This window comes from Caballeronia sp. LZ062 (assembly GCF_031450785.1).
Lineage (GTDB): Bacteria > Pseudomonadota > Gammaproteobacteria > Burkholderiales > Burkholderiaceae > Caballeronia.
On sequence record NZ_JARTWB010000002.1, the window covers coordinates 855,340 to 969,747 of the forward strand.

Sequence of the window (114,408 nt, forward strand, 5' to 3'; positions counted from 1 at the left end):
CTGCTGGCGCGCATTTGCGCGCGTCAATGGAAGTGGGGTTGCGCGGGTTCCGCGTCCTCGGGCATCTCGGCGTGAACGATTTCGCCCAATGGATCGGCGTAGAGCGGAACGCCGCAGTCATCGCAAAATTCTGGCTCGAAGCGTCCCGCATGGCGGCGGACGTCGGTGACGCCAGACTTTCTCAGCAACTCCACGATCTCTTCGATCGGACCTTCGGCCCCTTCGAGTTCGGCTTCGTCGTTTAGGCCGGCCTCACCGTTCTCGCGCCCGTATAGGGGCCAAACGACGCCGTAGATGACGTCGTTGCTGCCGCGACGGGTGAATCCAATGCGATATTCATCGATACGGCGCTCGCCGAAGCCCGCGATCACTGCGCGCAATTCCTGCGGCCCGGTGCCGAGCGTGTCGGAGAGATAGCGAACTGCGGTGCGCACGGTGTGTGGACGTACCTGCTCGTCGGCATCTCGACATGCCGAATAGTAGGCGTCCGGCAACAAGCACTCGAATTCGCAGCCGGGGAGAATTGTTGCGAAGCTCGCCCCACCCTGGCTCGCCCACTGTTCCAGGCATTGAGCGCGCTCTATGCGTGTGCCGTTTTCGTCCTCCTGCCAGCGAAAGAATGCCGCGCCTGCCGGGACAATGGCGACCGCGAGCAAGAAGCGCGGGTCGGCAAGGATGGGCGACGTTTCCGGCAAGTCGGCCAGGTTCATGCGCGCGGCGGCGCCGCCCAGAGCCGTCTGCGTCAATTGTTGCGCAAGACGCGCGGTGTCCACGTGATGGCGCGGCAACTGGTCGATGCTGTACAGATAGGGCGCCACCGCGATGCGCGCGCCGGCGGCCAGCACGTGCGCCTGCAACTGTGTGCGGAGGGCGTCGACAGTGTCGCTCTTGAGTGTCCCGGACGGGATCGCGTAGCGCGTCCATGCGAGCACCGGCGCCGCGATCAGGAGCGACTCGTGCGGCACGCCGTCTATGTCGATTCTGAACGACTCGCTGTGCGTCTCCGCCATGTCGGCCAACGCGCCATAAGCGTCGGGGTGATTCTGCTGAAGGTGATCCAGCGCAGCGTCGAGCGTGGTTTGATTGCCGTTGCGCACTAGTTTAGCGATGAGTGTGTCGAGGCGGGCTTCCCAGAAGCGGTCCTCGACGCGGCTGCCCGAGGCGAAAAGCGCGAGAGAGAGACCGACGAGCTTGTCCGCGTCTGGAGGAATACGTTTAGCGGTTCGCGTGCGCATATCAATACAGGTTTATGGGGCAGAGAACCTTTTATTGTAGTCGCTCGGCAGGCTGTTTTTCTCGATGCCCGCGTCGTCTGCTCTGACGGACGGGCCGCCGCGTGCTCCGCCGCGTACCGAAAGCGATAAATGTTCCGTGGCCCCTTGCGGTTGGCGCCGGCATTCACTAGAATCCCGTTCCTTCGCGATTCATTGAACGCGAAGGAAGCGGGAGTGGCGGTCTGGCGGTGAGCTTGGAAAGTATCCCAGGCGCGGTTGACGAGTGAAATGCTTCAAAAACTTGTTGACACTGACCGAAACGACGTACATAATCTCGTTTCTCTGCTGCTGATGCAGCGACGCAAGACGAAGCGGTGCTGAGAGAAGTTCTTGGTGCGGCGAAGCAGGAAGTCTTGGCGGATTGCTCTTTAAAAACTAACAGCCGATAAGTGTGGGCGCTTGATGGCGAGTGCGGTTGTGGTTCTTCGGAATCGCGGCATAAGCAAAAGTATCAAGAGTCTCACACGAAGTATCAGAGGAAGGTTTATCTGTCGAAAGACGGATTAATCATCGTCAGTACGTTGAGTGAGCGACCGGTTTCTAACGGAACCGAAAACAGTAACAGGTATTGAACTGAAGAGTTTGATCCTGGCTCAGATTGAACGCTGGCGGCATGCCTTACACATGCAAGTCGGACGGCAGCGCGGGCTTCGGCCTGGCGGCGAGTGGCGAACGGGTGAGTAATACATCGGAACGTGTCCTGTAGTGGGGGATAGCCCGGCGAAAGCCGGATTAATACCGCATACGATCTACGGAGGAAAGCGGGGGATCTTCGGACCTCGCGCTGTAGGGGCGGCCGATGGCAGATTAGCTAGTTGGTGGGGTAAAGGCCTACCAAGGCGACGATCTGTAGCTGGTCTGAGAGGACGACCAGCCACACTGGGACTGAGACACGGCCCAGACTCCTACGGGAGGCAGCAGTGGGGAATTTTGGACAATGGGGGCAACCCTGATCCAGCAATGCCGCGTGTGTGAAGAAGGCCTTCGGGTTGTAAAGCACTTTTGTCCGGAAAGAAAACTTCGTCCCTAATATGGATGGAGGATGACGGTACCGGAACAATAAGCACCGGCTAACTACGTGCCAGCAGCCGCGGTAATACGTAGGGTGCGAGCGTTAATCGGAATTACTGGGCGTAAAGCGTGCGCAGGCGGTCTGTTAAGACCGATGTGAAATCCCCGGGCTTAACCTGGGAACTGCATTGGTGACTGGCAGGCTTTGAGTGTGGCAGAGGGAGGTAGAATTCCACGTGTAGCAGTGAAATGCGTAGAGATGTGGAGGAATACCGATGGCGAAGGCAGCCTCCTGGGCCAACACTGACGCTCATGCACGAAAGCGTGGGGAGCAAACAGGATTAGATACCCTGGTAGTCCACGCCCTAAACGATGTCAACTAGTTGTTGGGGATTCATTTCCTTAGTAACGTAGCTAACGCGTGAAGTTGACCGCCTGGGGAGTACGGTCGCAAGATTAAAACTCAAAGGAATTGACGGGGACCCGCACAAGCGGTGGATGATGTGGATTAATTCGATGCAACGCGAAAAACCTTACCTACCCTTGACATGGTCGGAAGTCTGCTGAGAGGTGGACGTGCTCGAAAGAGAACCGGCGCACAGGTGCTGCATGGCTGTCGTCAGCTCGTGTCGTGAGATGTTGGGTTAAGTCCCGCAACGAGCGCAACCCTTGTCCTTAGTTGCTACGCAAGAGCACTCTAAGGAGACTGCCGGTGACAAACCGGAGGAAGGTGGGGATGACGTCAAGTCCTCATGGCCCTTATGGGTAGGGCTTCACACGTCATACAATGGTCGGAACAGAGGGTTGCCAAGCCGCGAGGTGGAGCCAATCCCAGAAAACCGATCGTAGTCCGGATCGCAGTCTGCAACTCGACTGCGTGAAGCTGGAATCGCTAGTAATCGCGGATCAGCATGCCGCGGTGAATACGTTCCCGGGTCTTGTACACACCGCCCGTCACACCATGGGAGTGGGTTTCACCAGAAGTAGGTAGCCTAACCGCAAGGAGGGCGCTTACCACGGTGGGATTCATGACTGGGGTGAAGTCGTAACAAGGTAGCCGTATCGGAAGGTGCGGCTGGATCACCTCCTTTCTCGAGCTTCGCACACCAAGTTAAGCGCTCACGCTTATCGGCTGTGGTTTAGAAACAGGCTAAGGGTCTGTAGCTCAGTCGGTTAGAGCACCGTCTTGATAAGGCGGGGGTCGTTGGTTCGAATCCAACCAGACCCACCACCCTAACAAGTGCTGACCGAGCTCATACTCAAGTCAGGCATACGGGGGATTAGCTCAGCTGGGAGAGCACCTGCTTTGCAAGCAGGGGGTCGTCGGTTCGATCCCGTCATCCTCCACCAATCTTCAATGCCTAGCGTTCACGAGCAGTGAATGTTAAGCATTGGCGATTGTAGCCAGTTGATGTCGAAGGCAACGAAGTACGCTTATCGGCTAAACGTTCTTTAACAATCAGGAAGAAGTAGTAAAGAGATTATCTGAAAGCACTTAGAGATGGGTGCGAGTAGGGTAGTCAGGGTAGTGATTGTATCAAGTATGAAAAGTGATCTTAATGATGACTTGGAATACGGCACAACGCGAATACTCAGCCTATGACAGAGGTGTCGCGAGACACACTCGTTATAGGGTCAAGCGAACAAGTGCATGTGGTGGATGCCTTGGCGATCACAGGCGATGAAGGACGCGGTAGCCTGCGAAAAGCTTCGGGGAGCTGGCAAACGAGCATTGATCCGAAGATGTCCGAATGGGGAAACCCGGCCCGTATGGGTCATCCTAGACTGAATACATAGGTCTAGCGAAGCGAACGCGGTGAACTGAAACATCTAAGTAACCGCAGGAAAAGAAATCAACCGAGATTCCCAAAGTAGTGGCGAGCGAAATGGGAAGAGCCTGTACTCTTTATTTGTATTGTTAGCTGAACGCTCTGGAAAGTGCGGCCATAGCAGGTGATAGCCCTGTAAGCGAAAACAGTATGAAAGAACTAGGGGTACGACAAGTAGGGCGGGACACGTGAAATCCTGTCTGAAGATGGGGGGACCATCCTCCAAGGCTAAATACTCGTGATCGACCGATAGTGAACCAGTACCGTGAGGGAAAGGCGAAAAGAACCCCGGGAGGGGAGTGAAATAGATCCTGAAACCGCATGCATACAAACAGTCGGAGCCTCGCAAGGGGTGACGGCGTACCTTTTGTATAATGGGTCAGCGACTTACGTTCAGTAGCGAGCTTAACTGATTAAGGCAGGCGTAGCGAAAGCGAGTCCGAATAGGGCGATCAGTTGCTGGGCGTAGACCCGAAACCAAGTGATCTATCCATGGCCAGGTTGAAGGTGCGGTAACACGTACTGGAGGACCGAACCCACTAACGTTGAAAAGTTAGGGGATGAGCTGTGGATAGGGGTGAAAGGCTAAACAAACTTGGAAATAGCTGGTTCTCTCCGAAAACTATTTAGGTAGTGCCTCGTGTATCACCTTCGGGGGTAGAGCACTGTCATGGTTGTGGGGTCCATTGCGGATTACTACGCCATAGCAAACTCCGAATACCGAAGAGTGCAATCACGGGAGACAGACATCGGGTGCTAACGTCCGGTGTCAAGAGGGAAACAACCCAGACCGCCAGCTAAGGTCCCAAAGATTGGCTAAGTGGGAAACGAAGTGGGAAGGCTAAAACAGTCAGGAGGTTGGCTTAGAAGCAGCCACCCTTTAAAGAAAGCGTAATAGCTCACTGATCGAGTCGTCCTGCGCGGAAGATGTAACGGGGCTCAAGCCAGTCACCGAAGCTGCGGATGCGTGTTTTACACGCATGGTAGGAGAGCGTTCCGTAAGCCTGCGAAGGTGCGTTGAAAAGCGTGCTGGAGGTATCGGAAGTGCGAATGCTGACATGAGTAGCGATAAAGGGGGTGAAAAGCCCCCTCGCCGTAAGCCCAAGGTTTCCTACGCAACGTTCATCGGCGTAGGGTGAGTCGGCCCCTAAGGCGAGGCAGAAATGCGTAGCTGATGGGAAGCAGGTCAATATTCCTGCACCATTGTTAGATGCGATGGGGGGACGGATCGCGGAAGGTTGTCCGGGTGTTGGACGTCCCGGTCGCTGCATTGGAGAAGGTGCTTAGGCAAATCCGGGCACGCAATTCAAGGGTGTGGCGCGAGTGACTTCGGTCACGAAGCAATTGGAAGTGGTTCCAAGAAAAGCCTCTAAGCTTCAGTCTAACGATGACCGTACCGCAAACCGACACAGGTGGGCGAGATGAGTATTCTAAGGCGCTTGAGAGAACTCGGGAGAAGGAACTCGGCAAATTGGTACCGTAACTTCGGGATAAGGTACGCCTCTGTAGCTTGACTGGCCTGCGCCAGAAGGGTGACGAGGTTGCAATAAACTGGTGGCTGCGACTGTTTAATAAAAACACAGCACTCTGCAAACACGAAAGTGGACGTATAGGGTGTGACGCCTGCCCGGTGCCGGAAGATTAAATGATGGGGTGCAAGCTCTTGATTGAAGTCCCGGTAAACGGCGGCCGTAACTATAACGGTCCTAAGGTAGCGAAATTCCTTGTCGGGTAAGTTCCGACCTGCACGAATGGCGTAACGATGGCCACACTGTCTCCTCCCGAGACTCAGCGAAGTTGAAGTGTTTGTGATGATGCAATCTCCCCGCGGCTAGACGGAAAGACCCCATGAACCTTTACTGTAGCTTTGCATTGGACTTTGAACCGATCTGTGTAGGATAGGTGGGAGGCTATGAAACCGGAACGCCAGTTTCGGTGGAGCCGTCCTTGAAATACCACCCTGGTTTGTTTGAGGTTCTAACCTTGGTCCGTGATCCGGATCGGGGACAGTGCATGGTAGGCAGTTTGACTGGGGCGGTCTCCTCCCAAAGCGTAACGGAGGAGTACGAAGGTACGCTAGGTACGGTCGGAAATCGTGCTGATAGTGCAATGGCATAAGCGTGCTTAACTGCGAGACCGACAAGTCGAGCAGGTGCGAAAGCAGGTCATAGTGATCCGGTGGTTCTGTATGGAAGGGCCATCGCTCAACGGATAAAAGGTACTCTGGGGATAACAGGCTGATACCGCCCAAGAGTTCATATCGACGGCGGTGTTTGGCACCTCGATGTCGGCTCATCTCATCCTGGGGCTGTAGCCGGTCCCAAGGGTATGGCTGTTCGCCATTTAAAGAGGTACGTGAGCTGGGTTTAAAACGTCGTGAGACAGTTTGGTCCCTATCTGCCGTGGGCGTTGGATATTTGAAGGGGGCTGCTCCTAGTACGAGAGGACCGGAGTGGACGAACCTCTGGTGTACCGGTTGTCACGCCAGTGGCATCGCCGGGTAGCTATGTTCGGAAGAGATAACCGCTGAAAGCATCTAAGCGGGAAACTCGCCTTAAGATGAGATATCCCCGGGGCTTCGAGCCCCTTGAAGGGTCGTTCCAGACCAGGACGTTGATAGGTCAGGTGTGTAAGTGCAGTAATGCATTGAGCTAACTGATACTAATTGCCCGTAAGGCTTGATCCTATAACCAGTGTGTTTTACATCACCCCATTAGCAGGTGCCACTGGTCGAGTAACAGCGTGTGCGACAATCGCCACCCGAATTCACTACTACTTCTTCCCCGATTGGTCGTCGCGCCCCAAACGCGAGACGACATCCCCTCATGCCTGATGACCATAGCGAGTCGGTCCCACCCCTTCCCATCCCGAACAGGACCGTGAAACGACTCCACGCCGATGATAGTGCGGATTGCCCGTGTGAAAGTAGGTAATCGTCAGGCTCCTCATGCCAAAACAAAAACCCCACCCCAAAAAGGTGGGGTTTTTGCGTTGGGTTCTCGAGAGAAACACTTCTCCACCTCCCTCTCAAGGTCCTGCGGACCGTCCCGCCTCCATTCACGACGCACCCCGAAATTCTCTATAAACGCACAGCAGGCATCAGCAGCTGTTTCGCGATGGCGTGAGCGGATTCTGCATCCGACAGACGGGAATTCATGGGTGCCGTACTTTCACTATCCGACTTTGGAACTGACATCGCGCCTGCCGCAGCAGTCGTGGCAAGGCGAACAGTTCACCCCTTCGCATTCAGGCGTCGTTGCGAGCGGCTATCGAATGCTGGATCTGCCGTTGCCGTCACGGTGCGCCAGCGTCCGGGCACGGCGAACCGCACAATCTTCGTCTCGATCGAGGACGAAGCCGGCGCGATCCACGTGATCGTCTAACCGGGGCTCGTCGTGAAGCAGCGCAAGGTGCTGCTCGGCGCGTCGCTGCTCGGGCGGCTTGCCGCGTCGAGCAGCGACTTTCACTGAGCATCACAGCAACGGCAGCGCCGGATAATGGGCGAGCAACCGTGCGATTGCCATATCGAATGGCGTGCGCTGCCCGATGCCGAGCGCCTCCAGGCGGCCCGAGTCGAGATGGCAATCGCGCGGGCGCGGCGTCGCGTCGGTCGGTTCGCGCTGCGCGACGAGCTTCGCGTCCATCTTCAGCACGCGCGCGATGCGTTCAGCGATATCGAACTTGGTCATCGGCTCGTCGCCGGACCACTGCGTGATGCCGGAAATCGTCGCGCCGCGCGCGTGGTGTTCGAGCATGCCGCGAATCACCACCGCGACGTCCGGTGTGTAAGTCGGATAGCGTGTCGCCCAGGCATCCATCGATGCTGGCGGGCTTGCTGTATCGGCGGATGCGACGATCGCGGGCGTCAAACTCGTCACTGCCGATTCGTTCCAGTCGACGACCGGTCCGTAAAGCAGCGGCAGACGCAGCACGCACGAGCGCGGGTCGGATTCGAGCAGTGCCCGCTCGCCGTCCAGCTTGCTCCGGCCGTAGGCGTTCAGCGGCGCGGGCGTGTCGTCGGGAAAGTAGGGCGCGGACGTGCCGTCGAAAACGTAGTCGGTCGAAATCGACAGCACCCACGCGCCGAGCGCGCGCGCTTGCTCGCCGATGACGCGCACGGCGTCCACATTCAGTGCGCGCGCGAGCGACGGGTCGTTTTCGCAGACGTCCGGCCGACGCTCCGCTGCCGCGATGACGACTGCATCCGGCGCTTCGCGGCGCAGGAACGCGCGCACGGAATCGCGATCGCAGATATCGAGCGGCACGCTGTTCGCATCCCCACGCCGATGCGCCGTACGCACGACGCGCCAGTCCGCTGCCGCTGCGACCCCGGCGAGTTCGGCCGCGACCGCGCGCCCCACAAGACCGGACGCGCCAATCAGCGCGACCGTGAAGCGTTTGGCGCCCGTCATGCCGAAGCGGTGCGCACGACGGTATAGCCAGCTTCGTCGATGGCGTCTTTCAACGCCTGCTCCGTCTGCGCGGATTCCACAGTTACCCGGCCGTGCTCCAGATCGACGCGAACTTGCGCCTGCGGATCGATTTCCTGAATGGAGCGCGTCACGGCCGCGACGCAATGCTGGCAGCTCATGCCCTCAACTTCAAATTCCGTCATGTCGTTTTCCTCTTGAAATGAATGCGAGTATCTACATCGTATACCTTGCCACGATTGGAAGGTGTAGAGTCGGTCGAAAATGGAGAAAACGCGATGAACATTGGGGAAGCGGCGCGCGCGTCGGGCGTCACGGCGAAAATGATCCGCTACTACGAGAGCGTCGGGCTGCTGAGTCCGGTCGGACGAACGTCGTCTGGGTATCGCGTCTATGGGGAGCAAGAAGTACACGCGCTGCGTTTCGTCCGGCAGGCGCGGCGCCTCGGATTTCTCGTGGAAGACATCCGCAAGTTGCTGGCGCTGTGGCATGACCGGACGCGGGCGAGCGCCGAGGTGAAGGCGATTGCGCTGGAACACGTCGCAGAACTCGACCGCCGTATTGCCGAACTGACAGACATGCGCGACACGCTTTCGCACCTGGCAAAGCATTGCCATGGAGACGAGCGTCCGGATTGCCCGATACTGGACAAACTGGCGCAGTGAATGCACCGGAACGGTGCTCAACAAGACGGCGAATCGTTTTATTCTCCAAAATCAACGGCCTAGGTGCTTCTGCTTCCTGCACCATTCCGAAACGGAATGCACGCCATGCGAGCATTTCACTCACGCGGCGCTGATGCTTTCGCTATAATGCGGGTTATCCCTAACGAGGGTTATCCCTGACCCGAGCCGCCAGGGGACAGCACCATTCTCTGGAGAACTTCATGTTTGCAATCCTTCTCGAAAAGCTCAGCATCTGGTTTGAAGCCGCCGAACAACGCCGCCGCGAAGAATATCTCGCGCAATCGTCGGATGTTGTCCAGCTTGAGAAGCGTATCCGTTCGCTCGAAAACAACGGCTACAACATCTGAGGCCTGAGCCTCTGCACATAATCAGCGCCGGATGTTGAACGAAAGCCCCGCAATGCGGGGCTTTGTCGTTACAGCAGGCGTGCTTCGCGCGACGCGGCCGCGCGTCACTCCTACGGATGGCTCGCGAGCCACCGCTTCATAAAGGCGATCTCTTTCTCCTGCGCAGCGATGATCTCCTTCGCCAGTTTGCGCAATTTCGCGTCCTTGCCGTACTTCAACTCGACTTTCGCCATTTCGATCGCGCCTTCATGGTGCGGAGTCATGTGCGCGACGAAATCACGGTCGGCGTTCCCTGTATAGGGAATGCCCGCCATCCCCGCCATCATCGCTTTGTCGGCGGCCTCAAATGCGGCGGTCGACGGCGCGTCCGCTGCCTGCGCAGTGCCGTGCTCCAGTTCCATGCCGGGCATGGAGCCGTGCGAAGCCGCTGAAGTCTGCGCAAAACCGCATACGCTGCACGATACGGTGAAGACAGCGAGAATCGCGCGCAACAGCTTCGATGTTGACTTCATGAGATCTCCGGAAGCAGGTTATGTATTCGAGCGCCTAGCCTAAAGCTTTCCACCGGGTTAAGGTATAGCCGTTTCGTCTACCGAATTGAGCAATCGATGACACGCCGCATCCACAAGACGACGATGACGCGCCTGTGTGCGCGGTGTGCGCGGTGTGCGCTGTGCGCGCTGAGTGCCGTGGCGCTTTGCCACGGCGGCCTCGCTGTTGCCAAGCCCGGCGGGGAACCGCTCGTGCTCGATACGCAGACGGGCATTCACAGCGGCGTGAGCGGAACGGTCTTGCAAACCGGACCGCTCGGCGGTCCTGGCATGGTCCCGATGGCAACGCTGCCCGGACCGCCGCAGCAGGAGCAACAGCCGATCGTGGTTTCGCCCTACGTCGAATACGGCGGCCAGACGGCCACCGCCGCAACGCCCGCAACGCCGACAACGAATAATGGAGGTCCATCGCGCAGGCGGCGGGGCACGCACCCTTGATCCGGCGTGATCAGTCCGCGCGCTGTTCGAGCTTGAACGTTGCGCCTGCATCTTCGCCGAGCGCACCCACGAGATAGGGCAGTGCCTGCTTCAGTTCGCTCGCGAGCTTGTACGGCGGATTCAGGATGAACATGCCGCTGCCGAACAAGCCGAGGCCATCCGCCGGCGGCGTCTTGACCGTGAGCGTCGCGTGCAGCCAGCCGGTCGGCTGAATCGCCTTCAACTGATCGGCGAAACGTTGCGATTCGATCCGCGCGACTTGCGGATACCAGACCGCATACGTTCCTGTTGCGAAACGCCTGAGCGATTCTTCGAGACACTCGATCGTTCGCGCATAGTCACGCTTGTCCTCGTAGGACGGGTCGATCAGCACCAACGCGCGACGCGGCGCCGGAGGAAGAATGGCCTTGATGCCGTCGAATCCGTCGCCGTCGTAGATCATCGCGCGGCGGCCCGCGTCGCGGAAGTTGTGACGCAAAACCTCGATTTCCGTGCTGTGCAGTTCGAAAAGCCGCATGCGATCCTGTTCGCGCAGCGCACGCCACGCAAGATACGGCGAGCCGGGATAGAAGCGCAACGCGCCGTCCGGATTCAGCGCCTTCACTTCATCGACGTAATCGGCAAGAAGCGGCGGCAAGTCCGTACGATCCCACAATCGCGCAATGCCCGATTCGTACTCCGCGTTCTTAGCCGCAAAGCCTTCGGTGAGCGAATACACACCTGCGCCCGAATGCGTGTCGATATACCAGTATGATTTGTCCTTCAATCCGAGATAACGGAGCATCTCAACGACGATAGCGTGCTTCAGCACGTCGGCGTGATTGCCCGCGTGGAAGGCGTGACGGTAACTGAGCATGACAAGTGGCCCGCAAAGGCGATGAAAAGCGAAAGCGATCAATTGTAGCGGAGCATGTGGACGCGGCCATTCCATTCCGCCTCGCCGCGGCGCACTGCTACGTTCGTGCACAATAGCCGCTCCCGGCCGTGCGGAATAGCTGGCCAAACGGCCTAGGCGATTCTTGCGAATGCGCTTTAATCATTCCTATGCCGAACGGCCAGCTTGATGCCCGCATCGACCGCATGGTGTCATTCAGTCATCCGACAGGAGGGTGGTATGTCACAGAACGGTAAGCTCGACGGCAAGACGGCAGTGGTCACGGGCGCGGCAAGCGGTATCGGCCGTGCGATCGCGTTCACTCTTGCAAACGCGGGGGCGGCCGTCGCCATCGCGGACCTTAACCAGGCGGGCGCGGATGCCGTCGCGGAAGAAATCCGCGCAAAAGGCGGCAAGGCTACCGGCATCGCCATGGACGTGACCGATGAAGCGGCGGTGGATCACGGCATCGATCGCGTGGCGAGCGAGTTCGGCGCGATAGACATACTCGTCTCGAATGCCGGTATCCAGATCGTCAATCCGATCGAAAATTACTCCTACGCGGACTGGAAGAAGATGATGGCCATCCACGTCGACGGCGCCTTTCTCACTACGCGCGCGGCGCTCAGGCACATGTACAAGGAGGATCGCGGCGGCGTGGTCGTTTATATGGGATCGGTGCACTCGCACGAAGCGTCGCCGCTGAAGTCGGCTTACGTGACCGCCAAACACGGTTTGCTTGGCCTCGCGCGCGTGCTCGCGAAGGAAGGCGCGAAGCACAACGTGCGCTCGCACGTCGTCTGTCCGGGCTTCGTGCGCACGCCGCTCGTCGACAAGCAGATTCCCGAGCAGGCCAAGGAACTCTGTATCAGCGAAGAAGAGGTGGTGAAGCGCGTCATGCTAGGCGGGACAGTGGACGGCGTATTCACGACGGTCGAGGACGTCGCGCAAACGGTGCTGTTCTTGTCCGCGTTCGAAACGGCGGCTCTGACGGGTCAATCGTTCGTCGTGAGCCACGGCTGGTACATGCAGTAAGGGACGACGCGCATGTCAGAAATTGACGACAACGAAGCGCTGCAGCACGAGCGCAAGCACGAGGAAGCGCCCCCGACGCAGCGGCGCATCAGCTTGCCGCCTTACGAGACCATTGCGCTGATGCTTCAGGGAGGCGGGGCGCTCGGCGCCTATCAGGCAGGCGTCTACGAAGGGTTGCACGAAGCGGATATCCACCCGAACTGGATCGCCGGCATATCGATTGGCGCGTTCAACACAGCGATCATCGCCGGCAATGCGCCGGAACACCGCGTCGAGCGGTTGCGCGAATTCTGGGAAACCATCTGTCAGCCGGCGTTTGGCTTTCCGTTGCCCGCGTTTGTGGAGCGTGCGTTCTTCGACTCCGCCGACGTCATCCGCAAAGCCTTCACCGCGTTGCAGGCGGTCGACGCGCTCGTGGAAGGGCAAAAGGGCTTCTTCGTGCCGCGTTTTCCGCCGCCGTCGCCAGTCGCAGCCGGCTCGCCGCAGACGGCGAGCTATTACGACACCACGCCGCTCAAGGCCACGCTGGAACGCCTCTGCGACTTCGACCGCATCAATTCACGCGAGACGCGCGTGTCGGTCGGTGCGGTGAACGTCGCCACGGGCAACTTCGCCTATTTCGACAACACGCGAACGAGGCTGCGCGCGGAGCACTTCCTTGCGTCGGGCGCGCTGCCGCCCGGTTTCGCCGCAGTCGAGATCGACGGACAGTTCTACTGGGACGGCGGGCTGATGTCGAACACACCGTTGTACGAGGTCGCGCAAGCCACGCCGCGCCGCGACACGCTCGCGTTTCAGGTCGATCTCTGGAGCGCACGCGGGCCGGTGCCGGACAACGTCGTCGACGTGATGGGCCGCGTCAAGGACGTGCAGTATTCGAGCCGCACGCGCCTCGTGACCGACGACATGCAACGTGCACAGCGATACCGCAACGTGCTGAAGCACGTTCTCGACCTCGTGCCAGAAGAGCTTCGCGACACCGACGAATGGTGCCGCCGCGCCGCCGAACTCGCCTGTTCGAAGCGTTACAACATCATCCACCTGATCTATCAGCAGAAGGAATACGAGGGGCAATACAAGGACTATCAGTTCGGCTTCTCCACGATGCGAGAGCATTGGGAAACCGGACTCGCCGATATCCGCCGCACGCTCGCTCACCGCGACTGGCTTGATATGCCGAACGGCAAAAGCGGCTTCGTCACGCACGACATTCACCGCGAGAGGGGCTAGGCCGCGCGCGAGGGCGCGTCCCGGCGCGTTCGTACTAGCCTTTGTATAATCCGAGCGCGTTGCAACGCACTGTCTAACTTCCATCTTCTCGTCCGCGGCCTGATGAATTCGATCGCCATCTGCTTCGTCTGTCTCGGCAACATTTGCCGGTCGCCCAGCGCGGAAGCGGTCATGCGCGAAATGGTCGAGCGGGCGAGACTGGCGGACCGGATCATCATCGATTCGGCGGGCACGGGAGACTGGCACATCGGTCAGCCGCCGGACGAACGCGCCCAGCGGGCGGCGAAAAAGCGCGGATACGACTTGTCGACGCTGCGAGGGCGTCAGGTGGCGGCGGAAGACTTCGCCCGCTTCGATCTGTTCATCGTGATGGACGACGCCAACGCGGCCGCGCTCGCTTCGGTCTGTCCGCCGCAGTACCGCGACAAGATCCGGCTCCTGATGGAATTTGCGTCGCGCGACGACAGCCGCGTAGTCGCCGACCCGTATTTCGGCGGGGACGACGGCTTCGAGCGCGTGCTGGATCAATGCGAAGACGCCTGCGAAGGCCTGCTCAACGCCTTACGCGCGCAGTTGCGGTCGTAGCGACCGGGCGCCCGTCGGACGGCGCAAAGATCGATTAAATCGTTACATATTCCGCCCAGATACTTGACTAAAACTGTGGGATATTTATACTTGATCAAAATCATCGAGTATTAGCGTTAGCCCCCAATTATGAGACTCACCACGAAAGGCCGTTTCGCCGTCACGGCGATGATCGACCTGGCGTTGCGCCAGGAGCAGGGCCCGGTGACGCTGGCAGGCATCAGTCAGCGCCAGCGCATCTCGCTTTCCTATCTCGAACAACTGTTCGGCAAGCTGCGCCGGCACGAGATCGTCGAATCGGTGCGCGGTCCGGGCGGCGGGTACAACCTCGCGCGTCGGGCGGAAAACGTCACGGTGGCGGACATCATCATCGCGGTGGACGAGCCGATCGACGCCACGCAGTGCGGCGGCAAGGGCACGTGCGAAGGCACGAAGCAGCACGACGGCCACTGCATGACGCATGAACTTTGGGCGACGCTCAATCAGAAGATGGTCGAGTACCTCGATTCCGTCTCGCTGAAGGATCTGGTCGACCAGCAGCGCGCCCGCGAAGGCTCGGCAGCGGTGCTGCGCGACCGGCGCGCGGAACCGGCGGGCGTCGAGGCGGCGCGAGTCGTGCCCAAGGGTCCGAATTCCATTTTCAATCTGGCTGGCTGACCGCGCCCGGCCGCCGCAAACCGCAGAACGTACTGCAACGCGGCTAAAGGCGACTCAGCCAAGCGATTTGACCGATTTTCCCGGAGCGACTGATGAACAACGATATCCCCCACCTGCCCATTTACATGGACTACAGCGCGACGACGCCGATCGATCCGCGCGTGGTGGACAAGATGATCCCGTATCTTCGCGAGCAGTTCGGCAATCCGGCCTCGCGTAGCCACCAGTACGGCTGGGACGCGGAGCGTGCGGTCGAGGAAGCGCGCGAGCAGGTCGCCGCGCTGGTGAATGCCGATCCGCGCGAAATCATCTGGACGTCGGGCGCGACGGAATCGGATAACCTGGCCATCAAGGGCGCGGCGCATTTTTATAAGAGCAAGGGCAAGCACATCATCACGGTGAAGACCGAGCACAAAGCTGTGCTCGACACCTGCCGCGAGCTGGAGCGCGAAGGCTACGAAGTCACGTATCTGGACGTGAAGGAAGACGGCCTGATCGACCTCGAAACGTTTAAGGCGGCGATCCGCCCGGACACGATCCTCGTTTCCGTGATGAGCGTGAACAACGAAATCGGCGTGATTCAGGACATCGAGGCGATCGGTGAGATCACGCGCGAGAAGGGCATCATTTTCCACGTCGATGCTGCGCAGGCCACCGGCAAGATTCAGATCGATCTGCAAAAGCTGAAGGTCGATCTCATGTCGTTCTCGGCGCACAAGACGTATGGTCCGAAGGGCATCGGCGCGCTGTATGTCCGCCGCAAGCCGCGCGTGCGCATCGAAGCGCAGATGCACGGCGGCGGCCACGAGCGCGGCATGCGTTCGGGCACGCTCGCGACGCATCAGATCGTCGGCATGGGTGAGGCGTTCCGCATCGCGCGCGAAGAAATGGCGACCGAGAACGAGCGCATTCGTATGCTGCGTGACCGGCTGCTGCACGGCCTGCAGGAAATCGAAGAAGTTTACGTGAACGGCGACATGGAACGCCGCGTGCCGCACAACCTGAACATCAGCTTCAATTTTGTCGAAGGCGAGTCGCTGATCATGGCGGTGAAAGATGTCGCGGTGTCGTCCGGTTCGGCGTGCACGTCGGCGTCGCTGGAGCCGTCGTATGTGCTGCGCGCGCTCGGCCGCAACGACGAACTCGCGCACAGCTCGATCCGCTTCACGGTCGGCCGCTTCACGACCGAGCAGGACGTCGATTACGTCGTCAACCTGCTCAAGAGCAAGATTGCGAAACTGCGCGATCTGTCGCCGCTCTGGGAAATGCACAAGGACGGCATCGACATTTCGAGCATCCAGTGGGCGGCGCACTGAGCGAGCGCACTGCATCCACGCGAAACGAACACACGGAGAGTTTGAATCATGGCTTATAGCGACAAGGTTCTGGACCACTACGAAAACCCGCGTAACGTCGGCTCGTTCGCGAAGGACGACGACGCTGTCGGCACCGGTATGGTCGGCGCGCCCGCATGCGGCGACGTGATGAAGCTGCAGATTCGCGTCGGCGCGGACGGCGTCATCGAGGACGCGAAGTTCAAGACGTACGGCTGCGGTTCGGCCATCGCGTCGAGCTCGCTCGTCACCGAATGGGTGAAGGGCCGCACGCTCGACGAGGCGCTGTCGATCAAGAACACGCAGATCGCCGAAGAACTGGCACTGCCGCCGGTGAAGATTCACTGCTCGATTCTCGCGGAAGACGCGATCAAGGCAGCGGTCGCCGACTACAAGCAGCGTCACGGCGCGGCTGCCCCGCAAGCCGAAGAGGCTCAGGCGAAGCAGCACGCAGCGTAAGCCGGCATCACGCAGGTGGCAGGGAAAGGCCGCAGCGGCGCCGCAGAAACGCGGCAACGCTGCGGGAAGCAGGATTTGAGCGCGAGAGACGCGACGACTATGGCAATCACGTTGACGGAGAAGGCGGCACAACACGTGCAGAAGTATTTGACGCGGCGCGGCAAGGGCGTGGGCCTGCGTCTGGGTGTCCGTACGACCGGCTGCTCGGGTCTGGCCTACAAGCTCGAATATGTCGACGAACTGGCGCCTGAGGACATGGTGTTCGAATCGGCGGGCGTGAAAATCGTCATCGATCCGAAAAGCCTCGCGTATCTGGACGGCACCGAACTCGACTTCGCGCGCGAAGGGCTGAACGAAGGCTTCCGCTTCAACAACCCGAACGCGAAAGACGAATGCGGCTGCGGCGAATCGTTCCGCGTATGACGCGCGAGAGGCCGGCGGTTTCGGCATAAGAGGCGGCGCGGGCCGCCTTTTTCATTCGCGCATCCCGAACTCACTGACAACGCCATGGCAACGCTCACCGACAGCCACTTCGATCTCTTCGGCCTGCCGCCGACTTTCGCGGTCGATCTCGACCGGCTCGACGACGCCTACCGCACCGTGCAGGCGCAAGTGCATCCCGACCGCTTCGCCGCCGCTGGCGACGCGCAGCGCAGACTCGCGATGCAGTGGGCCACGCGCGCCAACGAGGCGTACCAGACGCTGCGCGACCCGTTGAAGCGCGCGCGCTATATGCTCTCGCTGCGCGGCATCGACGTGGGCGCCGAGAACAACACGGCGATGGAGCCGGCGTTTCTCATGCAGCAGATGGAATGGCGAGAAAATATCGAGGATGCGGCTGCCGCGAAGAACGTCGGCGCGCTCGAATCGCTGCTTATCGAATTGCGCGATGAAGAGCGCGTACGCTTTACCAAACTCGAAGCGCTGATCGACAGCAACGCGGATCAGGCGGCGAGCGAAGCCGTGCGTCAACTGATGTTCATCGAGCGCGTCGCGCACGAGATCGGCGCGCAGATCGAGCGGCTGGAAAGCGCCTGACACGAAGGCTCACCCAGCACGCGTAACAAGAAGACACAGGCCGAGCGCGCGCCACACAACCCACAAGACCAACGATGGCTTTACTGCAAATCTCAGAACCCGGCATGGCGCCCGCGCCGCACCAGCGGCGCGTGGCGGTCGGCATCGACCTCGGCACCACGAACTCGCTCGTGGCCGCCGTGCGCAACAGCGTGCCCGAAGCGTTGCCCGACGAGGACGGCCATGTGCTGCTGCCGTCCGTCGTGCGCTATCTGGAGAAGGGCGGCCGGCGTATCGGCCGTATCGCGAAAGAAGAAGCCGCGACGGACCCGCGCAACACGATCGTCTCGGTCAAGCGGTTCATGGGCCGCGGCAAGAGCGAAGTGGAAGGCGCGGAGAACGCGCCGTACGATTTCGTCGATGCGCCCGGCATGGTGCAGATCCGCACCGTCGATGGCGTGAAGAGTCCCGTCGAAGTGTCGGCGGAGATTCTGGCGACGCTGCGTTACCGTGCGGAAGACACGCTCGGCGAAGATCTCGTCGGCGCGGTCATCACCGTGCCCGCCTATTTCGACGAAGCGCAGCGCCAGGCCACCAAGGACGCGGCGAAGCTCGCCGGCCTCAACGTGCTGCGCCTGCTCAACGAGCCGACGGCTGCGGCCATCGCGTACGGCCTCGACAACGCTTCCGAAGGACTGTACGCGGTCTACGATCTCGGCGGCGGCACCTTCGATCTGTCGATTCTGAAGCTCACGAAGGGCGTTTTCGAAGTGCTCGCGGCGGGCGGCGATTCCGCGCTCGGCGGCGACGACTTCGACCACGCGCTGTATCGCCATGTGCTGACGCAAGCCGGCGTTCAGCCGCAAACGCCGGAAGACGTGCGGCTCTTGCTCGATCACGTGCGCACGGCGAAAGAGGCGCTGTCGTCGGCGAACGAAACGCGCGTGCAGGCGAGCCTGTCCTCGGGCGAAGCAATCGACGTTGCCGTGACCGAAGCGCAGTTCGCCGCGCTCGCCGAATCGCTCGTTGCCCGCACGCTCGGGCCGACGAAGAAGGCGCTGCGCGACGCGAAAGTAGCGCCGGCCGATATCAAGGGCGTCGTGCTGGTCGGCGGCGCGACGCGCATGCCTGTGATCCGCCGCGCGGTCGAAGCATTCTTCGGCCAGCCGCCGCTAGTCAATCTCGACCCGGACCAGGTCGTCGCGCTGGGCGCCGCAATTCAGGCGGATCTGCTCGCTGGCAACCGGCGCGGCGAGGGCGACGACTGGCTTTTGCTCGACGTGATTCCGCTGTCGCTCGGCGTCGAAACCATGGGCGGTCTCACCGAGAAGATCATTCCGCGCAATTCCACGATCCCGACCGCCCGCGCTCAGGATTTCACGACCTTCAAGGACGGCCAGACGGCGATGGCGATTCACGTCGTCCAGGGCGAACGGGAGCTCGTCTCCGACTGCCGCTCTCTCGCGCGTTTCGAGCTGCGTGGCATTCCGCCGATGGCGGCGGGCGCGGCGCGCATCCGCGTCACGTATCAGGTGGACGCGGACGGCCTGCTGTCGGTTTTCGCGCGGGAGCAGACGTCGGGCGTGGAGGCGTCGGTGGTCGTGAAGCCATCGTACGGTCTCGCCGATGACGACGTCGCCCGTATGCTCGAAGAGAGCTTCAAGACTGCCGAGACCGACATGCGCGCCCGCGCGCTGCGCGAGGCGCTTGTCGAAGCGCAGCGCCTGATCGAGGCGACGCAGGCCGCGCTCGCCGCCGACGGCGAATTGCTCGACGACGCCGAACGCGCGCAGATCGAAACGCTCATGGCCGAACTGGCGAAGGTGGCGCAAGGGGAGTCGGTCGAGCAGATCGACGACGCGACCAAGGCGCTCGCCGCCGCCACCGACGAATTCGCCGCGCGCCGCATGAACAAGAGCATTCGCCGCGCACTCGCGGGCCGCAAGCTCGACGACGTCTGATCCACTCAAGCATTCACGGAAAACCATGCCTCAAATCGTTGTGCTGCCTCATGTCGAGCTTTGTCCGGACGGCGCCGTGATCGACGCCGATGTCGGCAAGAGCATTTGCGACAATCTGCTCGAACACGGTATCGAAATCGAGCACGCGTGCGAGAAATCGTGCGCGTGCACGACCTGTCACGTCATCGTTCGGGAGGGCTTCAACGCGCTCGAACCATCCAGCGAGGACGAAGACGATCTGCTCGACAAAGCCTGGGGTCTCGAGCCGACATCGCGGTTATCATGTCAGGCGATGATGCCCGCCGAGGACGATCTCGTCGTGGAGATTCCCCGGTACTCCATCAATCACGCCAAAGAAAATCACTGACAGGAGGCTCGCCCATGAAGTGGACAGATACTCAGGAGATCGCGATGGCCCTGACCGACGCGCACCAGGATGTCGATCCGCAATATGTGCGTTTCACGGACCTGCATCGCTGGGTGACCGAACTGGAAGGTTTCGACGACGATCCACAAAATTCCAACGAGAAGATTCTCGAAGCCATTCAGGCGGCGTGGATCGAGGACGCGGACTACTGAGTCTGCCTCATCACTGGTTTGCTGAACAACGGCGGCGCTCGCGAGAGCGCCGCCGTTTTCTTTTATGCGCGCCGCACCGAATCTTGACAGAACTTGACGCGGCGCGCGTTGTTGCACGCCTATCCGCCCCTTAAAATCGCGCCCTCTGCGTGCTGGCAAGCATTGTCAGCCGCCATCCATCACGTCCGGACGCCGCCGCTGCTCCGCCGCTCTCGCGCGTTCATGCTTTGCATTGCCAACGAAATCCACAATGCCTGCGCCGCGGCCGCGCGCGGTCGTGGGTGCCTGCGCGCGTCCACGGGCGTTCATTCGAGGAGAAGTACATGGGGAAACTCGGCCTGTCGCGTCGCGGTTTTCTGAAGGCGGGGGCGCTCGCGGGCGTGTCCGTGTTCATCGCGCCTCTGGGCAGCCGCGCGTTCGCCGCGCTGTTCGAAGAGAAGATCCTGACGCCCGTGCAATGGCATGCGGTGAGCGGCCATCCCAAATTTCGAGTCGACGGCATCGCGAAAGTCACGGGCGCGAAGGTCTTCGCACGGGATATCCGCGCGAAGGACATGCCGCATTGGCCGCAAGAGCAGTCGCATGCGCTGATTTTGCGCACGACGCTCGCGGATCGCGTCTACGAAGGCATCGACCTTTCGATTCTCGACGGCGGGCTCGCGCCCGATCGCGTGGTGACGGCGGACGATCTCGCGCGCGACAAGCTCGCGTTTCCCGCTTTCTACGGCGACGACATGCTGTTGCCCGCCGGCAAGACGCCTGCTTATCTCGGGCAGGCGGTCGCCATGCTGATCTATCACGACTTCGCGCGATTCCGTCTCGCAAAGGACAAGCTCCAGTTCCGCGACGGCGTGATTCGCTATGGCGCGACGACCGGTTTCATCGAGCGTGATCCGTGGGCGTCGTTCCGCTTCGTCCGCGTGGGCGGCAAGACGCCGTTCGACGACGACACCTTCTCCAGCCTGAAGAACTCGCCGCTTTTCCCGCACATGATGAAGAAGCGCGAGCCCGTCTGGGCCGATGCGAACGAACACGGCAAGCTCGACGAGCAGGGCATGTTCCACGCGCAGGCCATCGGGAACGCGCTGGATCATCCGCCGGGAGAATGGCTCGTCGTGGATCGCGAGTACAAGACGCAATCGGTCGATACCGCCGCGCTCGAACCCGACAACGCGAACTGCTGGTACGACGCGGCCACGCAGTCGCTGCACATGGTCGTGCCCACGCAAGGGCCGTATGAAGTCGCGCAAAGTACGCTCGAAATGGCGGCGAAGTCGCGCTTCACGGTGAAGAACCTGTTCCTGCATCCGTGCTACACGGTCGGCTACGGCTCGAAGGATCATTTCAACGTGCCGTTCTACGGTCTTGTCGCGGCGATGTACGGCGAAGGCCGGCCGGTGCGCCTCGCGTTCGACCGCTTCGAACAGTTCCAAAGCTCGCTGAAGCGCCACGCGTTCGACATGCGTTATCGCATGGCGGTCGACAGGAAGACCGGCAAGATTCAGGCGTTCAAGGGCGAGTTCATCGCGAACGGCGGCGGGCGCTGCAACTTTTCGCCGTCGGTGGCGATGGTCGGCGCGACCGCCGCGCAATCCATCTACTACATTCCGCAGACCGATCTGACCGCGGTGGCCATCGCTTCGCGTGCGGTCGATGCCGGCTCCGCCCGCGGTTACGGCACGCTGCAAAGCATGGCGGCGACCGAAATGATGATCGACGACATCGCCGCACAACTCGGCACCGATCCCATCGACCTGCGTCTCGCGAACGTCATGCGCACCGGCATGAAGAACACGCAGGGCGCGATTCCCGCCGGCGCGGTGCGCGCGGAAGAAGTACTGCTTCAGGCGAAGGCGCATCCGCTGTGGGCCGGGCGCGCGCAGCGCAAGGCCGACTACGAAGCCGCGCATCCGGGAATGCGCTACGGCGTCGGCTTCGCGTGCGTGCAGAAAGACTTCGGCACCGGCGCTGAAAGCGCGTTCGCCAAGGTCGAATTCGACGCGGACGGACGCATTGCGCTGTCGCACTCGGGCGCGGAGATCGGCACCGGAGCGTCTACCGCGCAGGCGCTCGTGGTCGCGAAGTGGCTCGGCAAGCCCGCCGCCGAGGTTCACATGGCCGTCACCGACTGGGCGGATCTGCCCGTCGTCACGAGCGGCGATCCGTATCTCATGTCGCAGGCCGAGCAGGATCGGTTGAGCGCGAATCCGCGTTGGTCGCCCGCGTATATGTCGCCCGCCAGCGCGACGAACTCTGCCTACTACTTCTCCCATGCGACGCGCGAAGCGGCGCGCGTGCTGTTCCGCCGCGGCTTGTGGCCCGCCGCGATGGCGATTTGGCAGCAAGGCATCGGCGGCGGGCAGGCGGCGTCGTTCGTCGTGCGAATCGAAGACGCGCGCTGGTCGGACGGCAAACTGTCCGCTGACGGCCTCGAACCCATTGCCTTCGACGTCCTCGCGAAGAAGGCGCACGAACTCGGGCTCGCAACCGGCGCGGTCGTGCACACGTTCAACCGCTGGCAGTGGAGCGAAGCGCAGTTCGACTTCGCCGGCACCGTCGATCAACTTCCGCTCGACGGTTTGTCGCTGCGCTTCGGCAGCAATGCGACGCACAGCGCCGCTAAAAAGACGCCCAACGGCTACACCGTGCTCGATCGCAAGCGCGTGACGATTCCGCCCGTGCAGCGTAACAACGCGATGGTCACGTACTACAGCGCGGTGGGCACGCTCGTCGAACTCGCCGTGAACGAGGCGAGCGGAAAGGTCGAATTGCTCTCGCACCACTCGATCATGGAATGCGGCAACGCAATCGCGCCGCAGCTCGTCTCGGGGCAGTTGCAGGGCGGTCTCGCGATGGGCATCGGGCACGCGCTGCACGAGTATCTGCCGCTTTACGAGGACGGCCCCGGCAACGGCACGTGGAACTTCAACCGCTACCGGCTGCCGCTCGCGAGCGACGTCGCGGTGTGGAAGCAGACCGGCGACGTGCTGCCGCCGCTCAGTGAAACCGATCCGCCGAAGGGCATCGCCGAAGTGGTGATGATTCCGGTGGTCGGCGCCATCGTCAACGCGATCGCGCACGCGATCGATCATCGCTTCACCGATCTGCCGGTGACGCCGCACAACATCCAGGAGGTGCTCGCATGACGGCCATCCCATCCGCCTCGGGCGTCGACATGCGCTCGCTTTCCCTGACGATCAACGGCAACAAGGTCGGCCCCATGCCGGTGCCGTCCGGCTTGCCGATGATCGACTTCCTGCACGAATACGCCGGTCTCACGGGCTCCCGGCTCGGTTGCGGCCAGGGCGTGTGCCATGCGTGTGTCGTGATCGTCGATCACGCGGACGGCACGAGCGAAGAAGTGCGTACGTGCATCAACGGCGCACATTTCTTCGACGGCAAGACGATACGGACCATCGAGGGGCACGCGAAGCGCGACGAACACGGCAACGTGATCGAACTGTCGCCCGTGCAGCAGCAGTTTCTCGACCATTTCAGCTTCCAGTGCGGCTATTGCACGCCGGGCTTCGTAAACGCGACGACCGTGTTGCTGGAGCGGCTCAAGCGCGAGCCGATCGTAAAAGACCAGATCGAAGCGACGATCATGGCCGCGCTCAACGATCACATTTGCCGCTGCACCGGCTACGTGCGCTACTACGAAGCCGTGAAGGACCTCGTGCTCGCCACGCCCGGACTCGTGAAGGACGCCGAATGATGAAATCGATCATGACGCGCTCTTTGCGCCGCTCGTTCCTACGCGTGCTTCCGTTTGCGCTCGCCGCGCTGGCGCTGTCCGCATGCCATAGCGACGGCGATGTCGCGCAAAAGACTGCGGCTTCGCCGGAAGTCGTTGCGCGCGGACGCTATCTCGCGCAGGCCGCGGACTGCGCAGCGTGCCACACGTCCGCGGGCGGCGCGCCGTTCGCGGGCGGCGTGAAGCTCGAATCGCAGTTCGGCACGTTCTATGGCAGCAACATCACGCCCGACGCGAAGTACGGCATCGGCAAGTGGGACGCCGACGCGTTCTACGCCGCGCTCCACGACGGCAAGACGCCGGATCACAAGCTGTATCCCGCGATGCCGTACACGTCGTACCGGCAGATGTCGCGCGAGGACAGCGACGCGATCTATGCCTATTTGATGGCGCAAAAGCCTGCGGCGGTGCCGAACGTCGAGGCGAGTCTGCGGTTCCCGTACAACGTGCGCTTCGCGGTGCGGTTCTGGGACATGCTATTTCTTGACGACGCGCTGCCTGACGCATCAGCCGGACAATCGGCCGACTGGACACGCGGTCGTTATCTTGCCAACGCGCTCGGGCACTGCGCGGAATGCCACACGCCGCGCGGCGCGTTCGGCCAGCTTCAGACTGCGAAGACGCTGCAAGGCGGCGCGCTTGGCCGCATCGGTGCGCCGGACATCACGCCCGCAGCGCTGGCGGCCCGGGGCTGGACGGCCGCCGACTTGCAGACGTACTTCTCGACGGGCGTGGCCCGGCAGGGTTCGGCCTTCGGTGAGATGCATCCGGTCGTGTATCTGAGCACGCAGCACCTGAATCGCGAGGACGCGCGCGCGCTCGCGACGTATCTGCTTGGCGACGCACCGCCGCCACCGGCTCCGCTCGAAGCGCATTCCGCCGACGCGCTGCAACTCGCGGCCGGCCGCAATCTGTATCTGGATTCGTGCGCCGGCTGTCACGGGCGCGAAGGCGAGGGCAAGCCGCACGTCGCGGTGGCGATGCAGGGGAACTCGACGCTGCGCCAGGGCGACGCGCGGAATCTGATCAGATCGATGCTCGACGGCATCGCAGCGCAGCCGTTCGCGGGCGTCGAAAGCATGCAGCCGATGCCGGCTTTCGCCGCGACTTATAGCGACGAGCAGATCGCGCAGTTGGCCAACTACCTGCGTGTGACGTGGGGCGGCCAGCCTGGCGATGTCACCGCCGACAAGGTGAAGTCGCTGCGCTGATGTGCAAAGGCCACGCATTGCGTGGCCTTCGTCTTTTCCGATGCCGTCAAACGCGCATGCCGCGCTCGGCCAGTTGCCGCTGCAACGTCGGCCACATTTTCGACACCGCTTCCTCACCCGCGAGAATCGCCGCGTTGCGCTGGCTGAAGTCGCTGCTGCTCATCGCGTTCAGATTCGGGCGGATGACCGCGTTCGCGTATTTGTCGAGCTCGTAAGCCTTGATCGACTGGCCCATGATCGTGAACGTCTGCATCAGCACGTCGAACGAACTCTGCGTGAGCGCCGTTTCGGGCCGCGCGGAGATGTCGACCGCGATCACGAAGTCCGCGCCCATCTTGTGCGCGAATGCGGCGGGTACGGGGCTCACGAGGCCGCCATCGACATATTCGTGATCGCCGATTCTTACCGGCTCGAAGATCGACGGCACGCTGCACGACGCCCGCACCGCCACGCCGGTGTTGCCGCGCTGGAAGAGAATGGGCTGGCCCGTCTTGAGATCGGTCGCGACGATGCCGAGCGGCTTCGCCATCTTTTCAATCGGCCGGTTATCGAGCGTCTTGTTGAGGAAATTCTGAAGCGCCACGCCCTGCAGGATGCCGCGCGTGCGAAAGGGCATCGCCCAGTCGCTGATGGACGCTTCGTCCATGGTCAGCGCGAGCTTGTTCATCGCGATCCCGTTCATGCCCGACGCATACAGCGCCGCGATGACCGACCCCGCGCTCGTTCCCACCACCAGGTCGACGCGCACGTTGCGCGCTTCGAGCGCCTTGATCACGCCGATATGCGCGAACCCACGCGCCGCGCCGCCGCCGAGCGCGAGGCCGATTCGCGCGGTGCGTGGCGTGTCCGTGGCGGGCGTTGGCGGCGTGGCGGGCGTGTTCCCGACGGGTGCGCCTTTGCCGCCGCTCGTGCCCGTGCTCGTGCAGGCCGCGAGAACGGAAGAAGCCGCCGCGAGCGAGAACGCGCGGCGCGAAATGGAAGGTGACGATGATTTCAAGTGAGACTCCAGCGATGCGGCAAGTGCGCGATTGCGTGCGCGTTTCCGGGTGCATCGAAAACGGCGCGCACATCATAAAACAAAAGGCGCCTGCTCAGGCGTCAGGCGGGCGGCGGGTATAATTTCCGCTCGATACCAGCCGTTGTTTGCCGTATGCGCTCATCACGCAGGCACCGGCAACCGCTTTCGTGCAAGAGCCGCTGGCGCGCCTCGCGCCGCCCGTTCGCCCGTTCGTCTCTCCGCTCCTTCGCTTGGCCGCTTGCTCGCGCCGGGCGAGCGCAATCATCGAGTACATCGAGAACACAGCAATGACCCAAGTCCGTACCCGTTTCGCCCCGAGCCCGACCGGCTTCATCCATCTCGGCAATATCCGCTCCGCGCTTTATCCGTGGGCGTTCGCGCGCAAGATGAAAGGGACCTTCGTGCTGCGCATCGAGGACACGGACGTCGAGCGTTCGACGGAAGCATCGGTCGACGCGATTCTCGAAGGCATGGCATGGCTCGGTCTGGATTTCGACGAAGGCCCGTTCTATCAGATGCAGCGCATGGACCGCTATCGCGAGGTCGTCGGCCAGATGCTGGAGAAGGGTCTCGCGTACCACTGTTACATGTCGACGGAAGAACTCGACGCGCTGCGCGAGCGCCAGCGCGCCGCTGGCGAGAAGCCGCGCTACGACGGCACGTGGCGTCCGGAGCCGGGGAAGGTGCTGCCGCCGATCCCGGAAGGCGTGATGCCGGTCGTGCGTTTCCGCAATCCGCTGACGGGCGTCGTCGCGTGGGACGACGCGGTGAAGGGCAGAATCGAGATCTCGAACGAAGAGCTCGACGATCTCGTGATCGCGCGCCCCGACGGCACGCCGACCTACAACTTCTGCGTCGTCGTCGACGATCTCGACATGAAGATCACGCATGTGATCCGGGGCGATGACCACGTGAACAATACGCCGCGCCAGATCAACATTTTGCGCGCGCTGGGCGGCGAAACGCCGGTGTACGCGCATCTGCCGACGGTGCTCAATGAGCAGGGCGAGAAGATGAGCAAGCGCCACGGCGCAATGGCTGTGATGGGTTATCGCGACGCCGGTTATCTGCCGGAAGCGGTCGTGAATTATCTGGCCCGGCTCGGCTGGTCGCACGGCGATGCGGAGATTTTCTCGCGCGAGCAGTTCATCGAATGGTTCGATCTGGAGCATCTCGGCAAGTCGCCCGCGCAATACGACCACGACAAGCTCAACTGGCTCAACGCGCATTACATCAAAGAAGCGGACAACGCGCGGCTCGCCGAACTCACGCGCCCGTTCCTGCTGCAGGCGGGTATCGACGCCGGGGTAATCGACAACGGCGCACCGCTCGATCAGATCGTCGGGTTGCTGAAGGATCGTGCATCGACGGTGAAGGACATCGCGGACAACGCCGCGATGTTCTACCGCGAGCCAGCCATCGACGCCGACGCCTTCGCGCAACATGTGACGGACGCGGTCCGGCCGGCCATCGCTGAACTGCGCGCGGCGCTCGAACAAGCCGAGTGGACGAAGGAAGGCATCTCGGCGGCGTTCAAGGGCGCGCTGGCTGTGCATAAGCTCAAGATGCCGCAGCTCGCCATGCCGGTGCGCCTGCTCGTCGCGGGCACGACGCATACGCCGTCCATCGACATGGTGCTGATGCTGTTTGGTCGCGAGACGGTGCTGCGTCGGCTGGAGAAGGCAGCAGCCTGAGCTAGTGAGCGCGCACAAGGGAAGAGGTAGATGTCCTTTGCGCGCGCTTTTGGAAAAAGAGAGTAAAAAAGTTCTGCTCTATTCACAGAGGGTATTTACAAGTTCAAAAACGGCCTATAGAATCTCGTTTCTGTTCTGCAAGGGGGTATAGCTCAGCTGGGAGAGCGCTTGCATGGCATGCAAGAGGTCAGCGGTTCGATCCCGCTTACCTCCACCAAAGAACAGATGAAGTGATCGCGAGTTCTTCCTCTGGTTTTGGAAGTCGCAAAAAATACTTCACAAGTTACACGAAGTTGTTTAGAATCTCGGTCTTCGCTGATTTGAAGCAGTAGTTAGCGAAGATGCAGTAAAGACAGATCACAAGTTTCTGTCCCCTTCGTCTAGAGGCCTAGGACATCACCCTTTCACGGTGAGTACAGGGGTTCGAATCCCCTAGGGGACGCCAATACATCGGCGGCTGCTAGTGAATGCGCTGCTGGTTTCATGAGGTGAGTAGAGCCTCGTGAAGTAAGGAAAGAGCTGGAGCGGTAGTTCAGTTGGTTAGAATGCCGGCCTGTCACGCCGGGGGTCGCGGGTTCGAGCCCCGTCCGCTCCGCCAACATCTGCGAGCAGGAAAACTCCGGCTGATCAGCCGGTTTTTTTTCGCCGCAGGATTGCAAGAAGTACGTTGTCCCCTTCGTCTAGAGGCCTAGGACATCACCCTTTCACGGTGAGTACAGGGGTTCGAATCCCCTAGGGGACGCCAGAACATCGGCGGCTGCTAGTAGAAAGCACTGCACATTTCCGCGAGGCCTAGTCCCCGAGGAATCGATGAAAGAGTTGGAGCGGTAGTTCAGTTGGTTAGAATACCGGCCTGTCACGCCGGGGGTCGCGGGTTCGAGTCCCGTCCGCTCCGCCAGCTCGTTGTGAAAAATCCAGCCTTCGGCTGGATTTTTTTTCGCCTTTTTCGCCTCTTTCCGCGTTCGTCGGATTCGCTGCCCTCAGCGGTATCGCATTTTCATTGCCAGCGGGCTCGTGCTGTCTTAGTGTTGAGGCACTGTTCCGTGCCTGCATGCGTGCGATGCTCGACCCGACCGAAGATCTCTCGCTCTACCAACTTCGCCAGGCGACGATGGCCGATTTCGCCTTCGCCGAAGCCCTCACGCACGACAACATGGTGGGCTATTACCGCCGCCACAACCTGGTCTGGCGCGGCGACCTGTTTCTATCGAGCTGGCGGGAATCGGAAAACTTCATCCTGCAGGCGGACGGCGTGCCCATCGGCGTGATGCGCGTGACCGAGGAAGACAACTCGCTGCATATTCGCGATGTACAAATCGCGCCGGGATATCGTGGACGGGGCGCGGGGTCCTTCTTGCTGAATACCGCGCATCGCTGGGCGCGAGCGCGCGGGCTGGCGGAATGTCAGTTGCGCGTGTTCGTCGATAACCCGGCGGCGCGTCTCTATTTGCGGCTCGGATATCGTCCGGCCGGGCCTCGGCTGGCTCAACTCGGCGCCATTCGCCACATGGTCCGGCGCGTCTGACCCGGCGAGCCGGAATTCTCAAACGCCGTCCGCATCGCGCTCATCGCTGGCGTCGCGCGCGAAGAACGCACGCGGACTCTCGCCGAAGGCACGGCGAAACATCGCCGAAAACGCACTCTGGCTCTGATATCCCAGCTCCCGCGCGACCTGTGCGAGCGGCCGGCCTTGGCTCAACAATGGAATCGCGCGTGCCAAAACCGCCTGCTGGCGCCACTGCGAAAAGCTCACGCCGAGTTCGCGTCTGAACAGGCGCGCGATAGTGCGCGTGCTCGCGCCGGCTTCCGACGAGCAGCGTTCCAGATCCGAGTGCGACGGGTCCGCGAGCACCGCGTCACACAGCGCGCGCAGACGCTTTTCGCTCGGCATCGGCACGGAGAGGGGAAGCGGCTGCGAGCGGATGATTTCATCGAGCGCAAGCGTGCCGAGCAGCCGCTCGCGTTCGCGCGTGATAGGCGCTTCGTCGAGCGCGGCGATCACCTCGCGCAACAGCGGCGACACTTCCACCACCCGGCAGGCCCCGAGCCCGACCGGAACCACGCTGGCGTCGACATACAGCGTGCGCAGATACGCGTCCTCCACGATCAACACTTCGTGCGTGACATTCGGCGGCACCCAGATGGCCCGAGAGGGCGGCACCATCCACGTGGAATCGGCGGTTGCGACGCGGAGCACGCCGCGCGACGTGTAGGCGACTTGCGCCCACGGATGCGTATGCAGCGCGATGCGCACGCCATAAGGCACCGGACGCGAGCGCACGCGTATCGGATGGTCGAGCGTCGGCGAGTGCTCGACCGGGATGTCCAGATGTTCGACCTGCTCGTGCTGCGGTCGTGGATCGGCGAACGGGGGCATGGTGGCTCGTTGGGCGGCGCACGTGGCCGCGATCCGCCGATGTTAATCGAAACCGGCCGCCACGCCGCTAACGCGCTTTTTGGGCAGCGATAATGCGCGCATATCGAACAATCACGAGAGGAGCGGTTTCATCGATGCAATATGTCTTCGTGTACGGCACGCTGCGCGCGGGCGAGATCAACGACATCAATGGTGCGGCCGAGCGCAGCGGGATTGCGGCTCCGCAATGGATCGGCGCGGCGCACGTGCGCGGGCGGCTCTTCGACTTCGGCTCGTATCCGGGTCTCGTGCTCGACGAGGCCGGAGCGCCGGTCAAAGGCGATGTGTATCGGATTGAGGACGCGCTCGTCGCCGTGCTGGACGAAATTGAGGAAGTGTATCCGGGCGTCGAGGGGCTATTCCGTGCGCATCGGCTGCACGTGGACGTCGAGTTGGAAGGCGAGGCCACGCATGTCGATTGCCTCGTCTATCCGGTGACGGCGGCCGCAGCGGAGGGTTTGCCGCGCATCGAGGGCGGCGATTGGGTGGTGCATCGCGCAGCGCGCGGGTGAGCCTTCACGCAATGATCGAAGTCACGCCGTCATCGCGAGTGCGTCTATCGCGATGACGGCGCGGCACACCCCGCCAATGGGAGGCGAGTAGCTTCGACCGCTTACTCGGCGGAGTGCTGCATCGACTTGCCGTGCGACTTCTTGTGATGACCCGACTTGTGCGTCGTCGACTGGTCCATCTGCATGTTTTGCATGCTGGATTGCTGCGACTGCAGATTCTGCGCACGCGACTCGATGTCCGCGATCCGGGCGGGATCGGTGCTCATCGTCACACCCTGTTCGCTCTGCGCATAGGCCGATGCCACCGCGCTCAGGGACAACAGAACAGCCAGGGACACTTTCTTCATTGTTACCTCCTAGTAGTAGTTGAACCCGGGAATCGCCTGTCCGATCCGGTAAGAAGACAGTTGCTTTAGAGCAAGAAACGCTCCCGTCGCGACCTGCACGCGTTCCAATGCGACGCGCGCACGCCCGACAAAGCCATCATAGGCTCACATTGGGTCAGCGGTATTTCGGACGACGATCCGGCCCGGCCCCATCAGCCGGAGCGGAATCATACCGGCGCGCCAGCTTACTTGCCAGTCCTGATTATTTTGGTATAGGCCGGTTGCGTCTCAATACAAGTGCAGCCAGCGCCACACGTGAAAACGCGCCAGGCCCACGAGTTCATGCAATGCAAGCTCGCCATTCTCCAGGCTTCGGTAGCGCGGAATCACCGTCAGCCGATTCTCACGCACGTCGGAGACATACGGTTGCGGTTCGTAGCCGAAGGCTTCGAAGGCACGAAGCGAACGCCGCATGTGATAGGCGGATGTGATGACGATCAAGGCATTGTCATGTGCGTTGCCTAAGATGCCGGCCACGTTTCGCGCGTTCTGGTACGTGTCGAGGCTCCTGTTCTCGCGGGTGAGGTCGGCCGGCGCGACGCCCTGACCCAGCACGTACGGCGCGTAGTTGTCCGCTTCGGCCTGTCCGTGGTGTTGCGGATCGCCGCCGCTCAGAATCACGCGGCAGGAGGCGCCGGTGTCGCGGCATTGCCGATACAGCCGCGCCGCCGCGACAATGCGCGGCATTGAATCCCGTTTTGGGACGAGTTCGCCGTGGTGCCGGGCCGTGCCGCCGCCCATCAGCACGATGACGGTTTTCGGCGCAAAGGACGGCGGGATCGTCTGCTCATAGCCGCGCTGCGCGAGCGCAAGGAGCGGTCTCGTGAGCCAGCCGGCTCCGAGGCCCCAGGCGAGCAGAAGGGTGACGATGACAATCGCCGTGCGCAGGCGCTTGCAAAACACAAACAATGCAAAAAAAAGCAGCAATAAAGTAAATAGAACCAATTTAATTGGAGTAACGTATTGGTTTAAGGGCAATTTGCTCCGTCATCGCGTGGTCAGAGCGCATCGGCGGTTGTCGCAGTAAAGCGCGTGATCAACGCGCTCTCCACGGGGGCTTTTAATAGAAAGCAGCACCTAGCGCAAGCGGCGGCCAAACATTCAGGCAGCGAACGCTTAAATCGTTCGCTCGCGCGAAATTCGGCGCGCCGCGTTTAGTCGACGTCGCGGACCGTCTTGCGACCGTCACGAGCGTCGTCATGGCTGCACAGGAAGAAAAAACGAGATGACCACGTATTCCAACGAAGCGGTACTCGAAGCACTTCGCCGGGCGCAGTATCGTCAAGTTCCGTGGGCGAAACGCCCCAACGTTTTCGACCGTCTTCGCGCCCTCGGGCTGCTGGAACTCGCGCGGCAACGCACCGTCGCGCCGGCGCCGGGTTTCCACGCACCGGTCGACATCGCGGTCGTGACCGAACGCGGCAAGCAGGAATTCACGCGGCTCTCACGCGATGAACGCTCCATCGACTGGGATTTGCGTCGCGCTGAACCGTATATTTTCGGTGGCCACGAAGCGGTGCTCGAAGCGAGAATCTGAGCGAATCGGCTGCGGCATCTTTGCGATGCCGCGTAGGAGTGCGGAGTTCGAAAAAAAGCCCGTGTCCGAAGACACGGGCAGACCGGATTCCACTGTTGCCATGCTGTGCTCATGGCACAACGTGTGACTGAGCAAGCCGCGCCGGGTTCCGCGCCAGCGCAGAGTTCATGCGCCAGAATCAGTGATGCGGCGAGCGTTCTTCGCGGTCGTTGTCCGGACGCGCGCGTGCATTGCTTGCGATGTCGCCACGCAGATCGCCCCGCGGCGCGGGCGGCGTCGAGACCCGAGCGCGGGCGGCGTCCGGCGGCGCGGGTGCGGATGTCTTCGCGCTCAGACGCAGATCGGCTGCTGGCGGCTGCGCGTGAGCGACGGACGCCAGGGCGGCGAGAGCCGTCGGAACGCCGCGCGCGAGCAGTGTCGATACCTTCATGAGAGTGTCCTGAGGTCCCGGTGGGACCCTGTTGGGTCACTCATCACGCTAAGCCTCGATCAGTCGAGACGCTGTAAGTAATCGTAAAGAGTTGTATCGCGCGACGAGCGGCGCGATGTCGGCTGGAACGCCGGGAAGGAATGCCAAGAAGACGCCGAAGCCGGATGTGGCCGGCTTCGGCTTCGAGCGCGGTACGCTCAGGCCATTTTGGCCGGTGCGCGCCACGATTCGGGATTGGTCCAGAACGCGCCGCGCAGGCGGTCACGGCTGGGCGGCGCGGGCGGCTTCACGGCGCTCGATCCGATGCGTCCGCGCAACGACACTTCGCGGCCGTTGTTCGAAAGACGCTTCACGATCTCCGCGAGCGTGCCGTCGGCCTGCCATTCGTCGAAACGGCGGCGGCAAGTGGGGGGCGAGGGATAACGGCCCGGCAGCTTCGACCAGCCTTCGCCCGTCGACAACACCCACAGCACGGCGTTGACCACCGACCGCGCTTCGACGCGCGGTCGGCCGCGCCGCTCGCTGCGCGCGGGCTCCGAACAGAACAACGCCTCAACCAGCGCCCACTCGTTATCTCTCAAATCGTCGAACAGCACCATATCTCTCACCTCAGCGAAGCTAACCCCGGTGCGCTGCCCCGCGCCGCGCACTCTGGTCGGAATCCGATGAACGAATACCAAGGAAAGGCCGAAGCGGCTGCGGCAAACCAGTTTCCGATACGTCCGCTGTGACTTCGACCTCTGTGCGCAATGAAATGCGAGAACCGTGCCATGCATGTCGCAAAATCCGGGAAACCCGCATGGCAGTAGGCTGACGCGATGCCAGCATGGCCCGTATAAGACCCGAAACGGATTGATTAAGAAATCGGGACAATCACCAATCCTGTGCAGCAGGCCCATCGGACGTGCGTTACCACCGATATGCTGCACCGCAGCGAAACCGGCATTAGCGCCTATAATTGCGCATGAAAAATCGCAATTAATGAATCGTCGGAATGAACGCTTCTCTGAACGTGACGCTGCGCCAGCTGCGCGTCTTTATCGAGGTGTCGAAGCTGCGCAGCTTCAGCCGCGCCGGCGCCGAGATCGGCCTCACGCAATCGGCCGTGAGCCGGTCTGTGCGTGAGCTGGAGAGCGAGATCGGGTTGAAGCTGATTGACCGGACCACGCGCGAAGTCCAGCTGACCGACGTCGGCATTGATCTGGTCGGCACCGTTTCGCGTCTGCTCGCCGATCTGGACGAAGCGCTGCGCGAAGCACGCGACCTGGGTCAGCAGCGTCGCGGCCGCGTGATCGTCGCGGCGAGCCCGACGATCGCGTGCCGGCTGATGCCGCGCGTCATCGCCTCGTGTTCGCGGCAGTTTCCGCTCGTTGCGCTCAGTCTGCGCGACGACGTGCAGTCGGACGTGCTGCGCAAGGTGAAGTCGGGCGAAGTGGATTTCGGCGTCGTCATCGGCCCGTTCTCCGCCGACGATCTGCACGGCGAACCGGTGATGACCGATTCCTTCTGCCTCGTCGCGCGGCGCGATCATCCGCTCGCGCACGAACGCGCCGCGCCGTGGGAGGCGCTCGCGGGCGAGCGGCTCGTCATGCTCGATCACGCGTCGGGCAGCCGCCCGATTATCGACGCCGTCATGCAGCAGCACGGCGTCGAAGCGCAGGTGGTGCAGGAGCTCGGCCATTCGGCGACCGTGTTCGGGCTCGTCGAGGCGGGCGTCGGCGTCAGCGTGCTGCCGTGGCTCGCGCTGCCGTTGCCGGCGGATTCGTCGCTCGTCGCGCTGCCGCTCGAACCGCGCGCCGAACGCACTGTTGAACTCGTGCGTCGCCGGGATCGCTCGCTCTCGCCGGCGGCGCAGTCGGTCTGGTCGCTGATCGCGGGGCTGCCGCGGCGTGCGGAAGACCTCTAAAACGCGCGCTTTTCGGCGCGTCATCTCGAAAATGCATGCTGCCGCGTTAGACTTCTTCCTTTTGGACGGAGCGGGCGATGAGTGAATCGGAAGGCGCGGTGATCGCTGAATTGAGCGGCTTGACGGCAGCACAGACGCACGAAGGCGGTGCGCCCAACGCCCGCGACGCGGTGCGCGCGTTGCGTCCCTCGCAGATTCGCGAAGTCGCGAACGCCGGCTTCGGCGTGCCGGACGTGCTGCCGTTCTGGTTCGGCGAATCGGACCGGGTGACGCCCGAGTTCATCCGCGATGCGGCGAGCCGCGCGCTCGCCGACGGCGCGACGTTTTACACGCACAACCTCGGCATCGCGCCGTTGCGCGAGGCGCTCGGCCGCTATGTCACCGCGCTGCACGGCGCGACGCCCGCCGCCAACATCGCGGTGACGAGCGCCGGCGTCAACGCGCTGATGCTGGCGGCGCAGCTCGTCGCCGGCGCGGGCGACCGGGTGGTTGCCGTGACGCCGCTGTGGCCGAATCTCGTCGAGATTCCGAAGATTTTAGGTGCGTCGGTCGAGACGGTCTCGCTAACCTACGGCGCCCGTGGGTGGACACTTGACCTGGACCGCCTGCTCGCCGCGCTGACGCCGTCCACGCGCATGTTGATGATCAACTCGCCGAACAACCCGACCGGCTGGACGATGACGCGCGACGAGCAGCGCATCGTCTTGGAACACTGCCGGCGTCACGGTATCTGGATCGTGGCCGACGAAGTCTACGAGCGCCTGTATTACGGCCCGGGCGCGGGCGTCGCGCCGTCGTTCCTGGATCTCGCCGATCGTGACGAGCGCGTGATCGCGGTCAATTCTTTCTCGAAGGCGTGGCTCATGACGGGCTGGCGGCTCGGCTGGCTGGTCGCGCCGGGGCGGCTCATGGACGATCTCGGCAAGCTCGTCGAGTACAACACGTCGTGTGCGCCGTCGTTCGTGCAGCAGGCGGGCATCGTCGCGGTGGAGCAGGGCGAGTCGTTCACGCAAGCGCTCGTGGCGGACCTGCGCGCGAGCCGCGACCATCTGGTGAACGCGCTGCAAACCATCGATGGTGTCGACGTACGCGCGCCCGACGGTGCGATGTATCTGTTTTTCTCGCTGCCGGGCGCGGCGCGCAGCCTCGAGCTGTGCAAGGCGCTCGTGAAAGAGGCGGGCCTCGGGCTCGCGCCGGGCAGCGCGTTCGGCGCGGAAGGCGAAGGCTTCGTGCGCTGGTGCTACGCGTGCGATCCGGCGCGCCTCGATGTCGGCGTCGAACGCTTGCGGCGGTTTCTGTCCACGCGCGGCGCCAAGTAGCGCACCGGGCGGCGCGCGAAGTGAGCCGGGCGGGGGCGTAATGGATCACCTTTACGCCCCGGTTCTTTTTGCGTAATATGGCGCTCAGTCACGCGCTTTCGCCTATGAAAGCGCCACCTCGTCCGGCTGGGATGGCCCGGCGATTCGCTCACCGATCGCCCATTGTCGCCTCTCCCCGGTGCGTGCTCCCAATCAATATGACCGATTACAATCGGGCGAGCGCGTCTTGAAACTCCGCGTCCAGCTTTATCGTGCGGCACCGCTTCGGTGACGTTCGAACTCGCTCAGGCTCGTTTTGAACCGGATCATTGACCATACAGGGTTGACCCAAGCTGCATGAATACCCAAGAGGCGAAAATCGTCCTCGAGACTGCTTTGATCTGCGCGCAGGAACCGCTGCGGGTGAATGACTTGCGCAAGCTCTTCGCCGACGACATTTCGGCCGATACCGTGCGCACGCTGCTCGAAGGACTACAGGCTGATTGGTCGGGGCGCGGCGTCGAGCTCGTGGCGCTCGCCTCAGGGTGGCGCTTTCAGAGCAAGCCCGCCATGCGGACGTATCTCGACCGGCTCAATCCGGAAAAGCCGCCGAAATATTCGCGGGCCGTGCTCGAAACGCTCGCCATTATTGCTTATCGGCAGCCAGTTACGCGGGGCGATATCGAAGAAATTCGCGGCGTCACGGTGAACACGCAGGTGGTGAAGCAACTGGAAGATCGCGGTTGGATCGAAGTAATCGGTCATCGCGACGTTCCTGGCCGGCCCGCGCTGTATGCCACGACGAAGCAGTTTCTCGACGATCTCGGCCTGACCGCGCTCGACGAGTTGCCTGCGCTGGACAACCCGTCGGCGCAGTTCGAAGCGTCGCTGCTCGCGCAGCATTCGATCGATTTTCCGGATGGCGCGGCGGCGCAGACGCCGTCTGCCGAAAGCGCGCAGCGCGAGGCGGAAGTCGTCGCGGATTCTGCTCAGGCTGGCGCAGAAGGCGCCGGTCCGGAGCTTGCGGCCGAAGCCCCTACGCAGGACATGACGCACGTTTCGCCACAGGAAGCAGCGCAGGCCGGAACGCTTCGTGCGAGCGAAGGATCCGAAATCAACGCCTTGGCGCAAGTCCGCCTGATCCCGGCGGTCGATGCATCAGAGACAGAGCAAGCGCCTGCGTTGGCCGACGCAGACGTTGCAGACGAAGCGGGCGCGCCGCCACCGGCGGCTGCCGATTCGCATGAAGAGCACGATCGGGCGGACGCCCGCGCATCGAATGACGTCGATCTTAGCGACGTCGCACCGAACGACGGCGAGCCGAACGACGGCGACCGCGACGAAGAACCGAAGGCGCGCCGCGCCTGACGCAATTGCATGGCCCCTGATTCAACTGGCTCCCGATAAAACATCACGTCGAAGACGAGAGCCGGACCGGTCAGCGGATATTTTTGACGCACCCGCCAGGGTGCGCAATTCGACATTTGAGGTTGTTTTGACACACTCCCACGACAGCGATTCGCCCGAATCCGCGCGCCCCGTGCATGGCGCGGACGCCCATGAGTCGGCCGATGCCGGCGAACGCACGCGCACCGACGACAGCGCCGACGGCGACGATCGTCCGCGTCGCGGCCTGCGCCGCGGGCCGCGCAGTCTGATCGCACGACGCCGTGCTGTCGCCAAGACCAAGGGCGCCGACGGCGCGCCGGCGGAGTCCGGCGCGGAGGCGGAAGCGCCGCCGGAAGGCGCCGTCGCCGCGCAGGTTCGCAAACCTCGCAAGGAGGCAGGCGCAAAGGCGCCGCGTCAGGCCGCAGCCCAGCGCGACGCCGCCGACGCGCAGCAGGGCGCCGCGAAGCAGGACGCCGCTCGACAAGGCGGCCGCAAGCGCGCGCGTCGCGACGAGGGCGAAGTCGCCGTGGAAGCCTCGGGCGACGCCGCAACGCGCGCGCCGCGAGAAGGGGCGCGACGCAAGAATCCCCAGCAAAAGCGTGAACGCCAGGCGGGCAAGCGCACCGATACGGGCCCCGCGACTGTCGAGAGCGCGGCGGCCGCCGCCGTCGACGACGTGTTCGCGTACGTCACGTCGCCTGCTTTCGACGCGGACAACGGCTCGGCGGGCGTGCGCGCGCCGATGCTCCGGCGTGGCCGCAACGCGCCCCAGCAAAAGCGCGTGCTCGAACCGGACGACGACGCGCCGAAGCTCCACAAGGTGCTGGCCGACGCCGGCATGGGCTCGCGCCGCGACATGGAAGAGTTGATCATCGCCGGGCGTGTGTCCGTGAACGGTGAGCCTGCGCATATCGGGCAGCGCATCATGCCGACCGACCAGGTGCGCATCAACGGCAAGCCGCTCAAGCGCAAGCTCGCGAGCAAGCCACCGCGCATCCTGCTGTATCACAAGCCGACTGGCGAGATCGTCAGTCATGCGGACCCCGAAGGGCGACCCTCCGTGTTCGACAAGCTGCCGTCGATGAAGACGGCGAAGTGGCTCGCGGTAGGGCGGCTCGACTTCAACACGGAGGGGTTGCTGCTGCTCACGACCTCCGGCGATCTGGCGAACCGCTTCATGCATCCGCGTTACAGCGTCGAGCGTGAATACGCGGTGCGCGTCGTCGGTCAGTTGTCCGAGGCGATGAAGCAGAAGCTGCTCAAAGGCGTCGAGCTCGACGATGGTCCGGCCAACTTCCTCCGAATTCAGGACGGCGGCGGCGAGGGTACGAACCATTGGTATCACGTCGCGCTGGCAGAAGGCCGCAACCGCGAAGTGCGCCGCATGTTCGAAGCAGCCGGGCTGATGGTCAGCCGGCTGATCCGCACGCGCCATGGTCCGATCGCCTTGCCGCGCGGCCTCAAGCGCGGCCGCTGGGAAGAACTCGAAGACAATCAGGTGCGCAGCCTCATGGCGGCAGTCGGCCTGAAGGCGCCGACGGCCGAAAAGGGTGGCCGCAGCGCGGCGCCGCGCGTCCAGCCTGACCCGATGCAAACGTCGATGGGCTTCATCACGCGCGAGCCGGTTCTCAGTTCGCACTCGCGCATGGCGCAGACGCCGGCGCGCGGCGGCCGGCGCGGCGGCGCGGGCGGGCTTCCGGGCACGTTCGGCGCGAGCGGGCTCGGCGGCATGGGCGGCTTCGGCGGCAACACGGGCAATGCGGGCAACACCGGCGGGACGGGGCGGCGCGGCGGCCGGGAAGTCAACGGCAATCGCATCGGCAATGAACCGAACGGCAATCGTGCGAACGGCGGCCGGTCGGGGCAGCGCAATGCGCGCGGTCAGGCTCCGCAGGCCATGAACGGCCCGGCCAAGCGTCAGCCAAGCGGCAACGGCCCGCGCGGCAATCGTCAGGGCGGCGCGCAGCAAGGCGCGGGGCAAGGCAAGGCCGGCGCCGGTCGCGGCCCGCGCAACCGCACGCGCGGACGCTGAACCGGCGTTGCAGAGCGTTTCGGTCGGCTGCGGCCTCGCCTGCAGCCGACCGCGCAGAGTGCGGCTCGCGCGGCGGCGCCCGTAATAAGCAAAAAAGCATGCGAACAGGCCCGAAACAGGTCCGATCGCGCGCTTTACGTTTGCGTTCATCCCGAAAAATAGCTAAAATCACGGAGTCGCTGGGCACATAGTTTTTTCGCTGCCCGGGTGCGACCTCGGTTGAAAAAGATGGGCGTTGCGCCCATTTTTTTTTGGCTTTTTGGTTCGGCATCTCGGGAGCAGGGGTGCGCCCAGTCAAGGCGCTCGCCCGCAGGTGTTTCGCGGCGCGAGCGCGAAACACCTTGGAGTTACTGTGCAACTGACGGAACTGATTGAAACCACGGTCTCGAGCCTGGGCTACGAGCTTGTCGATCTCGAACGTTCGGGAGGCGGCATGCTGCGTATCTATATCGACCAGCCGGCCGGTATCGCCATCGAAGACTGCGAGAAAGTCACGCGTCAGCTTCAGTATGTGCTCGAAGTCGAAAACGTCGATTACGACCGCCTCGAAGTGTCGTCGCCGGGGCTCGACCGCCCGCTCAAGAAGCTGGCCGACTTCGAGCGCTTCGCCGGCAACGAAGCCGTCATCACACTGAAAAAGCCGCTGGACGGGCGCAAGTCGTTCCGCGGCGTTCTGCACGCCCCCGAGGGCGACAAGATCGGATTGGAATTCGAAGGGAAGGACGGCGCCGCGATGCTCGATTTCACGCTCGCGGACCTCGATAAAGCACGTCTCGTCCCCAAAGTTGACTTTAGGAGCCGCAAACAATGAGTCGCGAAGTTTTGATGCTGGCGGATGCGCTGGCGCGCGAAAAGAACGTCAACAAGGACGTGGTGTACGCAGCTCTGGAGGCTGCGCTTGCTTCGGCAACGAAAAAGCTGTTCGAGGAAGATGTCGATATCCGCGTCGCGATCGACCGTGAAAGCGGCGAGCACGAGACCTTCCGCCGCTGGCGCGTGGTGCCGGACGAGGCCGGCCTCCAGGAGCCGGACCAGGAAATCCTGCTGTTCGAAGCGAAAGAGCAAAAGCCCGACGCGCAGGTGGACGACTACATCGAGGAACCCATTCCATCGATCGAATTCGGCCGCATCGGCGCGCAGGCCGCCAAGCAGGTCATTTTGCAGAAGGTGCGCGACGCCGAGCGCGAGCAGATCCTGAACGACTTCCTCGAGCGCGGCGAAAAGATCATGACCGGCTCGGTGAAGCGCCTGGACAAGGGCAATTTCATCGTCGAATCCGGCCGCGTCGAAGCACTGCTGCGCCGCGACCAGCTGATTCCGAAGGAAAACCTGCGCGTGGGCGACCGCGTGCGCGCGTATATCGCGAAGGTCGACCGCACCGCGCGCGGTCCGCAAATCGAACTGTCGCGCACCGCGCCCGAGTTCCTGATGAAGCTCTTCGAACTCGAAGTGCCGGAAATCGAACAAGGGCTGCTGGAAATCAAGGCGGCCGCGCGCGATCCCGGCGTGCGTGCGAAAATCGGGGTGATCGCCTACGACAAGCGCATCGACCCGATCGGAACGTGCGTAGGCATCCGCGGTTCGCGCGTGCAGGCCGTGCGTAACGAGCTCGGTGGCGAGAACGTCGACATCGTGCTATGGTCGGAAGACCCCGCGCAGTTCGTGATCGGCGCCCTCGCGCCGGCAGCCGTCCAGTCGATCGTCGTCGATGAAGAAAAGCATTCGATGGACGTCGTCGTGGACGAGAGCGAACTCGCGGTCGCCATCGGCCGCAGCGGCCAGAACGTTCGACTCGCCAGCGAGCTTACCGGCTGGCAGATCAATATCATGACGCCGGACGAATCGGCGCTGAAGCAGAACGAAGAGCGCGGCAAGTTGCGCGGTCTGTTCATGGCGCGGCTGGATGTGGACGAGGAAGTCGCCGACATCCTGATCGACGAAGGCTTCACGAGCCTCGAAGAAATCGCCTACGTGCCGCTCAACGAGATGCTCGAAATCGAAGCGTTCGACGAAGACACCGTGCACGAACTGCGCAACCGGTCGCGCGACGCGCTGCTCACGATGGCGATTGCCAACGAGGAGAAGGTCGAAGGCGTGGCGCTGGATCTCAAGAGCCTCGATGGCATGGACAACGAGCTTCTCGCGAAGCTCGCGGAGCATCAGATTCAAACCCGCGACGACCTCGCGGAGCTGGCAGTAGATGAACTGGTCGAGATGACCGGGATGGAAGAGGATAACGCTCGCGCGTTGATCATGAAAGCACGTGAACACTGGTTCCAGTGAGAAATGACCATGGCGCACTGAAATATCGCGGCCAGTTCGGCCGCATGACCCGATCTAACCGCAAGGACTGATCCTTGCATCAAGAGGAATGAATGGCGAGTAACAACGTAGCCCAATTTGCCGCGGAACTCAAAATGCCTGCGGGCGTGCTGCTCGAGCAGTTGCAGGCGGCTGGCGTCCAGAAAGCGAGCGCGAACGACGACCTGTCCGAGACGGACAAGGCGCGTCTGCTCGATCATTTGCGCAAGTCGCACGGGTCCGCCGATGCCGACAAGCGCAAGATCACTCTGACCCGCCGGCATACGTCGGAAATCAAGCAATCCGACGCAACGGGTAAGGCTCGCACCATTCAGGTCGAGGTGCGCAAGAAGCGTGTGTTCGTGAAGCGCGACGAGGCCGGCATCGAGCAGCCGGCGGAAGCGCCCAATAACGTCGAAGACGAAGTCGACGAGGCCGAACTGCAGCGCCGCGAGGAAGAAGCGCGCCGCGCTGCGGAGCAACTCGAGCGCGAAGAGCGCGAGTTGAAGGAGCGTCAGGCGCGTCTCGAACAGGAAGAAGCCGAGCGCCGCGCCCGCGAGGAAGCGGCGGAAGCCGAGCGCCGCCGTCAGGAAGCGGAAGCCGAGCGCCGTGCGCAGGCCGCCGCGCAGGCTGCGGAGATTTCGCGCGCCGCACAGGCAGCGCGTCAGGAAGCGCGCACGCCGGTCGCCGCCGAAGTGAAGCCCGAAGTCAAGCAGGAAAAGCAGGACGACAGCGCCCAGCGCGAAGCCGCCGAAAAGGCAGCGGAAGAAAAGGCGGCAAGCGAACGCGCCGCCCAGCGCGAAGCCGCGAAGAAGGCGGAAGACGCGGCGCGTGAAGCCGCCGAGAAGGCGCGTCTCGAGCAGGAAGCCATTGCGAAGCGCCGTGCGGCGGCGGAAGCCGAAGCGCGCGCCATCCGCGAGATGATGAACACGCCGCGCAAGGCGCAGGTCAAGGCGCCGGAACCGGCGCCCGCGGCGAAGCCCGCCGAAGCGGCCAAGGCTGCCGAAGCGAAGGGCACGCTGCACAAGCCGGCGAAACCCGAAGGCGCGCAAGCCGCGCGTCCGGCAGCCGCGAAGAAGCCGGCGCCCGGCGCGGCAGCGCCCGCCACGACGGCGCCGACCGGCGACAAGAAGAAAGCCGGCGGCAAGGGCGGCTGGCAGCAGGACGACGCATCGAAGCGCCGCAGCATCAAGACGCGCGGCGACACGAGCGGCGGCGTCGATCGCGGCTGGCGTGGCGGTCCGAAGGGCCGTGGCAAGCATCAGGAACAAACGTCGTTCCAGGCGCCGACCGAGCCGATCGTCCGTGAAGTGCACGTGCCGGAAACCATCTCGGTGGCCGATCTCGCGCACAAGATGTCGGTGAAGGCTTCGGAAGTCATCAAGGTGATGATGAAGCTCGGCCAGATGGTCACGATCAACCAGGTGCTGGACCAGGAAACGGCGATGATCGTCGTCGAGGAACTGGGCCATCGCGCGGTCGCGGCGAAGCTGGACGATCCCGAGGCGCTGCTTATCGAAGGCGAAGCCGCCGAGGAAACGGCAGAGCGTCTGCCGCGTCCGCCGGTCGTCACCGTCATGGGTCACGTCGACCACGGCAAGACCTCGCTGCTCGACTACATCCGTCGCGCGAAAGTGGCGGCGGGCGAAGCCGGCGGCATCACGCAGCATATCGGCGCGTATCACGTCGAAACGCCGCGCGGCGTCATCACCTTCCTGGATACGCCGGGTCACGAGGCCTTCACGGCCATGCGTGCGCGCGGCGCGAAGGCAACGGACATCGTCATTCTGGTGGTCGCGGCCGACGACGGCGTGATGCCGCAGACGAAGGAAGCGATCGCTCACGCGAAGGCGGGCGGTGTACCTATCGTCGTGGCGATCAACAAGATCGACAAGCCGGAAGCGAACCCGGACCGCGTGAAGCAGGAACTCGTTGCGGAAGGCGTGGTGCCGGAAGAGTACGGCGGCGATTCGCCGTTCATCGAAGTGTCGGCGAAGACCGGCAAGGGCATCGACGATCTGCTGGAAAACGTGTCGCTGCAAGCCGAAGTGCTGGAACTGACCGCTCCGGTCGATGCCGGCGCGAAGGGTCTCGTGATCGAAGCGAAGCTCGACAAGGGCAAGGGTCCGGTCGCAACCATTCTGGTGCAGTCGGGCACGCTGAACCGCGGCGACGTGGTTCTCGCGGGCAGCGCCTACGGCCGCGTGCGCGCCATGCTGGACGAAACCGGCAAGCCGACGAAGTCCGCAGGTCCGTCGATTCCGGTGGAAATCCAGGGTCTGTCGGAAGTGCCGGCGGCGGGCGAAGAAGTCATCGTGCTGCCGGACGAGCGCAAGGCGCGCGAAATCGCGCTGTTCCGTCAAGGCAAGTTCCGCGACGTGAAGCTCGCCAAGCAGCAGGCTGCGAAGCTCGAGAACATGTTGGAGCAGATGGGCGAAGGCGAAGTGCAGAACCTGCCGCTCATCGTCAAGGCGGACGTGCAGGGTTCGCAGGAAGCGCTCGTGCAGTCGCTGCAGAAGCTCTCGACCGGCGAAGTGCGCGTGCAGATCGTGCACAGCGCGGTCGGCGCGATCAGCGAGTCGGACGTCAACCTGGCAACGGCGTCGAAGGCGGTCATCATCGGCTTCAACACGCGTGCGGACGCGCAAGCCCGCAAGCTGGCCGAATCGAACGGTATCGACATTCGCTACTACAACATCATCTACGACGCAGTGGATGAGGTGAAGGCGGCCATGTCCGGCATGCTGGCGCCGGAGAAGCGCGAGACGGTGACGGGCACGGTCGAGGTGCGTCAGGTCATTCGCGTGCCGAAGGTCGGTCTGATCGCGGGTTGTATGGTCACGGACGGTTTCGTAAAGCGCACGTCGTCGGTTCGCGTGATTCGCAACAACGTCGTGATCCACACCGGCGAGCTGGATTCGCTGAAGCGCTTCAAGGACGACGTCAAGGAAGTGCGTCAGGGCTTCGAGTGCGGTATCTCGATCAAGAACTTCAACGACATCGTCGAAGGCGATCAGCTGGAAGTCTTCGAAGTGACGGAAGTGGCTCGCACGCTGTAACGCATTAATACGCCGAGCCTCAAGGCGGAGCGGGCCTGACGGCTCGCTCCGCCTTTTTCTTTGGCGCGGCGATAAGCAAGAAAGGAATCAAGATCATGGCTAAAAGACGTACGTCGACGAATCGCAACGTGCAGATCGCGGACCAGATTCAGCGCGATCTCTCGGAACTCATGCGCGAGGTGAAGGACCCGCGCATCGGTCTGGTGACGATGCAGAGTGTCGAGCTGACGCCCGACTACGCGCACGCGAAGGTCTACTTCACGACGCTCACGGGCGATCCCAAGCAGACCGAAGAAGCGCTCAACCACGCAGCCGGTCATCTGCATAACCTGCTGTTCAAGCGCCTGCACATTCATACGGTGCCGACGCTGCATTTTCACTATGACAAGACGATCGAGAAGGCCGTCGAGATGTCGCGCCTGATCGACGAAGCGAACGCGACACGCGCGAAGGATGACGACGAGGAAGGCGCGTAAGCGATGAGCGGCACGAAGATTCCGCGCCGCGCGCTCGACGGCGTGTTGCTGCTGGACAAGCCGCTCGGTCTGTCGAGCAACGACGCGCTGATCAAGGCGAAGCGCCTCTATCTCGCGAAAAAGGCGGGGCACACGGGCACGCTGGATCCGCTCGCAACCGGCCTTTTGCCGCTGTGTTTCGGCGAGGCGACGAAGTTCTCGCAAGACTTGCTCGAAGCGGACAAAACGTACGAAGCGACGATGCGCCTCGGCATTCGCACGACGACGGGCGACGCCGAAGGCGAAGCCGTCGAGACGCGGGACGTCACGTGCGACGAAGCGGCCGTCGAAGGCGCGATGCAGCGTTTTCTCGGCGACATCGTGCAGGTGCCGCCGATGTATTCGGCGCTCAAGCGCGACGGCAAGCCGCTCTACGAATACGCCCGCGCTGGCCAGACGGTCGAGCGCGAGGGCCGACAGATCACGATTCACGCGCTGAAGATGATCGCGTGCGCGCTGCCGCTCGTGACGTTTCGTGTGACGTGCAGCAAGGGCACGTATGTGCGCACGCTAGCCGAGGACATCGGTGAGGCGCTGGGCTGTGGCGCGCATTTGACTGCGCTGCGTCGCACCGGAGTCGGCGCGCTGACGCTGGAAGGCGCCGTGACGCTGGATGCGTTAGCCGCTGCGGCCGAGCCGGAACGCGACACCTGGCTGCGTCCGGTCGATGCGCTGTTGTCGACTTTCCCGGCCGTCCATCTGCACGACGACGCGATGCGGCGCTTCCGGCACGGTCAGCGGTTGCGTCTGGAAGAGCTGGGCGAACCGGCATCCACGGGGCTTGCTACAGACACGCGAGTGCGCGTCTACGACGATGCGGGAAAGCTGCTCGGCGTCGCGCGAGCATCGGAGGGCGTGCTCGCCCCTGAGCGGTTGGTGGTGAGCGGGTCTTGACTGACCGCCGCGAACGCATGCACAAATAAAAAGGAGAGGCCAGCGCCTCTCCTTTTTCATTTCTGCCGACGCATCGCGTTCAATGCGCCGCCGATGCCGCCGCTGCCGAATCGCCGCCGCCCGAGCGTTCGGGACGCGTGATCCAGATCAGCGCGATCAGCGCGACGAAGATGCCCGCCGAGATATAGAACATGTCGTTCACGCCGAGCTGCGCGGCCTGCTGCGTCGCCATGCTGTTAAAGAGACCGTAGGTCTGCTCCTTCGACATGCCGAGCGCGCTCATCTGCTGCATCGAATTGGCGAACGTCGGGTTATACGAGTTCGCCTGTTCGATCAATTGCGCATGATGCACGATCGAGCGATGTTCCCACGCCGTCGAGAAGATCGACGTGCCGATGCCGCCACACATGATCCGCACGAAGTTCGACAAGCCGGAGGCAGCCGGAATGCGATGCCCCGGCAAGCCCGACAGCGTGATCGACACGAGCGGAATGAAGAAGCCCGCCATGCCGATGCCCTGAATGAGCGTCGGCAGCGTCAGCGTCCACGTATCGACGCCGGTCGTATAGCGCGAGCGCATCCAGAAGCACAGCGCGAACACGAGGAACGCGGCCGTCGCGATGCGCCGCGGGTCCGTGCGCGGCAGGAACTTGCCGGTGATCGGCGAAAGCAGAATGGCGAACACACCGACCGGCGCCATCACCAGACCGGCGTTCGTCGCCGTGTAGCCGATGTCCGTTTGCAGCCACAGCGGCAATAGCACGAGATTGCCGAAGTAGAGTCCGTAGCCGATCGACAACGCGATCGTCCCGCCTGTGAAATTGCGCAGTTCGAAGAGCGACAGGTCGACGACCGGATGCTCCGCCGTCAGCTCCCACACGATGAAGAACGCGAACGAGATCACCGCGATCAGCGCGAGCACGACGATGGTCGTCGAGTTGAACCAGTCGAGGTCCTTGCCCTTGTCGAGCATGACCTGCAACGAGCCGACCCAGATCACGAGCAGCCCGAGGCCGACGGTGTCGATTGGCGCCTTGCGAATCGCGGAATCGCGGTCGCGGAAGATCGCGAACGTGGCGAGCGCCGCCGCGATCCCGACCGGGATGTTCACGTAGAAGATCCAAGGCCACGAGATGTTGTCGGAGATCCACCCGCCGAGCACCGGCCCGGCGACCGGCGCAATGAGCGTGGTCATCGACCACATCGATAGCGCCATCGGCGCTTTCTCGCGCGGATAGCTCGCGAGCAGCAGCGTCTGCGACAGCGGGATCATCGGCCCGGCGACCGCGCCTTGCAGCACGCGCGCGGCGAGCAGGAACGGCAGCGTCGGCGCGAGACCGCACAGCCACGATGCGAGCACGAACAGGATGATCGAGCCGAGAAAGAGCCGTACCTGTCCGAACCGCTGCGTGAGCCAGCCGGTGAGCGGCACCGAAATCGCGTTGGCGACCGCGAACGACGTGATGACCCACGTGCCTTGATCCGACGACACGCCCAGATCGCCCGAAATCGACGGAATCGAGACGTTCGCGATCGACGTGTCGAGCACGTTCATGAACACCGCGAGCGACACGGCGATCGTCCCGATGACGAGCTTGCCGCCTGAAAGCGGCGGATGGACGACGTTAGCTTGAGACATGTGTTGGTTCCGCGAGGCGGCCGCTTACATCAGCTTCGCGGCCGACGCGGACTTGGTCGCCTTGCCGCGCGAAGCGGCGGGCGAGCCCGTGCCTTGCGTAGCCGCACCGCTGCCGGCGTTCTGCTGGATGATGCGCGCGATTTCCTGATCCGCCTGCGCACCGTACTTGTCGAACACGTTCGTCTGATAGACGGTGTTCGGCACGTTGCCCAGCTGGCCGCCTTGTTCGTCCTTGATGGTGACGTCGACGTTCATCGACAGACCGATACGCAGCGGATGCTGCTCCAGTTCCTTCGGATCCAGCTCGATACGCACCGGCAGGCGCTGCACGACCTTGATCCAGTTGCCGGTCGCGTTCTGCGCGGGCAGCAGTGAGAACGCCGAACCCGTGCCCGCCGAGAAGCCGATCACCTTGCCGTGGAACACGACGCCCGAACCGTACAGATCGGCCGTCAGTTCGACCGGCTGGCCGATGCGCATGTGCTTGAGCTGCACTTCCTTGAAGTTCGCATCCACCCACACGCCGTTGAGCGGCACGATCGCCATCAGCGGATTGCCCGGCGCGACGCGCTGGCCGACCTGCACCGAGCGCTTCGCGACATAGCCCGTGACCGGCGCGGGCAGCGTGTTGCGCGCGTAGTTGATGTACGAATCGCGCACCTTCGCGGCGGCGGCAAGCACGTTCGGATGGTCCGCGATGGTCGTGTTCGCCGTCAGCGACCGGTTCGAGGCCAGTTCCTGCTGCGCGGCGTCGAGCGCGGCCTGCGCGCTGCGCACGGCATCACGTGCGTGCGAGATTTCTTCCTGCGATACCGCGCCCGTCTGCGCAACGGTGAGGCGGCGGCGCAGGTCGTCCTGCGCGCGCGACAAGTCGGACTTGCGCAGCGCGACTTGCGCTTCGTACTGGTTGTTGTTGACGAAGAACGTGCGCACCTGGCGCACCGTCTGCGCGAGGTTCGCTTCGGCCTGATCGAGCGCGACCTTCGAATCGGCCGGATCGAGCGCCACGAGCGGATCCCCGACCTTCACAGTCTGGGTGTCGTCGGCGTTCACGGAAACTACCGTGCCGACCACTTGCGGCGTGATCTGCACGACGTTGCCGTTGACATACGCGTCGTCCGTCGACTCGTGGAAGCGGGCGACGAGGAAGTAGTACAGGCCGTACGCGACGCCGGCGATGAGGATGACGAGAACGATCAGCGTCATCAGCATGCGGCGCTTGCCGCTGCTTTGCTTCGGCGCGGGCGTAGGTGCGGGCGCGGCGGCGGTTTGTTGAGGGTCGCTCATGAAGGGCTCCGAGAAATCCGTGTTGGTCTTGATGCGTGTTCTTTTGAAGGGCTCAGTTCGACGGCGTGGTCTGATTTGCAGCCTGCCGTTGCCCGCTGCCGTCGATGGCGAGATTCGTGCTCGTCGCGTCGAAACCGCCGCCGAGCGCGCGAATCAGCGCAATCTGCAAGTCGGTGCGTTTCAGGCGCAGATTCGTCACGGTCTGCTCGTTCGCGAGGCGGTTTTCGTCCGCCGTGAGCACTTGCAGTTGCGGCGAGAGGCCTGCCTTGTAGCGGATCACCGCCAGCTGATAGGCGCTCGTCGCGGCGGCGAGGGCGCGTTGCGCGTCGGCCATCTGCCGGTCGAGCGAGCGGATCGAGGAGATGTTGGTCGCCACGTCGTTCAGCGCGTTCACGAGCGTCTGATTGTAGTTGGCGACCACGTTATCGAAATCGGCGTAACGGCCTTTTAGCTGCGCGCGCAGGGCGCCCGCGTCGAAGATCGGCAGGTGGATCGCCGGTCCCGCCTGGATCTGCCGGCTGCTCGCCTGCAGGAAGCGGCCCCAGCCGAAGGCGTCGAAACCGAAGCCCGCCGCAAGGTTGATGTCCGGGAAGAACTCGGCCTTCGCTTCCGCGATGTCGTGCGTCGCCGCTTCGACCTGCCAGCGCGCCGCGACGATGTCCGGGCGGCGCGAGATGAGATCGGCCGGAACGTTGTCCGGCAGCGTCACGTTGACGTTCGAATCGATCACCGGATTGGCGATCTGCAAGCCGCGGTCCGGACCCTTGCCGAGCAGCGCAGCCAGCTGATAGCGCACCGACTGGATTTGCCCGTCGAGTTCGCTCAGGTTGGTCTGGCTCGTCGCCACGTTGCCTTCGGCGGTGCGGCGTTCCACGTTCGTGTCGAGGCCCGCGCTCACGCGCCCGCCGGTGATGCGGCCGACGTCCTGGCGGTTGGCGATCTCGCGCTGGGTGACATCGCGCAGCGCGTAGAGCAGGGCAAGCTGGTTATAGGTGCGCGCGACCGATGCCGCGAGCGTCACGCGCGCCTGCTGCATATCGGCCTCGGCCGCTTTCTGCTGCGAGACGGCCATGTTCAGGCGGGAGCGGTTCTTTCCCCACAGGTCCAGATCCCACGACGCGCTGGCGAGCACGTTGTTCTCGCTGAACCACGTGCCGCCGTAGGGCGGCGGAAAGAGCGCGTTGCCCGAATACAGCTCGCGCGTCCACGAATACGAGCCGTTCACGTGCGGATAGAGCGCCGAGCGCGAGCTTTCGATGTACGACGACGCCTTCGCGATGCGCGCCTGCGCCTGCGCGATGCTCGGGTTGTCCGCGACGGCTTCGTCGATCAGCTGCGGCAACTGCGGATCGCCGAACTGCTTCGCCCAGTCGAGGCTCGGCCACTGGCCGCCTTGCCCCGGCACGCTTTGCGTCGACTGCAAGGCGTCGGGCGTGGTGATCTGCTTGTCGCTCGAAATGCCCGCGTAGTTCGCGCAGCCCGCGACCGCGAGCGCGGCCACGGCAGCCGCAACGGCGCTTTTCGCGCCGCGCAGGGCGCTGTTCGGCCTGCACGCGGACAAGGAAAGGTGTTTCATCGCTCGTCTCTTGAGATGAGTGTTAAAGATGGACGTTGCAACCAATTTTTCGGTGGTGAGTACGCAATGCCGGGGTCGATTGCTTGTCAGCGCAATGAACTGGCAGGCTTATCACCGCTTCCCGCCGGGCAGGCCGCAGGATCGCACGTATTGGCGAGAATGCGCCTGAGCATGCTCTTCAGGAAGCCGACTTCCTCCGGTGTGAAGCCCGCGAGCAACGCATCGAGAACGCGCGTGAAGATGGCGGGCACCTTTTCCGCCATCGCGCGGCCGTCGGCCGTGAGCGCGAGGCGCACCACGCGCCGGTCTTCTTCGCTGCGCACGCGCGACAGGAGCCCGCGCTTCTCCAGCCGGTCGATCAGGCGGGTCACCGCGCTCGCGTCGATGCCGTATTCCCGCGCAATATCCGCCGCCGTCAGGCACTTGCCGACAGCCAGCATGAAGACGATGCTCGCCTGCGTGCTCGTGATGCCGAGCTCGGACGTGGTGTGCTGCGTCACCATGTTCCACAGCGTCGACCGCACGCGGCTCAGCAAATAGCCGACGCTTTCGCTCAACACGTAGTTGTCGATCGCCGTGGGTTTGGGAGCGTCGCTCATGAGAAAAGTTTGTGCGAGTGCAATAGTTGACTAGGCAGGATTATAGGGGCGTGAATCGGCCGCTGCAACAGTCTTTTCGGAGACTGCTTAACAATCCGTGCGCGAAGGCCGGACGCATGGGCAGCTTTTGGGCAGCTTCGATGCTGACACGTGCGCGTGCTATAATTTTCGGTTCTCACCGCGCCGGGCCCGAAGAGTCATTTCAGATCGTCACGCCAAGCACCTGCTTGATGCGACTTCGTGACGCTTACCCGAGGGTCTGCCGAGCCATCAGCCATTGAGCGTTCCTGCTTGGCGGCCCTCGCTCCGACGGCGCACAACCAAGATACCTCTTATGACTCGCGCCCTCCGCAATATCGCCATCATTGCCCACGTCGACCACGGCAAGACCACGCTCGTCGACCAGTTGCTCCGTCAGTCGGGCACGTTCCGGGAAAATCAACAGGTCGCCGAGCGCGTCATGGACTCGAACGACATCGAAAAGGAACGCGGCATCACGATTCTCGCGAAGAACTGCGCGGTCGAATACGAAGGCACGCATATCAACATCGTCGATACGCCGGGACACGCCGACTTCGGCGGTGAAGTCGAGCGCGTGCTGTCGATGGTCGATTCCGTGCTGCTGCTCGTCGATGCCGTCGAAGGCCCGATGCCGCAAACGCGCTTCGTCACGAAGAAGGCGCTGGCGCTCGGTCTCAAGCCCATCGTCGTCATCAACAAGGTGGACCGTCCGGGCGCGCGCATCGACTGGGTGATCAACCAGACCTTCGATCTGTTCGACAAGCTCGGCGCTACCGAAGAGCAACTGGACTTCCCGATCGTCTACGCGTCGGGCCTGAACGGCTACGCGAGCCTCGATCCGGAAACCCGCGAAGGCACCATGCGGCCGCTCTTCGAAGCCATTCTGGAACACGTGCCGGTGCGCCCGGCCGATCCGGACGGCCCGCTGCAACTGCAAATCACCTCGCTCGACTACAACACGTACGTCGGCCGTATCGGCGTGGGCCGCATCGCACGCGGGCGCATTCGTCCCGGTATGCAGGTCGCGGTGCGCTCGGGTCCGGACGGCGCGATCCTCAATCGCAAGATCAATCAGGTGCTGTCGTTCCACGGTCTCGAGCGTGTGCAAGTCGAGGAAGCGCAGGCCGGCGATATCGTGCTGATCAACGGTATCGAGGAAATCGGCATCGGCGTGACGATCTGCTCGCCGGAGAATCCCGAGGCGCTGCCGATGATCACCGTCGACGAGCCGACGCTCACGATGAACTTCCTCGTGAACTCGTCGCCGCTCGCGGGCAAGGAAGGCAAGTTCGTGACGAGCCGCCAGATTCGCGACCGTCTTACGAAGGAACTGAACCACAACGTCGCGCTGCGCGTGAAGGACACCGGGGACGAAACCACGTTCGAAGTCTCGGGCCGCGGCGAACTGCACCTGACGATCCTCGTCGAGAACATGCGCCGTGAAGGCTACGAGCTGGCGGTCTCGCGTCCGCGCGTCGTGCTGCAGGAAATCGACGGCGTGAAGTGCGAGCCGTATGAAAACCTGACGGTCGATATCGAAGACCAGCATCAGGGCGGCGTGATGGAAGAGCTTGGCCGCCGCAAGGGCGAAATGCTCGACATGGCCTCGGACGGCCGCGGCCGCACGCGTCTCGAGTACAAGATTTCGGCGCGCGGTCTGATCGGCTTCCAGAGCGAATTTCTGACTCTCACGCGCGGCACGGGCCTGATGAGCCATACGTTCGATTCGTATGCGCCCGTCAAGGAAGGCTCGGTCGGCGAACGCCGCAACGGCGTGCTGATCTCGCAGGACGACGGCGCCGCTGTCGCCTACGCGCTGTGGAAGCTGCAGGATCGCGGCCGCATGTTCGTGTCGCCGGGCGACGCGCTCTATGAAGGCATGATCATCGGCATTCACAGCCGTGACAACGACCTCGTCGTTAATCCGATCAAGGGCAAGCAGCTGACCAACGTGCGCGCCTCGGGCACCGACGAAGCCGTGCGCCTCGTGCCGCCGATCCAGCTCTCGCTGGAGTACGCGGTCGAATTTATCGACGACGACGAGCTCGTCGAGGTGACGCCGCAGTCGATCCGTCTGCGCAAGCGTCACTTGAAGGAGCATGAGCGTCGTCGCGCGAGCCGCGAATCGGCGGAGTAAGTCGTCTCCGACGTTGCAGTTAAAAAGCCGCCTTCGGGCGGCTTTTTGTTTTCGACGCTCATCCCCGCGCATTAAAGAAATAGCTGTCGATGCCGACAATGACGCATGGCGCGCGCTCTTGCATCGACCGGAAACGCCCGCACATGCCCGTTGCAGAAGGGCGAATGGCTTCGCAACGGTGCGACGTCCGGTCATATGACGAATGCTTCTGTGCTATGCTATTCGGATTAGCTGTCGCTTTTTAGGTCCTTCCAAGCAGACTTGATTCGCGCAATCCGCTAAACGGTCAGGCCGTGTCGCGGAAGGTTTTGTAACCCGCACTTCCTCGAGAAACTCGAAGAAAGGTGAGCGTAAAAATGATGAAGCAATTCCAGTCGAACTCCTATTTGTTCGGCGGTAATGCTCCGTACGTCGAAGAGTTGTACGAGGCATATCTCGATAATCCCGCGTCAGTGCCCGAGACCTGGCGAGCCTATTTCGACGCGTTGCAGAACGTGCCTGCGTCGGACGGCACGAATCACAACGACGTGGCTCACGGCCCGATCGTCGAATCGTTTGCCCAGCGCGCGAAGTCCAACGGCTTCATCCCCCGCGAAGGCGCAACCGAAGACCTCGCCACCGCGCGAAAACAAGTCTACGTTCAGTCCCTCATCGGCGCGTATCGCTTCCTCGGCTCGCAATGGGCCAATCTCGATCCGCTCAAGCGCCGCGAGCGTCCGCATATTCCCGAACTCGAGCCTGCGTTCTACGACTTCACCGAAGCCGACATGGACCAGACGTTCAGCGCCACGAACCTGTATTTCGGTTTCGAGCGCGCGACGCTGCGCGAGATCGTCAAGGCATTGCGTGACACGTACTGCGGCACGATCGGCGCCGAGTACATGTATATCAGCGATCCCGAGCAGAAGCGCTGGTGGAAGGAGCGTCTCGAGTCGATCCGTTCGACGCCTGACTTCTCGAACGACAAGAAGAAGCACATCCTGAACCGCCTGACGGCCGCCGAAGGCCTCGAGCGTTTCCTGCACACCAAGTACGTCGGCCAGAAGCGTTTCTCGCTGGAAGGGGGCGAGAGCTTCATCGCGTCGATGGACGAAGTCGTGCGTCACGCGGGCAAGAACGGCGTGCAGGAAATCGTCATCGGCATGGCGCACCGCGGCCGTCTCAACGTGTTGGTCAATACGCTCGGCAAGATGCCGGCTGACCTCTTCGCCGAATTCGAAGGCAAGCACGTGGACGACCTGCCGGCCGGCGACGTGAAGTACCACAAGGGTTTCTCGTCGGATGTGTCGACCGAAGGCGGCCCGGTTCACCTGTCGCTCGCGTTCAACCCGTCGCACCTCGAAATTGTCAACCCGGTGGTCGAGGGTTCGGCGAAGGCGCGTATGGATCGCCGTGGCGATGAAGAAGGCCTGCAAGTCCTGCCGGTGCAGATTCACGGCGACGCGGCCTTCGCGGGCCAGGGCGTCGTGATGGAAACGCTGAACCTCGCGCAGACGCGCGGCTACGGCACGCACGGCACGCTGCATATCGTCATCAACAACCAAATCGGTTTCACGACGTCGGACCCGCGCGATTCGCGCTCGACGCTGTACTGCTCGGACGTCGTCAAGATGATCGAGGCGCCGGTGCTCCACGTGAACGGCGACGATCCCGAAGCGGTCGTGCTCGCCACGCAGCTCGCGATCGACTTCCGCATGAAGTTCCACAAGGACGTGGTGGTGGACATCGTCTGCTTCCGCAAGCTCGGCCACAACGAGCAGGACACGCCGGCGGTCACGCAGCCGCTGATGTACAAGACCATCGCGAAGCACCCGGGCACGCGCGCGCTGTATGCCGAGAAGCTCGTGCAGCAAGGCGTGATCACGGCCGAAGACGCCGACAACTTCGTGAAGGCGTACCGTCAGGCGATGGACGAAGGCCATCACACCATTGATCCGGTGCTCTCGAACTACAAGAGCAAATACGCGGTCGACTGGGTGCCGTTCCTGAACCGCAAATGGACGGACGCCGCCGACACCGCCGTGCCGCTCGCCGAACTGAAGCGTCTCGCTGAGCGCATCACGACGATTCCGGAGAACTTCAAGCTGCATCCGCTCGTCGAGCGCGTGATCAACGATCGCCGCGCGATGGGCCGTGGCGAATCGAAGCTCGACTGGGGTATGGGCGAGCATCTCGCGTTCGCGTCGCTGGTGGCATCCGGCTACGCGGTGCGTCTGACGGGCCAGGACTCGGGCCGTGGCACGTTCACGCACCGCCACGCCGTGCTGCACGATCAGAACCGCGAACGCTGGAACGACGGCACGTACATTCCGCTGCAGAACATCGCGGACAACCAGGCGAAGTTCACGGTCATCGACTCCGTGCTGTCGGAAGAAGCGGTGCTCGGCTTCGAGTACGGCTATTCGACCGCGGAACCGAACACGTTCGTCGCGTGGGAAGCGCAGTTCGGCGACTTCGTGAACGGCGCGCAAGTGGTGATCGACCAGTTCATCTCGTCGGGCGAAGTGAAGTGGGGCCGCGTCTCCGGTCTCACGATGATGCTGCCGCACGGCTACGAAGGCCAGGGTCCGGAGCACTCGTCGGCGCGTATCGAGCGTTTCCTGCAACTGTGCGCGGACCACAACATGCAAGTGGTTCAGCCGACGACGCCTGCGCAGATCTTCCATCTGCTGCGCCGTCAGATGATCCGCTTGTTCCGCAAGCCGCTCATCATCGCCACGCCGAAGTCGCTGCTGCGTCACAAGGAAGCGGTGTCGGACCTGTCGGAACTGGCGAAGGGCTCGTTCCAGCCGGTCATCGGCGAAGTGGACGAAAGCATCGACGCGAAGAAGGTCAAGCGCGTGGTCTGCTGCTCGGGCCGCGTGTACTACGACCTCGTCGCGCATCGCCGCGAAGCGAAGGCGAACGACATCGCCATCGTGCGTATCGAGCAGTTGTATCCGTTCGCGCACAAGCAGTTCGACGCGGAACTCAAGAAGTACGAAAACGCGACCGAAGTGGTCTGGGTGCAGGACGAGCCGCAGAACCAGGGTGCCTGGTTCTACATCGAGCACCATCTGCGTGAAGGCATGAAGGAAGGGATGAAGCTGGCCTACAGCGGCCGTCCCGCTTCAGCCTCGCCCGCGGTCGGCTATTACGCGAAGCACTACGAGCAGCAGAAGGCGCTCGTGGAAGGCGCGTTCGGCCGCCTCAAAGGCGCGCAAACCATCGCGAAGTAACACGCGGATGAACGAAGACCGGGCGAGCGGCGCTCCCCGGTCTCTTCGTTCGGCTCGCTCGTACACACAGAACGCATTAGGACAATACAGAAATGGCTATCGTAGAAGTCAAGGTTCCCCAGCTTTCCGAGTCGGTCTCGGAAGCAACCATGCTGCAATGGAAGAAGAAGCCGGGCGAGGCTGTCGCCCAGGACGAAATCCTGATCGAAATCGAAACCGACAAAGTCGTGCTCGAAGTGCCGGCGCCGTCGGCTGGCGTGCTCGCGCAGGTCATCAAGCATGACGGAGATATCGTCACCGCCGACGAAATCATCGCGAAGATCGACACCGAAGCGAAAGCAGGCGAAGCGCCCGCAGCCGCCGCCGCTGGCGACGCCGAAGTGAAGCCCGCGCCGCAAGCCGAGCCGGCAGTGGCGTCGTCGTCGGCGTCCGCGCAAGCGACCGCATCCGCGACGGGCGGTTCGGTCACGGGCGGCGCTACGTCGCCGGCCGCAACCAAGATTCTGGCCGAGAAGGGCGTGTCCGCCGACCAGGTGTCAGGCACCGGCCGCGACGGCCGTATCACGAAGGGCGACGCGCTCGCCGCGCAAGCCGGCGCACCCGCTGCCGCGAAGGCACCGGCTCCGGCCGCTGCGCCCGCGAAGGCCGCGAAGCCTTCGCTGCCGCAAGTCAACGCGCCCGCATCGGCTGATCAGTGGCTGAAGGATCGCCCGGAACAGCGCGTGCCGATGTCGCGTCTGCGCGCGCGTATCGCCGAGCGCCTGCTCGAATCGCAGCAAACCAACGCCATTCTGACGACGTTCAACGAAGTCAACATGGCGCCGGTCATGGATCTGCGCAACAAGTACAAGGACCGCTTCGAGAAGGAACACGGCGTGAAGCTCGGCTTCATGTCGTTCTTCGTGAAGGCCGCCGTCCACGCGCTGAAGAAGTTCCCGCTCGTGAACGCGTCGATCGACGGTAACGACATCGTCTATCACGGCTACTTCGACATCGGTATCGCGGTCGGTTCGCCGCGCGGTCTGGTCGTGCCGATCCTGCGCAACGCGGATCAGATGAGCCTCGCCGACATCGAAAAGAAGATTGCCGAGTTCGGCGCGAAGGCGCGCGACGGCAAGCTGTCGATCGAAGAAATGACGGGCGGCACGTTCTCCATCTCGAATGGCGGCGTGTTCGGCTCCATGCTCTCGACGCCGATCATCAACCCGCCGCAGTCCGCCATTCTCGGCGTGCACGCGACGAAGGAACGCGCTGTGGTCGAAAACGGCCAGATCGTGATCCGTCCGATGAACTACCTCGCGCTCTCGTACGACCACCGCATTATCGACGGCCGCGAAGCCGTGCTGTCGCTCGTCGCCATGAAGGACGCGCTGGAAGATCCGGCTCGCCTGCTGCTGGACCTGTAAGAAGCAATTCGCCTCGATGCGCGCGATAGGCTCGCGCGCATCGCACGAGGCAGCTCCGCATGAGCGGAGATAGACCAAAGGAAAGTCATGTCCAAGGAATTTGATGTCGTCGTGATCGGCGCGGGCCCGGGCGGCTATATCGCGGCGATTCGCGCAGCGCAACTCGGCAAGACGGTTGCGTGTATCGAGAAGTGGAAGAACCCGGCCGGCGCGCTGAAACTCGGCGGCACGTGCCTGAACGTGGGCTGCATTCCGTCGAAGGCGCTGCTCGCGTCCTCGGAAGAATTCGAAAACACGTCGAAGCATCTGGCCGATCACGGCATCAGCGTGTCCGACGTGAAGCTCGATGTGTCGAAGATGCTGGCGCGTAAAGACGGCATCGTCGAGAAGATGACGAAGGGCATCGAGTTCCTGTTCCGCAAGAACAAGATCACGTGGCTCAAGGGTCACGGCAAGTTCACCGGCAAGACGGACGCCGGCGTGCAGATCGAAGTGTCGGGCGAAGGTGAGACGGAAACCGTCACGGCGAAGAACGTGATCATCGCGACGGGCTCGAAGGCGCGTCATTTGCCGGGCATTCCGGTCGACAACAAGCTGATCGCCGACAACGAAGGCGCGCTCTCGTTCGATTCCGTGCCGAAGAAGCTCGCCGTGATCGGCGCGGGCGTGATCGGTCTGGAACTCGGCTCGGTGTGGCGGCGTCTGGGCGCCGAAGTGACCGTGCTCGAGGCGCTGCCGCAATTCCTCGCTGCAGCGGACGATTCGCTCGCGAAGGAAGCTGCCAAGCAGTTTAAGAAGCAGGGTCTCGACATTCACCTCGGCGTGAAGATCGGCGAAGTAAAGACGACCGGCAACGGCGTGTCGATCGCGTACACGGACAATCACGGCAACGCGCAAACGCTGGAAGCGGACCGCCTGATCGTGTCGGTCGGACGCGTGCCGAACACGGACAACCTCGGTCTTGACGCCATCGGCCTGAAGGCGAACGAGCGCGGCTTCATCGACGTGGACGATCACTGCGCGACGAGCGTGCCGGGCGTGTACGCTATCGGCGACGTCGTGCGCGGCCCGATGCTCGCGCACAAGGCGGAAGACGAAGGCGTGGCGGTGGCGGAAATCATCGACGGACAAAAGCCGCATATCGACTACAACTGCGTGCCGTGGGTCATCTACACGGAACCGGAAATCGCGTGGGTCGGCAAGACCGAGCAGCAGCTCAAGGCCGAAGGCCGCGAGATCAAGACCGGCCAGTTCCCGATGATGGCCAATGGCCGCGCGCTGGGCATCGGCCGGGCAGAAGGCTTCGTCAAGATGATCGCGGATGCGAAGACCGACGAGATTCTCGGCGTGCATATCATCGCAGCAGACGCGTCGGATCTGATCGCAGAAGCGGTCGTCGCGATGGAGTTCAAGGCGGCGTCGGAAGACATCGGCCGCATTTGCCATCCGCATCCGTCGCTGTCCGAAGTGATGCGCGAAGCGGCGCTCGCCGTCGACAAGCGCGCGCTGAATATGTAATCGCTCGACTTCGGGCAACGGCAGGCATCGCACACGAAGGCGAGCGGATCAAACCGCTCGCCTTTGTCACATCGAACGGCAGAAGATGAACGTCACCGAATACTACGAAAACGAACTGCGCACGCGGGGCTACCAGTCGGACGAAGCGCAGCTGGCGGCGGTCGCGCGGCTGCAGCGCTGCTACGAAGAATGGGTTGCGTACAAGGCACGCCGCTCGAACGCGATCAGGAAGTTCCTCGTGCATCCTCAATTGCCGCGCGGCGTTTATATGTGGGGCGGCGTAGGGCGCGGCAAGAGCTTTCTGATGGACAGCTTCTATGCGGTCGTGCCGGTGCAGCGCAAGACGCGCTTGCATTTCCACGAGTTCATGCGCGAAGTGCATCGGGAGCTGGAGGAGCTGAAGGGCCAGGCCGATCCGCTCGACGAACTGGCGCGGCGCATCGCGAAGCGTTATCGGCTGATCTGCTTCGACGAATTCCACGTCTCCGATATTGCCGACGCGATGATTCTCTATCGCCTGCTGGACCGTCTGTTCAGCAACGGCGTGCAGTTCGTGATGACGTCCAACTACGAGCCGGACACGCTGTACCCGGAAGGCTTGCACCGCGACCGGCTGCTGCCGGCTATCGAGCTGCTGAAGAAGAATCTCGACGTGCTCAATGTCGATGCGGGCACCGATTATCGCAAGCGCACGCTGTCGCAAGTGCAGGCGTACCACACGCCGCTCGGCGCTGCGGCGGACAAGGCGCTGCGCGCGGACTACGCGAAGCTCGCCGCCGTGCCCGACGAAAGCCCGATCCTGCATATCGAAAAGCGCGAGATCAAGGCACTGCGCAAGGCCGATGGCGTCGTCTGGTTCGATTTCGCGACGCTCTGCGGCGGCCCGCGCTCGCAGAACGACTATCTGGAGATCGCCAACCGTTTTCACGCGGTGATCCTGTCCGACGTGCCGCAGATGTCGCCGCGCATGGCGTCGGAAGCGCGCCGCTTCACGTGGCTCATCGACGTGTTCTACGACCACAAGGTCAAGCTGCTGATGTCGGCGGCGGTGCCGGCGGAGGACCTGTACGTAGAAGGGCCGATGGCGAACGAGTTCGCGCGCACGGTGTCGCGTATCGTCGAAATGCAGTCGAAGGAGTATCTGGAGGCGCCGCGGCGGCTCGCGAACATTTCGCTTACGTGAGCTAATACGAGAATCAAAAACACGCGTCTAGCCAAACGGCATAAGGCTTTCGCGGCTTTTTCAAGATTAAGACCTCTCTGATTTGCCGGTTGAAGGGCACTCGGTATCGTTCTGGCCAGTTAATCAGTTGCTAATTGGAGAGAATGCCGTGAAACCCTACCGCGATATGTCCGACGAAGAATGGCAGATGGTTGCGCCGCTGCTTCCGGAATTGCGCCCGCGCTCGGAATTGCGTGGCCGTCCTTTGGCTAACACCCGGGCCGTGCTCAACGGCGTGCTCTGGGTCATGTATAGCGGCGCGTCGTGGTCCACGCTGCCGCGCAAGTATCCGTCGTATCAGACGTGCCATCGCCGCTTCAAGGCGTGGCACGAATCGGGCGTGCTGCTGCGCGTGATGACGCAACTCTTCGGCCCCGCCGGCGACTCGCTCTACGGGCTCATGACGTCGCGTATGCGCGTGCCGGCGGAAGTGCCAGTCGCGACTGCCGAAGCGCTGGAGCCGATGCGCGCCATCGCGACCGCGCGTTCGCCGCAGGATGATGCTTCGGTCCGTCACGCTGCATAAGTCGCGCGGCGTCGAAAAAAACGGGCGGAAGACACGCAGTCTTCCGCCCGTTTTTGCTTGCTGCGTCCGAATGAGTTACTGCTGCCGCACCCACGTCTGAGAGCGCCCGAGCAGCGACACGCCCATATAACCGCGCACTTCGAGCTTCTGCCCGCCCTCTTCCAGCTTCATCTTGCACTTGTAGAGCTTGCCGTTCTCGGGGTCCAGAATCTGACCGCCTTCCCACGTATCGCCGTTCTGCTTCAAGCCGGTGATGATGGTCATGCCCTTCACCAGTTGATCCTTCCGGTCGTCCGTACACGCGGTGCAACGCCGGTCCGGATGATCAAATTCGCCGATGCCGCGCACGACCTTGCCGGAAAGCTGCCCGCTGCCATCGTCGATGATCCGGATGATCGCCTTCGGCTTACCGGTCGCGTCATCGATGGTTTGCCAGGTGCCCACGGGCGTCGATGCCTGCGCGAACGCGCCCGCCGCCGACATGGCGATGAGCGCGCCGGCCGCAATGCGGACGAAGTGGTTCATAGTGCCTCCTTGTTCTTGTGATCGTGACGCCGAAGCCGTTGCCGGGCGCGCTGACGACGCAGCATACGAGAAACGGTCCGTCGCGTTTGGGAAGAAAGGCTCTAGCGCTCTAAGCGCCGCCGCGCAATCCGGCTTCCAGCGTGGCGAACGTGCGCGAGTCGGTTCGATCGAAATGCAGCGGCGTCACCGAAATCCGTTTGCTCCCGACCACGGCCGTTTCGCTGTCGGGCGCGTTTTCACGCTGACCGCGCTGGAACTTGAGCCAGAAATAGTCGATGCCGCGCGGATCGGTCTCGTCGAGCACGTCGATGCCTTCCACGAGACCGACGCCTTGTCGCGTCACGGTCAGCGGACCGGCGGCCGATGCGTCGCAGTCTGGGAAATTGACGTTGAGACACGTGGGTGCGTCGTGCGAGATGGCCAGCAACTGACGGATCACGCCGGGCGCGAGTGCACGCGCGGTGTCCCAGCGCACGCTTTCGCGGTCCGAGAACGTCTGACTGAGGGCAATGGAAGGCAAGCCGAGCAGAAGACCCGTCATCGCTGCACCGACGGTGCCGGAGAACATGGTCTCGACGCCCAGATTCGCGCCGCGATTGATGCCCGACAGCACGAGCGTCGGCGGCGCGTCTTTCATGAGATGGCGCGCGGCCATCACGACGCAGTCGCCCGGCGTGCCCTGAACGCCAAAGCGGCGCTCGCCCTGACGCGAGATGCGCAGCGGCGAATGCAGGCTGATGGAGTGCGACGTGCCGCTCTGATCGTGCTCGGGTGCGACGACCCAGACTTCGTGCGCAAGTTCGGCGGCGACGGCTTCGAGCACGGCGAGGCCGGGGGCGTCGATGCCGTCGTCGTTGGTCAGCAGCACACGTTGAACGATGGGTTCCATGGCGGACATCGCGAATCACTCCTCGGTCGGTGGTGAAGGTCGACCGATTATTACAGAGATCGCGATGCCGGGCGGGGCGCTTACTTGACGCCTAAGCCGCGCAGGACGGCGTTGCCGTCGTCGGTGAGGCGCACTTTGGGACCGTCGGCGTCGGGCGAGACGATTTCCACGTAGCCGTATTCCTGCAGCGAGGCGACGTCGGGCGGGGCGGCCATCGCGTCGATCGGCGCGTGCATCAAGAGCAGCAGCGTGGCGATCTCGTGGTGGCTCAAGAGCCGTTTGATGGCTCGTACCGGAGCCGAGGCAGAGCGGAGGTTCATGAGCGAACTCCTTGATTACATGACGATTCGCGCCGCTGGCACGCGGCTTCGTGGATGTCGATGATGAAGTGCGGCAAGCGTATCGGCCGAAACTTAGGCGAGACTTAAACGCGCCGTGGCGGCGCCGATGCGCGTGTTACGGCGCATGTCACGCGATCAGCGGACGCTTCAGAAGCGGTATCCGGCGTTGTGCGGATCGAAGGTCAGATCGTCGAACGGCTTTGGCTCGATGTGCCCGAACACGACGCTTTCGAAGATCGCGCCGTCGTTGTCGAACGACGCGACCGCGCGGAAACGCGGCTGCGCCAGATCGAGGTAGAGCAGTTCGCGCTTCGCGTAAAACTCCGGCCGCCCGGCCGGCGCGATGTACGTCAGCGCGACGACGCGCACGCCGTTCACGTTCGTCACCGCGATGTCAGACGGCCGCGTGATGCCCGCTTCGGCGAACTTCCGGCCTTCGTCGATGAAACGCTGCGTAATGGCATCGATGCCGAGTTCGCGGATCGAATGATTCGACTGCGCGCGAGCGAGCGGACCGTTCAGCGACGCCCACATCGGCACGACGCCGAAGAAGCCACCGAGGTGACCGTACAGTTCGCCGGGGCGCTTACATTCGTCGTAGATGACTTCCTGGCCTGCATGGGCGCCGTCTGGCAACCATCTCGCGTAGACGCGCAGCGGGTCGCGCGTGACGCGCACGAGCATGTGGTCGGCACGCTTCGGCCACTTCCCGCGGATTCGCTCGCGTCGAAGGATGGTGAATTCGGACGTTGCATAGCGGGGCAGGCCGTCGCGCAGATAGCGCGGCAGCGCGCCGGGATCGAGTGAACGGAAGAGGGCGACGAGTTCGGCGTCGGCGAGGTGTGCAAGCGTGCCGTCGGCGGCGGCGCGTGCGAGCCAGTGAGCTTGCTGGTCGGCGGGTTGGGTGGCGATTTCGTTGATCGGAGGCTGGGGAGTTGCTCGGGCAGGCGCCCGGCTAGCGGTGAGCGCCGTTGACAACGCGCACGAGAGTGTCAAGTGAAAGAATCGGCGAACCTGCGCTTGCGTCATGGCTTGTCTTCCCGTTTGACGGTGCCGGAGCAGTCAGGTCTGAACGCGAGACGCAGATTGTTCTTCCATCTTGGGAAGTTATGCCGCTAGGTGCAGTGCTGCTAGCTACGGTCAGATGGGCCGCTGCGCACTCGACGCGGCGATGGAGGATTGAACCTCCCTTGGTACGGTGCAAATCGACGCCGTATTCCGAATGTGAGTCGCATCCCGGAGCGCCAGGCGAACGGCGATTGGATTTCATCGCAGGAAAATCGACGAAGTTACGCAAGATTAGGATAAATCGTATGGGCTAAATATCACGCAATCAGTTAAAAATGAGCGGCTGCCAATTTCGCGCGGGCGGAAGCCGGCAGCCGAGAAAGAAGCACTTATAGCAGTTCGGATAAATGGGCGCTGCGGTTGAGTCGGGCCAGGACTCCCGCAGCGCGAATCGCAACCCCCTAGCTCCTGAGTAGCGATTCGCTACCGCCACTTTGGTAAGGCAGGAGCATATCGAATGCGCAGAAAGAATGAGCAACCGACTAAGCTAAACCTTCATTGTCGTTTTGCAGAAGTCGGTTCGAAAGACCAAATTCTCTTTGAGTCGACACTTTACACATTTCAGGAAACTGGTGGGAGGCACTGTTATAAATCCAAAAAGCTTACTTCGCGCGAACGGGCAATTCTGGCTAACGCCATCAATGGGAGCTCGGGCCGAGTCAGCAAAGATACGGACGGCCGTCTTCGTTCGTTCATTAGATTTCAGATACTAGTCCTGACACACGGCGGAGCTTCCGCAAGGAGAGTAGCGCAGCTATTTGATGTCTCGGAAACCTCCGTTCGAACGCTTGTTAAGAAGTTGAGCATGATCGGGGGGAAAGGCAGCGGTCGAGTCCCGGTTGACGTTTTCCGTTTTCTAGCTCGCTAGCTTTCTCGCGGCGACCGAGCCGAAGCGCACTTTAGTGCGCTTCGGCTCGGAACAGGCTGTCGGTCGACGGCGCAGCTCCTGCGTGCGCAGGGCTGCGCATGCCCCCAAACCCTATCCCGTCGCCCCCACTTCCTCCGCCGACCGCGTCATATCGATTCCCCTGCGCTCACGGCTGAAGAAAATCAGCGCGGCAATTACCACCGCAACCGTTCCCGCCACAATCGCCATGGCCATGCCGTAGTTGTTTCCGTGCGAAGTTGCAATCGACGCCTGCATCGTCGCATTGACGGCGGCGAGCAAATTGCCGAGTTGATACACGAGTCCCGGAAACGTGGCGCGAATTTCATCGGGCGATATCTCGTTTAGATGCACCGGAATCACGCCCCATGCGCCCTGCACGGAAATCTGCATCAGGAATGCGCCAATGGCCAACGCAACGGGAGTTGCCGAAAACGCCCACAGATAGAGCACCGGCAAGGCAATCAACGCGGCGATGAAAATGGCGACGCGTCGGCCGATTCGCTCCGACAGCGATCCGAAGAACAACCCGCCGACAATCGCGCCGATATTGAGCACGATGGTAATGATGGAAACCGTATGCGGGTCGAAGTGATGCTGTTCGCGCAGAAACGTCGGATAAAGATCCTGTGTGCCGTGCGAGAAGAAATTAAATGCGGTCATCAAGATGATCGCGTAGAGAGAAAGCGTCCAGTTCTGTTTGAGCGTCGCAAGCAAGCCGGGGCGCGCCCGTTTTTCCATTGCACGCCACGCGGGAGATTCGGGCACATGCGCGCGGACATAAAGCACCAGCAGCGCGGGCGCGACGCCGACGAAAAACATTCCGCGCCAGCCGACGAACTGATACAGCACGCCGAAGACGATCGACGCCAGTAGATAGCCGCTCGGATAGCCGGCTTGCAGCAAGCCGGACACGAAGCCGCGCGCCTTGGGCGGCACGGTTTCCATCGTCAGGGCAGAGCCGACGCCCCATTCGCCGCCCATTGCGATACCGAAGAGCGAGCGCAAGATGAGAAGGGTAGTCAGGTTGGGCGAAAGGCCCGATAGCAATTCGAGAAGCGAATAACACGCAATGTTGACCATCAGCGTCGGACGGCGGCCGAACTTGTCCGCGAGCCGGCCGAAGATGAGCGCGCCGATGGGGCGCATCGCGAGCGTCAGCGTAATGGCAAACGCGACTTCGGGAATCTTGGTGTTGAATTCGGCGGCGATGTCCTTGAGGACGAAGACCATCAAGAAAAAGTCGAATGCGTCCAGCGTCCAGCCGAGATAAGCGGCAATCGTTACGTTTCTTTGTTCTCGCGTCCAACTCATCGCCTTGGTCTCCGATTCAGTATTGATCAGCTCGATTTGCAATGCGGTTGCGATGCGGCTCACGCGATGCGCGAAGCGGCATCGGCACGCGGGGCTCGTAACGGCCACGCGGGCAGGGACGAGTGTACGCCGCCGTTTAAGAGCGTGCTTACCGATACTGTCAATGGAGAGACGACGATCCGGCGATTCATTCATTCCGCTTTAATCCCGGCATGAAACCGAATCGAAAACGAAAGCGAATTGAAACCAATGGAGAAATCGTGCGCGCAAAAAACAAAAAGCCCCAGGTACATGCGCGTGGGGCTGATTGCGAGAAAGGGACCTTGGTGCCCAGGAGAGGACTCGAACCTCCACGGTGTTGCCACCGCTAGGACCTGAACCTAGTGCGTCTACCAATTCCGCCACCTGGGCCAAGGGGTACAGCAAGCCCGCTATTCTAGCGGGAAGCCAGGCCGTGTCAACTGCGCTTCACGACTGGCCGGAGCCGAAAGCACGGTCTCCGCATAAAAAGGAAACGCCACCCGAGGGTGGCGTTTCCTGACATCTGGTGCCCAAGAGAGGACTCGAACCTCCACGGTGTTGCCACCGCTAGGACCTGAACCTAGTGCGTCTACCAATTCCGCCACCTGGGCAAGGGTGCGTTTCTTTGTTTTGTCTGCGTTCAGCAGCAAAGAACGCCATTATAGCGACCCCGCAAAGTCTGTCAAGCGTTTCGATGAAGCCCGCGACGGGGCCGCCGTTTGCTTCTGATGGACACCGCGAGCGCCCGCCGGGCAGGCAGCGCTCCTAATAGGCAGTGTTAGAATGATTTCAACGATTGCCGCTCGACTAACGGCAAAACACGGCGAAAGTCCAGTCCAACGAGAAGAACTCTATTAAGCCCTTGAGCAAATATCCGTATCCGATCCCCAGCCGCGAAGAGATTCTCGGTGTGCTGCGCACGAGCGAAACGCCTCACTCCGCGAACGACATCGCCGAGGCCCTGTCGATCAAGCGCCAGGAGCGCGAAGGATTTTTCAAGCGACTGGCCGCCATGGAACGCGACGGGCAAATCCGCCTCGACAAGCGCGGCCATTATCAGCTCACGCATCCGTCGAACTTCGTCGCGGGGCGCGTGCAGGGCCATCGCGACGGCTTCGGCTTTCTGATTCGCGACGACGGCCAGGACGATCTCTTCCTGCCCAACGGCGAAATGCAGAAGGTCATGCACAACGATCGCGTGCTCGCGCGCATCGTCGGTTACGACCGGCGCGGGCGGCCCGAAGGGCATATCGTCGAAGTGACCGACCGCGCGAACAAGCGCATCATCGGGCGGCTCGTGAATGAAAACGGCGCGCTGATCCTCGTGCCGGAAGACAAGCGCATCGGCCACGACATTCTCATCACGCAGAATCCGAAGAAGGCGAAAGTGGGGCAGGTCGTGTCCGTCGATCTGACGGATTTTCCGAGCCGCCATTCGCAGCCGCTCGGGCGCGTGGCCGAAGTGATCGGCGATATCGACGACCCCGGCATGGAAATCGAGATCGCGGTGCGCAAGTACGGCGTGCCGCACCAGTTCAGCGACGCCGCGCTTGCCGCCGCCGCGAAGCTGCCCGACGAAGTGCGGCCGGTGGATATCCGGCATCGCGTCGATCTGCGCGACGTGCCGCTCGTCACCATCGACGGCGAAGATGCCCGCGACTTCGACGACGCCGTGTATTGCGAGCCCGTGGCCGTGGGCCGCGGACAAGGCTTCCGTCTGCTCGTGGCGATCGCCGATGTGTCGCATTACGTGCGCCCGAACGATCCGCTCGACGTCGACGCGCTCGACCGCAGCACGTCGGTATACTTCCCGCGGCGCGTGATTCCGATGCTGCCGGAAAAGCTCTCGAACGGCCTCTGTTCGCTGAATCCGGACGTCGACCGCTGCGTGCTCGTCTGCGATATGGTCATCACGGCGCGCGGCGAGATCAAGGCGTATCAGTTCTATCCGGGCGTGATGCATTCGGCGGCGCGTCTCACGTACACCGAAGTCGCGGCCGTGCTCGCCAATACGAAGGGTCCCGAAGCCGCGAAGCGCGCGGAGCTGGTGCCGCAGTTGCAGAACCTGTACGGCGTGTTCAAGGCGCTGCACGCGGCGCGTCAGAAGCGCGGCGCCATCGATTTCGACACGACCGAGACGTATATCGTCGTGAACTCGCAAGGCAAGATCGAGCAGATCCTGCCGCGCCATCGCAACGACGCGCACCGGCTGATCGAGGAGTGCATGCTCGCCGCGAACGTCTGCGCGGCGGACTTTCTGAAGCGCAACAAGCATCCGGGGCTGTATCGCGTGCATGCGGGGCCGACCGAGGAGAAGCTCGAGAATCTGCGGCAGTTTCTGCGCGGCGTCGGCCTTACGCTGACTGGCGGCGACAAACCGCACGCGAGCGATTACGCGGCGCTCATCGCGCAGATCCGTGACCGGCCAGATGCGCAGATGCTTCAGTCGATGGTCCTGCGCTCGATGCAGCAGGCCGTCTACAGCCCCGACAACATCGGGCACTTCGGGCTGGCGTACGAAGCCTACGCGCACTTCACGAGTCCGATTCGCCGCTATCCGGACCTGCTTACGCATCGCGCCATTTACGCGATCCTGCAAGGCAAGAAGTATCTGCCCGACATCGGCCATGACGTTTCGCTGAGCACGGGTTTGACGAAGGCCGCACGCGAGATGCAACTGGCCGACGACAGCGCGCGCGGCCGGTCGCGCAACAGCGTCGCGGTGTGGGAAGAGCTCGGGCTGCATTGCTCATCGAACGAGCGCCGCGCCGACGAAGCCTCGCGCGACGTCGAAGCGTGGCTCAAGTGCTATTTCATGCGCGACAAACTCGGCGAGGAATACGGCGGCATGGTGAACGGCGTGACGTCGTTCGGTATCTTCGTGCAGCTGGATTCGCTCTTCATCGAGGGGCTCGTCCACGTGACCGAACTCGGCTCCGACTACTTCCAGTACGACGAAATCAAGAATGAACTGCGCGGCGAGCGTACCGGCATCCGCTATCGCATGACGGATCGCGTGCGCGTGCAGGTGGGCCGCGTCGATCTCGATGCCCGCAAGATCGACTTCCGTCTGGTGCGTGATACGCCTGTGAAGCCTTCGCCGCGTTTGCCCTCGGGCGCGGCCGATCACGGGGCCTCGGGCGCTAATGGCGCAGCGGGCCCGCGCATTCGCTCGCTGAACGACGACACGCCCGGCACGCGTCAGCGCGGCGGCACGAAGAAGGGCGCGTCGCTGGCGGCGCGCGGCGGCGCGACGAAGAAACGCGCCGGGGCGTCCAACTCGGCGTCGAAGTCGGCGCAGGGGCGGCCGGCGCGCAAGAAGCGCTAGCCGAGCGTCGGAAAGGGGCAACGAATACGCGCGGTCCGGTGCGCTTTGCACCGGGCCGCGTCGTGCTTTTCATGGTTATCACGAAGGTTCGAATCAGTCATGTCACGTCTCAAGGTTCTTTATGGTTTCCACGCGGTCACGGCGCGCTTGCGGGCGGATGCGTCGTCGATCGAGGAAGTGTTGTACGACCCCATGCGGAAGGACCGGCGCATGCAGGACTTCCTGCGTGCCGCGAAGGACGCGGGCGTGCGCCTGATCGCCGCCGAGGAAGCGCGTCTGTGGGGCCTCGCGGGCAACATCCAGCATCAGGGCGTGGTCGCCCGCGCGCATAACTTGCCGCTCGCGCAGAATCTCGCGGAATTGCTCGACGGCATCTCGGGTACGCCTCTGTTGCTCGTGCTCGATGGCGTCACCGATCCGCATAATCTCGGCGCGTGCCTGCGCGTCGCGGATGCGGCGGGCGCCCATGCGGTGATCGCGCCGCGCGACCGTTCCGCCGGCCTCAACGCGACCGCCGCGAAGGTGGCGAGCGGCGCGGCCGAAAGCGTGCCGTACATCACGGTGACGAATCTGGCGCGCGCACTGCGCGAACTGAAGGACGCGGGCGTCTGGGTGATCGGCACGGCGGGCGAAGCCACGGCGAGCGTCTACCAGACGAAGCTCGACGGCCCGGTCGCCATCGTCGTCGGCGCGGAAGGCGAGGGCATGCGCCGCCTCACGCGCGAAACATGCGACGAGATCATGCATATTCCGATGGCGGGCTCGGTAGAGAGCCTGAACGTGTCGGTGGCGAGCGGCGTGTGTCTGTTCGAGGCGGTAAGGCAGAGGATCGTGAAGAAGTAAGGGGTGCACGTGCTTCGCCTCGTCTTTGTCGCGCTTGCCTGCGCTTTCATCACCGCCTGCACTCCCACCATGCTCAACCGCGGCACTTACATCGCCGACACGCAATACCACGCGAAAAACGCCGATTCGCGCGTGCGATTCCTTGTCATGCACTATACGGAGATCGACGAAGCGCGCTCGCTCGCGGTGCTCACGGGCGATCAGGTGAGCGTCCACTACGTCGTGCCGGACGCGCCACGCATCGAAAACGGCGAGCCGGTCGTCTACCAACTCGTGCCCGAAGACAAGCGCGCGTGGCACGCCGGCCAGAGCTACTGGCAAGGCGCGACGGAACTGAACGCGTCGTCCATCGGCATCGAGAACGTGAATCTCGGACCTGTCGATACGCCGTCCGGCCGCACCTGGCAGCCTTATCCGCCCGCACAGGTCGACGCGCTCGTCAAGCTCTCGCGCGACATCGTCGAGCGTTACGGCATTCCGCCGACGCGCGTGGTCGGCCATAGCGACATCGCTCCGCAGCGCAAGATCGATCCCGGTCCGCTATTTCCGTGGCATACGCTCTACGAGGCGGGAATCGGCGCGTGGCCCGACGATGCCACTGTCGCCGCGCATCTCGCGGGCCGCGATCCGAAGGCGCCGTGCGACGTGCGCGCGTTGCAGGAGAAGCTGAAGCGTTACGGCTACGACGTTGCCACCGACGGCATCCTCGACGACAAGACGCGCCGCGTCTTCGCCGCCTTCCAGATGCACTTCCGGCCATCGGACTACGCGGGCGACGCCGATGCGCAAACCGACGCCATCGCGCAGGCCTTGCTCGACAAATACTTCCCCTGACCACGCACGAAAACCAATGGGCGATTACTTTCTGCCGCTGCGCGCACTGCACATGACGTGCGCGGGCTTGAGCATCGCGGGCTTCGCGCTGCGCTGGATCTGGATGCTGATGGACTCGCGCCTTCTCGCAGCGCGCGCGACGAAGATCGTGCCGCATATCGTCGATACGCTGCTGCTTGCGAGCGCCATCGCGCTTGTCGCCATCGTCGGCTTCGGGCCGAACGCCGCGTGGCTCGGTGCGAAGATCGCGGGGCTCGTCGTCTATATCGTGCTTGGCACGTTCGCGCTCAAGCGCGGCCGCACGAAGGGCGCGCGGGCCGTTTCCGGCGTCCTGGCGATTCTCGTGTTTGCGTTCATCGCGTCGGTCGCGCGTACTCACGATCCGCTGGGCTTTCTGCACGGCGCTCACTGACGGCACGCGCAAAAACGCCGGAAGGCGGCGCGCGCTCCGATAAAATCGTGATTTCCCCCAGACGCGCAGCACCATTTCCATGACTCAGGACGAACTCAAGCAACTGGTCGGCCAGGCCGCCGCCGACTACGTGAACGCGCACGTGCCGGAAGGCGCGATCATCGGCATCGGCACCGGATCGACGGCCAATTGCTTCATCGACGCGCTGGCCGTCTCGAAGGCGCGTTATCGCGGCGCGGTATCGAGTTCGCTGGCGACCACCGCGCGGCTCGAATCGCACGGCTTCAAGGTGTTCGACCTGAACGACGTCGACACGCTGCCCGTGTATGTCGACGGCGCCGACGAAATCGACGCGAGCGGCGCGATGATCAAGGGCGGCGGCGGGGCGCTCACGCGCGAGAAAATCGTGGCTTCGGTTGCGGACGTGTTCGTGTGCATCGCGGATGCGAGCAAGCGCGTCGACGTGATGGGCAGCTTTCCACTGCCAGTCGAAGTAGTGCCGATGGCGCGCACTGCCATCGGTCGCAAGCTCGCGGCGCTCGGCGGCGTGCCGATCGTGCGCGTGACGAAGGACGGCATGCCGTTCATCACGGACAACGGCAACGAGATCATCGACGTGAAGGGCCTTGCCATTACGGACCCGCGCGCGCTCGAAGCGCAGATCAATGCGTGGCCGGGCGTCGTGACGGTCGGGCTTTTCGCGGCGCGCGGCGCCAACGTGTGCCTGCTCGGCACGGAAAACGGCGTCGAGCGCATCGACTACTGAAGCACGGCGCCACAAGCACAACGGGCCCGGCGATGCGAGTCGCCGGGCCCGTTGTCGTAAATGCAGCGTGCAGTACGCTCAGTACGCGTTACGTCCGATGAAGCCCTTGAACAGCGTCATCGCGACGATCTTGATGTCGAACCAGAACGACCAGTTGTGAATGTAGAACAGGTCGAATTTCACGCGGCTCTGCATCTTTTCGACCTTCTCGGTCGCGCCGCGATAACCGTTCACCTGCGCCCAGCCGGTAATGCCCGGCTTGATGCGGTAACGGAACATGTAGCCGTAGACCAGATCCTTGTACAGATCGTCGTGTTCGATCGCATGCGGACGCGGGCCGACCACCGACATGTCGCCGAACAGCACGTTGATGAACTGCGGCAACTCGTCGAGGCTCGTGCGGCGCAGGAACGCGCCGATCTTCGTCACGCGCGGGTCGTTGCGCGTCGCCTGGGTCACGTGTCCCTTGGTCTCGCGATGCACGGCCATCGAGCGGAACTTGTAGATCTTGAACGGCCGTCCGTCCGCGCCCTTGCGGTTCTGCGTGAAGAACACCGGGCCTTCCGATGTCGCCTTGATCGCGATCGCAATGGAAATCATGACCGGCGACAGCGCCAGCAGCGCGGCAGCGGCGAAGCAGCGGTCGAACAGCAGCTTCGGCCACATCTGCAAGCTGCCGACCGGCGAAGTCGTCAGGTTGATGGTCGCGAGTCCCGCGACATCGGTCATCGAATGATTGAAGAGCGAGATGCTGCGCGTATCGGGAATCAGGCGCAGATTCACGAAGTCGTGCCGCAGCGCATGAACGAAGCGGTAGATCGTGTGTTCCTGCGAAAGCGGCAGCGCGAGCCACACTTCGTTGATTTCCTCGGCGCGCACTTTCTCGACGAGTTCGTCGAAATCGTTCAGCACCGGCAGACGCATGGACGCGCCGGGCCGGCTGCCGAGGCCGCTCGCGTGCAGTTCTTCGTCGCCCGTCGTGTCGAGCAGGCACACGGGCGTGAAGCCTTGCTCGGGCGTGCTCGACAGATGCGCGAGCAGCGTGCGCGCGAAGCCCTGCGCGCCGACGATGGCCACCGTGCGCTGGTTGAAGCCGCGGCCGCGCATGATTCTCAGGCTCGCATACACCACGCATTTCGCGAGCACGATGAGCGCGCCCGAGATGAGCGTCGAATACGCGAACCACAGGCGCGACACCGCATCCATGCGATGCAGCGTGAACGCGAGCAGAAGCGCCGCGGCCGCCACCGTCATCCAGGCGAGCGTGACGCGCGCCAGCATCATCGGAAGCGGCTTGCCCCGCCAAGCTTCGTACACGCCGAAGGTCGGGAACAACAGCAACGCCAGCACGCTATTGAAAGCAATCAGGAGCTTCTCGATATCGCTGAATTCGAGCGAGGAAAAGCGCATGGAATGCGCGATCACCCCGCCCGCGATGACGAAAAAGACATCCAGACAGCGCGCCGTCCAGCCGAACATATCGTGACTTTTATTGTGCATCCGTATCTCAGACACTGGAGGCCGAAGCCGTCTCCTGCGCGCGCAGACGCGGCAGCAGGCGGTCGAACTCACGTTTGACGAGGCCGTAGCATTCGCATGCGCGCGCTTCCAGCCCTTCGCGATCCACCACCTTGATGCAGCCGCGGCTATGGTGGATGAGGCCCGCATCGTGCAGCTTGCCGGCCGCTTCGGTGACGCCTTCGCGGCGCACGCCGAGCATGTCGGCGATCAGCTGCTGCGTGACTTGCAGTTCGTTCGACGCGGTACGGTCGATTTCGATCAGAAGCCAGCGGCAAAGTTGCTTGTTGAGCGAGTGATGACGATTACACGCCGCCGTTTGAGCGACCTGCGTGAGCAGGGCTTGCATGTAGAGGAGCATCAGCCGGCGCAGGAAGTCGGAGCGGCCGAACTGCTCACGCAGCGCCTGGGCGCTCATGCGATACGCGAAGCCCGGGCACTGCACCTGGACGCGCGTGGGCATGGTTTCGCCGCCCGTCAGGACCGGCACGCCCGTCATGCCTTCGCGGCCGACTGCGGCGATTTCGACCGAGCCGCCGTCTTCCATCGTATGAAGCAGCGAGATGATGGCGGTCGTCGGGAAGTACACGTGATGAATACGTTGGCCCGAATCGCACAGCAGCTGCTCGGTGCGGAGTTGAACCAGTTCGAGATGCGGAGTCAGAGCTTGCCATTCGTGCGCGGGAAGGGCGCCGAGGAGGTGATTGCCGTGCAGGTCGGACTGAAGGGTCAGCATGTTTGTTCTCTCGTAACTTCGCGCGTTGCGCTTCACTTTTTTCTTTACTGGTGTGATCGTTCTCGGGTTCGCGTCTCGCGCGCTTATGAAAACGTCTCACACCAGCCCCGTGTACAGCCCGTGCTCGCCTGAGTTGATTTAGTAGATCGCGTCGCTTCGGGTTGCGCGACTCATTTAGCGAGGACTGTGCCAATGCGGCGAACGTCAATGCTGGTGGGGCCTCATCGGGAAAACGCTCACGGTGATGCGGCGCAGCGTCGTCTTTTTGTTTCAGTCTTGAACATCGGTGGTCTTAGGAATCCGCCTCTGCCCGGAGGGGTATCGTCAGCGCAAACAGCCGAATTGCCGGGTCTGCCTTTGACGATCACCGTGCGATAAGCCTCAGAGAGCCGCGCCCCATCGAACGAACCCCTCCTTTTGTAGGGTCAATGAAAATTGATTCATCTGTGTTCCATCATGTTCGTGGGCTAACGAACGTGCAGCCGCCGCGAGCCTGCTTGTATCCCTTCGCAGCCTTGCTGCGCAAGGGTTTGCGCGAAACGGCCAATGTGATCCGCCGCGTTTTCGCAAACCGCTAAACGTTGCGCCCAGTGCACGAAATGGCCCGTCTGTGGGCCATGCCGCGCCCGAATGCGTGAATCGTGCCTGCAACGGGGCGAGGGATGGCTCACACAAAGCCGGTGCAGAAGGCGCTCATGGCGCTCGGAAATCGCATACACATGTCAAACGTTTGCGCCGCGCGCGCCGTAATTTGGCCTTGTTTGCCGCACGAACGGACTCATGAAACGTATGAGAAGCCGCATTCGGCCCCATCACGCAGCGCGGAAATGTTTCATCGGGGACAACACGGCCGATCACCGCACGACGATATCTCACCATGCGCGCGTGAAATGCGGATGACGCAACGCATCGCCATCACGAGGTCATACGCATTTGCTTGCCGAGATGCGCGCAATCGCGCATATGGAATGATCAGCAGACGATAGCCGCAAGCGTGGGCACCACGCGTTCATAAGCGGCTTCCATGGCGTCGAACGAGGCGTCGCAGAGATCGTGCTCAGCATGGGTCAGCGCGCGTGCAAGCCGGCATTGCAGGCTCATCGCCTCGCTTGCAATCGTCCGCGCAGCGACGTGCGCGCTGAGCGGAATGTCGAAGCCTTGCTCGCGCATCCATTCGAGGTAATGCGCAAGCAACTCGAAGTTGGCGCCGAGCTGACGCATCACATTGCGGGCATAAACGTGCGCATACGCTTCGCCGCGTTCGAGCATCGTCTCGACATGCGCGGGAAACGCGCTGCGCCAGCGCGATATCGGGTTATGCATCGGACGGCGCAGCAGATGCGCGCACAACAGGTCCGCCGATACTTCCGCGAGCGATGTCCCCGACAGTGCGTCGCGCACGTGCTTCACAAATTCTGCGTGCGGGAACAATGCTTGCCCTTGCGTTGTGCCCGCTGCACCGGATGAATCCGCATCGTGCGCAGCATTGGTTCGCAGCACGCCGTCGTAATCGTCGCCATGAAGAAGGTGATAGCCGCTGTGATGAAAGTAGCCGAGCCGTCTTGCGTTGGGATCGATCACATCGATGGCGATAGTCGTCTTCACATGTTCGCGCCGGTAAGCATGTTCGCGCATGTCCGGCAGGAAGAAGGCATCGACTTCGACCAGGACCGTATTCGCGCGGCGCGTCTGCACGAGCGCGCGTTCCTCGAGCGAGGCGAACACGGCGAGTTCCTGCACTTGCATGCCGTACAGCTTTTCGATGTCTTCGCACGGCGGCCGGCCGAGCGTGAACTGATCTTCTTCGAAGTCTTGCGTGACCGTGAAGGCAAGCATCGCATGCGGTTCGAGTCCGTTGCCATGCAGAAGCTCGATCCACAAGTCGACAGGGCCCGTGCCGTCGCGCCAGATGCGCTCGCCCCGATGCAGCGCGTGCGCACGATGACGCTTCGCGCGCATGCGTAAAGGATCGAGTGAAACGACGCGTGAACGACTGACGCCGGAACTCGTCATACCGCTGGTATGAAACGCGCTCATGGGCTTACCTCGGGCCTGAAAAGCCGGCAACCGGTACCGCGTGCGCGCCGAAGCATTCGTTGTTTTTACCTGCGCGCTTAAAGCCGCGCTGAAAGGCGCGCATAACGGCGCATTTATCGCTTTTCAGGGCGTCGCATTCGATGGCGGGTTGCATTGTGATTTTCCCATGAAGGTGCCAGACGACGCGAGTGCTATCGCAGCACGTGCGGGAGCCTTCCGCGCAATGCGCAGGACTCGATGACGTGTCGTGACGAGATCTCGTGAAGGCGTCCTTTTCCCCGAGGGCGCCTTCTTGTGTGGTTGGCCTTATTTGACGGGGCGGCAAGCCCTGGAGTCGGTGCGCCCCCGCACTGAAAGCTTGTTTCGCGGGACGTAACGTTCAATCGTCGCAACGCCGGTGAGAAGCCGGCAGCAAGGAGAACAACAAATGAATTGGAAGACCCTGGATTTCGAACAGCTCACTGCGCGCGAGCTTTATCTGATTCTGCGTGCGCGCAGTGCGGTGTTCGTCGTCGAGCAATCGCATGTGCATCTAGATGCGGACGGCCGCGATGAAACCGGCGTGCACGTCTTCGCGACCGATGACATGACGCGCCCGATGCCGGTGCTCGCTTACGCGCGCATTCACGAAGGCGATCTCGAAGATCCCGAAGTGGTCGTGGACAAGATCCTCACGAGCCCGCTGCGTCGCGGCGATGGCACGGCGCACGCGCTCATCGAACGCGTGCTGGCCGTTTGCGCCGAACGCTGGCCCGGTCGCGCAGTGCGGCTTACCGCGCCCGTCAGTCTGCGCGGGTTCTATGAAGCGTTCGGCTTTCGCAAGACGGAAGGTCCGTTCCTCGAACATGGCATGCCCTACATCGGTCTGACAAGAAAGGGCCGTTCGACGCGCGAAACAAGCGCAAGCAAGCTGAGCCAGGCGGGCGCCAATGCGTTCGCCAATACCTACGAATTGCTTTGAGCGTTGCCTTCGCGCGCCGCTTCTTTGGCGGCGTGTGCGCTTCACCGCAAGATCAGTAGTTCATCTTCATAACGATAACGAACCACGCGGCCGGTGCACTCACATGTGCCGGCACGCGCGCAACCAGGCCCCCCATGCGAATAGTCCATCTCGCCAACCACGCGCAGATCATCGGTAACGGCACCGTCAACATGATGGTCGATCTCGCCTGCATGCAGGCGCGCATGGGACACGACGTGGTGGTCGCTTCGTCGGGCGGCGGCTTCGAGCCTCTGTTGCGGCGCCACGGCATCACGCATATTCCGTTGCAGCAATCGAGACAGCCGTGGCGTGTCCCTTCGATGATCGCGGGCTTCAATCGTCTCGTCGATCGTTTCGATCCCGACATCGTTCACGCGCACATGATGACGGGCGCGCTGATCTCGCGATTCGGAAGCATGCGGCGGCGCTTCGCGCTCGTGACGACCGTGCATCACGAATTGCAGAAGAGCGCGTCGCTCGTGCGCGCGGGCGATCGCATGGTCGCCGTGAGCGAAGCCGTCGCGCGCACGCTGGAGGAGCGCGGCATCGGGCGAGAGCGGGTGTCGGTCGTGCTCAATGGCGCGGTCAACGCGCCGCGGCTCACGTGCCGTCCCGCTGCGCGGCCGGTAACGATGAGCCGGCCGAATGTCGTATGCGTCGCGGGGATGTATCGGAGGAAAGGCATCGCCGATCTTCTGAAGGCGTTCGCGATCGTGCGCGAGCAAACGGCCCATCAGCGCGAGTTCATTGCGGAGCCGCATCTGTATCTCATCGGCGATGGCCCCGAGCGTGAGTCGATGGAGGCGCTCGCCGCCGAACTGGGACTCTCGTCCGCGGTTCATTTCACGGGATTCGTGGCGGACCCGCGCCCGTATCTCGCGAACGCCGACGTTTTCGCGCTGCTCTCGCATCAGGACCCGTGTCCGCTCGTCATCGGCGAGGCGCGCGAGGCCGGTTGCGCGATTCTCGCGACGCGCGTGGGCGGCATTCCCGAACTGCTGGATGGCGGCGCGGCGGGCGTGCTGGTCGCACCGGGCGATCCTGCGCAGGCCGCTGTGAAGCTGCGCTGGCTTCTGCTTGATTCGCAAGCGCGCGGGCAATATGCGTCGCGCGCGCGTGAAGACGTGCAGCGGCTTTCTGTCGAAAGAGCGGGCAGCGAATACGTCGCGATCTATCAGCAGACGCTCGCCGAAAGAGAGTCGCTGCAACGCCGCGAACAGCGCATGCATGCGCGACGTCCGCGCGCATCCGATGGCGCCATGTAAGCGCCTCATTCGTAGTTTGATACGACGCAGCGCATCATTCTCAGGAACTAAGCAGTACAGGAGAATTTCGCAGTATTGCGTCAGTCGCGTCATACAATAGCCGCCCCCGCGCGAGTGAGCGTTCGCGTTCGCACAGAACGCCTACGAGATGCTTGCTCAAATGAGTGCATGAACGGCTGACGATTTCCGGCCGAAAAAACAAAGCTAAAACGCCGCGCTGTGACGCCGGTCATTCATCAGTTTCCCTGAGGAATGACGGCGCCCGCGCGGCGCGAGCGCAGGCAATTCAGCGTACGAATACCAGCAGCACGGCAACGAGGCACAAGGGCAACGAACAGGAACGGCGGCAAACGCGGCGCGGCGCGCATGTTGAATCAGAGGGAATACCCTGTCAGGAAATTCCTCACTGGTTTTAAATGCGGCGAAGACGCAACGTGTAGTGCGACGAATGCATGTTCGGAAATTCGTCGCCCTGGCCGCCACGGGCGCGTGAGAGCGACGCGCACAGACACACATGGGCTACGGACAGGCGGATAGGGGAGAAGCGTGATGGATGAGAACAAAGAGCGATCGCTGGTGGCAAAGGTCATGGACGGGCTCGTCTCGGGGATCGTCGAGCAGAAATACGGCGCGATACTGCCGCCGCAAGACATCCTTTCGAAAGAGTTCGACGTGAGCCGCACCGTCATGCGCGAGGCGCTCTCGATGCTGCTCGCCCGTCACATGCTGGACGTGCGGCCGAAAACCGGCACGCGCATCCGGCCGATGAGCGACTGGCGTCTTATCGACGAAGATGTCGTGTCGTGGCGTTTTCGCGCGAAACCGGATCAGACGTTCCTGCGCGATGTAATCGAATTCCGCATGTTGATCGAGCCGCGCGCCGCCGCGCTCGCGGCCGCCCGCGCGACGCCCGATGAAATCGCCGGCATCCGCGATGCGTTCGACACGCTCTCGCGCCTGCAAGTGGGCGAGCCGGAGTATCAGGCAGCGGATGAAGTGCTGCATACGCGCATCGTGGCCGCGAGCGGCAACCAGTTCTTCCGGCAGATGACGGCCATCGTGCGCGGCGCGCTCGTGACGGTGAATCCGATCGTCGACGGTATCGAGTCCGTGCGCGAGGCGACGCTCGCGGCGCAGAAGAGCGTCGTCGAGGCGATCGAGTCGAAAGACCCGGCGGCCGCCGAACGCGCGACGCGGGAACTCGTCGATCTCGCAGCCGAGGAAGTGGGCCGCGCGTTCTCGCTCGAACGCATGAGTCAGCCCAGCCAGCCGGTCTCTCCGCCGGACGTGAACGCGTCGGCCGGGGCCTGAGCGGCGCCGGAGGGCACTGTCCGATGAAAGCCGGGCCTCGCGCCCGGCTTTGTCGTTTCTGCGCGGTCCGATCAGGCACAATGCCCCGCACGATATACATTGAGAGGCACGACTCATGAACCGAATTCGCTGGGGCATCGTCGGCGCGGGCCGCATCGCGCGGCGCTTCGCCGAGAGCCTGCAACACGTCGAGGGCGCGACGCTCGCGGGCGTCACTTCGCGGCGCGCGGAGTCTGCGCGCGCGCTTGCCGAGCCGTTCGGCGCTGCCGCGTTCGACGATTTCGACGATCTGCTCGCAAACATCGACGCGCTCTACATCGCAACGATGCAGGACAGCCACCCGCACTATGCGTTGCGCGCGTTCGCTGCGGGCAAGCCGGTGCTGTGCGAGAAGCCCGCCGCCGTGAACGCGCGGACCTTGCAGCAGATGATCGACGCCGCCCGCGGAGCGAAGCTGCTTTTCATGGAGGCGATGAAGCCGCCGTTCTACCCGCTCTACCGGCGCCTGCGCGAGCACTTGCAGGCCGATCCGATCGGCGAGATCGGGCTCGTGCGCGCGGGCTGCTCGATGGCGAACGTGCCGGCGGACCATCCGTCGTTCTCGCTGGACGCCGGCGGCGGCGCGCTGCTCGATATCGGTATCTACGAGGCGTTTCTCGCCGTCGACTGGCTCGGCGAGGCGCTCGACGTGCAGACCATCGGGCGCGTCGGCGCGACGGGCGTGGACGTCTTCGCGAGCCTCAACGTGCGGCATGAGCGCGGCATCGCGCAACTCTTCTGCGGACTAGATCTGCAAGGACGCGGCGACGCGCTCATCGGCGGCACACAAGGCACGGTGACGATCCACGAGAACTGGTGGAACCCGGCTCGCGCGACCATCGCCTATACGGACGGCCGCAAGGTGGAACTCGACGAGCCCTTTTCGGGCGGCGGCCTCAATTACGAGACCGCGCACTTCTGCGAGCTATTGCGCGCGGGCGCGACCGAAAGCCCGGTCATGCCGCACGTGATGTCCATGCGCATGATGGCGATCATGGACGCGGCGCGGCGCGATCTCGGGGTTCGCTTTCCGTTCGAGGAAGACTGAACGCCGAGCCGGGAAGAACGCGAGCGCGTTTAATGCCGCCCGGGCAGCGCGAGCCGCCGTTCGAACAAGCGCTGCACGATTTCCAGCACGCTGCACAGCACCCAGTAGACGAACGCTGCCGCGAGATAGAGCGGCAGCGGCTGATACGTCGACGCGATCACTTCCTGCGCGCTTCGCAAAAGCTCGGTTACGGTGATGACCGACACCAGCGACGTGTCCTTGATGAGACTGATGAGGCTGTTCGAGAGACTCGGCACCGCGATGCGCAGCGCCTGCGGCCCGATCACGTAGCGCAGCGTCTGGGTGCGCGACAGGCCGAGACTGTACGCCGCGAGCCACTGGCCGCTGTGAATGCCCAGAATCGCCCCGCGCATGCTTTCCGACAGATACGCCGCCACGTTCGCCGACAGCGCGATCACGCCGGCAGGCGTCGGTTCCAGCGAGATGCCGAGGCTCGGCAAGCCGTAATAGATCACGAAGATCTGCACGAGGAGCGGCGTGCCGCGCATCACGCTGACATAGCAGCGGCCGATGGCGACGAGCGCCCGACTGCGGCTGATGCCCATCAACGCCAGCGCGATGGCGGCGATCAGGCCGAAGAACATCGAGTAGAGCGCGAACTTGATCGTCAAGAGCGCGCCTTGCGCGAGCACCGGGGCCGATTGAACGAGCAGGGAAGTGGTGGACATGAACGGGAAAACGTAGGCGGAAAGCGCGCGAGTCGAAACAAAAGCCGGGCGGCGCGCGAAAGCGCACATCATAAACCGGACGCGAAAAAGAGAAGGGCGGCACCGTGAGACGATGCCGCCCGATCATGCGTACGCAGTCGCGTGCTTACTTCGCCGGCTTCGTCACGTCGATGCCGAACCACTTATCCGAGATCTTCGCGAACGTGCCGTCCTGTTCGAGCTGGGTCATCGCGTCGTCGATGGCCTTCGCGAACTTCGGATTGCCCTTCTTGAACGGAATGCCCGACGGATTGCCCGCGCCGACGTTCGCGCCCGTGCGCAGCGGCAACTGCGAGTTCTTCAGCAGATACGCGAGCATCAGGCGGTCGTTGAGCGCGGCGTCCAGACGGCCCGCCGCCAAGTCGCGCAGGTATTCCGGCGCGCCCGGATACGTCTTCACGTCGATGCCCGGCACCGACTTCGCCATGTCCATGTAGTTCGTGCCGAGGCCGACGCCGAGCTTCTTGCCCTTCAGATCGTCGAGCGTCTTGAACTCGCGCTTGTCGTCGGCGCGCTGGATCAGTTGCGCGTTCGAGTACGTGTACGCCGGCGAGAAGTCGAGCGTTTCCTTGCGCTTGTCGGTGATGCCGACCTGGTTCACGATCACGTCGAACTTGCCCGCCTGCAGGCCCGCGATGATGCCGCTCCACTCCGTCGTGACGAACTCGGGCTTCACGCCGAGCTTGGCGGCGACGGCCTTCGCGATATCCACGTCGAAGCCGACCAGCTCGCCCGACGGCGCCTTCGAGTTGAACGGCGGGAACGTGCCTTCCAGACCAACGCGCAGCGTGCCGCGCTGCTTGACCTGATCGAGCAGGTCTTCCGCGTGCGCCGTGGCCGTGACCGCGGTGAACGCCGCGCCGATCAGGCTGGCGGCGACGAGCTTCTTGAGCGTGGACAGGTTCATCGTGTTGTTCTCCTCGTGTTGGCAAAGTGGTGCGCCGCTTCTTTCAGCGCCGCGCCCGATAGGTGCGGCATCATAGAGAAAAGGCAACGCGCGCGTAAGATCGTTTGCTTATGTCTATATTCCCTGCGCGAGCGACTCGACGCATTCGGTGACGAGCGCCGGCCCGCGATAGATCAGCCCCGTGTAAATCTGCACGAGCGATGCGCCCGCCGCGAGCTTCGCCCGGGCGTCGGCACCCGAGAAGATGCCGCCCACGCCGATGATCGGCACTTCCGTGCCTACTTCGGCGCGCAGCTTCCGGATCACTTCGTTCGATGCATCGAACACCGGACGCCCCGACAATCCGCCTGCTTCGTCGCCGTGCTTCATGCCGGTCACGGCTGTGCGCGAAAGCGTCGTGTTGGTGGCGATCACGCCGTCGATGCGATGCGTGAGCAGCGTGCCCGCGATCGACTTGATCTGCTCGTCGTCGAGATCGGGCGCGATTTTCAGCGCGAGCGGCACGAGCTTGCCGTGCAGATCCGACAAACGCTGCTGCTTGTCCTTCAGCGCGCCGAGCAGCGCGTCCAGTTCGCCCGCTCCCTGAAGTTGTCGCAAGTTCTTCGTATTCGGCGACGAAATGTTGATCGTCACGTAGCTCGCGAACGGATACACGCGCTCCAGACAGTACAGATAGTCTTCGGCGGCGCGCTCGATGGGCGTATCCGCGTTCTTGCCGATGTTGAGCCCGAGCACGCCGCGATAACGAGCGGCCTGCACGTTCGCGACGAACTGATCGACGCCGCCGTTGTTGAAGCCCATCCGGTTGATGAGCGCGCTCGCTTCAGGCAAGCGGAAGATGCGCGGGCGCGGGTTGCCCGGCTGCGCGCGCGGGGTCACGGTGCCCACTTCGATGAAGCCGAAGCCGAGCGCCGCGAGCCCGTCGATGCACGCGCCGTCCTTATCCAGTCCCGCCGCGAGGCCGACCGGATTTCGGAACGTGAGGCCCATCACGGTGCGCGGCGAATCGGGGCCTCGCTTGCCGAGCATGCCGGCGAGTCCGGTGCGGCCGGCGGCGCGCAGCACGCGCAAGGTCAGATGATGCGCGTCTTCCGCGTCCATGCGAAAAAGGTGCGAACGCGCGAGCGGGTAGAGAGAACTGAACACGGATGAGAGCCGGCGACGGCGGATTTTTTTAAGACCGCTATTTTAGCGGCTTTGTCACGCCCGCCCGGCCCGAATGGATTGGCGCTTGGACGCGGTTACTTCGGCTGCACCAGCCCGGTGCTGCGGCCCGGCATCGGCAAAGCGCCGGCCGAGTGCGTCGTCGCGGGATCGAGCACGGACCAGCGGCCATCGACGAGCCCTTCCAGCGGCCGGAAATTGGCCTTGTACGCCATTTTTTCGCTCTCGCGAATCCAGTAGCCGAGATACACGTGCGGCAGGTCCAGGCTTCTCGCCTGCTCGATCTGCCACAGGATGTTGAACGTGCCATAGCTCGTCTTCGGCAAATCCGGTTCGAAGAACGTGTACACCGACGACAACCCGTCGCCCAGAATGTCGATCATGCTGATCATGCGCAGCGCGCCGGGCGCATCGGGATTGTCGGGCGAAGCCGGTTCGCGGAATTCCACGAGCCGCGAGTTGATCCGGCTTTGCAGCAGAAACTGCTCGTACTGATCGCGGCTGTCGCGGTCCATGCCGCCGCCCGCGTGCCGCGCCGATTGATAACGCATGTAGAGCGCGTAGTGTTCTTCGTCGTAATGCAGGGGCGCCACGCTCGCGATCAGATTGCCGTGCTGCTTCCACACGCGCCGCTGCGTGCGGTTCGGCGCAAAGCGCGCGACAGGCACGCGCACCGGCACGCAGGCGCGGCAGCCGTCGCAGTACGGGCGATAGGTGAACACGCCCGAGCGCCGGAAGCCCGCCTTGACGAGTTCCGTGTAGACGTCGGAGTTGATCAGATGGCTCGGCGTCGCCACTTGCGAGCGCGCGACGCGCCCTTCCAGGTAACTGCAAGGGTAAGGCGCTGTTGCATAGAATTGCAGCGCGGAAAGCGGTGACAGTGGCAGCTCGTTCGGATGTGTCACTTTGGCGGCTCTCGCAGGCGTCGTCTCTTTCATTGCCGCGTGTCTCCCGATGTCGGGCGAGGCGCGCGGCGGATCGTGCTTGTCTGAGTACTTGCGTCGCAAACGTCGCGCCCGAGCGAGGCGGCGGTCAGCGCGCCGGGGTCTCGAGGAGATCGATGAGCACGGCTTTATCGAAGCGCCACGGGATGGGCGCTTCGGCGACCGCGCGGCGCAGATGCGCGACGAACGCGCGGCGAGGAATCTCGCGGCCGCCCAGCGACGCCAGATGCGACGTGTTCTGCTGGCAGTCTATCATCTCTATTTTGTGGCGGCGCAAGTGTCCGATCAGTGCGGCGAGCGCGATTTTCGAGGCATCCGTTTCGTGCGCGAACATCGATTCGCCGAAGAACATGCGCCCGAACGACACGCCATAGAGGCCGCCCACGCGCACGCCCTCATGCCATGTTTCCACGCTGTGCGCCTCGCCCGCCCGATGCAGCGAGGTGTACGCCTCCACGATATCCGCCGTGATCCACGTGCCGCGCTGGCCTTCGCGCGGCGTGTCGGCGCAGGCGCGCATCACGGCGGGGAAGTCGTGATTGACGCGCACTTCCCACGCGTCGTCGCGCAGAACGCGCTTCAACGTCTTGCGCAGCGAATGCGACACCTTGAACTCGGCGGGCACGAGCACCATGCGCGGATCGGGACTCCACCACAGCACGGGCTGTCCGTCCGAATACCACGGGAAGATGCCGCGCCGATACGCCTCGACGAGCCGCGAGGGCAGCAGATCGGCGCTCGCGGCGAGCAGCCCGGGCGCGCCGCTCGATGCGCCGAGCGCGCGCTCGACCGGCGGAAACGGGTCGTCGTGACCGAGCCAGGGAACCATGGTCGTCCGACGCCGTTCAGCCTTCGCGCAGCGTGCGGAAGATGTCGCCGGTATGCAGCGTGAAATTGCCGGCGGCGCGGTCGGCGAAGAAAAAGCGCAGCGTCTGGCCGACGGTCGGGAACGCGATCTCGTCCCACGGAATTTCGCTCTCCTCAAAGAGCCGCACTTCCAGACTTTCCTCGCCGGGGTCCAGTTCGATATCCAGCAGCCGTGCAAGGTAAAACAGATGCACCTGATGCACGTGCGGCACGTTCAGCAGCGTGAAGAGGCTCTGAATCTCGACGCGCGCGCCGGCTTCCTCCAGCGTTTCGCGGGCGGCGCCTTCGCTCGTCGTCTCTTCCATTTCCATGAAGCCGGCGGGCAGCGTCCAGTAGCCGTAGCGCGGCTCGATCGCGCGGCGGCACAAAAGCACCTTGTCATCCCACACGGGCACCGTGCCCACGACGTTGCGCGGGTTCTGATAGTGCACGGTGCCGCAGTTGTTGCAGACGAATCGCTCGCGGTTGTCGCCGGGCGGAATGCTCAGGCCGACCTCGTGGCCGCAGACGGAACAGAATTTCATGGAAATGGACGCTGGAAGTGTGCTGCGAGTGTATCACTGGGGCGGGGCGGCTTTCGCGGGTTGCTGCGGGTGCCGGGCGCCGCGCGATGAGTCGCTACAATAGTTGCCGATAGCCTCATTTTTCCATTCCTTCAGCGCGCCGCGCTCCAGCGAAGCCATGTCCTCTCCGTCAGCCGGTTCATCTCGTCCTCCGATGCTCGCCACAGCCGATGCCCTCGGTCGTCTGCTCGACGCCGCGCGCCCGGTGGCGGACACCGAGCGTATCGACACGCTCGACGCGCCCGGCCGCGTGCTCGCCGCCGACGTGATTTCTCCGCTCGACGTCCCGCCGATGCACACGAGCGCCATGGACGGCTACGCGGTCCGCGCCGAGGATCTCGCCGCCGCCAGCGACGCCGCGCCGGTCGCGCTGCGCGTCTCACAGCGCATTCCTGCCGGACACACGGCCGAGCCGCTCGCGGCGGGCACGGCGGCGCGCATTTTCACGGGCGCGACGGTGCCGCCCGGCGCGGATGCCGTCGTCATGCAGGAGATGACGCAGGCGTCCGACGATGGCAGCGTTGCGTTCACGCAGCCGCCGGCCGCAGGCGAATGGATCACGCGGCAGGGCGCGGATATCGAGCGCGGCTCGGTCATTCTGCGCGCGGGCACGCGGCTCACGCCGCAGGCGCTGGGTCTCGCGGCGTCGGTCGGATGCGCGGCGCTGGATGTGAGGCGGCGCGTGCGCGTCGCGATTTTCTTTACCGGCGACGAATTGCGCATGCCCGGCGAGCCGCTCACGCCCGGCGCCATCTACAACTCGAACCGCTTCACGCTGCGCGCGCTGCTCGCGAAGCTCGGCTGCGACGTGACCGACTTCGGCATCGTGGCCGACCGGCTCGACGCCACGCGCGAAACCCTGCGCCGCGCCGCGCTCGACCACGATCTGATCCTGACGTGCGGCGGCGTTTCGGTCGGCGAGGAAGATCACGTGAAGCCGGCGGTCGAAGCGGAAGGGCGCATCGCGATGTGGCAGATCGCCATGAAGCCGGGCAAGCCGCTCGCGTTCGGCGCGGTCCGGCGCGGCGCAGGCGGGCAGGAGGCGTTCTTTATCGGCTTGCCGGGAAATCCTGTTTCCAGTTTCTGCACGTTTTTGCTCTTCGTGCGGCCGTTCGTCTTGCGCCTCGCGGGCGTCGAGGATGTCGCGCCGCGTGTCTACTCGATGCGCGCCGACTTCACTCAGAAAAAGGGCGACCGGCGCAATGAGTTCCTGCGCGCGCGCGTGAACGATAGCGGCGGCCTCGATCTCTTCCCGAACCAGAGTTCGGCGGTGCTGACGTCCACCGTCTGGGGCGACGGCCTCATCGACAATCCGCCGAATCACGCAATCAGCGCCGGCGAGACGGTGCGGTTCATCCCCTTTTCAGAACTGATGCGGTAAGGAACGAAGTCAATGAAAGTCGAACTGAGATTTTTCGCGAGCGTGCGCGAGGCGCTGGGCGTCGCAAACGAAACGGTGAGCGTGCCGGATACGGTCGTCAATGTCGGCGACGTGCGCGCCTGGCTGCGGATGCGCGGCGGCGTGTGGGCCGAGACGCTCGCGGAAGGCCGCGCGCTGCGCATGGCCTGCAATCACGTGATGACGAACGCATCCCAGCGCATCACCGATGGCTGCGAAGTCGCGTTCTTCCCGCCGGTCACGGGTGGCTGACATGGCGATGCGTGCGAAAGTCCGCGTGCAGGAAGCCGATTTCGATATCAGCGCTGAAGTGGCCGCGCTGCGCGCCGACAACCCGAAGGTCGGCGCGGTAGCGTGCTTCGTCGGCACGGTGCGGGATCTGAACGAAGGCAGCGCCGTCGAGACGATGGAACTGGAGCACTATCCCGGCATGACCGAGAAATCGCTGGAAGCGATCGCCGAGCAGGCACGCGAACGCTGGCGCGGCTCGGACGTGCTGATCGTGCATCGCGTGGGCAAGCTCAAGCCGCTCGATCAAATCGTGCTCGTCGCGACGACGGCGATGCATCGCGCGGAAGCGTTCGAATCGTGCGCGTTCGTGATGGATTATCTGAAGACGCAGGCGCCGTTCTGGAAGAAAGAGAAAACGGAGAACGGCGAACGTTGGGTCGACGCCCGCGAATCCGACGACGCCGCCCTCGCGCGCTGGACGCCGCCGCAAGGCTGACCAGCGCCGGTCGTTCTCGTGGTCGACGTGAGTTTGCCCACTGGACGCCGCGGCACAGCTCAGCGAGTCAATCCTCGTCGACAGCTTTGCCGACGAACTTCGCCGGAAACGGCTCGCCCGCCGGGCGCTCGGGGAAACGCGGCTCATCGCGGCCACCCGTGCGCTGGCGCTTGAGCGCGGCGAGCAGCGCTTCCTGCTCCTCTGGAATCCGGTAGTCCCAGCCGAACTTACTCAACTGCAGGCTCTGCGCGATCCGCAGCGCCGGCTCCATGAATTGCACGGCTGCGGCGGGCTCGTAGCGCGCCTCGACGGTGTTCAGAAACAGCGACAGCCAGCGCGCGAAGTGCTGCGGCTTGATGCCCTCCAGCGGCCGATGCGCCTCCTGCACATTCCCCCGATACTGCTTCGAGCCGAGCACGAGGCTGGACCAAAACGTCGTCATCTTTGCGAGATGCTCGTCCCAGCGGCCCGTCAGTTGCCGTGCGAAGATCGGACCGAGCAGCGGATCGTCGTCCACGCGGCGATAGAACGCCTCGACAAGCGCGCGCACATTCGTTTCGGTAGGCTCCCGTTCGCGCGTTACCGCGTCGTCCGTTTCGTTTCGGCTCATGGCTGCAAACAAGTAAGTCGTCGGTCAGTGAGCGCGGAAAGCGGCGCTGATCTGGCTGACGCAGAGCGCCCAAATGGCGCAGAATGTCCAATAATTCTCCGGCGCGTGACGGTCTCGCCGCGCCTGTCGCGAGCGGATATTAGACCTTGTGACGCTCGCGCGGGCGATGGCCCCGGCCGCCGCGCGGATTTGTCCCGGCATTGTCCGTCCTTCGATCTACGCAACCGCAAGTTTATTGTTCCGCCGTTCGACGTGCCCACGCCATGCGACTGACCGATTACACCGATTATGCGCTGCGTGTCCTGCTGTATCTGTCAGTTCGGCCGGCACGGCTCTCGACCATTCGGGAAATCTCCGACGCTTACGGCATCTCCAAGAACCACCTGATGAAGATCGTCCAGCAACTCGGCGAACTCGGTTGGGTAGAAACCGTGCGCGGGCGTCATGGCGGTCTGCGGCTCGCGGCGCGGTCGCGGGAACTGACCATCGGCGAAATCGTGCGGGAAACGGAGAACGACTTCGCGCTCGTCGGCTGCTTCGGCGATCAGACGGAGGACGGCCGCCGTTGCGCGATTCAGCCAGCTTGCCGCCTGCGCGGCGTGTTCGCGGCGGCGCGCGATGCCTTCCTCGCCGAACTGGACAAGCACACGGTCGGCGAATTGTGCGAGCCCGCGAGCGAGATTGCGCGGCTGCTCGGCATTGCGCCCGCGAAGCCCCATGTGACGCCGACGCGCGTCCTGCGCGACGCCTCGTCATGACCGGCACTGCCGCCCGCGCGGCGCGGCACTGAACGAAACCTGCACAGCGCGGTCTTTCGGAAGCGTCGCGGCGCTTTTCCGCTGCCTTGATATTCGAAAAAAATACCGGCGAGAGGCGGTTTCGATGCTTGAAACCGCCTGAAAGCGCCTCATTTTGGTCGTATTCGAATTGGAGCTCACCAAAAATGAGAATCGACAAACTCACCACTAAATTCCAGGAAGCACTGTCGGACGCGCAAAGCCTGGCTGTCGGCAACGACAATCAGTACATCGAGCCCGTGCATCTGCTTTCCGCGCTGATCGCGCAACGCGACGGCTCCGCGCGCTCGCTGCTTTCCCATGCCGGCGTGCAGGTTCAGGCGTTGCAGGCCGCGCTGAACGAGGCGATCAGCCGCTTGCCGCAAGTTCAGGGCACGGACGGAAACGTTCAAGTGAGCCGCGACCTCGCGGGTCTGTTGAACAACGCCGACAAGGAAGCGCAAAAGCTCAACGACACCTACATCGCGAGCGAGATGTTCCTGCTCGCCGTGGCGGACGACAAGGGCGAAGCCGGGCGCATCGCCAAGCAGCACGGGCTCACGCGGCGCGCGCTGGAAGCGGCCATCAACGCCGTGCGCGGCGGCGCGCAGGTCAACAGCCAGGACGCCGAGAGCCAGCGCGAGGCGCTGAAGAAATACACCGTCGATCTGACCGAGCGCGCCCGCGCCGGCAAGCTCGACCCGGTGATAGGCCGGGACGACGAAATCCGCCGCTCGATCCAGATCCTTCAGCGCCGCACGAAAAATAATCCGGTGCTGATCGGCGAGCCGGGCGTCGGCAAGACGGCCATCGTCGAGGGCCTCGCGCAGCGCATCGTGAACGGCGAAGTGCCGGAAACGCTCAAGGGCAAGCGCGTGCTGTCGCTAGACATGGCGGCGCTGCTCGCGGGCGCGAAGTATCGCGGCGAGTTCGAGGAGCGGCTCAAGGCCGTGCTGAACGACATCGCGAAGGACGAAGGGCAGACCATCGTCTTTATCGACGAAATTCACACGATGGTCGGCGCAGGCAAGGCCGAAGGCGCAATGGACGCGGGCAACATGCTGAAGCCGGCGCTCTCGCGCGGCGAGCTGCACTGCATCGGCGCGACCACGCTGGATGAATACCGCAAGTACATCGAAAAGGACGCGGCGCTGGAGCGGCGCTTTCAGAAAGTGCTGGTCGATGAACCGTCGGTCGAAGCGACCATCGCGATCCTGCGCGGACTTCAGGAGAAGTACGAACTGCATCACGGCGTCGAGATCACCGACCCGGCTATCGTCGCGGCGGCGGAACTGTCGCATCGCTATATCACGGACCGCTTCCTGCCGGACAAGGCCATCGACCTGATCGACGAAGCCGCGTCGCGCATCAAGATGGAAATCGATTCGAAGCCCGAAGAGATGGACAAGCTGGATCGCCGTCTCATTCAGCTCAAGATCGAGCGTGAAGCCGTGAAGAAGGAGAAGGACGAAGCATCGCAGAAGCGCCTGCAACTCATCGAAGAGGAAATCGACCGGCTGAACCGCGAATATTCCGATCTCGAAGAAATCTGGACCGCTGAAAAGGCGGCGGTGCAGGGCAGCGCGCAACTGAAGGAAGAGATCGAGAAAGTGCGTGCGGACATCGCGCGTTTGCAGCGCGAAGGCAAGCTCGAAAAGGTTGCCGAATTGCAGTACGGCAAGCTTCCCGAACTCGAAGCGCGCCTGAAGCAGGTCACGCAGGCGGAATCGCAGGAGCAGAACAACCCGACGCGGCCGCGGCTTCTGCGCACGCAGGTCGGCGCGGAGGAAATCGCGGAAGTCGTGTCGCGTTCCACCGGCATTCCCGTGTCGCGCATGATGCAGGGCGAGCGCGAGAAGCTGTTGCAGATCGAAAGCAAGCTGCACGAGCGCGTCGTCGGCCAGGACGAGGCAATCGGCGCGGTCGCGGATGCCATCCGCCGTTCGCGTGCCGGTTTGTCGGACCCGAACCGTCCGTACGGATCGTTTCTGTTCCTCGGGCCGACGGGCGTCGGCAAGACCGAGCTGTGCAAGGCGCTCGCGGCGTTCCTGTTCGATTCCGAGGATCACCTGATCCGCATCGACATGAGCGAGTTCATGGAGAAGCACAGCGTCGCGCGGCTGATCGGTGCGCCGCCGGGATACGTCGGCTATGAAGAAGGCGGCTATCTGACCGAAGCCGTGCGTCGCAAGCCGTACAGCGTGATCCTGCTCGATGAAATCGAGAAGGCGCATCCGGACGTGTTCAACGTGCTCCTGCAAGTGCTGGACGACGGCCGCATGACGGATGGCCAGGGCCGCACGGTGGACTTCAAGAATACCGTGATCGTGATGACCTCGAACCTCGGTTCGCAGGTGATCCAGAGCATGGTCGGCGAGCCGCAGGAAGCCGTGAAGGACGCGGTCTGGGAAGAAGTGAAGCTGCATTTCCGGCCCGAGTTCCTGAACCGTATCGACGATGTCGTCGTGTTCCACTCGCTGGATCGCGCGAATATCGAGTCCATCGCGAAGATTCAGTTGCAGCGTCTGCACGACCGTCTCGCGAAGCTGGACATGCAGCTCGACGTGTCCGATGCCGCGCTGGAGCAGGTCGGCAAGGTGGGCTACGACCCGGTGTTCGGCGCGCGGCCGCTGAAGCGCGCGATTCAGCAGGAGATCGAAAACCCGGTCGCCAAGCTGATCCTCGCCGGGCGCTTTGGACCGAAGGACGTCATTCCGGTCGATATCCGGGACGGCGAATTCGTGTTCGACCGCGTGGTCCACTAAGCTCCACTGAGATCCACTAAAGCGCGGTTTCTTTTGAAGGCAACGAAGCGATTCGTTGCCTTTTTTTCTTGCGCGCGATCCACGCGGGCACCCGCTGCAAAGCAAAAGCCCCGCGCCGGCGCGAGCCGGGCGCGGGGCCAAGCGTGCGACCGGATGGAAGCGCTTAACCTTGCTTCGGCTCTTCGCTCTTGCCGAAGAGGCCTGCGAGACCGCCGAGCGAGCCGAGCACGCCCGTCAGGTCGAGCTTGCCTTCGGGCGGGACTTCGCCGTTGGGCGTCGCGCGATCGACGATATGCGGCAGCACCGCCGCCAGCATGCCCGAGAGCTGATCGCCTGAGACGCCCGCTTTCTGCGCGAGCGCGCCGACGTTGTCCGCGCCGAGCACGTTGGTGAGCAAGCCCGGGCTGATCGGCTTGTTTTCGCCGTTGCCGATCCACGACGAGACGATATCGCCCGCGCCGTTCTGGTGGAAACGCTGGATCAGCCCCATGATGCCGCCGGGCTGGCTGTTCACGAATTCGAGCGCCGCCGCGATCAGCGCGCCCTGGCCGGATTGGCCGGCTTGACCAGTCTGGCCGGGCTGTTGCGACGAATTGCCGAGGGAAGAGGCGAGGATATCGAGTAGGCTCATGGCAGTCTCAGTACTTAAGGTTGCAAACGGATTACAGGCTGGCGGCCGAGGCGCTCGCCGCCTTGTCTTTCTTTCGCTTCGATTTCGAAGGCTTCGCGTCGCTGGTTGCCGCCGCAGCCGTGGCGCTCGACTTCTTAGCAGAAGCATTGGTGGAAGCCGAAGCAGCCGCCGCGCCCGGTGCCGGCATGACGGCCGGCGTCTGCGCGGTGGTGGCCGCGGGCGATGTGGAAGCGGTCGCCGCCGTCGATGACTTGATCGTCGAGTTCGTCGCTGCCGCGCCGTGCGAGGTCGTCGCGGCGGACTTCGATGCTTTGCCGGTCGGCGGCAGCGACGAGCCGCCGATGGTCAGACCATTTTCTTCGAGCTTGGCCACCGACTTGGTGCCGAGCCCTTTCACGCGATTGGCGAGATCGTCGGCGTCCTTGAACGGACCGTTCTTCGTGCGTTCGTCGACGATCGCCTTGGACTTTACCGGCCCGAGGCCTTTAACCGAATCGAGCGCGGCTTGATCGGCGGTATTGACATCGACGGCGGCGAACGCCGCGCCGATGGACAACGTGAACGCGAGGCACAGCATCAACAGCTTTCTCAGCATGACGACACTCCAGGCAGATTAACGGAACGAAGGAAACGAAGGAAACGAAGGCCGCACGGTCCGGCAAACGGACGATGCCGTTAAGGATAGGACAAATCCGTGTTTCGAACGCGGGCTGTCCGCATTGTGCATGAGGGCGGGGAAAGCGCTCCGTCGGCGCACAATCTTTAACGTTGCTTTTCCTGTTACTCACGGGCGAATTGTGCCGGCAAACAGGGTAGTCTTCGAAAGATTCGTGGTGCCAACTGTAAGCGGGCGAGTGCCAACCATTTCGACGCCGGCGTGCGCCAGTTAGCCGATGGCACGACGTCCGCCAGACGAGAGATGTCGGGCTCCGGTCGTCACGATGAACGCACGACGCGCTCCGCTCAATCCGCGTCCACCCTATCGAGATGCCGGACACTCACACGCCGCCAGTAGAGAAAGAGCCCGACGCCTGCCACGCCGAGGCTCAGCGAATTGGCGATCCAGAATCCTCGCGCGCCTTGCAGCCAGGCGGGCACCGCGCCGCCCACGTCGAAGCCGAGCATATAGCCGCCGCCGAGCCCGATGCCCCACAGCGCGATGGCATAAATCACGGTAGGCACGAGCGTCACCTTGTACGCGCGCAGAATAAACGCGGTCGTGATCTGCAGTGCGTCGCAGAGATGATAGAAGACGATGATGAGCACGAGCGGCATTGCAGCGGCGATGACGTTCGCATCGGGCGTATAGGCCGCGATGATGTGCGGCCGCGCGGCGAGCAGGATCGCGCCGTACACGAACGCCAGCACGCATGCCATGCCGATGCCGTGCCGCGAGATCGACGCGGCGTCGTCGAAGCGCCGCGCGCCGAGCGCCTGCGAGACGAGCGTCGACGACGCGATGCCGATGGCGAGCGGCGTCATATACAGCACCGCGCCCAGATTGCCCGCGATCTGATGGCCCGCGAGCGTCGTCGTGCCGAAACGCGAGATGAAAAGCGCCATGAACGTGTACGACGTCACTTCTATCAGATAGGACAGCCCCATCGGAATGCCGAGCCGCAGCAGCGCGACTTGCCGCCTGAACGCCGGCCAGGAGAAGCGCGAGAAGATGCCGAATGGCCGGAAGAACTCGAACTTCACGAGCACCGTCATGCCGACTGCCGCCGACACCCAGTTGATGAGCGTGCTCGCGAGCGCGCAGCCCGGGCCGCCTAGCGCCGGGACGCCTGCGCCGCCGAAAATGAACCACGTATTGAGCGGAAACTTGAGGATCAAGCCGCCCACTTGCAGAAACATCACGAGCCGCGGCTTGCCGACCGCGTTGGTCAGCGAACTGTAGACGCGAAACGCGAGGCTCGCGGGCAGGCCGAACGACAGAATCCGCAGATATTGCACGGTGCGTTCGTGCAGCGCGGGCGGCGCCTTCGCCAGACTGAGCAGTGGTTCGGGAAAGAAGAGCAGCACGAAGCCGATCACGGTCAAGGCCACCGCGAGCCACAGCGCCTGACGCGTCTCTTCGCCGATCTCGCTCTCGCGTCCCGCGCCGAAAAGCTGTCCGGCAATCGGCTGAAGCGCCACGAGGATGCCCGTCAGGCCGATGTAAATCGAGATATAGACCGACGAACCGAGACCGAGCGCCGCGAGGTCGGTGGCGGAGAAGCGGCCGACCATCGCGGTATCGATCACGCCGAACGCGATCACCGCGAGTTGCCCGATCAGCACCGGCCACGCGAGCGCCGCGATCTTGCGCACGTCGCGCCACATGCCGGTCTTGCCGTTCGGAATCGAGAGCTTAGGGAGCATGGTTCTGAGGCGTCCGACGCAGGGTGCGCGGGCGCAACGGCTTCTTCACCGACGGCGCGGGGCGCTGGATACGCACGTAGAGGCGGAAGCGTTCGTCGCGGTCGGCGACGCGGCGGCCTTCCCACACGAGCTTCCACTGGAACGTGGAAATGGATGGCGGATCACCGTAATCGGCGCGATCCTGGCGCAGGATCACATCGCAATCTTCGTCGAACGCGAAATGCATGCCGCCGAAATAGGCGAAGGTCGCGATTTGTGCATCGCCGAGGCGCACCGGCGAAATGCAGGTGTAGTCGGGTGGAAGATGATCGGCGATCTGCTCCGCGACGTCGCGATACGTGCGGCTGTAGTTGACCACCGGCAACCACAAGGTCATGAGCAGCACCCACATGAGCGTGGTTCCCCCGCTCGACAACACGACGCTGCGCCATAGCACCTTCGGATGGCGCGCCAGCCGCCAGCGCGCGAGCAGGAACCAGCAGACCGTCACGGCCACCGCGCACAAGAAGGAAATGAGCTTGAACTCGGGGTGAAACCCCGGCACGAGACGCGCGAGGTTGCGCGCCATCGGCGCCGGAAAGCCGATGATGCCCGCCGTCCACACGAGCCACACGAGCGAGCCGATGATCGTGAAGCTGAGCATGGCGAACCAGTCGATGGCGTTGATCGCGCCGCGTTTGAGCGTCGGCAACGCGAACGTCGCGAGCACGGAAAGCGGCGGCAGGAGCAGCAGGAAGAGGCGGTTGGTCTCGTGCGCCTGGAGCACGACGAGCACAAGCAGCGGCCCGATGATCGACAAAGGCACCGCCACGTGCGGCGAGCGGCGCATGCCGCCCCAGCTCACGAACGCCCAGATCGCGAGCGGCCATGCGGGCCATGTGAAGAGCGGCAGGTTCTTCATCGCGTAGCCGAATACGATCGATGGCGGCCCGGTGAACGTGTAGAAACTCGTGCGCCACCATTGCCGCAGCCACCACTCTCCGTCGTCCGGAAAGAAGTGCAGCGCCGGCCACACCCAGGCAGCGATGAGCACGACCGCGACCGGCAGGCCGTAGATCAGGAGCGGCACGGCGCGAACTTGCCGCACGATGATCGTCATGGCGAGCGTGCAGAGCAGCAGCGCGAATACGAGCACCGGCGAACTCGACAGCCCGACGACGCCGATTGCCGCGCCCCACACGAGCGCGCCGTTGACCGGCTTGTCGAGGCTGCGCACGAGGCCGTAAATGAGCATGGCCGTGCCGGCGAACTGCGCGAGCTGCGGCGTGGTTTCGTGCCCGCGCTCGGCGAGTCCAAAGCACGCGAGCAGGATCAGGAGCGCGCCGTCGGCGAGCGCGCGGCCGTAGTCGCGCGGTTCGGGCTCGCCGCCGAACGCATATTTGAACGGCTGCGCTTCGTCGCGACGGCCAAGTAAATACGCCGAATACCAGACGAACGCGCACGCGATACAGAAGAGCAGGCCCGTCACGACGCGCGAGGCGTTGCTCGCATCGACCCACGGGCTGAGAAGCCGAATGAACGTTGCGCCGAGCCAGTACATCAGCGGTCCGTCGGCGGTCGGGGCTTTGCCTAGCAGATTCGGCAGCAACCAGTCGCGGGCGTCGCCGTTGGCCATCGTCCACATCACGCCGAAGCCCGCGGCGTCTTCGTTCTTCCACGGATCGCGGCCGAAAAGACCGAACGACGCATACGTGATGCAAATGGCGAGCAGCAGCCAGCGCGGCAGGGCGCTGGTGGCGGAGGCGGTCAGACGAACGACAGATCGCATGCGAGAAGGCTTGATGGTGAGACGGGCCGCCAGGACGTGCGCCGAAAGCGCGGCGGGGCCGGAGCATCCGGCATTGTAGTCGGGTGGCGGCGCGCGTAGCGTCTTGGCGCCCGCGCATGTAACGTTGCGCAACACCGCTACCGGTTTCAGCAGACCCGAGAGGGGAGCGTTTGCCGCAGTGACAAAAAAGGGCAGCCAAAGCTGCCCTTTTTGCTAAACCTGAAGCCCGACTTACTTCTTGGTGGAGAAGCGCGCGAACTTGTTGTTGAACTTCTCGACGCGGCCGGCCGTGTCCATGATCTTCTGCTGGCCGGTGTAGAACGGGTGCGATTCCGACGACACTTCGATCTTCGCGAGCGGGTAGGTCTTGCCGTTGTACTCGGCGGTTTCGCGCGTCTGGATGGTCGAGCGGGTCAAGAACTTGAAGTCGTTCGACATGTCGACGAACAGGACTTCGCGGTAATCCGGGTGAATGCCTTCTTTCATGATCTTTCCTGGTATCTGGCGGTAGCCAACCCGCTACACCGCTTCACGGTGGCTTTCGCGAGTCACTTGCCTGTGGTCGAAAAACGAAGATTATGCCAGAAAATCAGACGGTTGATACTTTTTTGACTGTGTTCTGGCGATTCAACCGGCCAGCGGGCCGACGTTCGCCGGGTCCTGGCGGTAGTAACGCGCGAGCAGCCGGTACAACTCGGGGTACTCGGCCTCGAACGCCTGCGGCGTGACGAAGAGCGCCTCGCTGCACACCGCGAAGAACTCGGACGGGTGATCCGCCGCATACGGATCGATCAGCGATTCCCGCTCGAAACGGCTCCAGCGGCGCTTCGGCACGGCATCGACGCGCGCGCAGAACTGGTCGTAGGCGTTGTCGAACACGTCGGACCAGGCGGTGTTGTCGAGGGGCGCGTGCCAGCGTCGAAAGAGCGGCGGATGCCCGTCCGCTTCGCCGTTCACCATGTCGATCTTGTGCGCGAACTCGTGGATTACGACGTTGTACGCGTCGGAACCGTCCGCCATCTGCGCGTCCTCCCACGAGAGCACGACCGGACCGCCTTCCCACGCCTCGCCGCTCGCGTCGTGCTCGATTTCGTGCACCACGCCGGCCTCGTCCTCCACGGTCTTTCTGATCACGAACTCGCCCGGATAGACGATCACGCCGACCCAGCCGTCGTACAGCTCGAGGCTCAGATTGAGCACCGGCAGGCACGCCTGCGCGGCAATCGCGACGATCATCTCGTCGGTCAGTTCCAACTCGTGCGCGGTGGAAAACGACTTCTGCGCGATGAAGAGGCTCGTCAGTTCGCGCAGTCGCTCGCGGTCGGGCGTGCTCAGATGGCCGAAGAACGGGAAGGCGTCGAGCGTGCGCTGCCAGAGAGCGTCGTCGATGGCGTACTTGCGCAGCGCGCGTTCGCGGCGTTGCGCGCCGAACCAGCGGGTGAAAAGGTTGGGCATCGGTCGGTCGAGTGGTGCGCGCGATCGCGCAGGAACAGACCGGATTGTACGGATGCGCGCGGCCGGCATCTTGACCACGCCCGAGGAGCCGATAAAAAAACCGCCTGACGATGCAGGCGGTTTTATGGGAAGCGCGAAGCGAGACGGAGGATCAGCCTCCGCCGCGACGCATCAGGTCGAAGAACTCGGAGTTGCTCTTCGTCTGACGGATCTTGTCGAGCAGGAATTCCATCGCTTCGACTTCGTCCATGTCGTGAATGAACTTGCGCAGCACCCAGACCTTTTGCAGCAGGTCCGGCTTGATGAGCAGTTCTTCGCGGCGCGTGCCCGACTTGTTCAGATTGATCGACGGATACACGCGCTTTTCCGCGAGACGGCGCTCGAGGTGCACTTCCATGTTGCCGGTGCCCTTGAACTCTTCGTAGATCACGTCGTCCATGCGGCTGCCGGTTTCGATCAGCGCGGTGCCGATGATGGTGAGCGAGCCGCCTTCTTCGATATTGCGTGCCGCGCCGAAGAAACGCTTCGGGCGCTGCAGCGCGTTGGCATCGACACCGCCCGTCAGCACCTTGCCCGATGCCGGCACGACCGTGTTGTAGGCGCGGGCGAGACGCGTGATGGAGTCGAGCAGAATCACGACGTCATGCTTCATTTCGACGAGACGCTTCGCCTTCTCGATGACCATTTCGGCCACTTGCACGTGACGCGCGGCGGGTTCGTCGAAGGTCGAGGCGATCACTTCGCCCGCGACCGAACGCTGCATTTCGGTGACTTCCTCGGGACGCTCGTCGATCAGGAGCACGAACAGCACGACGTCCGGATGATTCGCCTTCACTGCATGGGCGATGTGCTGAAGCATCACGGTCTTGCCGGACTTCGGCGATGCGACGAGCAGCCCGCGCTGACCCTTGCCGATAGGCGCGATCATGTCGATGATGCGGCCCGTCACGTTTTCCTCGCCGCGCATTTCGCGTTCGAGCGGCAGCGGCTTATTCGGATGCAGCGGCGTGAGGTTCTCGAACATGATCTTGTGTTTCGAGGCCTCGGGCGGCTGCCCGTTGACTTTGTCGACCTTCACCAGCGCGAAATAGCGCTCGCCGTCTTTCGGCGTGCGCACTTCGCCTTCGATGGTGTCGCCGGTATGCAGATTGAAACGGCGAATCTGCGACGGGCTGATATAGATATCGTCCGTACTCGCGAGATACGAAGTCTCGGGCGAGCGCAGAAACCCGAAGCCGTCGGGCAGCACTTCGAGCGTGCCGTCGCCGAAAATCGTGTCGCCAGCCTTGGCGCGCTTTTTAAGAATCGCGAACATCAATTCCTGCTTGCGCAGGCGGTTCGCGTTTTCGATCTCCAGGCCATTGGCCATCTCGATCAGTGCAGACACGTGCTGAGACTTGAGCTCGGATAAATGCATACGGATTTCCCGCCGGGGAGAAGAGGTGCGACAGAAAGATATGGGAGAAGAGGTGAGCGGAACCGCTCTAGGACTTAATACTTCTTGAAGTCTTGTGATTCTAGCATAGCACACGCCGCACGGGCCTCGGATAGGCCGGGGACGGGGCTTTTCGGCCGATGTTGTCGTGCGACAACATCGGCTCACGCGCTTTTCATTCGTATTGCGTGAAGGCGCGCGCGAAGCGGACGCCGATGAGGCCGACGCCCGCCTGTGGTGCAGTTACAGGTTGCTGTCGAGAAACGCGGTGAGTTGCGACTTCGACAAGGCGCCGACCTTCTGCGCCGCGACCGCGCCGTTCTTGAAGAGAATCAGCGTGGGAATGCCGCGCACGCCGAACTTGACCGGCGTGGACTGGTGTTCGTCCACATTGATCTTCGCGATCTGCAGGCGATCGCCGTAATCCTTCGCGACTTCGTCGAGGATCGGGGCAATCATCTTGCACGGACCGCACCATTCGGCCCAGAAGTCGAGCAGGACAGGTTTATCCGACTTGACGACGTCTTGTTCGAAAGAAGCGTCGCTGATGTGCTTGATTGATTCGCTCATTGTCTGAATACCTCTATTGATTCGAGGCCCGCGTTTGAATGCTCGCCACGATACACCAAAACTGGAAAGGATTTCGCCGCTTAACTTGCCGCTCGAAGGTCCGCCGCCGCGCGCCGGTTCGGGCATGAGCACGCACGGTCACGGCTAAGTCACATGCCATCTTAGCCTACTTTGCTATCCGTTGCCCGTGCCCGATAGCAGCGATCTGAGGGCGAAAGTACGAAGCGCAAGTGCACCGCGAGCGTGCTTCGTTGCGAGCCTTCCGGGCGGCGCACCCTGCGTGATACAATTCGTCGTGACGGGCCTCCTCGCATGGTGGCGCGGTCAACCTGGTCAGGTCGGGAACGAAGCAGCCACAGCCGCTTTCCACCAGTGCCGAGGGTCGGGCTCGTCACCTTCCGCTTTTCTGTTTGTCTTCTTCCTCCAGCATTTCCCCCGTTATTTCCTGTTATTTTCGGTGCGGCGACAGCCTCGCTGAACGCTTGCCGCGTACCGCTCTCGCGCGTTTGCCACAAGTCGTTGCTGATACAATTTCGCGCATGACCTATCAAGTTCTCGCACGCAAATGGCGGCCGAAATCGTTCGAGTCGCTCGTCGGCCAGGAGCATGTCGTTCGTGCGCTCACGCACGCGCTCGACGGCGGCCGGCTGCATCACGCCTATCTGTTCACGGGCACGCGCGGCGTCGGCAAGACGACGCTTTCGCGAATCTTCGCGAAGGCGCTCAATTGCGAGACCGGCGTGAGTTCGAAGCCGTGCGGCGTGTGCCGTGCGTGCCGGGAAATCGACGAAGGCCGCTTTGTCGACTACGTAGAGATGGATGCGGCGAGCAATCGCGGTGTCGATGAAATGGCGGCGCTGCTGGAGCGCGCCGTGTATGCGCCCGTCGACGCGCGCTTCAAGGTCTATATGATCGACGAAGTGCACATGCTCACTAACCACGCCTTCAACGCCATGCTGAAGACGCTGGAAGAGCCGCCGCCGCATGTGAAATTCATACTCGCCACGACCGACCCGCAGAAGATTCCGGTCACGGTGCTCTCGCGCTGCCTTCAGTTCAACCTGAAGCAGATGCCGGCGGGGCATATCGTGTCGCATCTGGAGCACATTCTCGGCGAAGAGCGCATCGCGTTCGAACCGCAGGCGCTGCGGCTCTTGTCGCGCGCGGCGGACGGCAGCATGCGGGACGCGCTCTCGCTGACCGATCAGGCTATCGCCTATTCCGCCAATCAGGTGACCGAGGAAGCCGTGCGCGGCATGCTCGGCGCGCTCGATCAGAGCTACCTGATCCGGCTGATCGACGCGCTCGCCGCCGGCGATGGTGCAAGCGTGCTTGCCATCGCGGACGAAATGGCGCTGCGCAGCCTGTCGTTCTCGACCGCGCTGCAGGATCTCGCGAGCTTGCTGCATCGCATTGCGTGGGCGCAATTCGCGCCGTCGTCGGTGCTCGACGAGTGGCCCGAAGCCGAAGATATTCGCCGCTTTGCCGACATGCTATCCGCGGAGCACGTGCAACTGTTCTATCAGATCGCCACCGTGGGCCGCAGCGAACTCGGCCTGGCTCCGGACGAATACGCCGGCTTCACGATGACGCTTCTGCGCATGCTTGCGTTCGAGCCCGCGGGCGGGCCGGGCGGCGGAGGCGGTGGCCTCGCGGTGAACGCGCCGCAAGCGAGCAAGCCTCAGCGCAGCGCTGCGCTCGCCGGTTCGATGGCCGAGCGCGCGGTGGCGCCCGCGCCGGTCGCCGGGAAGGCGGCGGGGCGGGTGTCTGCGACGACGGACGAGCCGCAGACGCAGGTCCGTGAGCGAAGCGTTGCTTCGACGGCATCCGCATCGCCTGCATCAAGTGACGGCGACGAAGCATCCGCGACGAACGTCGAACGCCCGGGTGCGTCGCGCGTTTCGGCGACTCGGCCAGAAGGCGATGTCGCCGATGCGGGCAACGCATCGCCAGCCGCGTCACTCGCGTCGGCGGCTCGCTTGGACGACAACGCTGCGGAAGTGGGCAACGCATCGCCAGTCGCGTCGCTTGTGTCGGCGGCTCGCCTCGAAGACAACGCTCAGGAAACAGGCAACGCATCGCCAGTCGCGTCGCTAATCTCCGCGGATCGGCCGGAAGCGGAAGCCGAGAAGGCGCGCAATGCGCCGCCCGCCGCGCCGCTCGTTTCGGCGACGCGGTCAGAAGATAAACCGGCCGACGCAGCCAACGCGCCACCAGCCGCGCCCGCGCCGCTTTCCGCCGCCGCGCGGCAAACGGTGGACGCCGCCGCTTCGCCCGAAACCGCAGCGCCGACGCCCGCGCCTTCCCGCGCCGGAAGCGGAGCCAGCGCCGCGCTCGAAGTGCTGCGCAGTGCAGGCATGCGGCTGTCGTCGGATCGTCCGGGGCGCGGGGTATCGGCGGCGGGGCAGGCGAGCGCGCCGGCTGCTGCGCCCAAGCCCGTCGCCAAGCCCGCTGTGAAAGTCCAGGTTCCGGAGCCGCGCCGCCCGGTGGCTCAAGCGGCATCCGCGTCGGCACCGGCGTCGGCACCCGCAGCCACGCCCGAGCTTCAGGCCAAAGCCGCAGCGAAAGTCGTTCCGCCGTGGGAGGACATGCCGCCGGACGACTACGCGCCGGCATCGCCGGAAGATGCGTATTTCATGCCCGACGACGGTTACATGCCTGCGTTCGACAGCGGTCTCGACGACATGGGCTTCGGCAGCGAACCCGCGCCGAAGCCCGCGCCGAGAATCGACACCGCGCCGCTGCCGCCCGCCGTCCCGCTCGATGCGCTCGGCGTCGCGGTCGAATGGCCGGCGCTCGCCGCCGACTTGCCGCTCAAGGGCGTGGCGTATCAACTCGCGTTCAACAGCGAACTGACCGCGTGCGACGCCGGTTCCGTCACGCTCACCGTCGCGGTGCCGATGTACACGGACGCCGCCCACGTCGCGAAGCTCAAGGGCGCGCTCGCCGAAAAGCTCGGCCGCGCCGTCGAAGTCAATGTCAGCGTCGGGCCCGCGCGCCGCACCGCCGCCGCGCTGGATGCTGCCGAACGTGCGAAGAAGCAGCAGGAGGCCGAGCAGGAAATCCAGCGCGATCCGTTCGTACAGTCGCTCATCCGCGATTTCGGCGCGAGCATTGTGCAGGGTTCGGTCAGGCCGCTGGCCGCACCGGGCGGACATACGCCGGGCGCGTCCGCTTGACCGGCGCGGTACAGTAAGCCGCAAGACACGCCGCATTCGCGGCTTCGTTATTCCGAACGCACCGCTGCACGTCGCGGTGCGTTCGCCGCCATCCGCATATCCGCTTTTCAGGAAGGAGCCGCACCATGATGAAGAACCAACTCGCCGGGCTGATGAAACAAGCCCAGCAGATGCAGGAAAACATGAAGAAGATGCAGGACCAGCTCGCGCTGATCGAGGTCGAGGGCCAGTCGGGCGCCGGACTCGTGAAAGTGACGATGACCTGCAAGAACGACGTAAAGCGCGTTCAGATCGACCCGAGCCTGCTCGCGGACGACAAGGACATGCTCGAAGACCTGGTCGCCGCCGCGTTCAATGACGCCGTGCGCAAGGCCGAAGTCACCACGCAAGAGAAGATGAGCGGCATGACCGCCGGCATGCCGATGCCGCCCGGCTTCAAGCTGCCGTTCTAATCGCGCGCGCCGAAGCGAATTCGGCGCGCTTCGATGTCAACGAAGGACACATGAAACAACCTTCCGCCTTGTCGGCGCTGGTCGAGGCGCTGCGCGCGCTGCCCGGCGTCGGCCCGAAATCGGCGCAGCGCATGGCGTATCACCTGATGCAGCACGACCGCGCGGGCGCCGAAAAGCTCGGTCAGTCGCTCTTGTTCGCAACCGAGCATTTGCGCCACTGCGAGAAGTGCAACACCTTCACCGAGGCTGCGATCTGCGAAGTCTGCCTCGACGAAGAGCGCGATGCGTCTTTGCTGTGCGTCGTTGAGACACCGGCCGACCAGATCATGCTGGAGCAGACGCTCACGTATCGCGGGCTCTACTTCGTGCTGATGGGCAGGCTGAGTCCGCTCGACGGCATCGGGCCGAAGGAGATTCACTTCGAGCGCCTGATCAACCGCGCGCTGGATGGCGTCGTGCAAGAAGTCGTGCTCGCGACGAACTTCACGAACGAAGGCGAAGCTACTGCGCATTACCTCGCGCAGACGCTCAAGTCCAAAGGATTGAAGGTGACGCGGCTCGCGCGCGGCGTGCCGGTGGGCGGCGAACTCGAATATGTCGATGCGGGCACCATCGCGCGCGCGATGCTCGATCGGCGCTCCGTATAAGGAATGTCCATGACAGAAACCGAAGCTCTCGCGCTCGCCACGCATCGTCACTACAAGGGCGGGCTGTATCGCGTGATCGGCGTGGCGCGTCACTCGGAAACCGAGGAAGCGATGACGGTTTATGAACATCTCTGGCCGCACGAGCGCGGCCTGTGGGTGCGGCCGACTGCGATGTTCGACGAGACGCTCGAGGACGGCACGCCGCGTTTTGAGCCGCTGTGAAGTCCCGCGCGATCGTCCGCGTGACCCGAACATAGAACAAATGGAACGGCGCTTCATGCAAGCCGATTCCGAACGATGAGCCGAGACAAGGAGACGAGAATGACCGCAACGACCGGGCCGCTCGCCGGCGTCAAGGTGCTGGAACTGGGCACGCTCATCGCGGGACCGTTCGCGGCGCGCTTCATGGGCGAGTTCGGCGCGGACGTCATCAAGATAGAAGACCCGAACGGCGGCGATCCGCTGCGCAAGTGGCGCAAGCTGTATCCGGAGGTCGGCGGCACGTCCTTGTGGTGGGCGGTTCAGGCGCGCAACAAGAAGTCCGTGACCGTGAACTTGAAAGCCGAGCAAGGCAAGGAGATCGTCCGGCGGCTCGCGAAAGAAGCGGACATCGTCATCGAAAACTTCCGGCCCGGTCTGCTCGAGAAGCTCGGTCTCGGCTACGACACGCTGTCCGCCGAGAATCCCGGCCTCGTGATGGTGCGGCTCTCAGGTTACGGCCAGACCGGGCCGTATCGCGACCGTCCGGGCTTCGGCGCGATTGCCGAATCGATGGGCGGCCTGCGGCACATCACCGGCTATCCGGACTTGCCGCCGCCGCGCATCGGCATTTCCATCGGCGATTCGATTGCCGCGCTGCACGGCGTGATCGGCGCGCTGATGGCGCTGCATCATCGGCAAGTGAACGGCGGCAAAGGGCAGGTGGTCGATGTCGCGCTCTACGAAGCCGTCTTCAACATGATGGAGAGCGTGGTGCCCGAATACGGCGTCTATGGTCTCGTGCGCGAGCGCACGGGCGCGTCGCTGCCGGGCATCGTGCCGTCGAACACGTATCCGTGCCGCGACGGCAGCGTCGTCATCGGCGGCAATAGCGATCCCATTTTCAAGCGGCTGATGACGGCCATCGACCGCGCCGATCTCGCGAACGATCCCGCGCTCGCCTCGAACGACGGCCGCGTGCCGCGCACGCAGGAAATCGACGAAGCCATCGCCGCGTGGCTTTCGACGCGTAGCATCGACGAGGCGCTCGCCGTGCTCAATGCGGCCGACGTGCCGGCCGGGCGCATCTACAGCGTCGCTGACATGTTCACCGACCCGCAGTACATCGCGCGTCAAATGCTGCAACGCTTCCCGTGGCAGGACGGCCGCGAGATCACGCTGCCCAATGTCACGCCGAAGCTCTCGGAAACGCCCGGCGAGACGCGCTGGCTCGGCCCGCAACTCGGTGAACACACCGATGAAGTCCTTAAAACGCTCGGGTATCATCCTGACGATATCGCGCGACTGCGGGCGGCGAAGGTGATCTGAGCGATACGCGTCACCCGGCCAGCAGCGCAGACCAAAAAAACAAGTGACCGGAGCGCGTTCGACGCGACATCCGGCCGACAGGAGACAACAACGATGAAACGCAGGACGTTCATCGCGAGCGGCGCCGTGCTCGCGGGTAGCGCAGTGACGGGCATGCCGCTCGCGTTCGCGCAAGGCAAGCCTGAACAGACGAAGGTGTCGATTGCCGTCGGCGGCAAGAACCTCTTCTACTATCTGCCGCTCACCATCGCGGAGCGCCGCAACTACTTCAAGGACGAAGGGCTCGATATCGAGATCGCCGACTTCGCGGGCGGCGCGAAGGCGTTGCAGGCGGCGGTCGGCGGCAGCGCAGACGTGGTGTCCGGCGCGTTCGAGCACACGCTGCTGCTGCAAGCCAAGAACCAGTATTTCCGCGAATTCGTGCTGCAAGGGCGCGCGCCGCAGATCGTGCTCGCCGTTTCGAAGAAGGCGATGCCGAACTACAAGTCCGTCGCGGACCTGAAAGGCAAGAAGATCGGCGTGACGGCGCCGGGTTCGTCTACGTCGATCATGGCGAGCTTCGTGCTCGCGAAGGCCGGTCTCAAGGCGACGGACGTGTCCTTCATCGGCGTGGGTGCGGGAGCGGGCGCGATTGCCGCGCTGGAGTCCGGCCAGATCGACGCGATGGCGAACCTCGATCCCGTGATGACAAAGCTCGATCGCGCGGGCGAGATTCGCATCGTCTCGGACACGCGCACGCTCGCGGATACGCGCACTGTGTTCGGCGGCAACATGCCCGCGGGGTGTCTCTACGCGTCGCAGAGCTTCATCAGCAAGAATCCGAATACGACCCAGGCGCTCACCAACGCGATGGTGCGCGCGCTCAAGTGGCTGCAAACGGCGTCGGGCAAGGAATTGATCGCGACGGTGCCGGAAGGGTATCTGCTCGGCGACCGCGCGCTGTATCTGGATTCGTGGCAGCACGTGAAGGAAGCCATGTCGCCCGATGGCCTGATGCCGGAAGACGGCCCGGCGACGTCGCTGAAAACGCTTCAGGCTTTCGACGAAACCGTGAAGGGCAAGCCGATCGACCTCTCGAAGACGTGGACGAACGATTTCGTGAAGAAGGCGCTCGCCTCGGTCAAGGCGTGATCGTGGCGACGCCCGTGGAAGCCGCGCTCGCATTGCAGGACGTGACCTGCACATTCGCGTCGCGCGAGAATCGCCGCGACCGCTACACCGCCGTTCGCAATACCACTTTGGCGATTGCGCCGGGCGAGTTCGTGTCCGTCGTCGGTCCGACCGGTTGCGGCAAGTCCACGCTGCTGAACATTTCGGCGGGTTTGTTGCAGCCATCGTCGGGCACGGTGAGCGTGTTCGGCGAACCGCTGAAAGGCATCAACCGCCGCGCCGGCTACATGTTTCAGGCCGATGCGCTGATGCCCTGGCGCTCCGCGCTCGACAACGTCACCGCGGGCCTCGCGTTCGACGGCGTGCCGAAAGACGAAGCGCGCTCGCGCGGCGAAGCGTGGTTGAAGCGCGTCGGCCTGTCCGGCTTCGGCGACCGCTATCCGCATCAACTGTCGGGCGGGATGCGCAAGCGTGTCGCGATGGCGCAGACCCTGATTCTGGATCCCGACATCATCCTGATGGACGAGCCGTTCTCCGCGCTCGACATTCAGACGCGTCAGTTGATGGAAAACGAGCTACTCGACCTTTGGGCCGCGAAGCGCAAGGCCGTGCTCTTCATCACGCATGATCTCGACGAAGCCATTTCCATGTCTGATCGCGTCGTTGTACTGTCGGCGGGGCCGGGCACGCATCCCATCGGCGAATTCGCGATCGACCTCCCGCGTCCGCGCGATGTCGCCGAGATTCGCTCGCATCCCCGCTTCGTCGAATTGCACGCGCAGATCTGGGGCGTGCTGCGCGAGGAAGTGCTCAAGGGTTACCAGCAGCAATTGAAGCCCGCCGTCGCAGATTAAGAAAACGAACATGTGGAACAAGCTGCGCCCTAATCGTTCAAATCGGGCCAATCTCGCGCTGTGGCAGTGGCTGCTGCTTCTCGCGTGCTTCGTCGTGTGGTACGTGCTCACGAGTCCGACGCTTTTACCACCGTTCTATTTCGACGACGCCAACAAGGCCGCGTTCTTCTTCGGCGAGCCGCAAAAGGTACTCGTGCGCATCTGGGAATGGTTCAGCGGCGGCGAGATTTATATCCACCTTTGGGTGACGCTGATCGAGACGGTGCTCGCGTTCGTCATCGGCACGGTGTCGGGGCTCGCGGTCGGCCTCTGGCTCGCGCTCGCGCCGACGACGAGCGCGCTGCTCGACCCCTACATCAAGGCCGCCAACTCGATGCCGCGCGTGATTCTCGCGCCGATCTTCGCGGTGTGGTTCGGGCTCGGCATCTGGTCGAAGGTCGCGCTCGGCGTGACGCTCGTCTTCTTCATCGTGTTCTTCAACGTCTATCAGGGCGTGAAGGAAGTGAGCCCTGTCGTGCTTGCGAACGCGCGCATGTTGGGCGCGAACCGCAAGCAACTGCTGCGTCATGTGTATCTGCCGAGCGCGACGAGTTGGGTGTTTTCGAGCCTGCATACGTCGGTCGGGCTCGCGTTCGTCGGCTCGGTCGTGGGCGAGTATCTCGGCTCCGCGCGCGGCGTCGGCTATCTGATTCTGCAGGCCGAAGGCACGTTCGATATCAACACCGTGTTCGCCGGCATTCTCGTGCTGACCGCATTCGCGCTGGTGCTCGACGGGCTGGTCGCGCTCGTCGAGCGGCGGCTGATGAAGTGGCAGCCGAAAACCGGCGATACCGAGAAGCTGTAAAAGAGCAGCGGTCTACGGCTCGATCACGACCTTGCCCGTCACGCGGCGATTCATCATGTCGTCGAGTGCTTGCGGCGTTTCTTCGAGCGTATAGCGTTTCGTGACGACGGGGCGCAGCTTGCCCGCTTCGATCCACTCGACCATCGTCGCGAATTCGCGGTCCGCGAGCGCGTGCTCGCGGCGCATGTGATCGCCCCAGAACACGCCGACGATGCTCGCGCCTTTCAGGAGCGTGAGGTTGAGCGGCAGCTTCGGAATCTCGCCGTTCGCAAAGCCGACGACAAGATACCGCCCGCGCCACGCGATGCTGCGAAACGCCGGTTCGGCATACGCGCCGCCGACGGGATCAAATATGACATCCGGTCCGTTGCCGCCGGTCAGTGCCTTGATGCGCTCGCGCAAGTCTTCGTTCGTATAGTCGATGACCTCGTCCGCGCCGTGCTCGCGGCAGAACGCGAGCTTCTCCGCGCTCGATGCCGCCGCGATCACCCGCGCGCCGACGATCTTGCCGATCTGCACCGCCGCCAGCCCGACGCCGCCCGCCGCGCCGAGCACGAGGAGCGTCTCGCCGGCTTTCAGCTGACCGCGATCGACGAGCGCGTGATACGACGTGCCGTAGGCGAGCGTGAACGCGGCGGCCTCTGGGAGATCGACGTGATCGGGCAGCGCGATGCACGCCGTCTCGCTCGCGCGCACTTGTTCGGCGAACGCGCCATGCGCCGTGTACGCGGCCACGCGCGTGCCGGGCGCGAAGCGCGTCACGCCCGCGCCCACTTCGCGCACCACGCCCGCCAGTTCCGCGCCCGGCGTAAAGGGCAGCGGCGGCTTGAATTGATACTTGTTCTGGATGATGAGCACATCCGGAAAATTGACGCTTGCCGCCTTCACGTCGATGATGATTTCGCCTGCTTCCGGATGCAGGTCGGGCAGCGTTTCGATGGTGAGCGTGTCGGGTAAACCGTGTCGGTTGCAGCGAACGGCGCGCATGTCGTCTCCTCGTCGTTGAGGCGGTCAGTGTAGGGCACCGTACCCGTCCGGACGAGCCCGCGCGTGCGTTCGCGCGTCATGTTTCCTCGGTTACAATCATCAGATGCGAATCCTACTCAGCAACGACGACGGCTATCTGGCGCGCGGCATCAACGTGCTGCACGACGCCTTGCAGCCGCTCGGCGACGTGACCGTGATGGCGCCCGAGCAGAACTGCAGCGGCTCGTCGAACTCGCTCACGCTGTCGCGGCCGTTGAGCATTCATCGCGCGGCGAACGGTTTCAATTTCGTGAACGGCACGCCGACCGATTCCGTGCATATCGCGCTCACCGGCATGCTGGACGAGCGGCCGGACCTCGTGGTATCGGGAATCAACAACGGCCAGAACGTCGGCGAGGACACGCTGTACTCGGGCACTGTCGCCGCCGCGACCGAAGGCTTCATGTTCGGCATTCCGGCCATTGCGTTTTCGCTGGTCGGCCGCGACTGGCTCCATCTTGAAGATGCCGCGCGCGTGGCGGCGGAAATCGTCGCGCACTTTCTTGATCATCCGATGCCGGGTCATCCGTTGCTGAACGTCAATATTCCAAGTCTGCCGTATGACCAGCTCGGCGAGTGGCGCGTGACGCGCCTCGGCAAGCGTCATCCGTCGCAGCCGGTCATCCGCCAGACCGATCCGCGCGGCAATCCGATTTACTGGATCGGGCCGTCGGGCGATGCGCTCGACGCAAGCGAAGGCACCGATTTTCACGCCGTCGCGAACGGCTACGTCTCCATCACGCCGCTGCAGCTCGACCTGACGCACACGAAGCTCATGGCCGAGACGCGCGAATGGGCCGCCGCCGGGAGCCGCCGCTCATGACGGACGAGCGCGCCAAGCGCTTTCCGCTGGCGCTCGCGGACCTGGTACGCGAGCCGCGCAAGCCCGCCGGCCGCGCCGACGCGTCGCGCGTGAAGCCTGCCGCCGCGCCGGGCGCGTTGCGTTCCACGGCGGGCGCGCAGAAAGGGGCGCCCGCGTTTGTCTCCAAGCCGGGGAGCGACAAACCCGTTCCCGCCGCGACCCGCAGTCCGGCACAGGCGCCGCATCCGCGCACGAGCGCGTTGCGGACCGCGCAACGTCCCGCCGAGCGCGACTCGCATTCATACGCGAACGCGAACGCTGCGACGAAAAAAGGCGCGCCCAACGTCGCATTGACGAGCACGCAGACGCTCACCTCCGAACGCGTGCGCGAGCGCATGGTCGAACGCCTGCGCGCGAACGGCATCACCGATCCGCGCGTGCTGAACGCCATGTCGGTCGTGCCGCGCCACATGTTCGTCGATCCGGGGCTCGCCGCGCAGGCCTACGAGGACGCGGCGCTGCCGATCGGCCATCATCAGACCATCTCTAAGCCTTCCGTGGTCGCGCGCATGATCGAACTGGTCGCGTCCGGGCGCACGCTCGACAAGGTGCTCGAGATCGGGACCGGCTGCGGCTATCAGGCGGCGGTGCTGTCGCAGGTCGCAACCGAGGTTTATTCCATCGAACGCGTGCGGCCGCTGTCAGAGCGCGCGAAGCTCAATCTTCGGCCGCTGCGCGTGCCGAACATCCGGCTGCACTATGGCGACGGCCGTCTCGGCCTGCCCGCGGCCGCGCCGTTCGATGCGATCGTCATTGCGTGCGCGGGGCTCGACGTGCCGCAGGCCTTGCTGGATCAACTGGCTGTCGGCGGCAGGCTCGTCGCGCCGGTCGGATCGCAGGCCGCGCAGTCGCAGGTGCTGACGCTCGTCACGCGCGTTTCGGCGACGCAGTGGCGGGAGTCGCAGCTGGATCGCGTTTTCTTTGTACCTTTGAAATCCGGAGTGATTTGACACCGATGAGTATCTTGCGTGCTTGGCGAGTAGGGAGTGCGAACGTTCGCCTGACGGCGGCGCAGCGCAGCGTGTGCGTCGTTGCGCTAACCGTCCTGGCGGCCTGTTCGACGCGCATGGACATGGCGCCGGTGGTGGACAGAACCGGCGCGCCCATTGGCACGGATGCCGCGCAGGCCGCGGCGTCCAACGGTCCGCCGCCGCCGGGCTACTACCGCGTGAAGCCGGGCGACACCCTATATCGGATCGCACTGGAAAACGGTCAAAATTATCACGACATCGCGGCCTGGAACAATCTGACCAACCCGAATCAAATCGAAGTCGGTCAGCTGGTGCGCGTCGCGCCGCCGGGAGCGAATGTCGCCGCCGCGACGCCGGGTGTATCGACCGCGCCGATCGCGGGTGGCGCAGTCGAAGCGCAGCCGCTCAACGGCGGCGTGCAGCAGCCGGGCGCAACAACGGGCGCAACGGCGGGCGCGGCCCAGCCGCCGTACTACGGTTCGAATTCCGGCATGGGAACTGTGCCGGGCGCTGCGGCAGGCGCCGCGCCGGGTGTTGCGGCTGGCGTCGACAATAGCGCGACGGCAGCGCAGCCGGCGTTCATCTGGCCGGCGCGCGGTCCGATTCTCGGCACATTCGACGACGCGAAGAACAAAGGTTTGAATATTGGCGGCGCGGCGGGCGATCCGGTCAATGCCTCGGCGGACGGCCGGGTCGTTTATTCCGGAAATGGGCTGCGCGGCTACGGCAATCTCATTATCATCAAGCACGATGCGACTTTTCTAACAGCGTATGCACACAACCGCGCTTTGATGGTAAAAGAGGGTGACGCGGTGACTAAAGGGCAGAAGATCGCTGAGATGGGGAACAGCGATTCGGACCGTGTGATGTTGCATTTCGAAGTTCGCCGGCAGGGTAAACCTGTTGACCCACTGAAGTATTTGCCGCCGCAATAAAAGCGGAGCCATCATGCCGAAAACGAAGCGCCGCCTGCCGCAAGCCGAGACTGAGACGATCAGCCGACCTTTGCAAGTGTCGGCGGAAGAGGGCGCTTCTACTCGCGAGGACGATGCCGAGAACATCGAGGTCGATGTCGATTCGGACGAAGATGGCTCGAGCCGCGGCAAGCGCGCCGAAGAAGGCGGTGAATCCGCCGACGGCGCAAACGATTCCCCTCCCGACGCCGACGACTTCCGCTCGTTGCTCCAGGCCGAACTCACGGCCGACACTATTCAGCACTACCTGAATCGCATCAGCGTCAAGCCGCTGCTTACCGTCGAGGAAGAGCAGCGGTATTCGCGTCTCGCCAAAGCCGGCGAATTC

At 63.3% G+C, this 114,408-nt stretch carries 103 protein-coding genes, 9 tRNA genes, 3 rRNA genes and 1 other RNA gene (1 of these 116 only partly in view); 73 read left to right on the forward strand and 43 right to left on the reverse strand.

Going from position 1 to position 114,408, the window contains the following annotated elements; all coding sequences use genetic code 11:
- Positions 1-23 precede the first annotated feature (23 nt).
- Entirely contained in the window at positions 24-1,235 is a 1,212-nt protein-coding gene (locus tag P9239_RS10050) for a DUF2863 family protein (protein WP_309750302.1), read from the reverse strand.
- Between the two features lie 609 nt (positions 1,236-1,844).
- On the opposite strand from P9239_RS10050, the gene P9239_RS10055 reads away from it, so the two are divergent.
- From P9239_RS10055 to rrf, 5 genes are all read left to right on the forward strand, one after another.
- Positions 1,845-3,376, forward strand: a 16S ribosomal RNA gene (locus P9239_RS10055).
- 63 nt (positions 3,377-3,439) lie between these two features.
- Positions 3,440-3,516, forward strand: a tRNA-Ile gene (locus tag P9239_RS10060).
- Positions 3,517-3,559: 43 nt separating this feature from the next.
- A tRNA-Ala gene (locus tag P9239_RS10065) sits at positions 3,560-3,635 on the forward strand.
- A gap of 283 nt (positions 3,636-3,918) precedes the next feature.
- Positions 3,919-6,800: ribosomal RNA gene (locus P9239_RS10070) — 23S ribosomal RNA — on the forward strand.
- A gap of 142 nt (positions 6,801-6,942) precedes the next feature.
- Positions 6,943-7,056 (forward strand): 5S ribosomal RNA (gene rrf, locus P9239_RS10075).
- Together the 16S, 23S and 5S rRNA genes with 2 tRNA genes alongside form the textbook arrangement of a ribosomal RNA operon.
- Positions 7,057-7,587: 531 nt before the next feature.
- On the opposite strand, the gene P9239_RS10080 is transcribed toward rrf, so the two are convergent.
- Together P9239_RS10080 and P9239_RS10085 are read right to left on the reverse strand one after the other, a co-directional pair.
- Positions 7,588-8,526 carry an SDR family oxidoreductase gene (locus tag P9239_RS10080; RefSeq protein WP_309750303.1) on the reverse strand — a complete coding sequence of 313 codons (939 nt, stop codon included), beginning with the start codon at positions 8,524-8,526 and terminating at the stop codon, positions 7,588-7,590.
- Positions 8,523-8,729 (reverse strand): heavy-metal-associated domain-containing protein, encoded by a 207-nt coding sequence (locus P9239_RS10085; RefSeq protein WP_309750304.1) that lies wholly within the window; start codon positions 8,727-8,729, stop codon positions 8,523-8,525. The genes P9239_RS10080 and P9239_RS10085 overlap by 4 nt, the downstream gene beginning before the upstream one ends.
- A gap of 93 nt (positions 8,730-8,822) precedes the next feature.
- On the opposite strand from P9239_RS10085, the gene cueR reads away from it, so the two are divergent.
- Complete coding sequence (gene cueR / locus P9239_RS10090) at positions 8,823-9,209, forward strand: Cu(I)-responsive transcriptional regulator (protein ID WP_309750305.1); 387 nt, start codon at positions 8,823-8,825, stop codon at positions 9,207-9,209.
- Between the two features lie 221 nt (positions 9,210-9,430).
- The gene (locus tag P9239_RS10095) at positions 9,431-9,577 is read left to right on the forward strand and encodes a DUF3563 family protein (protein WP_175940530.1); all 147 of its coding nucleotides are present in this window, start codon (positions 9,431-9,433) and stop codon (positions 9,575-9,577) included.
- A 110-nt stretch (positions 9,578-9,687) separates the two neighbouring features.
- On the opposite strand, the gene P9239_RS10100 is transcribed toward P9239_RS10095, so the two are convergent.
- Positions 9,688-10,089, reverse strand: coding sequence for a DUF305 domain-containing protein (locus P9239_RS10100; RefSeq protein ID WP_309750307.1), 402 nt, complete (start codon positions 10,087-10,089; stop codon positions 9,688-9,690).
- A 96-nt stretch (positions 10,090-10,185) separates the two neighbouring features.
- On the opposite strand from P9239_RS10100, the gene P9239_RS10105 reads away from it, so the two are divergent.
- Positions 10,186-10,566 (forward strand): hypothetical protein, encoded by a 381-nt coding sequence (locus tag P9239_RS10105; RefSeq protein WP_309750310.1) that lies wholly within the window; start codon positions 10,186-10,188, stop codon positions 10,564-10,566.
- A gap of 10 nt (positions 10,567-10,576) precedes the next feature.
- Here the strand turns inward: P9239_RS10105 and P9239_RS10110 are convergent, their stop codons facing one another.
- Complete coding sequence (locus P9239_RS10110) at positions 10,577-11,422, reverse strand: 23S rRNA (adenine(2030)-N(6))-methyltransferase RlmJ (protein WP_309750312.1); 846 nt, start codon at positions 11,420-11,422, stop codon at positions 10,577-10,579.
- 258 nt (positions 11,423-11,680) lie between these two features.
- On the opposite strand from P9239_RS10110, the gene P9239_RS10115 reads away from it, so the two are divergent.
- The 14 genes from P9239_RS10115 to P9239_RS10180 all read left to right on the forward strand — a co-directional run bounded on the left by P9239_RS10115 (position 11,681) and on the right by P9239_RS10180 (position 25,262).
- Positions 11,681-12,475 (forward strand): 3-hydroxybutyrate dehydrogenase, encoded by a 795-nt coding sequence (locus P9239_RS10115; protein ID WP_309750314.1) that lies wholly within the window; start codon positions 11,681-11,683, stop codon positions 12,473-12,475.
- Positions 12,476-12,487: 12 nt separating this feature from the next.
- Positions 12,488-13,705 carry a patatin-like phospholipase family protein gene (locus tag P9239_RS10120; protein ID WP_309750316.1) on the forward strand — a complete coding sequence of 406 codons (1,218 nt, stop codon included), beginning with the start codon at positions 12,488-12,490 and terminating at the stop codon, positions 13,703-13,705.
- A 102-nt stretch (positions 13,706-13,807) separates the two neighbouring features.
- The gene (locus tag P9239_RS10125) at positions 13,808-14,290 is read left to right on the forward strand and encodes a low molecular weight protein-tyrosine-phosphatase (RefSeq protein WP_309750318.1); all 483 of its coding nucleotides are present in this window, start codon (positions 13,808-13,810) and stop codon (positions 14,288-14,290) included.
- A gap of 129 nt (positions 14,291-14,419) precedes the next feature.
- Positions 14,420-14,947, forward strand: a complete 528-nt coding sequence (gene iscR / locus P9239_RS10130) for a Fe-S cluster assembly transcriptional regulator IscR (protein ID WP_040050918.1) — start codon at positions 14,420-14,422, stop codon at positions 14,945-14,947.
- Positions 14,948-15,039: 92 nt separating this feature from the next.
- Positions 15,040-16,263 carry an IscS subfamily cysteine desulfurase gene (locus tag P9239_RS10135; protein ID WP_309750325.1) on the forward strand — a complete coding sequence of 408 codons (1,224 nt, stop codon included), beginning with the start codon at positions 15,040-15,042 and terminating at the stop codon, positions 16,261-16,263.
- A gap of 48 nt (positions 16,264-16,311) precedes the next feature.
- Entirely contained in the window at positions 16,312-16,740 is a 429-nt protein-coding gene (gene iscU / locus P9239_RS10140; protein WP_309750327.1) for a Fe-S cluster assembly scaffold IscU, read from the forward strand.
- Between the two features lie 99 nt (positions 16,741-16,839).
- Positions 16,840-17,163 carry an iron-sulfur cluster assembly protein IscA gene (iscA, locus tag P9239_RS10145; protein WP_175940523.1) on the forward strand — a complete coding sequence of 108 codons (324 nt, stop codon included), beginning with the start codon at positions 16,840-16,842 and terminating at the stop codon, positions 17,161-17,163.
- An 84-nt stretch (positions 17,164-17,247) separates the two neighbouring features.
- Positions 17,248-17,778 (forward strand): Fe-S protein assembly co-chaperone HscB, encoded by a 531-nt coding sequence (gene hscB, locus P9239_RS10150; RefSeq protein ID WP_309750330.1) that lies wholly within the window; start codon positions 17,248-17,250, stop codon positions 17,776-17,778.
- A 74-nt stretch (positions 17,779-17,852) separates the two neighbouring features.
- Complete coding sequence (hscA, locus tag P9239_RS10155) at positions 17,853-19,718, forward strand: Fe-S protein assembly chaperone HscA (RefSeq protein WP_309750334.1); 1,866 nt, start codon at positions 17,853-17,855, stop codon at positions 19,716-19,718.
- Between the two features lie 25 nt (positions 19,719-19,743).
- Positions 19,744-20,085 carry an ISC system 2Fe-2S type ferredoxin gene (fdx, locus tag P9239_RS10160; RefSeq protein WP_309750336.1) on the forward strand — a complete coding sequence of 114 codons (342 nt, stop codon included), beginning with the start codon at positions 19,744-19,746 and terminating at the stop codon, positions 20,083-20,085.
- A 14-nt stretch (positions 20,086-20,099) separates the two neighbouring features.
- Positions 20,100-20,297, forward strand: coding sequence for a Fe-S cluster assembly protein IscX (iscX, locus tag P9239_RS10165; RefSeq protein ID WP_309750338.1), 198 nt, complete (start codon positions 20,100-20,102; stop codon positions 20,295-20,297).
- A 323-nt stretch (positions 20,298-20,620) separates the two neighbouring features.
- Positions 20,621-23,443, forward strand: coding sequence for a molybdopterin cofactor-binding domain-containing protein (locus P9239_RS10170; RefSeq protein WP_309750340.1), 2,823 nt, complete (start codon positions 20,621-20,623; stop codon positions 23,441-23,443).
- Complete coding sequence (locus P9239_RS10175; protein ID WP_309750341.1) at positions 23,440-24,012, forward strand: 2Fe-2S iron-sulfur cluster-binding protein; 573 nt, start codon at positions 23,440-23,442, stop codon at positions 24,010-24,012. Before P9239_RS10170 ends, P9239_RS10175 begins: the two co-directional genes overlap by 4 nt.
- The gene (locus tag P9239_RS10180) at positions 24,009-25,262 is read left to right on the forward strand and encodes a c-type cytochrome (RefSeq protein ID WP_404980042.1); all 1,254 of its coding nucleotides are present in this window, start codon (positions 24,009-24,011) and stop codon (positions 25,260-25,262) included. Before P9239_RS10175 ends, P9239_RS10180 begins: the two co-directional genes overlap by 4 nt.
- Positions 25,263-25,308: 46 nt before the next feature.
- Here the strand turns inward: P9239_RS10180 and P9239_RS10185 are convergent, their stop codons facing one another.
- Positions 25,309-26,259, reverse strand: a complete 951-nt coding sequence (locus tag P9239_RS10185) for a patatin-like phospholipase family protein (RefSeq protein WP_404980041.1) — start codon at positions 26,257-26,259, stop codon at positions 25,309-25,311.
- 308 nt (positions 26,260-26,567) lie between these two features.
- Between P9239_RS10185 and gltX the strand changes: the two genes are divergently transcribed.
- The 7 genes from gltX to P9239_RS10220 all read left to right on the forward strand — a co-directional run bounded on the left by gltX (position 26,568) and on the right by P9239_RS10220 (position 29,499).
- A complete protein-coding gene (gltX, locus tag P9239_RS10190) occupies positions 26,568-27,974 on the forward strand; it encodes a glutamate--tRNA ligase (protein ID WP_309750345.1) in 1,407 nt (468 codons plus the stop codon).
- Positions 27,975-28,115: 141 nt separating this feature from the next.
- Positions 28,116-28,191 (forward strand) — tRNA-Ala (locus P9239_RS10195).
- A gap of 152 nt (positions 28,192-28,343) precedes the next feature.
- Positions 28,344-28,419: transfer RNA gene (locus tag P9239_RS10200), tRNA-Glu, on the forward strand.
- A gap of 76 nt (positions 28,420-28,495) precedes the next feature.
- Positions 28,496-28,572: transfer RNA gene (locus P9239_RS10205), tRNA-Asp, on the forward strand.
- A 71-nt stretch (positions 28,573-28,643) separates the two neighbouring features.
- Positions 28,644-28,719 (forward strand) — tRNA-Glu (locus tag P9239_RS10210).
- 76 nt (positions 28,720-28,795) lie between these two features.
- Positions 28,796-28,872: transfer RNA gene (locus P9239_RS10215), tRNA-Asp, on the forward strand.
- A gap of 153 nt (positions 28,873-29,025) precedes the next feature.
- Positions 29,026-29,499, forward strand: coding sequence for a GNAT family N-acetyltransferase (locus P9239_RS10220; protein WP_404980040.1), 474 nt, complete (start codon positions 29,026-29,028; stop codon positions 29,497-29,499).
- A gap of 18 nt (positions 29,500-29,517) precedes the next feature.
- On the opposite strand, the gene P9239_RS10225 is transcribed toward P9239_RS10220, so the two are convergent.
- Positions 29,518-30,351, reverse strand: a complete 834-nt coding sequence (locus P9239_RS10225) for a helix-turn-helix transcriptional regulator (protein ID WP_309750346.1) — start codon at positions 30,349-30,351, stop codon at positions 29,518-29,520.
- Positions 30,352-30,485: 134 nt separating this feature from the next.
- Here P9239_RS10225 and P9239_RS10230 point away from each other — a divergent pair, with 134 nt between their 5' ends.
- On the forward strand, positions 30,486-30,902 hold the full coding sequence (locus P9239_RS10230; protein WP_309750348.1) for a gamma-glutamylcyclotransferase family protein: 417 nt from the start codon (positions 30,486-30,488) through the stop codon (positions 30,900-30,902).
- 101 nt (positions 30,903-31,003) lie between these two features.
- Here P9239_RS10230 and P9239_RS10235 read toward each other — a convergent pair whose 3' ends face one another.
- Together P9239_RS10235 and P9239_RS10240 are read right to left on the reverse strand one after the other, a co-directional pair.
- Positions 31,004-31,249 (reverse strand): hypothetical protein, encoded by a 246-nt coding sequence (locus P9239_RS10235; RefSeq protein WP_309750349.1) that lies wholly within the window; start codon positions 31,247-31,249, stop codon positions 31,004-31,006.
- A gap of 267 nt (positions 31,250-31,516) precedes the next feature.
- Positions 31,517-32,266 (reverse strand): YdcF family protein, encoded by a 750-nt coding sequence (locus P9239_RS10240; RefSeq protein WP_404980039.1) that lies wholly within the window; start codon positions 32,264-32,266, stop codon positions 31,517-31,519.
- A gap of 247 nt (positions 32,267-32,513) precedes the next feature.
- Between P9239_RS10240 and P9239_RS10245 the strand changes: the two genes are divergently transcribed.
- A complete protein-coding gene (locus tag P9239_RS10245; protein ID WP_309750351.1) occupies positions 32,514-32,825 on the forward strand; it encodes a hypothetical protein in 312 nt (103 codons plus the stop codon).
- A gap of 178 nt (positions 32,826-33,003) precedes the next feature.
- Here the strand turns inward: P9239_RS10245 and P9239_RS10250 are convergent, their stop codons facing one another.
- Complete coding sequence (locus P9239_RS10250; RefSeq protein WP_309750353.1) at positions 33,004-33,255, reverse strand: hypothetical protein; 252 nt, start codon at positions 33,253-33,255, stop codon at positions 33,004-33,006.
- 197 nt (positions 33,256-33,452) lie between these two features.
- Positions 33,453-33,854, reverse strand: coding sequence for a transposase (locus P9239_RS10255; RefSeq protein WP_309750355.1), 402 nt, complete (start codon positions 33,852-33,854; stop codon positions 33,453-33,455).
- 407 nt (positions 33,855-34,261) lie between these two features.
- Between P9239_RS10255 and P9239_RS10260 the strand changes: the two genes are divergently transcribed.
- The 9 genes from P9239_RS10260 to truB all read left to right on the forward strand — a co-directional run bounded on the left by P9239_RS10260 (position 34,262) and on the right by truB (position 46,649).
- Positions 34,262-35,161 carry a LysR substrate-binding domain-containing protein gene (locus P9239_RS10260; RefSeq protein WP_309753980.1) on the forward strand — a complete coding sequence of 300 codons (900 nt, stop codon included), beginning with the start codon at positions 34,262-34,264 and terminating at the stop codon, positions 35,159-35,161.
- 77 nt (positions 35,162-35,238) lie between these two features.
- Positions 35,239-36,480, forward strand: coding sequence for a pyridoxal phosphate-dependent aminotransferase (locus P9239_RS10265; protein WP_309750356.1), 1,242 nt, complete (start codon positions 35,239-35,241; stop codon positions 36,478-36,480).
- A 336-nt stretch (positions 36,481-36,816) separates the two neighbouring features.
- Positions 36,817-37,827, forward strand: a complete 1,011-nt coding sequence (gene scpB, locus P9239_RS10270; protein ID WP_309750358.1) for an SMC-Scp complex subunit ScpB — start codon at positions 36,817-36,819, stop codon at positions 37,825-37,827.
- Positions 37,828-37,954: 127 nt separating this feature from the next.
- Complete coding sequence (gene rluB / locus P9239_RS10275) at positions 37,955-39,880, forward strand: 23S rRNA pseudouridine(2605) synthase RluB (protein WP_309750360.1); 1,926 nt, start codon at positions 37,955-37,957, stop codon at positions 39,878-39,880.
- 352 nt (positions 39,881-40,232) lie between these two features.
- Positions 40,233-40,691: a ribosome maturation factor RimP gene (rimP, locus tag P9239_RS10280; protein WP_175940666.1), complete on the forward strand. Its 459-nt coding sequence runs from the start codon at positions 40,233-40,235 to the stop codon at positions 40,689-40,691.
- Positions 40,688-42,163 (forward strand): transcription termination factor NusA, encoded by a 1,476-nt coding sequence (nusA, locus tag P9239_RS10285; RefSeq protein ID WP_309750363.1) that lies wholly within the window; start codon positions 40,688-40,690, stop codon positions 42,161-42,163. The genes rimP and nusA overlap by 4 nt, the downstream gene beginning before the upstream one ends.
- Before the next feature lie 92 nt (positions 42,164-42,255).
- A complete protein-coding gene (infB, locus tag P9239_RS10290; protein WP_309750364.1) occupies positions 42,256-45,240 on the forward strand; it encodes a translation initiation factor IF-2 in 2,985 nt (994 codons plus the stop codon).
- Between the two features lie 95 nt (positions 45,241-45,335).
- Positions 45,336-45,716, forward strand: a complete 381-nt coding sequence (gene rbfA, locus P9239_RS10295) for a 30S ribosome-binding factor RbfA (protein ID WP_309750365.1) — start codon at positions 45,336-45,338, stop codon at positions 45,714-45,716.
- 3 nt (positions 45,717-45,719) lie between these two features.
- Positions 45,720-46,649, forward strand: coding sequence for a tRNA pseudouridine(55) synthase TruB (gene truB, locus P9239_RS10300; protein WP_309750368.1), 930 nt, complete (start codon positions 45,720-45,722; stop codon positions 46,647-46,649).
- 79 nt (positions 46,650-46,728) lie between these two features.
- On the opposite strand, the gene P9239_RS10305 is transcribed toward truB, so the two are convergent.
- The 4 genes from P9239_RS10305 to P9239_RS10320 form a co-directional block, all read right to left on the reverse strand.
- Complete coding sequence (locus P9239_RS10305; RefSeq protein ID WP_309750370.1) at positions 46,729-48,288, reverse strand: DHA2 family efflux MFS transporter permease subunit; 1,560 nt, start codon at positions 48,286-48,288, stop codon at positions 46,729-46,731.
- 24 nt (positions 48,289-48,312) lie between these two features.
- Positions 48,313-49,575: an HlyD family secretion protein gene (locus tag P9239_RS10310; protein WP_309750372.1), complete on the reverse strand. Its 1,263-nt coding sequence runs from the start codon at positions 49,573-49,575 to the stop codon at positions 48,313-48,315.
- A gap of 52 nt (positions 49,576-49,627) precedes the next feature.
- Entirely contained in the window at positions 49,628-51,151 is a 1,524-nt protein-coding gene (locus P9239_RS10315) for an efflux transporter outer membrane subunit (protein ID WP_309750375.1), read from the reverse strand.
- Between the two features lie 86 nt (positions 51,152-51,237).
- Positions 51,238-51,750: a MarR family transcriptional regulator gene (locus tag P9239_RS10320; RefSeq protein WP_309750378.1), complete on the reverse strand. Its 513-nt coding sequence runs from the start codon at positions 51,748-51,750 to the stop codon at positions 51,238-51,240.
- A gap of 334 nt (positions 51,751-52,084) precedes the next feature.
- Between P9239_RS10320 and typA the strand changes: the two genes are divergently transcribed.
- The 6 genes from typA (at position 52,085) to P9239_RS10350 (ending at position 61,798) form a co-directional block, all read left to right on the forward strand.
- Positions 52,085-53,908 carry a translational GTPase TypA gene (typA, locus tag P9239_RS10325; protein ID WP_309750379.1) on the forward strand — a complete coding sequence of 608 codons (1,824 nt, stop codon included), beginning with the start codon at positions 52,085-52,087 and terminating at the stop codon, positions 53,906-53,908.
- A gap of 356 nt (positions 53,909-54,264) precedes the next feature.
- The gene (locus tag P9239_RS10330; RefSeq protein ID WP_309750380.1) at positions 54,265-57,126 is read left to right on the forward strand and encodes a 2-oxoglutarate dehydrogenase E1 component; all 2,862 of its coding nucleotides are present in this window, start codon (positions 54,265-54,267) and stop codon (positions 57,124-57,126) included.
- A gap of 92 nt (positions 57,127-57,218) precedes the next feature.
- Complete coding sequence (gene odhB, locus P9239_RS10335; RefSeq protein ID WP_309750382.1) at positions 57,219-58,532, forward strand: 2-oxoglutarate dehydrogenase complex dihydrolipoyllysine-residue succinyltransferase; 1,314 nt, start codon at positions 57,219-57,221, stop codon at positions 58,530-58,532.
- An 87-nt stretch (positions 58,533-58,619) separates the two neighbouring features.
- Positions 58,620-60,050: a dihydrolipoyl dehydrogenase gene (lpdA, locus tag P9239_RS10340; RefSeq protein WP_309750384.1), complete on the forward strand. Its 1,431-nt coding sequence runs from the start codon at positions 58,620-58,622 to the stop codon at positions 60,048-60,050.
- Positions 60,051-60,135: 85 nt separating this feature from the next.
- Positions 60,136-61,233, forward strand: a complete 1,098-nt coding sequence (gene zapE, locus P9239_RS10345) for a cell division protein ZapE (RefSeq protein ID WP_309750386.1) — start codon at positions 60,136-60,138, stop codon at positions 61,231-61,233.
- 148 nt (positions 61,234-61,381) lie between these two features.
- The gene (locus tag P9239_RS10350) at positions 61,382-61,798 is read left to right on the forward strand and encodes a transposase (RefSeq protein WP_309750387.1); all 417 of its coding nucleotides are present in this window, start codon (positions 61,382-61,384) and stop codon (positions 61,796-61,798) included.
- Between the two features lie 75 nt (positions 61,799-61,873).
- Here the strand turns inward: P9239_RS10350 and P9239_RS10355 are convergent, their stop codons facing one another.
- The 7 genes from P9239_RS10355 to P9239_RS10385 all read right to left on the reverse strand — a co-directional run bounded on the left by P9239_RS10355 (position 61,874) and on the right by P9239_RS10385 (position 67,453).
- Positions 61,874-62,323, reverse strand: coding sequence for a DUF2147 domain-containing protein (locus tag P9239_RS10355; RefSeq protein ID WP_309750389.1), 450 nt, complete (start codon positions 62,321-62,323; stop codon positions 61,874-61,876).
- A gap of 109 nt (positions 62,324-62,432) precedes the next feature.
- Positions 62,433-63,221 (reverse strand): 5'/3'-nucleotidase SurE, encoded by a 789-nt coding sequence (gene surE / locus P9239_RS10360; RefSeq protein ID WP_309750391.1) that lies wholly within the window; start codon positions 63,219-63,221, stop codon positions 62,433-62,435.
- Positions 63,222-63,292: 71 nt separating this feature from the next.
- Positions 63,293-63,532, reverse strand: coding sequence for a hypothetical protein (locus P9239_RS10365; RefSeq protein ID WP_309750393.1), 240 nt, complete (start codon positions 63,530-63,532; stop codon positions 63,293-63,295).
- A 168-nt stretch (positions 63,533-63,700) separates the two neighbouring features.
- On the reverse strand, positions 63,701-64,549 hold the full coding sequence (locus P9239_RS10370) for a DUF1571 domain-containing protein (protein WP_309750395.1): 849 nt from the start codon (positions 64,547-64,549) through the stop codon (positions 63,701-63,703).
- Positions 64,550-65,600: 1,051 nt separating this feature from the next.
- The gene (locus P9239_RS10375) at positions 65,601-66,821 is read right to left on the reverse strand and encodes an MFS transporter (protein ID WP_309750397.1); all 1,221 of its coding nucleotides are present in this window, start codon (positions 66,819-66,821) and stop codon (positions 65,601-65,603) included.
- Between the two features lie 324 nt (positions 66,822-67,145).
- Positions 67,146-67,232, reverse strand: a tRNA-Leu gene (locus P9239_RS10380).
- 134 nt (positions 67,233-67,366) lie between these two features.
- Positions 67,367-67,453 (reverse strand) — tRNA-Leu (locus P9239_RS10385).
- Between the two features lie 251 nt (positions 67,454-67,704).
- Between P9239_RS10385 and rnr the strand changes: the two genes are divergently transcribed.
- From rnr to rpiA, 5 genes are all read left to right on the forward strand, one after another.
- Positions 67,705-70,170, forward strand: coding sequence for a ribonuclease R (rnr, locus tag P9239_RS10390; protein ID WP_309750399.1), 2,466 nt, complete (start codon positions 67,705-67,707; stop codon positions 70,168-70,170).
- A 99-nt stretch (positions 70,171-70,269) separates the two neighbouring features.
- Positions 70,270-71,013 carry a 23S rRNA (guanosine(2251)-2'-O)-methyltransferase RlmB gene (gene rlmB, locus P9239_RS10395; RefSeq protein ID WP_309750401.1) on the forward strand — a complete coding sequence of 248 codons (744 nt, stop codon included), beginning with the start codon at positions 70,270-70,272 and terminating at the stop codon, positions 71,011-71,013.
- 69 nt (positions 71,014-71,082) lie between these two features.
- Complete coding sequence (locus tag P9239_RS10400; protein ID WP_309750403.1) at positions 71,083-71,847, forward strand: N-acetylmuramoyl-L-alanine amidase; 765 nt, start codon at positions 71,083-71,085, stop codon at positions 71,845-71,847.
- A 16-nt stretch (positions 71,848-71,863) separates the two neighbouring features.
- Complete coding sequence (locus P9239_RS10405) at positions 71,864-72,259, forward strand: SirB2 family protein (RefSeq protein WP_309750405.1); 396 nt, start codon at positions 71,864-71,866, stop codon at positions 72,257-72,259.
- Between the two features lie 79 nt (positions 72,260-72,338).
- Complete coding sequence (gene rpiA / locus P9239_RS10410) at positions 72,339-73,025, forward strand: ribose-5-phosphate isomerase RpiA (RefSeq protein ID WP_309750407.1); 687 nt, start codon at positions 72,339-72,341, stop codon at positions 73,023-73,025.
- 78 nt (positions 73,026-73,103) lie between these two features.
- On the opposite strand, the gene P9239_RS10415 is transcribed toward rpiA, so the two are convergent.
- From P9239_RS10415 to P9239_RS10430, 4 genes are all read right to left on the reverse strand, one after another.
- Positions 73,104-74,504, reverse strand: a complete 1,401-nt coding sequence (locus tag P9239_RS10415) for an undecaprenyl-phosphate glucose phosphotransferase (RefSeq protein ID WP_309753982.1) — start codon at positions 74,502-74,504, stop codon at positions 73,104-73,106.
- Positions 74,505-74,532: 28 nt separating this feature from the next.
- Entirely contained in the window at positions 74,533-75,279 is a 747-nt protein-coding gene (locus P9239_RS10420) for a Crp/Fnr family transcriptional regulator (protein ID WP_159836384.1), read from the reverse strand.
- 972 nt (positions 75,280-76,251) lie between these two features.
- Entirely contained in the window at positions 76,252-77,238 is a 987-nt protein-coding gene (locus tag P9239_RS10425) for a DUF1839 family protein (RefSeq protein ID WP_309750410.1), read from the reverse strand.
- Between the two features lie 82 nt (positions 77,239-77,320).
- Complete coding sequence (locus P9239_RS10430; RefSeq protein WP_309750413.1) at positions 77,321-77,470, reverse strand: hypothetical protein; 150 nt, start codon at positions 77,468-77,470, stop codon at positions 77,321-77,323.
- 273 nt (positions 77,471-77,743) lie between these two features.
- On the opposite strand from P9239_RS10430, the gene P9239_RS10435 reads away from it, so the two are divergent.
- The 4 genes from P9239_RS10435 to P9239_RS10450 all read left to right on the forward strand — a co-directional run bounded on the left by P9239_RS10435 (position 77,744) and on the right by P9239_RS10450 (position 81,961).
- The gene (locus tag P9239_RS10435; protein WP_309750415.1) at positions 77,744-78,277 is read left to right on the forward strand and encodes a GNAT family N-acetyltransferase; all 534 of its coding nucleotides are present in this window, start codon (positions 77,744-77,746) and stop codon (positions 78,275-78,277) included.
- Between the two features lie 134 nt (positions 78,278-78,411).
- Positions 78,412-79,563, forward strand: coding sequence for a glycosyltransferase family 4 protein (locus tag P9239_RS10440; RefSeq protein ID WP_309750418.1), 1,152 nt, complete (start codon positions 78,412-78,414; stop codon positions 79,561-79,563).
- Positions 79,564-80,112: 549 nt separating this feature from the next.
- Positions 80,113-80,874 (forward strand): FCD domain-containing protein, encoded by a 762-nt coding sequence (locus tag P9239_RS10445; RefSeq protein ID WP_309750420.1) that lies wholly within the window; start codon positions 80,113-80,115, stop codon positions 80,872-80,874.
- 115 nt (positions 80,875-80,989) lie between these two features.
- Positions 80,990-81,961, forward strand: a complete 972-nt coding sequence (locus P9239_RS10450) for a Gfo/Idh/MocA family oxidoreductase (protein ID WP_309750422.1) — start codon at positions 80,990-80,992, stop codon at positions 81,959-81,961.
- Positions 81,962-81,990: 29 nt separating this feature from the next.
- Here the strand turns inward: P9239_RS10450 and P9239_RS10455 are convergent, their stop codons facing one another.
- The 7 genes from P9239_RS10455 to P9239_RS10485 form a co-directional block, all read right to left on the reverse strand.
- Positions 81,991-82,650 carry an amino acid ABC transporter permease gene (locus tag P9239_RS10455; RefSeq protein WP_309750424.1) on the reverse strand — a complete coding sequence of 220 codons (660 nt, stop codon included), beginning with the start codon at positions 82,648-82,650 and terminating at the stop codon, positions 81,991-81,993.
- Between the two features lie 145 nt (positions 82,651-82,795).
- Positions 82,796-83,596: a cystine ABC transporter substrate-binding protein gene (locus P9239_RS10460; RefSeq protein ID WP_309750426.1), complete on the reverse strand. Its 801-nt coding sequence runs from the start codon at positions 83,594-83,596 to the stop codon at positions 82,796-82,798.
- A 114-nt stretch (positions 83,597-83,710) separates the two neighbouring features.
- Entirely contained in the window at positions 83,711-84,742 is a 1,032-nt protein-coding gene (locus tag P9239_RS10465; RefSeq protein ID WP_309750428.1) for a quinone-dependent dihydroorotate dehydrogenase, read from the reverse strand.
- Positions 84,743-84,837: 95 nt separating this feature from the next.
- The gene (locus P9239_RS10470) at positions 84,838-85,665 is read right to left on the reverse strand and encodes an arginyltransferase (protein WP_309753984.1); all 828 of its coding nucleotides are present in this window, start codon (positions 85,663-85,665) and stop codon (positions 84,838-84,840) included.
- 127 nt (positions 85,666-85,792) lie between these two features.
- On the reverse strand, positions 85,793-86,533 hold the full coding sequence (gene aat, locus P9239_RS10475) for a leucyl/phenylalanyl-tRNA--protein transferase (protein ID WP_309750429.1): 741 nt from the start codon (positions 86,531-86,533) through the stop codon (positions 85,793-85,795).
- Positions 86,534-86,549: 16 nt separating this feature from the next.
- Complete coding sequence (locus P9239_RS10480; protein ID WP_175940470.1) at positions 86,550-87,095, reverse strand: NUDIX hydrolase; 546 nt, start codon at positions 87,093-87,095, stop codon at positions 86,550-86,552.
- Positions 87,096-87,128: 33 nt separating this feature from the next.
- Entirely contained in the window at positions 87,129-87,254 is a 126-nt protein-coding gene (locus P9239_RS10485; RefSeq protein ID WP_309750432.1) for a hypothetical protein, read from the reverse strand.
- A 34-nt stretch (positions 87,255-87,288) separates the two neighbouring features.
- On the opposite strand from P9239_RS10485, the gene glp reads away from it, so the two are divergent.
- Genes glp through moaE form a run of 3 tightly spaced genes read left to right on the forward strand, consistent with a single transcriptional unit; the run spans position 87,289 to position 89,260 of the window.
- Positions 87,289-88,515 (forward strand): gephyrin-like molybdotransferase Glp, encoded by a 1,227-nt coding sequence (gene glp, locus P9239_RS10490; RefSeq protein ID WP_404980037.1) that lies wholly within the window; start codon positions 87,289-87,291, stop codon positions 88,513-88,515.
- 12 nt (positions 88,516-88,527) lie between these two features.
- Positions 88,528-88,785: a molybdopterin converting factor subunit 1 gene (gene moaD, locus P9239_RS10495; RefSeq protein WP_035970519.1), complete on the forward strand. Its 258-nt coding sequence runs from the start codon at positions 88,528-88,530 to the stop codon at positions 88,783-88,785.
- Between the two features lies 1 nt (position 88,786).
- The gene (moaE, locus tag P9239_RS10500) at positions 88,787-89,260 is read left to right on the forward strand and encodes a molybdopterin synthase catalytic subunit MoaE (protein ID WP_309750437.1); all 474 of its coding nucleotides are present in this window, start codon (positions 88,787-88,789) and stop codon (positions 89,258-89,260) included.
- A 67-nt stretch (positions 89,261-89,327) separates the two neighbouring features.
- Here the strand turns inward: moaE and P9239_RS10505 are convergent, their stop codons facing one another.
- Complete coding sequence (locus tag P9239_RS10505; RefSeq protein ID WP_309750439.1) at positions 89,328-89,870, reverse strand: group III truncated hemoglobin; 543 nt, start codon at positions 89,868-89,870, stop codon at positions 89,328-89,330.
- 263 nt (positions 89,871-90,133) lie between these two features.
- Here P9239_RS10505 and P9239_RS10510 point away from each other — a divergent pair, with 263 nt between their 5' ends.
- The gene (locus P9239_RS10510; RefSeq protein WP_309750440.1) at positions 90,134-90,628 is read left to right on the forward strand and encodes an Rrf2 family transcriptional regulator; all 495 of its coding nucleotides are present in this window, start codon (positions 90,134-90,136) and stop codon (positions 90,626-90,628) included.
- Between the two features lie 185 nt (positions 90,629-90,813).
- A complete protein-coding gene (gene clpB / locus P9239_RS10515) occupies positions 90,814-93,411 on the forward strand; it encodes an ATP-dependent chaperone ClpB (protein ID WP_309750441.1) in 2,598 nt (865 codons plus the stop codon).
- Between the two features lie 163 nt (positions 93,412-93,574).
- Here clpB and P9239_RS10520 read toward each other — a convergent pair whose 3' ends face one another.
- The 8 genes from P9239_RS10520 to trxA form a co-directional block, all read right to left on the reverse strand.
- Positions 93,575-94,189, reverse strand: coding sequence for a YidB family protein (locus P9239_RS10520; RefSeq protein WP_404980036.1), 615 nt, complete (start codon positions 94,187-94,189; stop codon positions 93,575-93,577).
- Positions 94,074-94,637, reverse strand: coding sequence for a helix-hairpin-helix domain-containing protein (locus tag P9239_RS10525; RefSeq protein WP_309750445.1), 564 nt, complete (start codon positions 94,635-94,637; stop codon positions 94,074-94,076). The genes P9239_RS10520 and P9239_RS10525 overlap by 116 nt, the downstream gene beginning before the upstream one ends.
- A gap of 368 nt (positions 94,638-95,005) precedes the next feature.
- Entirely contained in the window at positions 95,006-96,367 is a 1,362-nt protein-coding gene (locus P9239_RS10530; protein ID WP_309753986.1) for an MATE family efflux transporter, read from the reverse strand.
- Positions 96,368-96,395: 28 nt separating this feature from the next.
- Entirely contained in the window at positions 96,396-98,174 is a 1,779-nt protein-coding gene (locus P9239_RS10535) for a glycosyltransferase family 39 protein (RefSeq protein ID WP_309750446.1), read from the reverse strand.
- A 231-nt stretch (positions 98,175-98,405) separates the two neighbouring features.
- On the reverse strand, positions 98,406-98,660 hold the full coding sequence (locus P9239_RS10540) for a type B 50S ribosomal protein L31 (protein ID WP_309750448.1): 255 nt from the start codon (positions 98,658-98,660) through the stop codon (positions 98,406-98,408).
- A 141-nt stretch (positions 98,661-98,801) separates the two neighbouring features.
- Complete coding sequence (locus tag P9239_RS10545; protein ID WP_309750450.1) at positions 98,802-99,629, reverse strand: zinc-dependent peptidase; 828 nt, start codon at positions 99,627-99,629, stop codon at positions 98,802-98,804.
- A gap of 151 nt (positions 99,630-99,780) precedes the next feature.
- Entirely contained in the window at positions 99,781-101,046 is a 1,266-nt protein-coding gene (gene rho / locus P9239_RS10550) for a transcription termination factor Rho (RefSeq protein WP_159836362.1), read from the reverse strand.
- A gap of 261 nt (positions 101,047-101,307) precedes the next feature.
- The gene (gene trxA, locus P9239_RS10555) at positions 101,308-101,634 is read right to left on the reverse strand and encodes a thioredoxin TrxA (RefSeq protein ID WP_008349330.1); all 327 of its coding nucleotides are present in this window, start codon (positions 101,632-101,634) and stop codon (positions 101,308-101,310) included.
- A gap of 297 nt (positions 101,635-101,931) precedes the next feature.
- Between trxA and ffs the strand changes: the two genes are divergently transcribed.
- The 9 genes from ffs (at position 101,932) to P9239_RS10600 (ending at position 110,247) form a co-directional block, all read left to right on the forward strand.
- Positions 101,932-102,030, forward strand: an RNA gene (gene ffs, locus P9239_RS10560) — signal recognition particle sRNA small type.
- A 143-nt stretch (positions 102,031-102,173) separates the two neighbouring features.
- Entirely contained in the window at positions 102,174-104,813 is a 2,640-nt protein-coding gene (locus P9239_RS10565) for a DNA polymerase III subunit gamma/tau (RefSeq protein WP_309750487.1), read from the forward strand.
- Positions 104,814-104,938: 125 nt separating this feature from the next.
- A complete protein-coding gene (locus P9239_RS10570; RefSeq protein WP_309750489.1) occupies positions 104,939-105,265 on the forward strand; it encodes a YbaB/EbfC family nucleoid-associated protein in 327 nt (108 codons plus the stop codon).
- A 50-nt stretch (positions 105,266-105,315) separates the two neighbouring features.
- Positions 105,316-105,912 (forward strand): recombination mediator RecR, encoded by a 597-nt coding sequence (recR, locus tag P9239_RS10575; RefSeq protein ID WP_309750491.1) that lies wholly within the window; start codon positions 105,316-105,318, stop codon positions 105,910-105,912.
- A 9-nt stretch (positions 105,913-105,921) separates the two neighbouring features.
- Positions 105,922-106,134 (forward strand): DUF1653 domain-containing protein, encoded by a 213-nt coding sequence (locus tag P9239_RS10580; protein ID WP_309750493.1) that lies wholly within the window; start codon positions 105,922-105,924, stop codon positions 106,132-106,134.
- Positions 106,135-106,233: 99 nt separating this feature from the next.
- Positions 106,234-107,439 carry a CaiB/BaiF CoA-transferase family protein gene (locus tag P9239_RS10585; protein ID WP_309750495.1) on the forward strand — a complete coding sequence of 402 codons (1,206 nt, stop codon included), beginning with the start codon at positions 106,234-106,236 and terminating at the stop codon, positions 107,437-107,439.
- Between the two features lie 93 nt (positions 107,440-107,532).
- A complete protein-coding gene (locus P9239_RS10590) occupies positions 107,533-108,570 on the forward strand; it encodes an ABC transporter substrate-binding protein (protein WP_309750497.1) in 1,038 nt (345 codons plus the stop codon).
- Between the two features lie 2 nt (positions 108,571-108,572).
- On the forward strand, positions 108,573-109,403 hold the full coding sequence (locus P9239_RS10595; protein WP_309750499.1) for an ABC transporter ATP-binding protein: 831 nt from the start codon (positions 108,573-108,575) through the stop codon (positions 109,401-109,403).
- 10 nt (positions 109,404-109,413) lie between these two features.
- Complete coding sequence (locus P9239_RS10600; protein ID WP_309750501.1) at positions 109,414-110,247, forward strand: ABC transporter permease; 834 nt, start codon at positions 109,414-109,416, stop codon at positions 110,245-110,247.
- A 12-nt stretch (positions 110,248-110,259) separates the two neighbouring features.
- On the opposite strand, the gene P9239_RS10605 is transcribed toward P9239_RS10600, so the two are convergent.
- Complete coding sequence (locus P9239_RS10605; protein WP_309750504.1) at positions 110,260-111,234, reverse strand: NADPH:quinone oxidoreductase family protein; 975 nt, start codon at positions 111,232-111,234, stop codon at positions 110,260-110,262.
- Positions 111,235-111,337: 103 nt separating this feature from the next.
- Between P9239_RS10605 and surE (P9239_RS10610) the strand changes: the two genes are divergently transcribed.
- The 4 genes in view from surE (P9239_RS10610) to rpoS are tightly spaced (at most 13 nt apart) and all read left to right on the forward strand, a layout consistent with a single transcriptional unit that may run on beyond the window.
- Entirely contained in the window at positions 111,338-112,096 is a 759-nt protein-coding gene (surE, locus tag P9239_RS10610) for a 5'/3'-nucleotidase SurE (protein ID WP_309750506.1), read from the forward strand.
- Positions 112,093-113,085 (forward strand): protein-L-isoaspartate(D-aspartate) O-methyltransferase, encoded by a 993-nt coding sequence (locus P9239_RS10615; RefSeq protein WP_309756457.1) that lies wholly within the window; start codon positions 112,093-112,095, stop codon positions 113,083-113,085. Before surE (P9239_RS10610) ends, P9239_RS10615 begins: the two co-directional genes overlap by 4 nt.
- 5 nt (positions 113,086-113,090) lie before the next feature.
- Positions 113,091-114,041, forward strand: coding sequence for a peptidoglycan DD-metalloendopeptidase family protein (locus tag P9239_RS10620; protein ID WP_309750510.1), 951 nt, complete (start codon positions 113,091-113,093; stop codon positions 114,039-114,041).
- Between the two features lie 13 nt (positions 114,042-114,054).
- Positions 114,055-114,408: the beginning of an RNA polymerase sigma factor RpoS gene (rpoS, locus tag P9239_RS10625; protein WP_309750511.1), read on the forward strand. The gene runs 753 nt beyond the window's last position; only the first 354 of its 1,107 coding nucleotides appear in the window; it begins with the start codon at positions 114,055-114,057; the stop codon falls past the right edge of the window.

Bases quoted from the DNA above. Each gene is read 5' to 3' on its own strand.
- recR (WP_309750491.1), top strand. From the start codon at position 105,316: ATGAAACAACCTTCCGCCTTGTCGGCGCTGGTCGAGGCGCTGCGCGCG.
- P9239_RS10620 (WP_309750510.1), top strand. From the start codon at position 113,091: ATGAGTATCTTGCGTGCTTGGCGAGTAGGGAGTGCGAACGTTCGCCTG.
- P9239_RS10615 (WP_309756457.1), top strand. From the start codon at position 112,093: ATGACGGACGAGCGCGCCAAGCGCTTTCCGCTGGCGCTCGCGGACCTG.
- P9239_RS10540 (WP_309750448.1), bottom strand. From the start codon at position 98,660: ATGAAAGAAGGCATTCACCCGGATTACCGCGAAGTCCTGTTCGTCGAC.
- nusA (WP_309750363.1), top strand. From the start codon at position 40,688: ATGAGTCGCGAAGTTTTGATGCTGGCGGATGCGCTGGCGCGCGAAAAG.
- P9239_RS10095 (WP_175940530.1), top strand. From the start codon at position 9,431: ATGTTTGCAATCCTTCTCGAAAAGCTCAGCATCTGGTTTGAAGCCGCC.
- moaD (WP_035970519.1), top strand. From the start codon at position 88,528: ATGAAAGTCGAACTGAGATTTTTCGCGAGCGTGCGCGAGGCGCTGGGC.
- P9239_RS10220 (WP_404980040.1), top strand. From the start codon at position 29,026: ATGCGTGCGATGCTCGACCCGACCGAAGATCTCTCGCTCTACCAACTT.
- P9239_RS10085 (WP_309750304.1), bottom strand. From the start codon at position 8,729: ATGACGGAATTTGAAGTTGAGGGCATGAGCTGCCAGCATTGCGTCGCG.
- cueR (WP_309750305.1), top strand. From the start codon at position 8,823: ATGAACATTGGGGAAGCGGCGCGCGCGTCGGGCGTCACGGCGAAAATG.
- P9239_RS10175 (WP_309750341.1), top strand. From the start codon at position 23,440: ATGACGGCCATCCCATCCGCCTCGGGCGTCGACATGCGCTCGCTTTCC.
- P9239_RS10425 (WP_309750410.1), bottom strand. From the start codon at position 77,238: ATGCGCGCGAAGCGTCATCGTGCGCACGCGCTGCATCGGGGCGAGCGC.
- clpB (WP_309750441.1), top strand. From the start codon at position 90,814: ATGAGAATCGACAAACTCACCACTAAATTCCAGGAAGCACTGTCGGAC.
- zapE (WP_309750386.1), top strand. From the start codon at position 60,136: ATGAACGTCACCGAATACTACGAAAACGAACTGCGCACGCGGGGCTAC.
- P9239_RS10570 (WP_309750489.1), top strand. From the start codon at position 104,939: ATGATGAAGAACCAACTCGCCGGGCTGATGAAACAAGCCCAGCAGATG.
- P9239_RS10435 (WP_309750415.1), top strand. From the start codon at position 77,744: ATGAATTGGAAGACCCTGGATTTCGAACAGCTCACTGCGCGCGAGCTT.
- P9239_RS10420 (WP_159836384.1), bottom strand. From the start codon at position 75,279: ATGCTGACCCTTCAGTCCGACCTGCACGGCAATCACCTCCTCGGCGCC.
- rbfA (WP_309750365.1), top strand. From the start codon at position 45,336: ATGGCTAAAAGACGTACGTCGACGAATCGCAACGTGCAGATCGCGGAC.
- rlmB (WP_309750401.1), top strand. From the start codon at position 70,270: ATGTCACGTCTCAAGGTTCTTTATGGTTTCCACGCGGTCACGGCGCGC.
- P9239_RS10315 (WP_309750375.1), bottom strand. From the start codon at position 51,151: ATGAAACACCTTTCCTTGTCCGCGTGCAGGCCGAACAGCGCCCTGCGC.
- trxA (WP_008349330.1), bottom strand. From the start codon at position 101,634: ATGAGCGAATCAATCAAGCACATCAGCGACGCTTCTTTCGAACAAGAC.
- iscA (WP_175940523.1), top strand. From the start codon at position 16,840: ATGGCAATCACGTTGACGGAGAAGGCGGCACAACACGTGCAGAAGTAT.
- P9239_RS10305 (WP_309750370.1), bottom strand. From the start codon at position 48,288: ATGTCTCAAGCTAACGTCGTCCATCCGCCGCTTTCAGGCGGCAAGCTC.
- infB (WP_309750364.1), top strand. From the start codon at position 42,256: ATGGCGAGTAACAACGTAGCCCAATTTGCCGCGGAACTCAAAATGCCT.
- moaE (WP_309750437.1), top strand. From the start codon at position 88,787: ATGGCGATGCGTGCGAAAGTCCGCGTGCAGGAAGCCGATTTCGATATC.
- P9239_RS10320 (WP_309750378.1), bottom strand. From the start codon at position 51,750: ATGAGCGACGCTCCCAAACCCACGGCGATCGACAACTACGTGTTGAGC.
- P9239_RS10125 (WP_309750318.1), top strand. From the start codon at position 13,808: ATGAATTCGATCGCCATCTGCTTCGTCTGTCTCGGCAACATTTGCCGG.
- P9239_RS10585 (WP_309750495.1), top strand. From the start codon at position 106,234: ATGACCGCAACGACCGGGCCGCTCGCCGGCGTCAAGGTGCTGGAACTG.
- P9239_RS10180 (WP_404980042.1), top strand. From the start codon at position 24,009: ATGATGAAATCGATCATGACGCGCTCTTTGCGCCGCTCGTTCCTACGC.
- aat (WP_309750429.1), bottom strand. From the start codon at position 86,533: ATGGTTCCCTGGCTCGGTCACGACGACCCGTTTCCGCCGGTCGAGCGC.
- P9239_RS10250 (WP_309750353.1), bottom strand. From the start codon at position 33,255: ATGAAGGTATCGACACTGCTCGCGCGCGGCGTTCCGACGGCTCTCGCC.
- P9239_RS10565 (WP_309750487.1), top strand. From the start codon at position 102,174: ATGACCTATCAAGTTCTCGCACGCAAATGGCGGCCGAAATCGTTCGAG.
- P9239_RS10225 (WP_309750346.1), bottom strand. From the start codon at position 30,351: ATGCCCCCGTTCGCCGATCCACGACCGCAGCACGAGCAGGTCGAACAT.
- P9239_RS10590 (WP_309750497.1), top strand. From the start codon at position 107,533: ATGAAACGCAGGACGTTCATCGCGAGCGGCGCCGTGCTCGCGGGTAGC.
- P9239_RS10525 (WP_309750445.1), bottom strand. From the start codon at position 94,637: ATGCTGAGAAAGCTGTTGATGCTGTGCCTCGCGTTCACGTTGTCCATC.
- P9239_RS10510 (WP_309750440.1), top strand. From the start codon at position 90,134: ATGCGACTGACCGATTACACCGATTATGCGCTGCGTGTCCTGCTGTAT.
- P9239_RS10460 (WP_309750426.1), bottom strand. From the start codon at position 83,596: ATGAACCTGTCCACGCTCAAGAAGCTCGTCGCCGCCAGCCTGATCGGC.
- P9239_RS10235 (WP_309750349.1), bottom strand. From the start codon at position 31,249: ATGAAGAAAGTGTCCCTGGCTGTTCTGTTGTCCCTGAGCGCGGTGGCA.
- gltX (WP_309750345.1), top strand. From the start codon at position 26,568: ATGACCCAAGTCCGTACCCGTTTCGCCCCGAGCCCGACCGGCTTCATC.
- iscU (WP_309750327.1), top strand. From the start codon at position 16,312: ATGGCTTATAGCGACAAGGTTCTGGACCACTACGAAAACCCGCGTAAC.
- glp (WP_404980037.1), top strand. From the start codon at position 87,289: ATGCTCGCCACAGCCGATGCCCTCGGTCGTCTGCTCGACGCCGCGCGC.
- P9239_RS10115 (WP_309750314.1), top strand. From the start codon at position 11,681: ATGTCACAGAACGGTAAGCTCGACGGCAAGACGGCAGTGGTCACGGGC.
- P9239_RS10170 (WP_309750340.1), top strand. From the start codon at position 20,621: ATGGGGAAACTCGGCCTGTCGCGTCGCGGTTTTCTGAAGGCGGGGGCG.
- typA (WP_309750379.1), top strand. From the start codon at position 52,085: ATGACTCGCGCCCTCCGCAATATCGCCATCATTGCCCACGTCGACCAC.
- P9239_RS10505 (WP_309750439.1), bottom strand. From the start codon at position 89,870: ATGAGCCGAAACGAAACGGACGACGCGGTAACGCGCGAACGGGAGCCT.
- lpdA (WP_309750384.1), top strand. From the start codon at position 58,620: ATGTCCAAGGAATTTGATGTCGTCGTGATCGGCGCGGGCCCGGGCGGC.
- P9239_RS10535 (WP_309750446.1), bottom strand. From the start codon at position 98,174: ATGCGATCTGTCGTTCGTCTGACCGCCTCCGCCACCAGCGCCCTGCCG.
- scpB (WP_309750358.1), top strand. From the start codon at position 36,817: ATGAATACCCAAGAGGCGAAAATCGTCCTCGAGACTGCTTTGATCTGC.
- P9239_RS10230 (WP_309750348.1), top strand. From the start codon at position 30,486: ATGCAATATGTCTTCGTGTACGGCACGCTGCGCGCGGGCGAGATCAAC.
- P9239_RS10405 (WP_309750405.1), top strand. From the start codon at position 71,864: ATGGGCGATTACTTTCTGCCGCTGCGCGCACTGCACATGACGTGCGCG.
- iscX (WP_309750338.1), top strand. From the start codon at position 20,100: ATGAAGTGGACAGATACTCAGGAGATCGCGATGGCCCTGACCGACGCG.
- P9239_RS10520 (WP_404980036.1), bottom strand. From the start codon at position 94,189: ATGCTTCTGCTAAGAAGTCGAGCGCCACGGCTGCGGCGGCAACCAGCG.
- truB (WP_309750368.1), top strand. From the start codon at position 45,720: ATGAGCGGCACGAAGATTCCGCGCCGCGCGCTCGACGGCGTGTTGCTG.
- P9239_RS10415 (WP_309753982.1), bottom strand. From the start codon at position 74,504: ATGTTCGGCTGGACGGCGCGCTGTCTGGATGTCTTTTTCGTCATCGCG.
- P9239_RS10530 (WP_309753986.1), bottom strand. From the start codon at position 96,367: ATGTGGCGCGACGTGCGCAAGATCGCGGCGCTCGCGTGGCCGGTGCTG.
- hscA (WP_309750334.1), top strand. From the start codon at position 17,853: ATGGCTTTACTGCAAATCTCAGAACCCGGCATGGCGCCCGCGCCGCAC.
- P9239_RS10100 (WP_309750307.1), bottom strand. From the start codon at position 10,089: ATGAAGTCAACATCGAAGCTGTTGCGCGCGATTCTCGCTGTCTTCACC.
- P9239_RS10120 (WP_309750316.1), top strand. From the start codon at position 12,488: ATGTCAGAAATTGACGACAACGAAGCGCTGCAGCACGAGCGCAAGCAC.
- fdx (WP_309750336.1), top strand. From the start codon at position 19,744: ATGCCTCAAATCGTTGTGCTGCCTCATGTCGAGCTTTGTCCGGACGGC.
- surE (WP_309750391.1), bottom strand. From the start codon at position 63,221: ATGTCCGCCATGGAACCCATCGTTCAACGTGTGCTGCTGACCAACGAC.
- P9239_RS10255 (WP_309750355.1), bottom strand. From the start codon at position 33,854: ATGGTGCTGTTCGACGATTTGAGAGATAACGAGTGGGCGCTGGTTGAG.
- hscB (WP_309750330.1), top strand. From the start codon at position 17,248: ATGGCAACGCTCACCGACAGCCACTTCGATCTCTTCGGCCTGCCGCCG.
- rpiA (WP_309750407.1), top strand. From the start codon at position 72,339: ATGACTCAGGACGAACTCAAGCAACTGGTCGGCCAGGCCGCCGCCGAC.
- P9239_RS10445 (WP_309750420.1), top strand. From the start codon at position 80,113: ATGGATGAGAACAAAGAGCGATCGCTGGTGGCAAAGGTCATGGACGGG.
- P9239_RS10440 (WP_309750418.1), top strand. From the start codon at position 78,412: ATGCGAATAGTCCATCTCGCCAACCACGCGCAGATCATCGGTAACGGC.
- P9239_RS10310 (WP_309750372.1), bottom strand. From the start codon at position 49,575: ATGAGCGACCCTCAACAAACCGCCGCCGCGCCCGCACCTACGCCCGCG.
- P9239_RS10480 (WP_175940470.1), bottom strand. From the start codon at position 87,095: ATGAAATTCTGTTCCGTCTGCGGCCACGAGGTCGGCCTGAGCATTCCG.
- P9239_RS10365 (WP_309750393.1), bottom strand. From the start codon at position 63,532: ATGAACCTCCGCTCTGCCTCGGCTCCGGTACGAGCCATCAAACGGCTC.
- P9239_RS10355 (WP_309750389.1), bottom strand. From the start codon at position 62,323: ATGAACCACTTCGTCCGCATTGCGGCCGGCGCGCTCATCGCCATGTCG.
- P9239_RS10600 (WP_309750501.1), top strand. From the start codon at position 109,414: ATGTGGAACAAGCTGCGCCCTAATCGTTCAAATCGGGCCAATCTCGCG.
- P9239_RS10430 (WP_309750413.1), bottom strand. From the start codon at position 77,470: ATGCAACCCGCCATCGAATGCGACGCCCTGAAAAGCGATAAATGCGCC.
- P9239_RS10485 (WP_309750432.1), bottom strand. From the start codon at position 87,254: ATGGCTTCGCTGGAGCGCGGCGCGCTGAAGGAATGGAAAAATGAGGCT.
- odhB (WP_309750382.1), top strand. From the start codon at position 57,219: ATGGCTATCGTAGAAGTCAAGGTTCCCCAGCTTTCCGAGTCGGTCTCG.
- iscR (WP_040050918.1), top strand. From the start codon at position 14,420: ATGAGACTCACCACGAAAGGCCGTTTCGCCGTCACGGCGATGATCGAC.
- surE (WP_309750506.1), top strand. From the start codon at position 111,338: ATGCGAATCCTACTCAGCAACGACGACGGCTATCTGGCGCGCGGCATC.
- P9239_RS10110 (WP_309750312.1), bottom strand. From the start codon at position 11,422: ATGCTCAGTTACCGTCACGCCTTCCACGCGGGCAATCACGCCGACGTG.
- P9239_RS10245 (WP_309750351.1), top strand. From the start codon at position 32,514: ATGACCACGTATTCCAACGAAGCGGTACTCGAAGCACTTCGCCGGGCG.
- rho (WP_159836362.1), bottom strand. From the start codon at position 101,046: ATGCATTTATCCGAGCTCAAGTCTCAGCACGTGTCTGCACTGATCGAG.
- P9239_RS10580 (WP_309750493.1), top strand. From the start codon at position 105,922: ATGACAGAAACCGAAGCTCTCGCGCTCGCCACGCATCGTCACTACAAG.
- P9239_RS10080 (WP_309750303.1), bottom strand. From the start codon at position 8,526: ATGACGGGCGCCAAACGCTTCACGGTCGCGCTGATTGGCGCGTCCGGT.
- P9239_RS10605 (WP_309750504.1), bottom strand. From the start codon at position 111,234: ATGCGCGCCGTTCGCTGCAACCGACACGGTTTACCCGACACGCTCACC.
- P9239_RS10265 (WP_309750356.1), top strand. From the start codon at position 35,239: ATGAGTGAATCGGAAGGCGCGGTGATCGCTGAATTGAGCGGCTTGACG.
- P9239_RS10135 (WP_309750325.1), top strand. From the start codon at position 15,040: ATGAACAACGATATCCCCCACCTGCCCATTTACATGGACTACAGCGCG.
- P9239_RS10545 (WP_309750450.1), bottom strand. From the start codon at position 99,629: ATGCCCAACCTTTTCACCCGCTGGTTCGGCGCGCAACGCCGCGAACGC.
- P9239_RS10330 (WP_309750380.1), top strand. From the start codon at position 54,265: ATGATGAAGCAATTCCAGTCGAACTCCTATTTGTTCGGCGGTAATGCT.
- P9239_RS10105 (WP_309750310.1), top strand. From the start codon at position 10,186: ATGACACGCCGCATCCACAAGACGACGATGACGCGCCTGTGTGCGCGG.
- P9239_RS10050 (WP_309750302.1), bottom strand. From the start codon at position 1,235: ATGCGCACGCGAACCGCTAAACGTATTCCTCCAGACGCGGACAAGCTC.
- P9239_RS10400 (WP_309750403.1), top strand. From the start codon at position 71,083: ATGCTCAACCGCGGCACTTACATCGCCGACACGCAATACCACGCGAAA.
- P9239_RS10450 (WP_309750422.1), top strand. From the start codon at position 80,990: ATGAACCGAATTCGCTGGGGCATCGTCGGCGCGGGCCGCATCGCGCGG.
- P9239_RS10455 (WP_309750424.1), bottom strand. From the start codon at position 82,650: ATGTCCACCACTTCCCTGCTCGTTCAATCGGCCCCGGTGCTCGCGCAA.
- P9239_RS10375 (WP_309750397.1), bottom strand. From the start codon at position 66,821: ATGAGTTGGACGCGAGAACAAAGAAACGTAACGATTGCCGCTTATCTC.